The organism is Streptomyces sp. NPDC031340, assembly GCF_055569945.1.
The window spans coordinates 1-109,626 of record NZ_JBVIIE010000030.1 but is presented as its reverse complement, the minus strand read 5'-3'; the positions used below and the strand labels follow the sequence as shown (position 1 = coordinate 109,626).

General features: G+C 73.8%; 95 protein-coding genes and 1 pseudogene. 42 read left to right on the top strand and 54 right to left on the bottom strand.

From position 1 onward, the window contains the following. Positions 1 to 171: 171 nt before the first annotated feature. Positions 172 to 1,002 (top strand): PP2C family protein-serine/threonine phosphatase, encoded by an 831-nt coding sequence (locus tag ACZ5GT_RS23750; protein WP_469029252.1) that lies wholly within the window; start codon positions 172 to 174, stop codon positions 1,000 to 1,002. Between the two features lie 50 nt (positions 1,003 to 1,052). Beyond that, positions 1,053 to 2,039: an MASE1 domain-containing protein gene (locus ACZ5GT_RS23745; RefSeq protein WP_469029247.1), complete on the top strand. Its 987-nt coding sequence runs from the start codon at positions 1,053 to 1,055 to the stop codon at positions 2,037 to 2,039. A gap of 9 nt (positions 2,040 to 2,048) precedes the next feature. On the opposite strand, the gene ACZ5GT_RS23740 is transcribed toward ACZ5GT_RS23745, so the two are convergent. Genes ACZ5GT_RS23740 through ACZ5GT_RS23730 form a run of 3 tightly spaced genes read right to left on the bottom strand, consistent with a single transcriptional unit; the run spans position 2,049 to position 3,218 of the window. Further along, positions 2,049 to 2,522: a hypothetical protein gene (locus ACZ5GT_RS23740; protein WP_469029242.1), complete on the bottom strand. Its 474-nt coding sequence runs from the start codon at positions 2,520 to 2,522 to the stop codon at positions 2,049 to 2,051. Between the two features lie 40 nt (positions 2,523 to 2,562). After that, positions 2,563 to 2,778: a hypothetical protein gene (locus ACZ5GT_RS23735; protein ID WP_469029238.1), complete on the bottom strand. Its 216-nt coding sequence runs from the start codon at positions 2,776 to 2,778 to the stop codon at positions 2,563 to 2,565. Positions 2,779 to 2,819: 41 nt separating this feature from the next. Then, positions 2,820 to 3,218: a hypothetical protein gene (locus ACZ5GT_RS23730; RefSeq protein ID WP_469029234.1), complete on the bottom strand. Its 399-nt coding sequence runs from the start codon at positions 3,216 to 3,218 to the stop codon at positions 2,820 to 2,822. A gap of 182 nt (positions 3,219 to 3,400) precedes the next feature. On the opposite strand from ACZ5GT_RS23730, the gene ACZ5GT_RS23725 reads away from it, so the two are divergent. Then, positions 3,401 to 4,645 (top strand): cytochrome P450 family protein, encoded by a 1,245-nt coding sequence (locus tag ACZ5GT_RS23725; protein ID WP_469029229.1) that lies wholly within the window; start codon positions 3,401 to 3,403, stop codon positions 4,643 to 4,645. Here ACZ5GT_RS23725 and ACZ5GT_RS23720 read toward each other — a convergent pair whose 3' ends face one another. From ACZ5GT_RS23720 to ACZ5GT_RS23700, 5 genes are read right to left on the bottom strand one after another with little or no spacing between them, the layout of a single operon-like run. Beyond that, the gene (locus tag ACZ5GT_RS23720; protein ID WP_469029267.1) at positions 4,646 to 5,992 is read right to left on the bottom strand and encodes a cytochrome P450; all 1,347 of its coding nucleotides are present in this window, start codon (positions 5,990 to 5,992) and stop codon (positions 4,646 to 4,648) included. It lies immediately after the preceding gene. 57 nt (positions 5,993 to 6,049) lie between these two features. Beyond that, on the bottom strand, positions 6,050 to 6,685 hold the full coding sequence (locus tag ACZ5GT_RS23715) for a GTP-binding protein (RefSeq protein ID WP_469029224.1): 636 nt from the start codon (positions 6,683 to 6,685) through the stop codon (positions 6,050 to 6,052). Continuing rightward, positions 6,663 to 7,019 carry a DUF742 domain-containing protein gene (locus ACZ5GT_RS23710; RefSeq protein WP_469029218.1) on the bottom strand — a complete coding sequence of 119 codons (357 nt, stop codon included), beginning with the start codon at positions 7,017 to 7,019 and terminating at the stop codon, positions 6,663 to 6,665. Before ACZ5GT_RS23710 ends, ACZ5GT_RS23715 begins: the two co-directional genes overlap by 23 nt. Further along, a complete protein-coding gene (locus ACZ5GT_RS23705; RefSeq protein ID WP_469029212.1) occupies positions 7,016 to 7,429 on the bottom strand; it encodes a roadblock/LC7 domain-containing protein in 414 nt (137 codons plus the stop codon). The genes ACZ5GT_RS23710 and ACZ5GT_RS23705 overlap by 4 nt, the downstream gene beginning before the upstream one ends. Continuing rightward, the gene (locus tag ACZ5GT_RS23700; RefSeq protein WP_469029209.1) at positions 7,426 to 8,868 is read right to left on the bottom strand and encodes an ATP-binding protein; all 1,443 of its coding nucleotides are present in this window, start codon (positions 8,866 to 8,868) and stop codon (positions 7,426 to 7,428) included. The genes ACZ5GT_RS23705 and ACZ5GT_RS23700 overlap by 4 nt, the downstream gene beginning before the upstream one ends. Before the next feature lie 380 nt (positions 8,869 to 9,248). Between ACZ5GT_RS23700 and ACZ5GT_RS23695 the strand changes: the two genes are divergently transcribed. After that, positions 9,249 to 10,160, top strand: coding sequence for a helix-turn-helix domain-containing protein (locus tag ACZ5GT_RS23695; protein WP_469029204.1), 912 nt, complete (start codon positions 9,249 to 9,251; stop codon positions 10,158 to 10,160). Here the strand turns inward: ACZ5GT_RS23695 and ACZ5GT_RS23690 are convergent. From ACZ5GT_RS23690 to ACZ5GT_RS23680, 3 genes are all read right to left on the bottom strand, one after another. Further along, positions 10,096 to 11,184, bottom strand: a complete 1,089-nt coding sequence (locus tag ACZ5GT_RS23690; RefSeq protein WP_469029199.1) for a lysylphosphatidylglycerol synthase transmembrane domain-containing protein — start codon at positions 11,182 to 11,184, stop codon at positions 10,096 to 10,098. The two genes, ACZ5GT_RS23695 and ACZ5GT_RS23690, sit on opposite strands and share 65 nt — an antisense overlap. A gap of 259 nt (positions 11,185 to 11,443) precedes the next feature. Beyond that, a complete protein-coding gene (ftsH, locus tag ACZ5GT_RS23685) occupies positions 11,444 to 13,576 on the bottom strand; it encodes an ATP-dependent zinc metalloprotease FtsH (RefSeq protein ID WP_469029193.1) in 2,133 nt (710 codons plus the stop codon). 125 nt (positions 13,577 to 13,701) lie between these two features. Further along, complete coding sequence (locus ACZ5GT_RS23680) at positions 13,702 to 14,193, bottom strand: HIT family protein (protein WP_469029187.1); 492 nt, start codon at positions 14,191 to 14,193, stop codon at positions 13,702 to 13,704. Between the two features lie 269 nt (positions 14,194 to 14,462). Here ACZ5GT_RS23680 and ACZ5GT_RS23675 point away from each other — a divergent pair, with 269 nt between their 5' ends. Further along, positions 14,463 to 15,356, top strand: coding sequence for an LAETG motif-containing sortase-dependent surface protein (locus tag ACZ5GT_RS23675; RefSeq protein ID WP_469029182.1), 894 nt, complete (start codon positions 14,463 to 14,465; stop codon positions 15,354 to 15,356). A gap of 246 nt (positions 15,357 to 15,602) precedes the next feature. Here the strand turns inward: ACZ5GT_RS23675 and ACZ5GT_RS23670 are convergent, their stop codons facing one another. After that, complete coding sequence (locus ACZ5GT_RS23670; protein ID WP_469029179.1) at positions 15,603 to 16,088, bottom strand: SPW repeat protein; 486 nt, start codon at positions 16,086 to 16,088, stop codon at positions 15,603 to 15,605. A 122-nt stretch (positions 16,089 to 16,210) separates the two neighbouring features. On the opposite strand from ACZ5GT_RS23670, the gene ACZ5GT_RS23665 reads away from it, so the two are divergent. From ACZ5GT_RS23665 to ACZ5GT_RS23650, 4 genes are all read left to right on the top strand, one after another. Then, on the top strand, positions 16,211 to 17,167 hold the full coding sequence (locus ACZ5GT_RS23665) for a GlxA family transcriptional regulator (RefSeq protein WP_469029176.1): 957 nt from the start codon (positions 16,211 to 16,213) through the stop codon (positions 17,165 to 17,167). Between the two features lie 153 nt (positions 17,168 to 17,320). Further along, a complete protein-coding gene (gene gap / locus ACZ5GT_RS23660; protein ID WP_469029173.1) occupies positions 17,321 to 18,319 on the top strand; it encodes a type I glyceraldehyde-3-phosphate dehydrogenase in 999 nt (332 codons plus the stop codon). A gap of 305 nt (positions 18,320 to 18,624) precedes the next feature. After that, a complete protein-coding gene (locus tag ACZ5GT_RS23655; RefSeq protein WP_469029167.1) occupies positions 18,625 to 20,004 on the top strand; it encodes a diacylglycerol/lipid kinase family protein in 1,380 nt (459 codons plus the stop codon). Next, positions 19,997 to 20,596 carry a phosphatase PAP2 family protein gene (locus tag ACZ5GT_RS23650; protein ID WP_469029161.1) on the top strand — a complete coding sequence of 200 codons (600 nt, stop codon included), beginning with the start codon at positions 19,997 to 19,999 and terminating at the stop codon, positions 20,594 to 20,596. Before ACZ5GT_RS23655 ends, ACZ5GT_RS23650 begins: the two co-directional genes overlap by 8 nt. 95 nt (positions 20,597 to 20,691) lie before the next feature. On the opposite strand, the gene ACZ5GT_RS23645 is transcribed toward ACZ5GT_RS23650, so the two are convergent. Then, complete coding sequence (locus tag ACZ5GT_RS23645) at positions 20,692 to 21,606, bottom strand: SGNH/GDSL hydrolase family protein (protein WP_469029154.1); 915 nt, start codon at positions 21,604 to 21,606, stop codon at positions 20,692 to 20,694. Between the two features lie 221 nt (positions 21,607 to 21,827). Between ACZ5GT_RS23645 and ACZ5GT_RS23640 the strand changes: the two genes are divergently transcribed. Then, entirely contained in the window at positions 21,828 to 22,589 is a 762-nt protein-coding gene (locus tag ACZ5GT_RS23640) for a DUF4097 family beta strand repeat-containing protein (RefSeq protein WP_469029151.1), read from the top strand. A gap of 23 nt (positions 22,590 to 22,612) precedes the next feature. Here ACZ5GT_RS23640 and ACZ5GT_RS23635 read toward each other — a convergent pair whose 3' ends face one another. From ACZ5GT_RS23635 to ACZ5GT_RS23560, 16 genes are all read right to left on the bottom strand, one after another. Then, positions 22,613 to 24,847: a serine/threonine-protein kinase gene (locus ACZ5GT_RS23635; protein ID WP_469029149.1), complete on the bottom strand. Its 2,235-nt coding sequence runs from the start codon at positions 24,845 to 24,847 to the stop codon at positions 22,613 to 22,615. Positions 24,848 to 25,030: 183 nt separating this feature from the next. Next, on the bottom strand, positions 25,031 to 25,915 hold the full coding sequence (locus ACZ5GT_RS23630) for a short-chain dehydrogenase/reductase (protein ID WP_469029146.1): 885 nt from the start codon (positions 25,913 to 25,915) through the stop codon (positions 25,031 to 25,033). A gap of 22 nt (positions 25,916 to 25,937) precedes the next feature. Then, positions 25,938 to 26,393: a hypothetical protein gene (locus ACZ5GT_RS23625; RefSeq protein ID WP_469029139.1), complete on the bottom strand. Its 456-nt coding sequence runs from the start codon at positions 26,391 to 26,393 to the stop codon at positions 25,938 to 25,940. Between the two features lie 95 nt (positions 26,394 to 26,488). Further along, on the bottom strand, positions 26,489 to 28,120 hold the full coding sequence (locus tag ACZ5GT_RS23620; protein ID WP_469029133.1) for a phytoene desaturase family protein: 1,632 nt from the start codon (positions 28,118 to 28,120) through the stop codon (positions 26,489 to 26,491). After that, a complete protein-coding gene (locus tag ACZ5GT_RS23615) occupies positions 28,113 to 28,622 on the bottom strand; it encodes an SRPBCC family protein (RefSeq protein ID WP_469029128.1) in 510 nt (169 codons plus the stop codon). Before ACZ5GT_RS23615 ends, ACZ5GT_RS23620 begins: the two co-directional genes overlap by 8 nt. Before the next feature lie 176 nt (positions 28,623 to 28,798). After that, complete coding sequence (locus tag ACZ5GT_RS23610; protein ID WP_469029125.1) at positions 28,799 to 29,689, bottom strand: oxygenase MpaB family protein; 891 nt, start codon at positions 29,687 to 29,689, stop codon at positions 28,799 to 28,801. 289 nt (positions 29,690 to 29,978) lie between these two features. Beyond that, positions 29,979 to 30,149, bottom strand: a complete 171-nt coding sequence (locus ACZ5GT_RS23605) for a hydrophobic protein (RefSeq protein ID WP_324789575.1) — start codon at positions 30,147 to 30,149, stop codon at positions 29,979 to 29,981. Positions 30,150 to 30,291: 142 nt separating this feature from the next. Continuing rightward, on the bottom strand, positions 30,292 to 30,849 hold the full coding sequence (locus tag ACZ5GT_RS23600; RefSeq protein WP_469029118.1) for a Dps family protein: 558 nt from the start codon (positions 30,847 to 30,849) through the stop codon (positions 30,292 to 30,294). A gap of 172 nt (positions 30,850 to 31,021) precedes the next feature. Continuing rightward, positions 31,022 to 33,397, bottom strand: a complete 2,376-nt coding sequence (locus ACZ5GT_RS23595; protein ID WP_469029264.1) for a SpoIIE family protein phosphatase — start codon at positions 33,395 to 33,397, stop codon at positions 31,022 to 31,024. A gap of 232 nt (positions 33,398 to 33,629) precedes the next feature. Continuing rightward, the gene (locus ACZ5GT_RS23590; RefSeq protein ID WP_469029114.1) at positions 33,630 to 37,907 is read right to left on the bottom strand and encodes a HAMP domain-containing protein; all 4,278 of its coding nucleotides are present in this window, start codon (positions 37,905 to 37,907) and stop codon (positions 33,630 to 33,632) included. Between the two features lie 289 nt (positions 37,908 to 38,196). Continuing rightward, a complete protein-coding gene (locus tag ACZ5GT_RS23585) occupies positions 38,197 to 39,276 on the bottom strand; it encodes a MerR family transcriptional regulator (protein ID WP_469029111.1) in 1,080 nt (359 codons plus the stop codon). A gap of 533 nt (positions 39,277 to 39,809) precedes the next feature. After that, positions 39,810 to 40,400, bottom strand: a complete 591-nt coding sequence (locus ACZ5GT_RS23580; RefSeq protein WP_469029109.1) for a DUF488 domain-containing protein — start codon at positions 40,398 to 40,400, stop codon at positions 39,810 to 39,812. A 99-nt stretch (positions 40,401 to 40,499) separates the two neighbouring features. Further along, positions 40,500 to 41,528 (bottom strand): DUF5914 domain-containing protein, encoded by a 1,029-nt coding sequence (locus ACZ5GT_RS23575; protein WP_469029104.1) that lies wholly within the window; start codon positions 41,526 to 41,528, stop codon positions 40,500 to 40,502. Next, positions 41,528 to 42,676 carry a phytoene/squalene synthase family protein gene (locus ACZ5GT_RS23570; RefSeq protein ID WP_469029100.1) on the bottom strand — a complete coding sequence of 383 codons (1,149 nt, stop codon included), beginning with the start codon at positions 42,674 to 42,676 and terminating at the stop codon, positions 41,528 to 41,530. The genes ACZ5GT_RS23575 and ACZ5GT_RS23570 overlap by 1 nt, the downstream gene beginning before the upstream one ends. After that, the gene (gene crtI / locus ACZ5GT_RS23565; protein WP_469029093.1) at positions 42,673 to 44,223 is read right to left on the bottom strand and encodes a phytoene desaturase family protein; all 1,551 of its coding nucleotides are present in this window, start codon (positions 44,221 to 44,223) and stop codon (positions 42,673 to 42,675) included. Before crtI ends, ACZ5GT_RS23570 begins: the two co-directional genes overlap by 4 nt. After that, positions 44,220 to 45,692: a polyprenyl synthetase family protein gene (locus ACZ5GT_RS23560; RefSeq protein WP_469029088.1), complete on the bottom strand. Its 1,473-nt coding sequence runs from the start codon at positions 45,690 to 45,692 to the stop codon at positions 44,220 to 44,222. The genes crtI and ACZ5GT_RS23560 overlap by 4 nt, the downstream gene beginning before the upstream one ends. 241 nt (positions 45,693 to 45,933) lie before the next feature. Between ACZ5GT_RS23560 and ACZ5GT_RS23555 the strand changes: the two genes are divergently transcribed. From ACZ5GT_RS23555 to ACZ5GT_RS23510, 10 genes are all read left to right on the top strand, one after another. Next, positions 45,934 to 46,518 (top strand): RNA polymerase sigma factor, encoded by a 585-nt coding sequence (locus ACZ5GT_RS23555; RefSeq protein ID WP_469029084.1) that lies wholly within the window; start codon positions 45,934 to 45,936, stop codon positions 46,516 to 46,518. Positions 46,519 to 46,674: 156 nt separating this feature from the next. Further along, positions 46,675 to 47,868, top strand: a complete 1,194-nt coding sequence (locus ACZ5GT_RS23550) for a lycopene cyclase family protein (RefSeq protein WP_469029079.1) — start codon at positions 46,675 to 46,677, stop codon at positions 47,866 to 47,868. Positions 47,869 to 48,073: 205 nt separating this feature from the next. Then, positions 48,074 to 48,805, top strand: coding sequence for a methyltransferase domain-containing protein (locus tag ACZ5GT_RS23545; RefSeq protein ID WP_469029075.1), 732 nt, complete (start codon positions 48,074 to 48,076; stop codon positions 48,803 to 48,805). After that, positions 48,802 to 50,385: an FAD-dependent oxidoreductase gene (locus tag ACZ5GT_RS23540; RefSeq protein ID WP_469029070.1), complete on the top strand. Its 1,584-nt coding sequence runs from the start codon at positions 48,802 to 48,804 to the stop codon at positions 50,383 to 50,385. The genes ACZ5GT_RS23545 and ACZ5GT_RS23540 overlap by 4 nt, the downstream gene beginning before the upstream one ends. 89 nt (positions 50,386 to 50,474) lie before the next feature. After that, entirely contained in the window at positions 50,475 to 51,314 is an 840-nt protein-coding gene (locus ACZ5GT_RS23535) for a SigB/SigF/SigG family RNA polymerase sigma factor (RefSeq protein ID WP_360754222.1), read from the top strand. 353 nt (positions 51,315 to 51,667) lie between these two features. Continuing rightward, on the top strand, positions 51,668 to 52,894 hold the full coding sequence (locus ACZ5GT_RS23530; protein ID WP_469029060.1) for a PP2C family protein-serine/threonine phosphatase: 1,227 nt from the start codon (positions 51,668 to 51,670) through the stop codon (positions 52,892 to 52,894). Between the two features lie 140 nt (positions 52,895 to 53,034). Next, positions 53,035 to 54,576: a sensor histidine kinase gene (locus ACZ5GT_RS23525; protein WP_469029260.1), complete on the top strand. Its 1,542-nt coding sequence runs from the start codon at positions 53,035 to 53,037 to the stop codon at positions 54,574 to 54,576. After that, positions 54,573 to 55,022 carry a response regulator gene (locus tag ACZ5GT_RS23520; RefSeq protein WP_469029051.1) on the top strand — a complete coding sequence of 150 codons (450 nt, stop codon included), beginning with the start codon at positions 54,573 to 54,575 and terminating at the stop codon, positions 55,020 to 55,022. The genes ACZ5GT_RS23525 and ACZ5GT_RS23520 overlap by 4 nt, the downstream gene beginning before the upstream one ends. 89 nt (positions 55,023 to 55,111) lie before the next feature. Continuing rightward, a complete protein-coding gene (locus ACZ5GT_RS23515; RefSeq protein WP_469029044.1) occupies positions 55,112 to 55,615 on the top strand; it encodes an ATP-binding protein in 504 nt (167 codons plus the stop codon). A 342-nt stretch (positions 55,616 to 55,957) separates the two neighbouring features. After that, complete coding sequence (locus ACZ5GT_RS23510) at positions 55,958 to 56,470, top strand: hypothetical protein (protein ID WP_469029041.1); 513 nt, start codon at positions 55,958 to 55,960, stop codon at positions 56,468 to 56,470. Here ACZ5GT_RS23510 and ACZ5GT_RS23505 read toward each other — a convergent pair. The 4 genes and pseudogenes from ACZ5GT_RS23505 to ACZ5GT_RS23490 all read right to left on the bottom strand — a co-directional run bounded on the left by ACZ5GT_RS23505 (position 56,467) and on the right by ACZ5GT_RS23490 (position 60,140). Next, positions 56,467 to 57,698 (bottom strand): annotated as a pseudogene (locus ACZ5GT_RS23505) (cation:proton antiporter). The gene ACZ5GT_RS23510 and the pseudogene ACZ5GT_RS23505 sit on opposite strands and share 4 nt — an antisense overlap. Before the next feature lie 6 nt (positions 57,699 to 57,704). Then, positions 57,705 to 58,175 (bottom strand): cation:proton antiporter regulatory subunit, encoded by a 471-nt coding sequence (locus ACZ5GT_RS23500; protein WP_469029257.1) that lies wholly within the window; start codon positions 58,173 to 58,175, stop codon positions 57,705 to 57,707. A 104-nt stretch (positions 58,176 to 58,279) separates the two neighbouring features. Then, positions 58,280 to 59,632, bottom strand: a complete 1,353-nt coding sequence (locus tag ACZ5GT_RS23495; RefSeq protein ID WP_469029038.1) for a phospholipase D-like domain-containing protein — start codon at positions 59,630 to 59,632, stop codon at positions 58,280 to 58,282. A 100-nt stretch (positions 59,633 to 59,732) separates the two neighbouring features. Further along, positions 59,733 to 60,140: a UBP-type zinc finger domain-containing protein gene (locus tag ACZ5GT_RS23490; protein ID WP_469029033.1), complete on the bottom strand. Its 408-nt coding sequence runs from the start codon at positions 60,138 to 60,140 to the stop codon at positions 59,733 to 59,735. Positions 60,141 to 60,305: 165 nt separating this feature from the next. Between ACZ5GT_RS23490 and ACZ5GT_RS23485 the strand changes: the two genes are divergently transcribed. Further along, positions 60,306 to 60,482: a hypothetical protein gene (locus ACZ5GT_RS23485; protein WP_398279138.1), complete on the top strand. Its 177-nt coding sequence runs from the start codon at positions 60,306 to 60,308 to the stop codon at positions 60,480 to 60,482. A gap of 44 nt (positions 60,483 to 60,526) precedes the next feature. Next, on the top strand, positions 60,527 to 60,967 hold the full coding sequence (locus ACZ5GT_RS23480; RefSeq protein WP_469029030.1) for an OsmC family protein: 441 nt from the start codon (positions 60,527 to 60,529) through the stop codon (positions 60,965 to 60,967). A 28-nt stretch (positions 60,968 to 60,995) separates the two neighbouring features. Here ACZ5GT_RS23480 and ACZ5GT_RS23475 read toward each other — a convergent pair whose 3' ends face one another. From ACZ5GT_RS23475 to ACZ5GT_RS23460, 4 genes are all read right to left on the bottom strand, one after another. After that, on the bottom strand, positions 60,996 to 61,529 hold the full coding sequence (locus tag ACZ5GT_RS23475) for an MSMEG_6728 family protein (RefSeq protein WP_469029027.1): 534 nt from the start codon (positions 61,527 to 61,529) through the stop codon (positions 60,996 to 60,998). A gap of 61 nt (positions 61,530 to 61,590) precedes the next feature. Continuing rightward, positions 61,591 to 61,890 carry a hypervirulence associated TUDOR domain-containing protein gene (locus ACZ5GT_RS23470; protein WP_469029024.1) on the bottom strand — a complete coding sequence of 100 codons (300 nt, stop codon included), beginning with the start codon at positions 61,888 to 61,890 and terminating at the stop codon, positions 61,591 to 61,593. A gap of 88 nt (positions 61,891 to 61,978) precedes the next feature. After that, complete coding sequence (locus ACZ5GT_RS23465) at positions 61,979 to 62,875, bottom strand: PfkB family carbohydrate kinase (RefSeq protein ID WP_469029021.1); 897 nt, start codon at positions 62,873 to 62,875, stop codon at positions 61,979 to 61,981. A gap of 101 nt (positions 62,876 to 62,976) precedes the next feature. Then, complete coding sequence (locus ACZ5GT_RS23460; protein WP_469029015.1) at positions 62,977 to 63,996, bottom strand: aldo/keto reductase; 1,020 nt, start codon at positions 63,994 to 63,996, stop codon at positions 62,977 to 62,979. 193 nt (positions 63,997 to 64,189) lie between these two features. Here ACZ5GT_RS23460 and ACZ5GT_RS23455 point away from each other — a divergent pair, with 193 nt between their 5' ends. After that, on the top strand, positions 64,190 to 64,777 hold the full coding sequence (locus ACZ5GT_RS23455) for a TetR/AcrR family transcriptional regulator (protein WP_469029009.1): 588 nt from the start codon (positions 64,190 to 64,192) through the stop codon (positions 64,775 to 64,777). Between the two features lie 176 nt (positions 64,778 to 64,953). Further along, the gene (locus tag ACZ5GT_RS23450) at positions 64,954 to 65,775 is read left to right on the top strand and encodes an SAM-dependent methyltransferase (RefSeq protein ID WP_469029255.1); all 822 of its coding nucleotides are present in this window, start codon (positions 64,954 to 64,956) and stop codon (positions 65,773 to 65,775) included. A 21-nt stretch (positions 65,776 to 65,796) separates the two neighbouring features. Here the strand turns inward: ACZ5GT_RS23450 and ACZ5GT_RS23445 are convergent, their stop codons facing one another. Beyond that, complete coding sequence (locus ACZ5GT_RS23445) at positions 65,797 to 66,717, bottom strand: helix-turn-helix domain-containing protein (protein WP_469029003.1); 921 nt, start codon at positions 66,715 to 66,717, stop codon at positions 65,797 to 65,799. A gap of 111 nt (positions 66,718 to 66,828) precedes the next feature. Beyond that, positions 66,829 to 67,059, bottom strand: coding sequence for a DUF397 domain-containing protein (locus ACZ5GT_RS23440; RefSeq protein ID WP_469028997.1), 231 nt, complete (start codon positions 67,057 to 67,059; stop codon positions 66,829 to 66,831). 188 nt (positions 67,060 to 67,247) lie between these two features. Between ACZ5GT_RS23440 and ACZ5GT_RS23435 the strand changes: the two genes are divergently transcribed. Together ACZ5GT_RS23435 and ACZ5GT_RS23430 are read left to right on the top strand one after the other, a co-directional pair. Further along, positions 67,248 to 67,769, top strand: a complete 522-nt coding sequence (locus ACZ5GT_RS23435) for an ATP-binding protein (protein WP_469028991.1) — start codon at positions 67,248 to 67,250, stop codon at positions 67,767 to 67,769. 22 nt (positions 67,770 to 67,791) lie between these two features. After that, positions 67,792 to 68,292 (top strand): hypothetical protein, encoded by a 501-nt coding sequence (locus ACZ5GT_RS23430; RefSeq protein ID WP_469028988.1) that lies wholly within the window; start codon positions 67,792 to 67,794, stop codon positions 68,290 to 68,292. Positions 68,293 to 68,342: 50 nt separating this feature from the next. On the opposite strand, the gene ACZ5GT_RS23425 is transcribed toward ACZ5GT_RS23430, so the two are convergent. From ACZ5GT_RS23425 to ACZ5GT_RS23405, 5 genes are all read right to left on the bottom strand, one after another. Next, positions 68,343 to 68,480, bottom strand: a complete 138-nt coding sequence (locus ACZ5GT_RS23425; protein ID WP_469028985.1) for a hypothetical protein — start codon at positions 68,478 to 68,480, stop codon at positions 68,343 to 68,345. A 54-nt stretch (positions 68,481 to 68,534) separates the two neighbouring features. Beyond that, on the bottom strand, positions 68,535 to 69,425 hold the full coding sequence (locus ACZ5GT_RS23420) for an SDR family oxidoreductase (RefSeq protein ID WP_469028982.1): 891 nt from the start codon (positions 69,423 to 69,425) through the stop codon (positions 68,535 to 68,537). A gap of 157 nt (positions 69,426 to 69,582) precedes the next feature. After that, the gene (locus ACZ5GT_RS23415) at positions 69,583 to 70,647 is read right to left on the bottom strand and encodes a sodium:calcium antiporter (protein WP_469028979.1); all 1,065 of its coding nucleotides are present in this window, start codon (positions 70,645 to 70,647) and stop codon (positions 69,583 to 69,585) included. Between the two features lie 85 nt (positions 70,648 to 70,732). After that, positions 70,733 to 71,074 carry an MmyB family transcriptional regulator gene (locus ACZ5GT_RS23410; protein ID WP_469028977.1) on the bottom strand — a complete coding sequence of 114 codons (342 nt, stop codon included), beginning with the start codon at positions 71,072 to 71,074 and terminating at the stop codon, positions 70,733 to 70,735. Further along, positions 71,071 to 71,745: a hypothetical protein gene (locus ACZ5GT_RS23405; protein WP_469028972.1), complete on the bottom strand. Its 675-nt coding sequence runs from the start codon at positions 71,743 to 71,745 to the stop codon at positions 71,071 to 71,073. Before ACZ5GT_RS23405 ends, ACZ5GT_RS23410 begins: the two co-directional genes overlap by 4 nt. A 435-nt stretch (positions 71,746 to 72,180) precedes the next feature. Between ACZ5GT_RS23405 and fxsT the strand changes: the two genes are divergently transcribed. After that, the gene (gene fxsT / locus ACZ5GT_RS23400) at positions 72,181 to 74,853 is read left to right on the top strand and encodes an FxSxx-COOH system tetratricopeptide repeat protein (protein WP_469028966.1); all 2,673 of its coding nucleotides are present in this window, start codon (positions 72,181 to 72,183) and stop codon (positions 74,851 to 74,853) included. Between the two features lie 201 nt (positions 74,854 to 75,054). Here the strand turns inward: fxsT and ACZ5GT_RS23395 are convergent, their stop codons facing one another. After that, the gene (locus ACZ5GT_RS23395) at positions 75,055 to 75,924 is read right to left on the bottom strand and encodes a fumarylacetoacetate hydrolase family protein (RefSeq protein WP_469028958.1); all 870 of its coding nucleotides are present in this window, start codon (positions 75,922 to 75,924) and stop codon (positions 75,055 to 75,057) included. Between the two features lie 79 nt (positions 75,925 to 76,003). On the opposite strand from ACZ5GT_RS23395, the gene ACZ5GT_RS23390 reads away from it, so the two are divergent. The 6 genes from ACZ5GT_RS23390 (at position 76,004) to ACZ5GT_RS23365 (ending at position 82,153) form a co-directional block, all read left to right on the top strand. After that, positions 76,004 to 76,753 carry a FadR/GntR family transcriptional regulator gene (locus tag ACZ5GT_RS23390; RefSeq protein ID WP_469028955.1) on the top strand — a complete coding sequence of 250 codons (750 nt, stop codon included), beginning with the start codon at positions 76,004 to 76,006 and terminating at the stop codon, positions 76,751 to 76,753. A gap of 365 nt (positions 76,754 to 77,118) precedes the next feature. Further along, entirely contained in the window at positions 77,119 to 78,378 is a 1,260-nt protein-coding gene (locus tag ACZ5GT_RS23385; RefSeq protein ID WP_469028949.1) for a DUF3500 domain-containing protein, read from the top strand. Next, entirely contained in the window at positions 78,375 to 78,788 is a 414-nt protein-coding gene (locus ACZ5GT_RS23380) for a nuclear transport factor 2 family protein (protein ID WP_469028943.1), read from the top strand. Before ACZ5GT_RS23385 ends, ACZ5GT_RS23380 begins: the two co-directional genes overlap by 4 nt. Beyond that, positions 78,785 to 79,537 carry an IclR family transcriptional regulator gene (locus tag ACZ5GT_RS23375; RefSeq protein WP_469028938.1) on the top strand — a complete coding sequence of 251 codons (753 nt, stop codon included), beginning with the start codon at positions 78,785 to 78,787 and terminating at the stop codon, positions 79,535 to 79,537. Before ACZ5GT_RS23380 ends, ACZ5GT_RS23375 begins: the two co-directional genes overlap by 4 nt. 228 nt (positions 79,538 to 79,765) lie before the next feature. Further along, positions 79,766 to 81,118 (top strand): MFS transporter, encoded by a 1,353-nt coding sequence (locus ACZ5GT_RS23370; protein WP_469028933.1) that lies wholly within the window; start codon positions 79,766 to 79,768, stop codon positions 81,116 to 81,118. 75 nt (positions 81,119 to 81,193) lie between these two features. Continuing rightward, entirely contained in the window at positions 81,194 to 82,153 is a 960-nt protein-coding gene (locus ACZ5GT_RS23365) for an amidohydrolase family protein (RefSeq protein WP_469028926.1), read from the top strand. Positions 82,154 to 82,244: 91 nt separating this feature from the next. Here ACZ5GT_RS23365 and ACZ5GT_RS23360 read toward each other — a convergent pair whose 3' ends face one another. Beyond that, complete coding sequence (locus tag ACZ5GT_RS23360; RefSeq protein WP_469028920.1) at positions 82,245 to 83,483, bottom strand: MFS transporter; 1,239 nt, start codon at positions 83,481 to 83,483, stop codon at positions 82,245 to 82,247. Positions 83,484 to 83,907: 424 nt separating this feature from the next. Here ACZ5GT_RS23360 and mhpA point away from each other — a divergent pair, with 424 nt between their 5' ends. The 3 genes from mhpA (at position 83,908) to ACZ5GT_RS23345 (ending at position 87,822) form a co-directional block, all read left to right on the top strand. Continuing rightward, positions 83,908 to 85,503: a bifunctional 3-(3-hydroxy-phenyl)propionate/3-hydroxycinnamic acid hydroxylase MhpA gene (mhpA, locus tag ACZ5GT_RS23355; RefSeq protein ID WP_469028914.1), complete on the top strand. Its 1,596-nt coding sequence runs from the start codon at positions 83,908 to 83,910 to the stop codon at positions 85,501 to 85,503. A gap of 283 nt (positions 85,504 to 85,786) precedes the next feature. Continuing rightward, positions 85,787 to 87,019: a CaiB/BaiF CoA transferase family protein gene (locus ACZ5GT_RS23350; protein ID WP_469028908.1), complete on the top strand. Its 1,233-nt coding sequence runs from the start codon at positions 85,787 to 85,789 to the stop codon at positions 87,017 to 87,019. Continuing rightward, the gene (locus ACZ5GT_RS23345; protein WP_469028903.1) at positions 87,016 to 87,822 is read left to right on the top strand and encodes an enoyl-CoA hydratase/isomerase family protein; all 807 of its coding nucleotides are present in this window, start codon (positions 87,016 to 87,018) and stop codon (positions 87,820 to 87,822) included. Before ACZ5GT_RS23350 ends, ACZ5GT_RS23345 begins: the two co-directional genes overlap by 4 nt. A 21-nt stretch (positions 87,823 to 87,843) precedes the next feature. Here the strand turns inward: ACZ5GT_RS23345 and helR are convergent, their stop codons facing one another. Together helR and ACZ5GT_RS23335 are read right to left on the bottom strand one after the other, a co-directional pair. Next, positions 87,844 to 90,012: an RNA polymerase recycling motor ATPase HelR gene (gene helR, locus ACZ5GT_RS23340; protein WP_469028899.1), complete on the bottom strand. Its 2,169-nt coding sequence runs from the start codon at positions 90,010 to 90,012 to the stop codon at positions 87,844 to 87,846. Between the two features lie 256 nt (positions 90,013 to 90,268). Continuing rightward, positions 90,269 to 90,682: a DUF6281 family protein gene (locus ACZ5GT_RS23335; protein WP_469028892.1), complete on the bottom strand. Its 414-nt coding sequence runs from the start codon at positions 90,680 to 90,682 to the stop codon at positions 90,269 to 90,271. A 286-nt stretch (positions 90,683 to 90,968) separates the two neighbouring features. Between ACZ5GT_RS23335 and ACZ5GT_RS23330 the strand changes: the two genes are divergently transcribed. Both ACZ5GT_RS23330 and ACZ5GT_RS23325 read left to right on the top strand, forming a co-directional pair. Next, entirely contained in the window at positions 90,969 to 91,577 is a 609-nt protein-coding gene (locus ACZ5GT_RS23330; RefSeq protein ID WP_469028885.1) for a hypothetical protein, read from the top strand. 259 nt (positions 91,578 to 91,836) lie between these two features. Continuing rightward, on the top strand, positions 91,837 to 94,803 hold the full coding sequence (locus ACZ5GT_RS23325) for an AfsR/SARP family transcriptional regulator (RefSeq protein ID WP_469028882.1): 2,967 nt from the start codon (positions 91,837 to 91,839) through the stop codon (positions 94,801 to 94,803). A gap of 379 nt (positions 94,804 to 95,182) precedes the next feature. On the opposite strand, the gene ACZ5GT_RS23320 is transcribed toward ACZ5GT_RS23325, so the two are convergent. Then, positions 95,183 to 98,056: an AfsR/SARP family transcriptional regulator gene (locus tag ACZ5GT_RS23320; protein WP_469028878.1), complete on the bottom strand. Its 2,874-nt coding sequence runs from the start codon at positions 98,054 to 98,056 to the stop codon at positions 95,183 to 95,185. Between the two features lie 254 nt (positions 98,057 to 98,310). Here ACZ5GT_RS23320 and ACZ5GT_RS23315 point away from each other — a divergent pair, with 254 nt between their 5' ends. The 4 genes from ACZ5GT_RS23315 to ACZ5GT_RS23300 all read left to right on the top strand — a co-directional run bounded on the left by ACZ5GT_RS23315 (position 98,311) and on the right by ACZ5GT_RS23300 (position 103,451). Then, positions 98,311 to 99,381, top strand: coding sequence for an MvdC/MvdD family ATP grasp protein (locus ACZ5GT_RS23315; protein ID WP_469028874.1), 1,071 nt, complete (start codon positions 98,311 to 98,313; stop codon positions 99,379 to 99,381). Further along, complete coding sequence (locus ACZ5GT_RS23310) at positions 99,378 to 100,460, top strand: TIGR04500 family putative peptide maturation system protein (protein ID WP_469028869.1); 1,083 nt, start codon at positions 99,378 to 99,380, stop codon at positions 100,458 to 100,460. The genes ACZ5GT_RS23315 and ACZ5GT_RS23310 overlap by 4 nt, the downstream gene beginning before the upstream one ends. 232 nt (positions 100,461 to 100,692) lie before the next feature. Further along, positions 100,693 to 102,798 carry a LamG domain-containing protein gene (locus ACZ5GT_RS23305; protein ID WP_469028866.1) on the top strand — a complete coding sequence of 702 codons (2,106 nt, stop codon included), beginning with the start codon at positions 100,693 to 100,695 and terminating at the stop codon, positions 102,796 to 102,798. 110 nt (positions 102,799 to 102,908) lie between these two features. Next, entirely contained in the window at positions 102,909 to 103,451 is a 543-nt protein-coding gene (locus ACZ5GT_RS23300; protein ID WP_469028859.1) for a DUF1707 SHOCT-like domain-containing protein, read from the top strand. A gap of 57 nt (positions 103,452 to 103,508) precedes the next feature. Here ACZ5GT_RS23300 and ACZ5GT_RS23295 read toward each other — a convergent pair whose 3' ends face one another. The 5 genes from ACZ5GT_RS23295 to ACZ5GT_RS23275 all read right to left on the bottom strand — a co-directional run bounded on the left by ACZ5GT_RS23295 (position 103,509) and on the right by ACZ5GT_RS23275 (position 109,437). After that, a complete protein-coding gene (locus ACZ5GT_RS23295; RefSeq protein ID WP_469028853.1) occupies positions 103,509 to 104,210 on the bottom strand; it encodes a hypothetical protein in 702 nt (233 codons plus the stop codon). 148 nt (positions 104,211 to 104,358) lie between these two features. Then, complete coding sequence (locus tag ACZ5GT_RS23290) at positions 104,359 to 105,468, bottom strand: hypothetical protein (RefSeq protein WP_469028848.1); 1,110 nt, start codon at positions 105,466 to 105,468, stop codon at positions 104,359 to 104,361. 125 nt (positions 105,469 to 105,593) lie between these two features. Next, positions 105,594 to 106,649, bottom strand: coding sequence for a porin PorA family protein (locus tag ACZ5GT_RS23285; RefSeq protein WP_469028845.1), 1,056 nt, complete (start codon positions 106,647 to 106,649; stop codon positions 105,594 to 105,596). A gap of 23 nt (positions 106,650 to 106,672) precedes the next feature. Next, positions 106,673 to 107,149: a (2Fe-2S)-binding protein gene (locus tag ACZ5GT_RS23280; protein ID WP_469028838.1), complete on the bottom strand. Its 477-nt coding sequence runs from the start codon at positions 107,147 to 107,149 to the stop codon at positions 106,673 to 106,675. A 14-nt stretch (positions 107,150 to 107,163) separates the two neighbouring features. Continuing rightward, a complete protein-coding gene (locus ACZ5GT_RS23275; RefSeq protein WP_469028834.1) occupies positions 107,164 to 109,437 on the bottom strand; it encodes a molybdopterin cofactor-binding domain-containing protein in 2,274 nt (757 codons plus the stop codon). Between the last annotated feature and the right edge of the window lie 189 nt (positions 109,438 to 109,626).

Genomic DNA, 109,626 nt, shown 5'->3' with positions numbered 1-109,626 from the left:
GGTAGGAAAGGCCGCAGTTTGTCGTTTCCTTCTCCCTCTCCCCCCCCCCCCCCCCCCCCCCCCCCCCCCCCCCCCCCCCCCCCCCCCCCCCCCCCCGCGCCCTGTCGCCCGAAATGGTTAATATGAGGGAGTTTTACCCTGAAGGGGCTGATGCCCTCACCGGAGTGATCCATGTTCCGCACGCGCCCGACGGACGACGGGGACGAACTGCTGGCCAGGCTGTCCTCGCTGACTGCCCAGGCGCGCGAACTCGCGCAGCAGCAGCGCTCCCGCGTAGAGCTGGCCATCGCCCTGCAGCGTGGCATGCTGCCCCGGGACCTGCCCGAGGTCCCCGGCTACCGACTGGCCGTCCGCTACGCGCCGGCCTGCCACGGCCTCAACGTGGGCGGCGACTGGTACGACGCCTTCACCATGCCCGACGGCCGCATCGGGCTGTCCATCGGCGACGTGCAGGGCCACAACATCGAGGCGACCGCCTTCATGGGCCAGGTCCGGGTCGGCCTGCGGGCGCTCGCCTCCGTCACCGGCGAGCCGGGCGAACTGCTGGCCTGCACCAACGACCTGCTGCTGTCCCTCGGCACGGACCTGTTCGCCACCTGCACCTTCATGCGGCTCGACCCGGCGACGGGAGTCCTGGAGAGCGCGCGGGCCGGCCACATCCCCTACATCTGGGCCACGGCGGACGGCACGTCCGGGGTCGCCGAGACCCGGGGCGGCCCCCCGCTCGGCGTCCTGCCGGGGGTGCGGTACCCGGTGACCCGGCACCGGCTCACCACGGGCGGCGTCTTCATCATGCTCACCGACGGAGTGGTCGAGGGGCCCACCCTGAACCTCGACGAGGGCCTGGACCGGGTGGCGCGGCTCGCGGGCGTCGCCGCGGTCGCGGGGATGGACGCGGGCGCGCTCGCCGACGCCGTGCTGAAGGTGGCCGAGCGGGTGGGCCACGAGGACGACGCGGCCGTCCTGGTGGTCGGCCACGACCGGCCCTGCATTCAGCTGTAGGGCCCGGTGCGGGGCCTCTCGCCTCGCCCCGGCGCCGAGGACGGTGTCTGATGGCAACTGTGGTGACTACCCAGGATCTGCGGCGGACCGGTGCCTTCGTCCTCCAGACGCTGGCCGTGGCCGCCGCGTACTTCCTGGGCGGCCGGCTGGGGCTGCTGGGCCACCTCGCCGCCGCGCACGCGGTCGTCTCACCCGTCTGGCCCCCCACCGGCATCGCGGTGGCCTGCCTGCTGGTGCTCGGCCTGCGCTGCTGGCTCGGCATCGCCCTCGGCGCCTTCCTCGTCGTCGCGTCGGTCGCCCCCTCCGTGCAGCCCAGCATCCTCGGCACGGTGCTCGGCAGCACCGCCGCGCCGGTCTGCGCCTTCCTGCTGCTCCGTGGCGTCGGCTTCAACACCGACCTCGCCCACCTGCGGGACGGCCTGGAACTGGTGTTCCTGGGGGCGTTCGCCGCGATGACGATCAGCGCCACCAGCGGCGCCGTGCTCCTGCTGCTCACGGACAAGATCCCCGCGGGCGGTTTCTGGACCGTGTGGCTGGGATGGTGGGTGGGCGACGCCATGGGCGTCCTGATCGTCACCCCGGTCCTCCTCGCGCTGCGCAACACGCGATGGCCCATGGACATGTCCCGGTGGAGGGAGGCCGCCGGCACGGCCATCCTGGTCGGCGTTTTCGTGCCACTGTTCAGCTACCACCGCGTCAGCGTGCTGTTCCTCGTCTACCCGCTGCTGATCTGGACGGCCCTGCGGTTCCAGCTCATGGGCAGCATGCTGTGCGCCCTTTACACCTCCGTCATGACCACCGTCGCGGCGATGGACCAAAACGGCCCGTTCGCGCATCTGAGCCGGGTCGAGGTCCTGATCAAGCTCCAGCTGTTCAACGGCTCCATGGCCCTGACCGCCCTGCTCCTGTCCGCCGTGATCACCGAGCAGCGCAACACCAGGAAGTCGGTGGAACAGGCCTGCCGGGAACTGGTGACGGTGCTGGAGCACCTCACCGCGGGGGAGCCGCCGGAGGCCCGGCGGCCCGAGGAGGGCTGAGCCCGCCGGTCAGTCCCACAGGGGCAGGGTGACCGTCTGCCGGTAGATGTCCGGCCTGCCGCCGTGGTACTCGAGGGTCAGCCGGGTGAAGTGCCGGACGTGCGGACGCTTCTCCCAGGGCTCCGGGCGGCTGAGCCGGACGGTGACGCGATAGGAGTGGAAGGTGCCCGCCGCGCAGTAGGGCTTGCAGTCGTTGACCGCGTTCACGCCCTCGGCCGTCGCCGAGCCCGCCCCCCACCGGGACCAGCGCAGCCCGGTCAGGCGGCTGTTGCCGTCACCGCAGGCGAGCAGGAAGCCGGCGGGACGTACCCGGGGGTGCCGGAGGCAGTCGACCAACACGGGAAGCCGCGGCCGCTGCCGCGCGGCCTGCCCGGCCGACGCGCCCGCCGAGGCCGGCCCGGCGGCGGAGGGACCCGCTCCGGCCGCCGCCAGCGACGCCGCGCAGCACACCGCGACCGCCATGCACCGTCCGCGTACACGCATGACCCCTCCCGGTGACGCAGGCCGCTCCGTCCTCCCGACGCTACGGCCGGCCCCGTCGATCCACCACTCGAACGGCCCGCACCCACCGTGCGGCGCCGGCTTCGTCCCGCACGGCGGCGCTCGGCCGGCGGCGCAGGGCGTCGTCGCGGAAGACGTCGACCAGGGCGGCCGCGTCGGCCGGACGCCACGGTCGCAGGAGCAGGCCGGGAGCCGAATCCGTGGCGGGTGCTTCCAGGCGCTCTGTCGCCTTGTCCACGGGCGCAGTGTACGCAGCCGCGGGCCCGCGCGGGTCAGGCGTCAGGACGGGCAGCAGGTGCTGGTGGTCAGGCAGGTGCTCAGGGCCGCGTGCAGGCGTGCCGCGCTGGTCCATTCGCAGCCGCGGGACGGCGCTACGTGCCAGTGCGGGCCGGGGCCCGTGGTGCGATGCAGGGGCGGGACGACGACGTGCGAGCCCGAGGTCAGGACGGACACCGGGGCGAGGCTCCAGCCGGCTGCGGAGCCCGGCCGGATCAGCCAGTACAGGATGCGGCCGTAGCCGTCCGTGATCACGGCTCCCGTCTCGTCGCCCAGGTGTCGCAGCGCGTGCAGGCCCAGGCCGAGCGGTACCCGGACGGCGTCCCACCAGTAGCCGGCGGCCAGCAGCTTCGCCTCGGGACTGTCCCGCGGCATCCACCGTGGAGCCCAGCTGCCTGTCATCACCCTCACCGGTCCTCCCGTCCGACGTTCCGACCCTAGGGCCGGCGCGGTGCCGCCGACTTGCGGTCACGCGCACGGAAGTTGTGACGGTACGCAGCACGCACGGCCGGATCTCGTCCGGCCGTGCGACGGCGACATAGCGTTACCGGTCGTATCGGCGCAGGAACATCCAGGAGGCTGCGATGGGTCACCCCGACCCCTTAGTGATCGACCCGACGGGCCGGGACATCCACGGCGAGGCCGCCCGGATCCGCGAGCGCGGACCGGTGACCCCGGTCGAACTCCCCGACGGCGTCGCGGCGTGGGCCGTCAGCGACCCCGCCCTGCTCAGGCGCCTGCTCACCGACCCCCGTGTCTCCAAGGACCCGCGGCGCCACTGGAACAGCTGGATCAACGGCGAGATCGCCCCCGAGTGGCCGCTGTTCACCTGGGTGGCGGTGCAGAACATGTTCACCGCGTACGGCGGTGAGCACAAACGCCTGCGCGCCCTGGTCTCCAAGGCGTTCACCGCCCGCCGCACCGCCGCGCTCCAGCCCCGGATCGAGGAGATCACCCGGAACCTGCTGGACCGGGTGGAGCGGGCCGGGCGGGACGGGCGGGCCGTCGACCTGCGGGAGGAGTTCTGCTACCCGCTGCCGATCCAGGTGATCAGCGAGCTGTTCGGCCTGCCCGAGGACCAGGGCGCGGAACTGCGGGCCGTCGTGGACGGCATCTTCCACACCTCCGCCACCCCGGAGGAGGTCACCGACATCTACACCCGGTTCTACGCCGCGCTCGCCAAACTCGTCGCGCTCAAGCGGGAGTCGCCCGGCGACGACCTGACCACCGCCCTCATCGCGGCCCGCGACGACGAGGCCGGCACCCGCCTCAGCGAGCAGGAACTCCTCGACACCCTGGTGCTGATGGTCAGCGCGGGCCACGAGACCACGGTCAACCTCCTCGACAACGCCGTGCACGCCCTGCTCACCCACCCCGGCCAGCTCGCCCTCGTCCGCGACGGCCGCGCCTCCTGGGACGACGTGATCGAGGAGACGCTGCGCGTCGAGGCGCCGGTCGCCAGCCTGCCGCTGCGGTACGCCGTGGAGGACCTGGTGATGGAGGAGTTCGGCGGCCCCGCCGGTGCCGTGATCGGCAAGGGCGAGGCGATCCTGGCCGCGTACGCCGCCGCCGGACGCCACCCGGGCAGGTACGGCGACGACGCGGACCGCTTCGACGTCACCCGCGTCGACAAGGAGCACCTGTCCTTCGGGTACGGCGTGCACTTCTGCCTGGGCGCTCCGCTGGGACGGCTGGAGGCGCGGATCGCGCTGCCGGCGCTCTTCGACCGCTTCCCGGACCTGCGGCTCGCGGTGGACCGGGAGGAGCTGGAGCCGGTGGATTCCTTCATCTCCAACGGTCACCGCTCCCTCCCGGTGCACCTGCGCTGATCACTCCCCGCGCCACCAGCCCCGCAGCCGGGACCCCAGGCCGCGCCGCGCCCCGGCGGCGGCCGGAACGGCGGGGAGCGGAGCGGCGGGGGGCGGAGCGGCGGTGGCCGGCCCCGCGGGCGGTGCCGCCGCCACGGGGGTCCGCCGTGCGGGCGGCGGCCCGTCGCCCGCGTCCGGCCCGGTCACGGGGGCCGGCGGGAACGCCACGGGCAACGCGGCCAGCGCCCGGTGGAACGGGCCGGGCCGCCAGAGGAGATCCTCGGCGGGCACCGCGAGTTCGAGGTCGGGAAGGCGGTCCAGGAGCTTCTCCACCGCCGCCGCCGCGATCAGCCGGGCGGGACTCTGCGCCGGGCACGTGTGCGGGCCCGCGCTCCACGCCAGGTGGGCGCGGTTGCCCGTACGACGGTCGGTGGCCAGGGACGGGTCGTTGTTCGCCGCGGCGAACGAGACCACGATCGGCCGGCCCGGGCGCAGCGCCACGCCCTCGAACACCACGTCGTGCACCGGGTAGTGCACGCCGTAGTTGGCCATGGGCGGGTCGTGCCACAGCACCTCGTCGAGGGCGTCCTCCACCGGCAGGCTGCCGCCCGACAGGTCGCCGGCGAACCGGTCGTCGGACAGCAGCAGCCGCAGGCTGTTCGCGATCAGGTTCTGCTGGGGCTCGGTGCCCGCGCCCATGAGCAGGACGAGGGTGTGCACCATCTCCTCGTCGGTGAGTCCGGCGGGGTGCGCCAGCAGCCAGGACGTCACGTCCTGCCCGGGCTGCCGGCGTTTCAGCGTCACCAGTTCGAACAGGGTCGTGACGAGCAGTTCGTTCGCCTGCTCCGCGTCGACCCCGTCGAAGATGCCGGACATGCCCCGCACGAGCCGCTCGCCGTACTCGGCCGGGCAGCCGAACAGGTGGTTGAACACCAGCAGCGGCAGGACCTGGGAGTACTCGCCGAGGAGATCGGCCTTGCCGGCGGGCGCGAACCGGTCGATGAGGGTGTCGGCGCTGGTCTCGACGTATCCGCGCAGCGTGTTCGGCTCCACGCGGGCCAGGCTGTCCGTGATCGCGCCGCGCAGTCTGCGGTGCTCCGCGCCGTCGGTCCACAGCGCGTTCGGCCGGTACATCATCATCGGCACGACCGGGCTGTCGGCGGGGACCGTGCCGTCGGCCAGGTCCTGCCAGCGGCGGGGGTCCTTGGAGAAGGTCTCGGGGCTGCGCAGCACGTGCAGGGCGGCCTGGTAGCCGAGGACGAGCGACGCCTCGACGCCGGGCGCCAGTTCGACCGGGGCGATCGGACCGTACCGGCGCAGCCGCCGGTAGACGGCGGCCGGGTCGGCGGCGAACTCGGGCCCGTGCAGGGCCGCATGGGCGGGGCAGCCCGGCGGCGGGCCCGGCGGGCCGGGGTGGTTCGGGGCTCACACGTGCTCCAGTCGGCCGTCGGGGGCCCCGCTCGGGCGGAGCCGGGAAGCGGGGAGGGTCATCAGGTACTCGACGAGGGAGATCAGCGCCCGGGTGGAGGAGATCCGGTCGCGGGCGTCGCAGCGCACGAGCGGCGTCTCGGGCAGCAGGTCGAGGGCCTCGCGGACCTCGTGCAGTTCGTGCCGGGGGGCGCCGTCGAACTCGTTGAGGGCGACGGCGTAGGGGAGGCCGAGTTCCTCCAGCACGCCCATGACCTCGAAGGACTGGCTCAGCCGCCGGGTGTCGGCGAGCACCAGGGCCCCCAGCGCGCCGCGCGTCATGTCCTGCCACAGTTCTGTGAACCGCTGCTGGCCGGGGGTGCCGAAGAGGTAGAGCACCAGGTGGTCGTTGAGGGTGAGCCGGCCGAAGTCCAGGGCGACCGTGGTGGTCGTCTTGTCGTTCAGGCCGGCCAGGTCGTCGACGAGGGCACCCGCCTCGGTCATGACCTCCTCGGTGCGCAGCGGACGGATCTCGGAGAGCGCCCCGACGCAGGTGGTCTTGCCGACCGCGAAGTGACCCACGATCAGCACTTTGACGGCGGTCTGCACACCGGGCCGCAGATAGCGGTCTTCAGAGGCGGGCGCGGAGCCCATCGAGCACCTCCTGGAGGATGGTGAGGTCGGACGGCCGGGCGGCCGGGACCGGCGCGCGGGTGACGATGTGGCCGCTGTCCATGAGGTCGGCGATCAGCACCTTGGTGACGCTGACCGGCAGCGCCAGGTGGCCGGCCACCTCGGCGACGGACAGCGCCCCCGGCCGGCACAGCTCCATGAGCCGGCGTTTCTCCGGGTTCAGCCCGGCCAGCGGCAGATCGTCGGCGGCGATCAGCAGGGTGACCAGGTCCAGGGTGTTGCGGGTGGGATGGGCGCGGCCGTCCGTGACGACGTACGACCGCACCAGCCTGTCGGGGCGTCGCCGCGGGGTCATGCCGGACTGCCGGCGTCCTGTCGCGCGGGGCTGGTCAGCTCCTTGCCGAGCCGGTCGACCAGCTTGTGCATGCGGTAGGTGACGGCCTCCATGTCCACGTCCTGGGTGGTGGAGACCGCGAGGTAGGCCCCCTCGCCGGCGGCGACCAGGAAGACGTAGCCGTGCCCGAACTCGATGAGGGTCTGCCGCCACGGGGTGTGCGGGGTGCCGGTGAACTCGGCGGTGCTGCGGGATATGGACTGCACGCCGGACAGGCCCGCGGCGAGCCGCTCGGCGTCGTCCCGGCCGATGTCCTTGGAACAGGCGCGGAGCATGCCGTCGGCGGAGAGCAGGATCGCGTGCAGCGCCTCCGGCACCTTCAGCACGTCGTCCAGCATCCAGCCCAACTCGTTGTTGGTGGGCCCGGTCATTCGTGGGTGTTCCCTTCGTCTTCCTGGGTGGTGTGCCGGGCGTCCCGGCCGAAGCGGGTGCCGCGGGCGAAGGCGCCCATGCGCCGGGCGTGCTCCTCGGCGGAACGGCCGCCGGCCTCCGCCGCCGGAGCGGCCGGCGCGGCCGGGCGTCCGGCGTCGTCGGCGCGGACGGACCGGCGGCGGCGCTTGGGCAGGCCCCCGGAGGTGGTCGGCCGGGCGGGGTCGATGTCGGAGACCGGTGCGGCGCCGGGCACCGCCTCCCGGGCGGCCGTCGCGGCGGGCTCGGCCGTCGGGGTCCTCGCGGCCGATGCGGCCGTCGCTGCGGGCTCGGGGCGGGGCGCCGGGCCTGGGGCGGCCGCGGTCCCGGTCCCCGTCCCCGTCCCGGGCCCGGTGGTGCGGGTGGCCTGGGCGGCGGCGGTCACGGCGGGCCGCGGGACGGTGTCCGGGTGCGTCAGCAGCGCGGACGGCAGGAACACCACGGCACGGACACCGCCGTAGGGGGAGAGGGTGTCGGCGGAGACGCTGAAGCCGTAGCGCTCGGCGAGCACGCCGATCACGGCGAAGCCGAACCGCGGCGGGTCGCCGAGCCGCGTGACGTCCACCGGCCGTCCGCCGGAGAGCAGTTCGGCGGCGAGTTCGGTGGCCCGGCCGTCCATGCCCACCCCCGCGTCGTCGATCACCACGCAGGCTCCGTTGTGCACGCTCTGGAGGGTGACCTCGACGTTCGTGTTGGGCTGCGAGTGGCGTGCCGCGTTGTCGAGCAGTTCGGCGATGGCGAGCACGGCCGGTTCGACGGCGCGGCTCTCCACGGCGATGTCCACCTCGCCGTGGATGCGGACGCGCCGGTAGTCGCGGATCCGCGAGGTGGCGCCGCGGACCACCTCGACGAGCGCGGACGCGGCGCGCTGGCGGCCCGGCCAGGAGCCGCAGAGGACGGCGATGGCCTGCGCGCGGCGGCCGAACTGGGCGTTGGTGTGGTCGATCTCGAGCAGGTCGCGCAGCACGTCGGGGTGGTCGTGGCGGTCCTGCATCTCGGAGATGGACACCTGCTGCTCGTTGGCCAGGGCCTGGATGGAGCGCATGGACGCCTTCAGGGCGGCCTTCGCCGACTGGTCGGCGCGGGACCGGGCGTGCTCGACGGCCTGGGAGAAGCGGTCCAGGACGGCGTCGAGGCACTTCGCGAAGTCCGTGCCGTCCAGACGGGCGTCCAGCGGGCCGGCCGCGGGGGCCGGCCCGGGGGAGACGTCCTCGACGGCCGGCAGGCGGACCGTCACCAGGTGGCGCAGTTCCTCGTCGCGCGCCCGCAGGCCGTCCGACAGTTCGGCGTTCCGTCGACGCTGCAGCGCGGTGATGCCGCGCTGCCGCACCAGCAGCACGGTGACGGCGCACAGGCACAGGCCCAGGCACCACGACACCGCCTCCGCTATCTGTTCGGTCATGGAGTCCTCTGTGGCGGGCATGGGTATGGGTTGACATGCATGCGTTGACAGTCGCATGACGCTAGCGGCGCACCGGGCGGCGTACTTGCCGGTACGCGCACAGAAGTTGGCACCGGACGCATCGGCCCCGCCGGTCCCACCGAACGCATCGGACGCATCGGTCCCACGCCCAACTGCCCCCGCCCGACTTCCCTTTGGCATATGCCAATGTCCTTCCGGGGGTGCTTTCCGGGTGGGTAGTTGCACTAGGCTGCCGCCAAGTAACTCTCGGTATTCGCATGGGCCAGAGCTTTGCCTGTGCGTGTCGTCGCCACACGCCGCAACGGAGGGGTGCGTTGCCCGCGGGAAGCTACGTCGTGGAAGAGCAGACCACGGTTGACGTGGGTGCACAGGAGAGGGCCGACTTCTGGAGCGAGCACATAGCGTCGTACCAGTCCCGGATGGGCTATCGGTACGCGCGGCTCGACGACTTCCACGGGGAGACGGTCCGCCAGCGCAGCAACAACTACCAGCTGGTCAGGTACCGCTCGGACCAGATCGAGTACCACCGCACCCTCCAGCAGATACGGCAGGACCCCGACGAGGACTACCGCTTCCTCATTCCGCTCAGCGGGCGGATCGTGATGCGCTACGACGGCGAGCAGGCGGTCGTCGGGCCGGGCGCCGGCACGCTGCTCAACTTCCAGACGCCCTTCCAGTGCCTGCAGGACGCCTCCGTCCGGGCGTTCATCTTCACCATCCCCGCACGCGAGATCGACGGACGGCTCAGCCGGACGTCGCCGACGGCCGCCGGTGTCGACCTGACCAAGGGTCTGGGCCGGGTGGTGAATTCCGTGCTGAACGACATGTACGAGGAGCGGTACTCGCTCACCGACCCGGAGTTCGACGCCGTGGCCGACCGCGTCGTCGACCTGCTGTGCATGCTCGTGGTGGGCGACGAGCGCCCCGAGGCGCCGGGGCATCTGGCCGAGGTGGAGGCGATGGTGCGCCGCTACGTCCGCGCCCACGCCGCCGAGCCCGGGCTCACCGGTACCTCCATGGCCCACGCGCTCGGCTGGTCACTGCGCCAGATTCAGCTGGCCCTGCAGCGGGCGGGCACCACTCCGCGTGACCTGATACGCGAGGAGCGCCTGCGGCTGGTCCGCGATCGTCTTCAGTGCGGCAGCTGCGCCCACATGACGATCACGGAACTGGCCTACGCCACGGGCTTCTCCTCCGCCAGCGCGCTCAGCACGGCGTTCCGCCGGCGCTTCGGGGTGAGCCCCCGGGAGATGCGCTTCGGACCGCGCTGACCCCGCCGCCCGCCGGACCGTGCGGGTTCTGCAGGGTCAGGCGGAGCCAGCTCGCCCAGCCGATCGGCTGCGGCATCCAGAAGCTGACGATGCGGTACAGCAGCGCCGCCGCGATCGCCTGGTCGGCGCGCAGTCCCTGGACGACGAGCAGCGTGCCGAGGCTGGCCTCGGCGATGCCGACGCTGCCCGGAGTCAGGCGCAGACTGATGGAGATCTGGGTCAGTCCGTAGGCGACGAGGATGCCCCGCCACGGTACGTCGATGTCCAGGGCCCACAGGCAGGCGGTGAGGGCGGCGGCGTCGCACACCCAGTTCAGCGACGCCAGGGCGAACGGGCGGGCCCAGTGCCGCAGGCCGGGCTGGATGCTCTCGGCCTGGTGCAGGACCTCGGACAGCAGTTTCCCGAGCCGACGCCAGGCCGGCCGGTTCCCGGCGACGCGGTTCCCGGCGTGCCGCAGCACGCTGCGCGTGGCGGACGAGCGGGTGAGCACGACGGCCGCCACGGTCACGGTGGCCAGCACCGCCGCCGACACGAGGATGACGGAGCGCAGTCCCGGGGCCGGACCGGCGGGGTCCGCCACCAGCGCGCCCACGGCCAGCAGCAACGCGAGGGTCAGCGCGGACAGGGCGCCGGACACGGCCAGCATGGCGACGCCGAGCGCCAGGCCGATCTGCCGACGGCGCAGCTGGCGGATCGCCCACGCCACGGACAGGGCGGAGCCGGCCGGGATGACACCGGCCATCGCGTTGGCCGCGAGCACGAAGGCCGTCATGGTGCCCAGGCCGGGCCGCACCACGGCCCGGCGCAGCAGCCACCTCTGCAGGGACGCGAGCGCGAGGAACGACGCCGCCTCCAGCGCCGCGGCCACCGTCAGCTTCACGGGGCTGACGTGGGTCAGGAGTTCGGAGGCGCCGGTCAGTTCGTGGCGGTGCGAGGCGGCCGCCACCGCGGCGAGGGCGACGAACGCGGCCAGCCCGCCCCACCAGGCCCACACCTGCCACCGCGGCCGCCCGGCCGACGGCACGGCCCCGGGTGGTCGGGCCGACGCCGGGCCAGGGGTGTCCGGCGGCTCCGGACACCGTCCCGTCTCGTCGCCCGGCACCTTCATCGTCCCTGTGGTGCGCAGCGAACAGGCGGTGGACGCAGCGGCCGGCTCCCGGCGGCCGGTACATGCGGTGGCGGCGCCTCGTGCCGGGCTGCGCCCACGACCTCCGTCGGCCGTCGGCGCCGTACGGCCCCCGGGCGCATCCCGCCACCGCCGGGGCCGGGGAGGCCGGGGCGGGTCATGGCGCGGCCTTCGGCGGGGGGCCGGGGTGGTCCCGGGCCGGGCCGGGGGTGGGTTCGGCGTGCGCCGCCCGCCCCCGGGCGGGCGGCGCGGGCGCCGCCGTGTCGGCCGGACGGCCGGGCCGGCTCGCGCCCGGCGTGGGCGTGGGCTCGGCCGGCGGGCGGCCGCTCCGATGCGCGGCCGCCTCCTTGGTCACGGACACGCGGCGGGGCGCGATGGTCTCGCCCGCGGGACGCGCACTCGGGGCCTCGGTGCCCAGCAGCCGGTAGACGGCTGAGCCGTCGACGGTCTCCTCGACCAGCAGCACGTCCGCCAACTGCCTCAGCTGCGCGCGGTGTTCCGTCAGCAGCTCGACGGCCCGCCGTTCGGCCTCGCGCAGCAGCCGGGCCACCTCGCCGTCGATGGCGGCCTGGGTGGCCTCCGCGAAGGGGCGGCTGCTCATGGGCGTGCCCGAGCCGCCGAGGAAGACCGAGCCGCCCTGCGGGTACCCCACGGGGCCGACCTCGGGCGACAGCCCGAACTCGCGCACCATCTTGGTGGCCAGCTCGGTGGCTCCCGCGAGGTCGTTGGCGGCCCCGGTGGATCCCTGGCCGAGCACGACCAGCTCGGCGGCGCGTCCGCCCAGCCGTACCGCGAGGGTCTGCGTGAGGTAGTCCTCGCCGTACAAGTGGCGCTCCACCAGCGGCAGTTGCTCGGTGACGCCGAGTGCCTGGCCGGCGGGCAGGATGGTGACCTTGGCGACCGGGTCCGCGCTCGGGGACAGCGCGGCGACCAGGGCGTGCCCGGCCTCGTGGACGGCGACGGCCTCCTTCTCCGCGGGCAGCAGGACGTTCGAGCCCTCGCGGCGGCCGAGCAGGATCCGGTCCCGGGCCGCGTCGAAGTCCCGGGCGGAGAGGATCTCCCGGCCGTCGCGCACGGCGAAGATGGCGGCTTCGTTGGCGAGGTTCGCGAGGTCGGCGCCGGAGAAGCCGGGCGTGCCGCGCGCCACCACCTCCAGGTCGGTGTCCGGCCCGAGCCGCTTGTCCTCGCAGTGGACGGCGAGGATCGCGGCGCGCTCGGCCAGGGTGGGCAGCGGGATCACGGTCTGGCGGTCGAAGCGCCCGGGCCGCAGCAGCGCGGGGTCGAGGATCTCCGGCCGGTTGGTGGCGGCCAGCACGACGATGCCCTCGGACGCCTCGAACCCGTCCATCTCGGACAGGAGTTGGTTGAGGGTCTGCTCGCGCTCGTCGTTGGAGACGACCGAGCCGGCCGCGGCGCGCCGGCCGCCGAGCGCGTCGATCTCGTCGACGAAGACGATCGCGGGGGCGCGCTTGCGGGCCTCGGCGAACAGGTCCCGCACACGGGCGGCGCCGACACCAACGTACATCTCGACGAAGCTCGATCCGGCCACCGACAGGAACGGCACGTCCGCCTCGCCCGCGACCGCGCGCGCCAGGAGTGTCTTGCCGGTGCCGGGCGGGCCGACCATCAGCACACCGCGCGGTGCCATGGCCCCGGCGCGGCGGTAGCGCTCGGGCCGCCGCAGGAAGTCGACGACCTCGGCGATCTCGGCCTTGGCGCCCTCGTAGCCCGCGACGTCCGCGAACGTGGTGCTGGGCCGCTCCGCGTCGAACACCTTCGCCTTGGACTTGCCGACCCCGCCGAGCGCCCCGGTCATCTGCGCGGCCCCGCCCTTCGACAGGCGGCGCCAGAACCAGATGATCAGCAGGAACGGGCCCAGCAGCAGGATCCAGGACAGCAGCTGGGAGCCGAACGACGGCGAGGAGGACGGCTGGGACGCGGTGACCTCGACCTTCTTCTTCTCCAGCCGGTTCAGCAGCTGGTCACCGGCGAGCTGCACCGGGACGACGGTGGTGAAGCTGTCGCCGTCGGTGAGGGTGCCGCTGGCCTTGCCGTCGCTGTCGATCGTGACGGACTTGACCTTGCCGTGGTCGACGTCGCCGACGAACTGCGTGTAGGTCAGGTTCGTCTTCTCCGACCGGATCGAGCCGAGCTGCGGCAGCGCCACCCACATCCCGATGACGAGGATGATCGCGAGCGGCCACAGCCAGTGCCGCCAGGCAGGCGGAGGCGGCGGCGCGGTCGGCGTCGGCCGGTCGCCGGGCGGCGGTGACTGGGCCTGCTTGCTCATCGAGGACTCCGTACGGTGTGGGACACGCCCGGCCTCCACTCTCCCGCCCACCTCGCACCCCGCAGTAGGGACCTTCCGTCCTCAGCCATGGGGCCACCATTCCTTTGGGGCCTCGGACGTTCTCCTCAGACGGCCGTGAGCCGGTCCAGCTCCTCGCGGATGGCGCCCCGCAGGGCGTCGTGCCGGGGGCCGAGCGCGTAGCGGGCCTCTCGCCACCGCTCCGGCGGGTACAGCCATACGGGCCTGCCCGCCAGCTCGGCCGGCTCCCAGGCGAAGCGCGGCCACACGTGGGCGTGCAGGAACGGATCGGTGTTCCCCAGGATCTCCAGGTTGACGCGGCGGAAGGCGGGGTCCAGGCGGGCGCAGACGCGTTCGACCGCCTCGCCGAGCCGGTCCATGTCGGAGAGGAAGGCCGACCGCCTGGGCCGGGGGAGGTCCGAGAGCCGCTGTACCGCCGGATCGTCCACCAGGAGCACCGAGTAGCCCGGCAGGAACTGGACGTCCCCGATCACCGCGAACCCGGCGTCCAGCCTCCGCAGCACCGTCGGATTCGTGCCGCGGAGCGCGCTGCCGATCCGGTCCCTGCGCCAGTCGTCCCTGTGCCGGTCGTCGCTCATGGAGGTGATCTTGCCACCCGTCCGGCCCGTGGTGGAACAGCTTCCGCAAGTGCTGGACTGGTGCAGGATTGACGGGAGTTGTGAAAGGTGACAAGAATTCAGCTCGCTTCGCCGTGACTCCACTGAGCGAAGCGACGTGAGTGATTCGGTCGCGCTGCCCCGCCATGGTCGGCCCGCGCCCGCCACCACGCATGCCACCTCCCACACCCCCATTTCTTCAGAGGCATACTTTGTCGCGTACGCAACAATCAAGGACCGCTGCCGCCGTCGTGGCGACCGCCTTCGCCGCCGCCGTCGTGCCCATCGCCGGAGCGGGCACGGCGAGCGCCACCACGGGCGCGGAGTGCCAGTCCGCCACGGTCCAGTACCGGATCGTCGGCGCCGACGGGAACGTCGTCGGAGCGGACTGGACCTCGCAGGGCGGATTCCACGCCTGGGACACCGTGCCCGGGACCGTCGAGGTCCGCCTGGCCCCGGGCCAGAACGTGGCCGAGGACTGCAAGTACCCCGTGTCCCTCGCCGAATACACCACCGAGGGTCCCGACTGGTTCACCTCCGGCCACCAGACCCTGGTCGACAAGGCCACCGTCTACCTCGGCGCCGCGGACGTCGCGAGCGGCGACGCCAAGCGCACCTGGCAGAAGCTGACCGTCAAGTCGCCCACCTGCTACGGCCAGATAGACCTGTACGGCGACGACGTCAGCTACGACGGCAAGACGGGCGAGGGCCACGGCCCGGCCCCCTACCAGCCCGGCAACGTCGTCACGCCGTACCACCTCATCGCGGCCTGGAACGGCGGCGAGAAGGCGTGCACCCCGGAAACCCCCGAAACCCCGGTAACGCCCGACTCGCCCACCCCGTCCGAGACGGCGCCGAGCACGCCCGCGACGCCCACCACCCCCGCGGACAGCACGCCCCCCGCCGAGACGACCACGCCGGCCACCCCCGCGCCGTCCACCACTCCGCCCACCGACTCCGACGTGCCGCCGATGGAGTCGAACCCGCCCGCCACGCCGAAGCCGTCGCCCAGCGACAGCGGGCCGCCGCTGGCCGAGACGGGCTCCAGCGCGCCCGTCGGCCCGATCGCCGGGGGCGCGGCCGTGGTGGTCGCCCTCGGAGCCGGCGCGCTCTTCATGTCCCGCCGCGCGCGCCGCTCCTCCTGACGCGGCGCCCGCGAGGGCTGCCCTCCGCGCCGTAGTACGGCCGGACACCTCCGCCTCCGTGGCCGGCACCCGTGTGCCCGGCCACGGAGGTCCGCGGCCCTCACCCGCTCCCGCGTCCCCGCGCACGACAGCCCGCCCGGCGCCCGTGACCGGGCTCATGGCATGTCCGTGCACGGGTGCGCCCGGCCGCCGCGGTCCGGCGGCCGGGCGCGAACGGTCCGGCGGGGCGATCAGCCGATCAGCCGATCAGTCGTTGTCCGAGGCGTAGGGCCTCGACCTGCTCCGCCGTGTCCCGCTCGACTCCGCGGCCCGGACCGCCGCGCTGGCGGCCAGCGCCAGCAGCAGGGCCACCGCACCCGTGATGACGTTGCTCATGATCGTCTTGGTGGTGCTGGCGTTGCCGGCCACCACCCAGGGCGCCACGATGGTCCACACACCCAGGGCGCAGGCCGCCCAGGCCATGCTGTGGGTGCGTTCGTAGGCACGGCCGAACCCGCTCATCGTCAGCGCGTAGCCGATGCCGACCAGAAGGTTGGTGACGGCCAGCGTCGTGATGCCGTTGAAGCCGACGATCCAGGGAGACGCTGCGAGGTACAGGCCGGTGAGAAGTGCCAGCGACTCGACGGCCTGCCCCCGGGGCGTGCTGGTGGTGCGCTCGGCCATCTCGTGACGGAGCCGCATGTCGACGATGTCGGGATGCGTCTCCATCGATGACCTGGGAGATGTTGCCATGATGCTCACCTCTGAAGGGTGACAATGTGTGTGCATGACCACGGGTATCCCGGCAGGCCCGTCCGAACCGCCGTTCCCGGCGGCGACAGGGCGGGCCGCCGGGTCCTCGTACCCTGGTCGGCGTGTCAGCCAGCCGTCTCCACCGTGTCGCCGTCCTCGTCCTCGAAGGGGCGAAACCGCTCGACGTCGGCATCCCCGCGCAGGTGTTCACGACGCGCAGGAGCATGCCGTACGAGGTGAAGGTGTGCGGCGCGGCGCCCGGCCCGGTGACCGGAGGGGACGGGCTGTCGTACTACGTCGCCGACGGTCTCGACGCGCTGGAGTGGGCCGACATCGTCTTCGTCCCCGGCTACCGGTTCCCCGACCGCGACGACCCGCCGCGGGACGTCGTCGACGCGCTGATCGCCGCACACGGGCGCGGGGCACGGCTCGCCGCCATCTCGACCGGCGCCTTCGCGCTCGCCGCCACCGGCCTGCTCGACGGCCGGCGCGCCACGACGCACTGGCACTACGCGCGGGCACTGGCGGCGCGCCACCCCCTGGTCAAGGTCGACGAGAACGTGCTGTTCGTCGACGAGGGCAGCGTCCTCACGTCCGCCGGCGCCGCCTCGGGCATCGACCTGTGCCTGCACATCCTGCGCCGCGACCTGGGCGTGGCCGCCTCCAACCATGCCGCCAGACGCCTGGTCGCCGCCCCCTACCGCAGCGGCGGCCAGGCGCAGTACGTGCCGCGCAGCGTGCCCGAGCCGCTGGGCGAGCGGTTCGCCGCCACCCGCGAGTGGGCGCTGCACCGGCTCGGCGAGCCCCTCACCCTGGAGTCGCTGGCCCGGCACGCGGCGGTGTCGCCACGCACGTTCTCCCGGCGGTTCGCCGAGGACACCGGGTACACGCCGATGCAGTGGGTCATGCGCGCCCGCATCGACCTGGCACGCGAGCTGCTGGAGCGCTCGGAGCGGAGCGTGGAGCAGATCGCCGCCGACGTCGGTCTCGGTACCGGCGCCAACCTGCGACTGCACTTCCAGCGCATCCTCGGCACCACCCCCAGCGAGTACCGGCGCACCTTCACCCAGGGCGAGTAGCCCGGCGGCCCGCCCCGCGCCGCCGGGGTGGCCCGCGCCCTCCGGCGCCCCGCGCAGCCGGGTGGCGAGATCCTTGCGAACCATGGCGATCACGCCGCTGTCCCGCGCGGGCGCCGCGCGCGAGCCTGGTGGCGAAACGAAGGGACACCATTCATGACTCGCATCGCCATCAACGGATTCGGCCGCATCGGACGCAACGTGCTGCGCGCCCTGCTCGAGCGCGACAGCGCCCTCGAGGTCGTCGCGGTCAACGACCTCACGGAGCCCGCCGCCCTCGCGCGCCTGCTCGCGTTCGACACCACGTCCGGCCGCCTCGGCCGCCCGGTGAGCGTCGACGGGGACGTCCTGGTGGTCGACGGCCGGCGCATCAAGGTGCTCGCCGAACGCGAGCCGGCCCAGCTGCCGTGGGCGGAACTCGGCGTCGACATCGTCCTGGAGGCGACCGGCCGCTTCACGTCGGCCAAGGCCGCCCGCGCCCACATCGACGCGGGCGCGAAGAAGGTGCTGGTCGGCGCCCCGTCCGACGGCGCCGACGTCACCCTCGCGTTCGGCGTCAACACCGACGCCTACGACCCCGAGCTGCACACCATCGTCTCCAACGCCTCCTGCACGACCAACGCGCTGGCGCCCCTGGCCTCGGTGCTCGACCGGCTCGCCGGCATCGAGCACGGCTTCATGACCACGGTGCACGCCTACACGCAGGAGCAGAACCTGCAGGACGGCCCGCACCGCGACCCCCGCCGCGCCCGCGCCGCCGGCGTCAACATCGTGCCGACCACGACCGGCGCCGCCAAGGCGATCGGCCTGGTGCTGCCCGGCCTCGACGGCAAGCTGTCCGGCGACTCGATCCGCGTGCCGGTGCCGGTCGGCTCGATCGTCGAACTCAACACGACCGTCGCCCGCGACGTCACGCGCGACGAGGTGCTCGCCGCGTACCGCGCCGCCGCCGAGGGGCCGCTCGCCGGCGTCCTCGAGTACTCCGACGACCCGCTGGTGTCGTCCGACATCACCGGCAACCCGGCCTCGTCGATCTTCGACTCGGCCCTCACCCGCGTCGACGGCCGCCACGTGAAGGTGGTCGCCTGGTACGACAACGAGTGGGGCTTCTCCAACCGCGTCATCGACACCCTGGAGCTCCTCTCCGCCCGCTGACGGACCCGCCGGCACCCGCCCGGCGCCCCCGCGGCCGGCGACGCCACACCGGCCGGCCGCGGCCCCTGGATTCCCGGTGCTCCCGGCCGTTTGGCCCGGGCGGTACCGGGAATCCGCGCGTTCGGCGGTGCGAGCGCGCCGGGGACCGTGGCGCGGGGTCGTGGTTCCGGCGCTCCGGGCCGCGTGAGATCGTGGTGCTCGGCGACGACCATGGGGAGGTGCAGGGCGGATCCCGGTCCACGCGGGCAGACCGGCGGCGCCGCGCACGCGGCACGACGGACGCGCGGGGCACCGTCCGACGCATCATGAACGCGACCCGGACTTCGAGTCAGATGGAGCCGGACGGCTCCGGCACGCACACGGCATCGGCGCGCGCGCTGGCCCGGCTCGCCCTGCTGTGCCTGGCCGGTGCCGTCGCGGCCGTGGTGGCCGGGGCGGGACAGTGGCTGATCCTCCTGCTCGGCCTGGCCGGACTGGCGCTGGCCGGTGCGGGCCTGTGGTGGGCGCTGGCACACCGCGGGCCGGTGCGCCTGCTCGGCGCGTTGCTGGCACTGGCCTCACCGGTGGGCGTGCTGGTGCTGTACGCGGTGTCCGGACTGTGGGTCGTCGCCTTCAGCGCGGTTCTGGCCTGGGTGGCGGCGCTGGCCTGCGCCCGCGGCGCGCTGCGCCGGCTGCGCACACCGCACGGGATGCACTCCCGCTCGGTCCGCCCGCCCCGCAGACCGGTGCTCATCATGAACCCCAGGTCGGGTGACGGCAAGGTCGGCCGGTTCCGGCTGGTGGAGCGGGCGGAGGCACTGGGCGCCCGGGTGATCCTGCTCGACCTCGACGACGACCCGGACCCGGTGGCACTGGCGCGGCAGGCGGTGGCCGAGGGCGCCGACCTGCTCGGCGTGGCCGGCGGCGACGGCACGCAGGCCCTGGTGGCGGCGGTGGCCGCCGAGCACGGTCTGCCGTTCCTCGTCGTGTCCGCCGGGACCCGCAACCACTTCGCCATGGACCTGGGCCTGGACCGGGAGAACCCGGCCCGGTGCCTGGACGCCCTCAGGGACGGGGTGGAGCTGCTGGTGGACCTGGGCGACGTGGCCGGACGGCCGTTCGTCAACACGGTGTCGTTCGGGACGTACGCGGAGATCGTGCAGAGCCCCGAGTACCGCGAGGCCAAGGCGGCGACCGCGCTCGGCCAGCTGCCCGACCTGCTCGGCGGTGAGGCCGGTACGGTGCTGCACGTGCGGGCGGACGAGGAGCGGCTGAAGGTGCCGCAGACGCTGCTGGTCAGCAACAACCCCTACGCGCGGGCCGACCCGCTGGGCGGCGGACGCAGGCCGCGGCTGGACGGGGGCCGGCTCGGTGTGATCGCGGTCTGCGTCGAGAGCGCGGCGCAGGCCGCCGAACTGGCCCTGCGCGGTGAGCGGGCCAGCAGCGTGACCTCGCTGACGGCGCGCCGCGTGGTCGTGGAGGCCGAGGCCGAGCTGATACCGGTGGCCGTCGACGGCGAAGCGCTCACCCTGCCCCCGCCCGTGGTGTGCACGATCCGGCCCGGCGTGCTGCGGATGCGGGTGCCCCGGCACCGCCCCGGCGCGCCCTACGTCGCACCGTCGGTGGACTGGCGCCGTGTCGTCCGTCTCGCGCTCGGCCGAACCCCCCTGCCCCTCCGGAAGAACCAGGAACAGACCGATGACTGACAGCCGCCCGCAGGTCCACCGGGCAGGGCACCGCCTGCTGCGCGACCTCGGCGCCCTGGACCAGGCGCTCTACGAGGCCGTGACGGTCACCGAGACACCCACCCTCGACTCCGCCCTGCGGCGTCTGTCCGCGGCGGCGGACCACTCCAAGATCTCGTTCGTGGTCGCCGCGACGATGGCGCTGTTCCCCGGCCGGCCGCGCCGCGCCGCCGCGCTCGGTCTCGCGGCCGTCGGCGTCGCCTCGGCGACGGCCAACCTGCTCGGCAAACGGCTCGTGCGCAGGCGCCGCCCGCACCGCGCCGAGGACTCGCCGTTCCCGGGGCGGCACGTGCCGATGCCGGCGTCCGCGTCCTTCCCGTCGGGCCACACCGCCTCGGCCGTCGCGTTCGCGGCGGCCGTGGGACCGGCCTTCCCGGTCGTCTCCGTGCCGTTCGGCCTGCTGGCCTGCGCGGTGGGCTACTCCCGCGTCCACACCGGCGTCCACTATCCGGGTGACGTCATCGCCGGCGCGGTCCTGGGCACCGGGGCGGCGGCCGTGGTCCTGGCCGCCGCCCGCCACGAGGTGCACGGGCGACTCACCGCCGGCCGGTGACCCGGGCCGCCTCCCGGCCGCCTCCCGGCCGCCTCCTGGCCCCCGCCCGTCGGCCTGCGCCGGTGCCTCAGTGCCCGTCCCTCAGTGCGCGTGCCTCAGTGCCCGTGCCTCTTGCCCAGCCGTTGCAGCACCGCCTGCGCCATGGCCTCCTCGCCCTTGGCGTTGGGGTGGGCCGGGGCCGCCGGTGAGGTGGGCTGCAGCGGCTCGATCCAGCGGTCAGCGGGGGCCTTGCACATGTCGTGGCCGACCGTGGGCCCGTACGTGTCGACGTAGCCGGCGTGGTTGAGCTTCGCCACCAGGCGCAGCATCAGGTTGAGCCGCTTCTCGGTGTTCTTCAGGTAGGGGAAGTCCTTCGCCGCGAACGGCACGGTGGGGAAGCAGCCGCTGCCGTCGTCGGGCAGCAGGTCGGGATACCCGACGACGAGCACGCGCGCGTGCGGGGCCCGCTCGTGCACGGCCCTGAGCACCCGGGCCACCTTCGGCGCCGTCTCCAGCACGGCCAGCGCCAGCTCGTCGGTGCCGGAGGAGGTGTAGTGGCGCTCGCACGGGTTGCCCGTGAGGTCGGTGGTGCTCAGCCCGGCGCAGGTGGCGATGATGGAGCCGAACCCGACGTCGTTGCCGCCGATCTGCACCGTCACCAGGTCGGTGTCCCGCCGCACGGCGTCCAGCTGGGGCCCGTTGGTGCCCTGCGGTTTCCACATCTCCTCGGTGGTCGCCCCCGCACAGCTCACGTCCTCGAGGACGGCCCCGGGCCGCCGCTCCGCCACGAGCGAGGGGTAGTTGTGGTCGGAGCGGGCGCAATTGGCGTCCACCTGCCGGGGTATGAGCGGCCCGGAGGTGTAGGAGTCGCCGAGGGACACGTAGTGCGTGCCGCGGCCCGCTCCGCCGCCGTGCGCAGCCGCCGGTGCGGTGAGCACCAGGACCAGGGCGCAGCCGCTCGCCGCCGCCGCGGCGGCCTTGGTACGGCGGCGGCCTGACGCCGGTGCGGCTCGGTGCGTGTCACGCTTCACGAAGGGCCTCCTGATGAGAGCCGGCGGGCAGGCCGCGGCTCGCACGGCTGTCGCCTGGTCAACTGGCTTTGTGTACCGGTGGCTTTGTATACCGGCGGGTAGCGGCCGCGGGCCAGAGGCGTGCGGCAACGAGTCGGCCACTCATGACCCCGCCGGGCCGGGGCACCCGATGGTGCATGAAGGCGAAACCCACAAGGCGTCCTACAACGCGCCTGCCGCGCATGAGCGTTGTGCCGGTCGTGCTGTGCCTCGCCGCGGCGTGCGGCGGCTGCGACCACGGGGGACCCGGGGGTGCGGGAACCGGCGGTGCGGGAGCCGGTGCGCCCGGCAGCGGCGGAATTCCGGCCCTCGCGGCGTCGGGGGAGCGGCTGGTGATCACCACCGGCGACGGGCTGCGGCTGCGCGCCACCGACGGCCGGCGAGTCATCGTCGACGACCGCGTCCGCCGGCACTGGACCCACCACGACAACACCTGGACGCTCGACCTGTCGTGCGGCGAGCGGACGCGGGACGGCGCGCCGTGCCCCCGCATGCCCGAGGTGGACGTCCCCGGCGGGGTGAGCGTCACGGTCACCGCCCGCAACGCCGGCATCGACGTCTCCGGCGTCGCCTCCGCCCTGGACCTGACGACCGTCAACGGCGATGTGACAGTGACCCGTTCCGGACGCGCCGACGCCGCCGTACGGCTGGCCACCCGCAACGGCTCGGTGCGCGCGACGGCCCTGGAGGCGGGCCGGCTGCACGCCGGGACCGTCAACGGCGATGTGGTCCTGGCCTGCGCCGCCGCGCCGTCCCACGTCACCGGGACGACCACCAACGGCTCCGTCGACGTCACCGTGGAGCACGACGCGCCCGCGTACCGGGTGACCGCGGACACCGGCAACGGGCGCGCCACCGTGGCCGTCCCCACGCACGGCGCGGGCCGCGCCCGCACCATGACGCTGACCACGGTCAACGGGGACGTCGACGCGCGCCGGGACTGAGGAAGGCGGGCGCGGCCGTTGGTTCAGCGGACGTCGGCGACCGAGAACACGCCCGGCTCGGTGACCGCGTACAGCACCCCGCCCGCCCTCAGCGGCGGCACCTCGCTCGGCGACAGCTCCTCGAACGAACGGCCCTCGGTGTCGAAGGCGGGAGCGGTGCGTCCGATCTCCTTGCCGGTGCGCGGATCGAGGGCGAGCACGCTGGTGTCCGGCAGCAGGACGTACAGCCGGCCGCCGTGGATGGCCGGTGCGCTGAACACCCGCAGGCTGCGCGAACTGGTCCACAGGGGCTTGCCGCGCTTCAGGTCGAGGGCGAGCAGCGTCTCGTTGGCGTAGTCGAAGACGTACATGACGCCGTCGTGCACCAGCGGCGGGTTCTCCGGCTCCACGCTCCACGGGAACTCGATCCGGCGGGTGGTGCCGTCGCCGAGGTCCTGCGCGTACAAGGTCGCGGACACTCCGGTGTCGCCCTCCCAACGGGCGTAGTACGCCGTGTCGTCGTGGACCGTGGCGAGCCACAGGTCGGCCTGCGGGGCCTTCAGCGTGCGCAGCGTCCGGCCGGTGCGCGCGTCGAGACGGACGATCCCGCCGGAGCCGCCGCGCCGGTCGGCGTAGAGGGTCCCGCGCGACCCCGCGTAGAACGGTTTCGCCGAGCTCGACTTCAGCTTCAGCCGCCACAACTCCTCACCGGTGCGCGGCTCGTAGGCGGCGTAGCGCGCGGTGTCGGAGGCCCCGATCTGGTCCAGGCGCACCAGCAGGACCCCGCTGAGGTACGTGTACGAGCCGACCGGGCCGTCCAGATGCCACCGCCGCTTGCCGGTCCTGGCGTCGAAGGCGTCGATGCCCTCGGAGCGGTCGGCGGAGGCCGTGTAGGCCACGCCGCCGTGGACGACGGGGCGGTTCAGCGAGAAGGAGTGGGGCTGGGCGCCGGCCATGGGTTTCGTCCAGTCCACCCGGCCCGTGGCGGGGTCGAGGCGCATCAGCGCGATCCGCGGGGAGGAGCAGAAGACACCGAGCGCGTCGGGTGTGCACACGGGGCCGATGCCGAAGTTCTTGTCGGCGTCGGCCTGCGGGTCGTACCGCCACGGCTTCCAGCCGGACGGAACGTCACCGGACGCCGCCCGCACTTCGGTTGTGCTGCCACTCGTCCCGGCCGCGCTCGTGGGTGCGTGGTCGCTGCGGACCACGACCGTCCCGGCCACGACCGTGCCGGTCACCGCCAGGACGGTCGCCGCCGCGAGCGCGGCCCACAGCTTCCCGCGGCGCCGTCGCCGTCCCGGCTGCCCGGACGCGGGGGAGGGCGGCGCCGGGGACGCCGGTGGCACCAGCGACACCGTCGGCGTGGTCACCGGTCCTGGGGAGGGCCGTTCACCGCGTTCGTGGGCGGGGTCCTGGACCGGCTCGGGCCCTTCGACGCCGCCTTCCTGGTCCGGCGGCCGCGCCGGCAGGCCGGTCAGCATCCTGAGGGCCTCGCCCGACGTGGGCCGCCGCTCCGGTTCCTTCGCCAGGCAGGCGGCCACCAACGGCCGCAACGGCTGGGGCAGTCCGTCCAGCCGGGGCTCGCTGTGCACCGTGTTGTACGCGGCGAGATAGGCGTTCTCCGCCTCGAACGGGCTGCGCCCGGTGGCCGCGTACACCAGCACCGCGCCCAGCGCGAAGACGTCCACGGCCGGGCCGACCTCGCGCGGGCGGCTGAACTGCTCCGGCGCCATGAACGGCGGCGAGCCCATCACGATCCCGGTCTGGGTGCGCACGTCGCTGCTGGCGGCACGCGAGATGCCGAAGTCGATGACCCGCACCGCCCCGTCGTCGCTGCCGCCCTCCAGCAGCAGCACGTTGCCCGGCTTGAGGTCCCGGTGCACGACCTCCGCGCGGTGGATCTCCCGCAGCGCCTCGGCGAGTTCGGTGCCCAGGCGGCGCAGCGACGGCCAGTCCAGGGGGCCGGAGTCGGTGACGCGCTCGGCGAGCGTGCGGCCGGGGACGAACGCCGTCGCCATCCACGGCCGTTCCGCGTCCGCGTCGGCGTCGACGACGGGCGCGGTGAACGCGCCGCTGACCCGGCGCGCCGCCGCGATCTCCTGCCGGAACCTGGCTCGGAACTCGGCGTTGTCCGCGTACCTGGCGTGGACGACCTTGACGGCCACGGCCCGCCCCGACACCGACCGGCCCAGGTAGACGACGCCCATGCCGCCGGTCCCGATCCGCGCCTCGATCCGGTAGCCGCCGACGGACCGCGGATCGTTCTCACGCAGGGTCACCGCATCTCCTCCACAGGCCCGGGCGGGTCCGGTCGGCCTCGTATGGCATGGACCGCTCACTCTACTGGCCGCCGTGCGACGCGACTTCGGCGGACAGGCGGTGAGCAGCGGCGCGGCGGAGAGGTCGATGGAGCGGGGAGGGACAGGCGGCATCGCCCCGGCCGGAACGGGGCGGACGAGCCGTCAGCCGGTGCCCGCCGAGCGGTCGGCCGCGCGGTCGGCCGCGCCTCCGGCGCCGAGCAGGCCGGTCGCGGGGAAGGCGTCCCGGGCGTGGCGCCGCGACGCGAGGCGCGACCGGCGCAGGACGAGCGGCGGCAGGGCGGTGCGCGCGCCCTGCGCGAGGCGCAGCCAGGCGGGGAAGTAGACGGCGGTGCTGCGGCGTTCGACCGCCCGGACCAGCCGGGCGGCGGCGGCCGGGGCCGGGCTGACGCGGCGGGCCGGCGGCGGCATCTGGGCGCGCAGTTCGCGCAGCACCGGATACCGCTTCGCGTCGCGGATCATGTCCGTGTCGATCCAGTTGAGGTAGGCCGTGCCCACGGCCGTCCCGTCGGGGGCGGTCTCGGCGCGCAGCGCGTGGGCGAAGGCCTCGACGCCCGCCTTGGAGGCGCAGTAGGCGCTCATCCGCGGGGCCGCGCCGATCGAGGCCAGCGAGGCGATCTGCAGGTAGTAGCCGCGAGTGTGGGTCAGGTCGGGCAGGAAGACGTGCGCGGTGAACGCGCTGCCCGTCAGGTTGACGTCGATCACGCGCCGCCACCGGGCGAGGTCGGCCGTGGCGAAGGGGCCGCCCTCGGCGATCCCCGCGTTGGCCACCACGACCGACGGGCGGCCGAGCCCGGCGCGGACCCGCGCGGCCGCCTCGCGGAGGGCCGCCGCGTCCGTCACGTCGACCTCCAGCGCCATGGCCGGCGTCGGCAGGGACGCGGCCAGCGCCTCCAGGCGCGCTCCCTCGTGACCGAGCAGGGCCAGGCGGGCGCCCCGGCGGGCCAGTTCCCCGGCCAGGGCCGTCCCCAGGCCCCGTGCGGCTCCCGTCACCACGACGGTGCGGTCCCTCAGCGGGCTGTCGTGCATGGCTCAGGACCTCTCCGTGCGGTCACGTCCCGGGCGTGACGCCGGGCCGGGCGGTGTGGTTCGGGTCGCCGACGGTGCGGCGGGCCTCCTTCATCTCCGCCTCGTACAGGTGGTCGCGGCCCGCGGCGAGGTCCTCGACGACGGCGCGGCTGAGGTCGCGGAACGCCTCGTAGTAGGTCCTGTCGTACGCCTCGACGATCTGGAAGGACCAGTGGCCGGGGATGACGTTGCGCCCGATGACCTCGGTGCGGACCTTCTCCGCCCATTCCGGGTGACCGGCCTCGCGCAGCAGGGCGACCGCGCGGTCCAGCTCCAGGTCCGCGGTGCCGGTCAGCTGGTGGAAGTCGTACAGGCGGCCTCTGGCCCGTTCCGTGGTCTCCAGCGCCTTCGACAGGGCTCCGAGCGCTTCCACCGTCGCGTCGTCGACGTTCGCGGGACGCCGGTGCGCCGCGTCGGGTCCGTCCTGGGGGATGTGCATGGTTCGTTCCGTTCTCTCGCGTCCGTGTGGGTCTGTCTGCGTATAGCTGGGTGTGTCGGCGTGTGTCGGAGCGCTGTGCGGCGTCCCGGCCGGCGTCAGCGCGGGGCCGGATGCTTGCGGCCGGTCCGGTCGCGGTGGGTGAGCAGGCGCTGCGCCGTGGCCAGGCCGAGCCGGCCGGAGGCGCGCAGCGCGACGCGCGCGGCGTTGGCGCCGCAGGCTCCGTGCACGCCACCGCCCGGGTGGGCGCCGGCGGAGGCCAGGTACAGACCCTTCACCGGGGTCTCGGGACGGCCGCTGCCGGGCACCGGACGGAAGACGAGCTGCTGGTGGACGGCGGTGGTGCCGCCGTTGATGGCGCCGCCGTCCAGGTTGGCGTCCAGGGACTGCAGGGTCGTGGGCGCCAGGACGCGCCGGGCTCGGACCAGGCCGCGGAAGCCCGGGGCGAACCGCTCCACCTGGCGTTCGACGCGGTCGGCCATGACCTCCTGCTCGCGGGCGTCCCAGGAGCCCGTGATCCCCTCCTGCCCGGCGTCGGCCCGGATGTCGCGTGGGACGTGGGTGTAGGCCCAGGCCGACTCCGTGCCCCGGGGCGAGCGTGCGGCGTCCGCGGTGGTCATCTGGCCGAACAGCAGGAAGGGGCGGTCCGGCACCCGGTGCCGGGCGATCTGGGCGGCGAACCGGGTCAGCTCGTCGATCCCGCCCGCCAGGTGGACGGTGCCGGCCCGCCGGGCCCGCTCCGCCTGCCAGGGCACAGGGCCGTCGAGCGCCCAGTCCACCTTGAACGTCGAGAAGTCCCACTGGAAGCGCCGCAGGTCGTCCAGGAGCTGGGCGGGCAGGTGCTCGGCGTCGACCAGCCCGCCGTACAGGGCGGGCGCCGGCACGTCGGCGAGGACGGCACGGCCGGCGGCGACGGTGTCCCCGCCGGCCGTGCGCACGCCGACGGCCCGCCCGCCGCGCACCACGACGCTCTGCACGCGCTGCCCGCACCGCACGCTCCCGCCGCGCGCCGCCAGCCGTCGCACCAGCGCCCCGGTCAGCGCCCCGGAGCCGCCGACCGGCACCGGGAAGCCGTACGTCTGGCCCAGCATCGACATCAGCCAGCCGAACCCTCCGCTGCCGGTGGACTCCGGCGCCAGGTCGGCGTGCAGCGCGTTGCCGGCCAGCAGCAGCCGGCCCCCTTCGCCGCGGAACTCCTCCTCGCCCATCCGCCGTACCGGCAGCGCCAGGGTGCGCGCCATCCGCAGCCCGCCCGCGGCGCGCAACCGCAGCGCCAGCCGGACCGCCGCCCGCACCGGCGGGAACGGCGTGAACAGGGCGTCCAGCAGATCCGGACGCACCCGCTCCCATGTTTCGTGCAGACCGCGCCAGGCGTCGCCGTCCCCGGGCGCGAACGCCTCCAGCGAGGCCGCCGTGGCGTCCACCCGGCGCTCCAGGACGGCACAGCTGCCGTCGTCGAAGGGGTGGGCCAGCACGCTGGGCGCGTGCGTCCAGCGCAGGCCGTGGTCCTGCAGCCGCAGCCCGGCCAGGATCGGAGAGGCGGCGGCCAGCGGATAGAAGGAGCTGAAGAGGTCGTTGACGAAGTCGGGGTCGACGCCCGTGTCGTGCCGCACCGCACCGCCGGGCTCCGGCTGCTCCTCCAGCACCTCGACGCTCCAGCCGGCGTCCGCCAGCAGGTTCGCCGCCACCAGCCCGTTGGGGCCGGCCCCGATGACGACGGCGTCAGGCATGACCCTCCGCCCTCCCGGCCGTCCGCAGGGCTCCGGTCACCGCCGGGCCGGGCCGGCCGGGTACGACGGTGCGCTCCGCCTCGCACACCTTGGCGAGGCGGGCCAGCATGGCGCGATGGCGCACCTGGATGAACGCCTCGACGGCCCAGTTGTGCAGGACGCCGCCGGCGCCCCGCAGCGGGTGCTCGTCCACGAAGACGAGGCATTCGTCGCCCCACGGCCGCAGCTCGATGGCGATCCGCGCGGTGCCGAGGAACCCCGCGTGGGCCTCCAGTTCGACGGCGGCCCCCTCCTGGCAGCCGCGGACGACGGTCTCGTTCCGCAGAACCACCGGACCCAGGTTCACCTCGTAGCCGAGCGCCGAGCCCACCTCGGGCCAGTCTCCCCGCAGCGGGCGGGACGCGCTCGTGCCCACCACCCATTCGGCGTACCGCTCGGGATCGGCGAGGACGGACCACACCGTGGCCGGACTCTCCTTGATCAGTCGATGCCGCACCGCCACAGGTGCCTCCCTGGTCACTCGCCCGGCGTGTCGTCGCGGCCGAGTGCCCCGGGCGGGACGGACGAATCACTTCCCCCGTCCGCCCGCCCGTCCGCCCGTCCGTCCGACCGACGGGCCGCCCGACCGGCCGGGCGCCCCGCGACGCCCGCCGCGCCCCGCCGTCGGTCAGCCGCCGGTCAGCCGGTGGCCGGGGCGGACGCGGGCCGCGAGGGCGCCATCGCCCACCGCACCGCCGAGGTGACGGCGGTGCCGAGCGGCCGCACGCACCACTCGTCGACCACCGGCAGCCTGGGCAGGCGCAGCTCCCGGGCGGCCCAGGACGGCAGCAGCGACACGGCGTTGGCCGCCAGGACGCCGTACGGCAGCCGCGCGGCGAGCGGCACCGGCGGGTTCAGGAGCAGGAAACGGGCGGCCTGACGGGCCTGCTCGGAGGCCCGCAGCTCCGGACGGTAGCCGTCGAGCACCCGCGCGAGTTCCGCCCGGGTCGTCGGCGGGCCGGTCACCCCCAGCGCGGCCGCGACCCGTGCGGTGTCGGCGACGTAGGCGTCACAGCCGGACGCGGACAGCGGCCGCGCGCCGTAGCGCTGGTGCGCGCGCAGGAAGCTGTCGACCTCGGCGGCGTGCACCCAGCCCAGCAGACGGGGATCGGCGGCGTGGTACGCCTCGCCCTCCGGGGTCACGCCGCGCACCCGCTCGTGCACCGCCCTGACCTGCTCGCAGGCCTCCTGCGCGTGTGCCGCGGTCCCGTAGGTGGTCACCGCCAGGAAGGTGCTCGTCCGCTGCAGCCGGCCCCAGGGGTCCCCGCGGTAGCCCGAGTGGGCGGCCACGGCCGCCATGGCGAGCGGGTGCAGGGACTGCAGCAGCAGCGCGGACAGCCCGCCGATGAACATCGAGGCGTCGCCGTGCACCCGGCGGACGGGACGCTCCGGCCCGAACCAGCGCGGGCCGGGAGTGCGGTGGATACGGTCGCGGTTGCGGGGGCCGTCCGGGCCGGCCACACGGGCGAACAGGCCGTTGCCCAGGTGCTCCCGCAGACCTGCCGCGCCGGATCCGATGCGTTTCCTCAAGGCCGGGCCCTCCTGACTGCTCGACGACGGCCACGGTGATGTCCGCGACGCCGACGCCGACGGCGGCGTGGCGCCGGACCGGCCGCCGGACTCCATTGTTCCGCGGTGCCCGGGCACCGCCGGGGCCGGATCGGCAAGGATCATGGTGAATTCCCCGGCGAAAGAGCACGGCCGAGCGTGGCGGCCGGCGCACGGCCATAGTACGGCCGGTGCGCGGCCTTTCCGGAAATAGTGAGCGGGTCCCGTCGGCATTGTGCCCACGGGACCCGCTCATGTGTCGCGCTCTGTTCTACCAGCGGTACCAGCGGCTCCGTCGGCCGCCTGTCTCCGCGCTCCGCAGCACGAAGCCCAGCAGCCACACCACGAGCACCACGACGGCGATCCACCACAGGGCCTTGAGCGCGAATCCCGCGCCGAAAAGAATCAGGGCCAGCAGAAGAACGAGAAGCAGGGGAACCATGATTATCAACCTCCGAGACTTCTGGTGCCCGGGGAAATCCGGTTCACGCCTCGAATTCCGGCTGTTTGTTTCGGTTACGGCCGGGAATTCGAGGATGCCGCGCATTCCCGGGCGACGGGCAGGGCGACGGTCAGAGCGACGGTCAGGACTTGGCGGCCCTGGCGGCGTCCTGCTCGGTGTCGGCGCGAGCCGTCGTCAGCGAGCCGCCGGCGTTCTCCAGGTGCGCCCGGACGAACCACTGGAACTGCTCCAGGTCCCGCAGCTGCTCGATGAGCAGGTCCTCCGTCGCCGGGTCGATCTCCCCGACGACCTTGATCGCGGAACGCACGTCCTCGATCAGGCCGGTGTACACGACGTCCAGCGCGCCGAGGTGCGCGATGGCCTCCTCGCGGCCGATGGAGTAGTCGTCCCAGGCGCGCTCCTTGACCAGCGCCCCGGGCGTGCCCTGCGCGACCCCGCCGAGGGCGGCGATGCGCTCGGCGACGTCGTCGGCCATGTCGCGCACCCGGTCGACCTGCGGGTCGATCATCTGGTGCACGGCGATGAAGTGCGGCCCCACCACGTTCCAGTGGACGTGCTTCAGGGTGAGGTGGAGGTCGTTCAGGGCGTGCAGCCGCAGGCGGAGGACGTCGATGAGCCGACCGGCCGCCTCGCGCTCGATGCCCGGCACCGTGTACTTGGGGGTGAGGTCCTTCGCCATGTTCACATCTCCTTCTCCGTGGGGTGAGACAGGAGTTCTGGTGCCCCGCCGCCGCGGAGGCAGACCTGTGACATGGCGCTCGTGCACTGATCGGACCAGCACCGCCGAGCCCGGTCAGGTGACGCCCGCCGCCCGCCGCCCGCCGCCCGCCCGCACGCCGAGCCGGCGCCGCCTACGCCACCCGCACCCCCACGATGCAGGTGTCGTCGTCGGTGTCGGACCTGCTGTAGGTCAGCAGCCGGTCCAGTTGCTGGTCCAGCGTGGGCGGCACCGTACGCGCGGCCGTCAGGAGCTGGGCCAGCGACTCCTCCACGGACCGGTCACGGCGTTCGATCAGGCCGTCCGTGTACATCAGCAGCGTGTCGTCGACGGCCAGCTGGATCTCGTGCTCCTCGTACGTCGCCTCCGGCAGCGCGCCGAGCAGCAGGCCCTTGAGCAGGGGCAGCGCCGCCGCGTCGGAGCCGCGCACCAGGACGGGCGGCAGGTGACCCGCCCTGGCCCAGCGCAGGGTGCGCCGCTCGGGGTCGTACAGGCCGCAGACCGCCGTCGCCGTGACGGCGCCGGTCAGGTGGTGGGCCACCATGTTGAGCCAGGACAGCAGCTGGCCCGGCCCGGCGCCCGTCACGGCCAGCCCGCGCAGCGCGTTACGCAGGACGACCATGCTGGTGGCCGCCTCGATGCCGTGCCCGGCGACGTCCCCCACGCACAGCAGCACCAGCCCGGACGGCAGCACCACCGCGTCGTACCAGTCGCCGCCGACCAGTTGCTGCGTCTCGGCGGGCCGGTAGCGCACGGCCACGCGCAGGCCGGGAGCCTCCAGCGGGGCCTGCGCGGGCGGCATGATGGCGTGCTGCAGCTGCAGGGCGAGCCGGTTGCGTTCGCTCGCCTGCTGCTCGGTGTGCGCGAGCTGGTCGCGGGTGGCGGCCAGCGCGACCTCCGTCCAGTGGTGGGCGGAGATGTCCTGGTAGGCGCCCCGTACGACGAACAGCCGGCCGTCGGAGTCCAGGACCGGCTCGGCCACCACCCGGATGTGCCGGGTCACCCCGTCGGGCCGCTGCAGCCGGAACGCCGTGGACGCCGGCCGGCGACCGTTCACCAGGGTGCGCAGGAACCTGCCGATGGCCACGGCGTCGTCCGGGTGGGCGTGGGCGGGCAGGTCCTCCAGCGGTACCGGGCCGAGGGTGACGGGCCTGCCGTAGAGGCTGTACAGCTGCCCGTTCCAGGTGATCTCACCGGTGAGCAGGTTCTCCTCGAAGCCGCCGATACGGCCGAGGCGCTGGGCGTGCTGGAGCAGGCTTGCCAGGCGCGCCGTCTCGTCCTCTATGCGCCAGATCAGCAGCACGCTGCCGCCGTGGCGGCTGATGTTGATGTCGGCGACCGCCGCCAGCGGGACGTCGTCCACCAGGGCGGTGAGCCGCATGCGGTGGGCACGGAACGGCTCGCCCGTGGCGTAGACCCGCTCGACCTGCTCGAACAGCTCGCTGTCGCCGGCGGCCATCGGGTACGCCTCCAGCAACAGGGCGCCGTTGACCACACCGCGCGGCCGGCCGGCCGGGTCGAGGAAGCGGCTGTTGACGTGGTGGATGCGGAAGTCGACCAGCTCCCCGGCCGGGTCCAGGTGCGGCACCAGCACCAGGGCCGGGTCGTGCAGCCCGTCGGCCAGCGCCGTCAGCTCGGCGACGTCGGGCAGCAGGCGCGGCGTCGGATCGTCGTCCGGCTGGGGCAGGGCGTGGTTCTCCAGGGTGTGCGCGCACAGCTCGGCCAGCGCCTCGACCTGCCGGACGATCTGCGGCGGCTGCGGCTCCAGCGGCGCGGGCCAGACGATCTCCAGCACGCCGTGGATCCGGCCGCCGTTGCTCGCCGGTACGGCGACCCGGCCGCCGTCGGGGTGATGGTGCTGGCCGATGGAGGGCAGGCCGGTCTCCGACAGGCAGCCGATCCACCGGCCCGACCGCTCGCCCAGCCCGCGCCGGGCCACCGTCGCCACGCCCGGCGGCACGTACCGCCAGCGTCCCGCCTCCGCGACGGAGAACCCGGCGCTGCCCGCCAGGGTGAGCGAGCCGTCGGCGCCCAGCGCCCAGATCGCCACCGCCACCGCGCCGAGCGGTGTCAGGGCGTGCTCAAGCAGCGAGTCGGCCACCGCCTGGGCGTCGTCGGCGGCCAGCGCACCGCTCTCGGCGGCCCGCAGCCGCACGGCGGAGGACTCACCGTCCCGCGCGTCGTCCCCGGTACGGTCCGACGTGGCCGCGAGGAACGCGGTCGTCACCTCGGACAGCCGGTCCCGCGAGGCCTGGTTGATGACCTCCACCGCGAACTCCAGCGGCGTGACGCCCGCCTGCTCGGTCAGCTCGGCCAGTTGCCGCGCCGCCTGCGCCGGCCCGCACCCCAGCCGCTCGACGAGGATGCCCTTGGCCAGTTCGATCAGGGCACGCCCCTCCGCCTCCGCCTGCGCCTCCCGCACCTCGCGGCGCAGCCGCTGCACGGTCGCCGCGAGCCGGCCCACCGGCGTGGCCCGGCCGTCCGCGTCCGCGTCCGCCTTCTCGCCGATGCCGGCACCGGCGCCGAGGACGGCGGCACCGGCATGGCCGCCGCGGGCGGCGGGCACCGCGGCGAGCAGGCCGGGGCCCGCCACGTCGTCACCGGACGCTCCACCCAGGGGAACGCCGGTACCCTCCGGCTCGGACGGCTGCTGGAGATCGCTCACGGTTGACCTGTTCCTCGGCTCCGACGTCCAGGGACGCCACGTGATCGGCTGGTGCGCACGGCGGCGTGACGCCCCCTCACGCCGACAGCCAGCGTCGCACGCGGCCGATGAGGTCGTCGGTGTCGACGGGCTTGGTGACATAGTCGTTCGCGCCCGACGCCAGGCTCTTCTCCTGGTCCCCCGGCATGGCCTTGGCGGTGACGGCGATGATCGGCAGCTCGGCGTACTGCGGCATCGCGCGGATCTCCGCGGTCGCGGCGTAGCCGTCCATCTCCGGCATCATCACGTCCATCAGGACCAGCGACACGTCCGGATGGGCGAGCAGCATCTCGATGCCCTTGCGGCCGTTGTCGGCGTGCAGGACCTGGAAACCGTGCAGCTCCAGCACCCCGCTGAGCGCGAACAGGTTGCGCGCGTCGTCGTCGACCACGAGCACCGTACGGCCGAGGAAGGCGTCGTCCACCACCTGCGCGGCCGGGCGCTGCGGCTCCTCGGCGCGCACCAGCGACAGCACGTCGCCCGGCTCCTCGGCGGACAGGTGCAGCGTGACGCGTTCACGCAGCTCGTCCAGGCTGGAGAGGAAGTCCAGCGGGCGGCCGTCGGCGCGGGAGCGCAGCTTCTGCTCGTGCGCCAGGTCCACCCGGTGACCGGTGTGCACCAGCACCGGCACGCTGGACAGCGCCGAGTCGCCCCGCATGGCCTCCAGCAGCCGGGCCCCCTCGTCGTCGGGCATGCCCAGCTCCAGGACCACGCAGTGGCACGGTTCGGCGGCCAGCGTCGCCGCCGCTTCCTGGGCCCCGACGGCGGTGATGATGTCGATCGCGCCCAGCGGGTCGTCGGGGTCCGGCGCGATGTCGGCGACCGCGCGCTCGGCGACGAGGGTGAGCAGTCCGCGCGGGCGCTCCTCCACGACCAGCAGCCGGCGCCTGCGCTGTTCCTGCGCCCCGCCGTGCCCGGCGGCCTGCGCCGGGGCCTCCGGCAGCGCGTCTGCGGAGGCCGAGGCGTGCGCGATCTCCGCGGGCCGGCCGCCGCCGTCGAGGAGGTCCTCGAAGTCGGCGCGCGCGACCGGCAGATAGAGCGTGAACGTGGAGCCCCGGCCGGGCGCGCTGTCGACCGTGACCGCGCCGCCGAGCAGGTGGGCGATCTCCCGGGTGATGGACAGGCCGAGGCCGGTGCCGCCGTACTTGCGGCTGGTGGTGCCGTCCGCCTGCTGGAACGCCCCGAAGATCGTCTCCAGGTGCTGCTGGGGGATGCCGATGCCGGTGTCCTTGACCCGGAAGGCCACGACGGGACCACCGCGGTGGACACCCCGCGGGACCTCCCGGTCGGCGGCGGGCTCGATGCGCAGCTCCACGCCGCCCTGCTCGGTGAACTTCACCGCGTTCGACAGCAGGTTGCGCAGGATCTGCCGCAGCCGGGAGTCGTCGGTGAGCAGGTCGACGGGCGTGCCCGGCGCGGTGGCCACCGTGAACTCCAGGCTCTTCTGCGTCGTCATCGGCCGGAACGTCGCCTCGACGTACTCCAGCAGCTTGCGCAGCGGTACGCGCTCGGGGGCGACGTCCATCTTGCCCGCCTCGACCTTCGACAGGTCGAGGATGTCGTTGATCAGCTGCAGCAGGTCCGAGCCCGCCGAGTGGATGATGCCCGCGTACTCGACCTGCTTCGGGGTCAGGTTGCGCGACGGGTTCTGCGCCAGCAACTGGGCCAGGATCAGCAGGCTGTTGAGCGGGGTGCGCAGTTCGTGGCTCATGTTCGCCAGGAACTCCGACTTGTACTTCGAGGCCAGCGCCAGTTCCTGGGCCCGGGTCTCCAGCTCCTGCCGGGCCTGCTCGATCTCCAGGTTCTTCGCCTCGATGTCGCGGTTCTGCGAGGCCAGCAGGGACGCCTTCTCCTCCAGTTCCGCGTTCGAGCGCTGCAGTTCGTCCTGCTGCACCTGCAACTCCTCCGACCGCGCCTGGAGTTCGGCGGTCAGCCGCTGCGACTCGTCCAGCAGCTCGTCGGTACGCGCGTTGGCCACGATGGTGTTGAGGTTGACCCCGATGGTCGGCATCAGCTGCGCCAGGAAGTCCTGGTGGATCCGCGTGAACCGGCCGACGGAGGCCAGCTCGATGACCCCGAGGACCTGCTCCTCGACCACGATGGGCAGCACGACCAGGGCGCTGGGCAGGGCCTGCCCGAGCCCGGAGGAGATGGTCACGTAGCCCGCCGGCAGCTCCTCCACGCTGATCGGGCGCCGGTTGCGGGCGGCCTGCCCGACCAGTGAACGGCCGACCGGGATGCGCTCGGGCCGGTCGGCGTCGTCGGGCCGGCCGTAGGAGCCCACCAGCCGCAGCTCGGGACCGCGCGCGGTGTCCTCCGCCAGGTAGAACGCGCCGTACTGCGCCGACACCAGCGGCGTCAGCTCGTCCATGATCAGCTCGGCGACGACGGGCAGGTCGCGGTGGCCCTGCATCAGGCTGGAGATGCGGGCGAGGTTGGTCTTGAGCCAGTCCTGCTGCTGGTTGGCCCGGGTGGTCTCGCGCAGGGACTCCACCATGGAGTTGATGTTGTCCTTCAGCTCGGCGACCTCGCCGGACGCCTCCACGGTGATCGAGCGGGTCAGGTCGCCCTCGGCGACGGCGCTGGCGACCTCGGCGATGGCGCGGACCTGCCGGGTGAGGTTCCCGGCGAGCTCGTTGACGTTCTCCGTAAGCCGCTTCCAGGTGCCCTCGACGCCCTCCACCTCGGCCTGCCCGCCGAGCCGGCCCTCGCTGCCGACCTCGCGGGCGACGCGGGTGACCTCGGCGGCGAACGACGACAACTGGTCGACCATCGTGTTGATGGTGGTCTTCAGCTCCAGGATCTCGCCGCGGGCGTCGACGTCGATCTTCTTCGACAGGTCGCCGTTGGCCACCGCGGTCGTCACCAGCGCGATGTTGCGCACCTGGCCGGTGAGGTTGTTGGCCATGGAGTTGACGTTGTCGGTCAGGTCCTTCCAGGTGCCCGCCACGTTCGGCACGTTCGCCTGGCCGCCCAGGCGTCCTTCGGTGCCGACCTCGCGGGCGACGCGGGTGACCTCGTCGGCGAACGCGGACAGCGTGTCGACCATCGTGTTGATGACGTCGGCCAGCGCCGCGACCTCGCCCTTGGCCTCGACCGTGATCTTCTGCGACAGGTCGCCGCGCGCGACGGCCGTGGCGACCTGCGCGATGGAGCGGACCTGACCGGTCAGGTTCGACGCCATCACGTTGACGTTGTCGGTCAGGTCCTTCCAGGTGCCCGACACGCCCCGCACGATGGCCTGTCCGCCGAGGTTGCCCTCGGTGCCGACCTCGCGGGCGACGCGGGTGACCTCGTCGGCGAAGGCGGAGAGCTGGTCGACCATCGTGTTGATGGTGTTCTTGAGTTCCAGGATCTCGCCGCGGGCGTCGACGGTGATCTTCTGCGAAAGGTCGCCCTGCGCCACCGCCGTGGCGACCTGGGCGACGTTGCGGACCTGCGCGGTGAGGTTGCCCGCCATGAAGTTCACGGAATCCGTGAGGTCCCGCCAGGTGCCCTTGACGCCCTTGACGTCCGCCTGCCCGCCCAGGCGTCCCTCGGTGCCGACCTCGCGGGCGACGCGGGTGACCTCGTCGGCGAAGGCGGAGAGCTGGTCGACCATCGTGTTGATGGTGTTCTTGAGTTCCAGGATCTCGCCGCGGGCGTCCACGGTGATCTTCTGCGAGAGGTCGCCCTGCGCCACCGCGGTGGTCACCTGGGCGACGTTGCGGACCTGGGAGGTGAGGTTGCCGGCCATGAAGTTGACCGAGTCGGTCAGGTCGCGCCACACGCCGCCGACGCCGGGCACCTGCGCCTGTCCGCCGAGCCGGCCCTCGCTGCCGACCTCGCGGGCGACGCGGGTGACCTCGGCGGCGAACGACGACAGCTGGTCGACCATCGTGTTGACGGTCTCCTTCAGCTGAAGGATCTCGCCGCGCGCGGGGACGTCGATCTTCTGCGACAGGTCCCCCTTGGCGACCGCGGTCGCCACCTGGGCGATGTCGCGGACCTGGGTGGTCAGGTTGCCCGCCATGGCGTTGACCGAGTCGGTCAGGTCGGCCCAGGTGCCGGAGACGCCCGGCACCTCCGCCTGGCCGCCCAGCGTGCCCTCGGTGCCCACCTCGCGCGCGACGCGCGTCACCTCCGAGGTGAACACCGACAACTGGTCCACCATGCCGTTGAACACGGTGGCGATGTCGCCGAGCAGGCCCTCGCCGTCGGACGGCAGCCGGGTGCCGAAGTCACCGTCACGTACCGCGGTCAGTCCGGCCAGAAGCTGCCGCAGCTCCTGCTCGCCCGGGGCCCGGTCCACGGCCTCGATCGTCTTGCTGGTCATGCGCGCCCTCGTTCCGCTTCCCCAAGAGCCCTCACCCCGAGAGCTCGGAACCGTGTCGGGTCCTTTTCTGGCCCGCTCACCGTCCGCATTTCCGCAGTCCGTGGATCGGCCGGATGAGAAAATCCGGTGAAGGTTAACCCAGTTGTCGTGCGACAACCAAAGCTTGATGGGGGCACTTCAGCCCGCCCGAAAAACCTTCGAACTCGGTGGAATGACCAGCGAATACATGGGTACTCGGACCTGTTTTCCGGTGCCTGGGCGGTGCTCGGGGCGGTGCTCGGGGAGCCTTTCAGGAGTCCCGTGTCTCGAGCATCCGCAGGGCCTCGTGCAGGCCCCGTGGACGGAGCAGGCCAGGCCCCTGGGCGCGGCCCCAGCCGGGACCGCTGAGCAGCACCGCGCTGTGCGTCCGGGCGCCCCGCACACCCCAGCGGGTGACGGCGAGCCGGCGCGCCAGCGGCAGGTCCGCCGTGGAGCGGGACTGCGACCAGAGCACCGCGGCGCCGGGACCGACCCGCCGCATCGCGTCGGTGAGCGCGCCGGCGGGCACGGCGCCGCCGAGCATCAGCGTGGGCACGCCCCGCTCCGCCAGCGTCGCGCCCAGCGCCTCCAGCGGCAGGGTGTGCTGCTCGTCGGGCAGACAGGCCAGCAGCACCGGAGGGACCCCGGGCCTGCGCGGGGCCGCCGCGGCGTGCACGTAGGCGTGCCGGAGCGTGGCGGAGACGTGCCAGGACAGCAGGTGCTCGACCTCCAGGTAGCGGTCTCCGGCGGACTGCCACTTGCGGCCCACGGCCCGCAGCACCGGCGCGAGGATCTCCTCCCACGCCACGACCAGCCCGTAGGTCCGCACCGCCGACGTGAGCTGCTCCTGCACGCCGGTCGCGTCCAGCCGTACGGCCGCCCGCGCCAGGCCCCTGCACTCCTGCCGCACGTCCCCCAGGGGCAGGCCGCTGGGGGAGCGCGAGGCGGGCGCCGCGGGGCTGCCGTCCAGCGGCACGGGTACGGCGCCGCGGACGAGCCCGGAGAACGGCACCGGCGCCCGGCCGACGCCGGCCGTCCCGGCGGTGCTTGCCCCGACGCCGGCCGCCCCGGCGGTGCCTGCCCCGGCGGCGCCTGTGCCGGCGCGCTCCTTCGCGGCCCGTGCCGCCTCGGCCGGGGGGATGCCCGCGGCCGTGAGCCGGCACATCTCGAAGACCATGGCGATGTCGTCGGGCGACCACCGCCGGTGGCGTCCGTCGGCGCGGGCCGCCGGGCCGAGGCCGTAGCGGCGGTCCCAGGACCGCAGGGTGGTGGGCGACACACCCAGGCGCCGGGCGAGGAAGCCCGTGGTCACACCGGCCGCGGGAAAGGCGTCGACGTCCTGCTCGCTCACGTCCACGGCGTCCCGCCCGGGTGACAGACCCCGACGTCGATCACAGGCGCCTCCGCTCACGTAACGCGACCGGCGGTCACGCCACCGGTCATGGCACCTCCTGCTTCGGCACCGGCAGCCCCGACGGATGCAACGCCCGGCCATGGCCCGCATCACCGGCACACCGGCGCCGACGGAGGTGATGGCGGGAGCCGCGTCGGCGGAAGCGGTGGGGGAGCCGGGTGGGCGGAACTGCCTGCGGCGTCTACGGCGGTGGGAGCCGTGGCGCCGATACCGGTGGTGGCGATCACGCGGCAGACCGCCGACGGCGGCCAGGTCGGCGGGAGCGGTGGCTGGGGCCACGAGGGCGAAACCGCCGGTGGCAGTCAGGGCGGCGATCGCGGCGGCAGGCCGTCCGCGGCAGCCACGTGCGGAGCCGCCGACGGCAGTCACGATGCCGGACCGCGGCCGGGGCCGTGTCGGCGGAGTCGGCCACCGCGCCCGCGTCCGCGGACCGGTGGCGGCCCTCAGCTTGGCGGGACCGGTGGTGGTCGTCAGCGCGGGGGAGGGGCGGTGGGCTCCTCGTCGTACACGAGGAGGCCGTCGGGGCGCAGGCGGGCGCCCGGGGTCGGCTGGTGGGGCGTGAGGCGTCCGTCGTGCATGAGGTGGTGGACGGGCGCGCTGCGGGCCAGGACGGCGAAGTCGGAGATCAGGCGCCGGTGGCACCGCCACCACACCGTCTCGCCGCACATCACCGCGGTGCGTTCCTCGCCTGCCTGCCGCAGCAGGTCGTCCATGGCGGCGACGAACTCCGGGCTGCGGGTGTGCGCGGCGTAGCCCCGGAAGGAGACGTTGCGCCAGACGGTGTCGGGCGAGTCCGGCGGCGGTCTGCGGAAGCCGCCCAGGCGCGGCTCCCAGCGGTATGCGATGCCCGCCCCGGGCAGCCACCGCTCCAGCCGCTGTCGTGCCATGTCCGGGTGGCGGCGGCTGCCGGGCGCGGTACGGACGTCGACGACGGCGGTGACGCCGGCGCCCCGGAGCAGCTCCGTGAGCGACACACGGTCCGCGGTGCCGTGCCCGAAGGTGACCAGTTCGGGGCGGCGCGGCGAGGTCTCCGGCGGGGCGCCGGTCCGGTCAGGGCCCATGGACCGAGTGCAGCAGGTCCGGGCCCGAGCGGCACGCCGGGGCGCGGGGCCCACGCGGGGCCCCGCACCGGACGGCGTCCCCGCCCGGGTCAGCCCGGGTCAGCCCGGGAACCGCCCGGTGGAGCGCAGCTGCCAGCGGCGTTCCGCGTAGGCCAGGTCGTCGCGCCACAGCCGTCCGGCCGTCGCCTCCATGAACCGGCGCAGCACCGGGGCCATCCTGCGGGCCACGGCGAATCCGGGCCGCTCGGAGGAGGCGACCACTGCCTCGACGACGGCGGTGCGGGGTCGGCCCCGCTCGTCCGGACCCAGCGGGGTGGCGTGCGTCTCGACGACCGAGCCCCGCCCCTCGCCCTCGGTGATGCGCATGACGACCGTGCGCGGTCCGGGCGTGGTGAAGACCGCCCGCACCGGCACCACGAGCCGTCCCGCGACCTTGAAGGAGACGTCCACGGTGAAGCCGTCGTCGGCGTCCGCCCCGCCCCCGTCCGCGCCGTCCCCGTCCGGCGTGGAGACGACCGTCAGGTCGACGAAGGAGTACGGGTGGAACCAGGCCCCGTGCCACGGGTCGAGCCGGTTGGCGACGACGTCCTCGGGCTCGCACACGCCCACCCCGGTGTAGACGGCCGCGAGGGCGCGGGCCGGCTCGGGGCGGGGCGGGACGACGGGGGCGTCCAGCGGCGCCTCGCCGCCCACCGCGTCCAGGCGCACCCAGACGAGGACCCCGTCGTCGTGCACGGGCAGCGGCTCCCACCCGGCGAACGGCGCCCCGTCCAGGGCCAGTCCGTGCCAGTGGCACACGAGCGTCCCGCAGCGCACCGGGCTGTCCGCGAGCGGCGCGCCCAGGTGCGGGCAGACGCCCGGCCCCGCCGCCAGCCGCCCGTCGGCGGTGCGCCACACCACGACCTCCTGCCCGGCCACCGTGCCGGACAGGGGCCGGTCGCCGCGCACGTCACGCGCCGCGCCCAGCACGAACCAGTTGCCGGAGGGGCGCGCCTGGGCCCGCTTCAGCGCCTCGGCGATCACCGCGGGGCGCGCCTGGCGCCAGGTCGGCCGCTGCTGTTCCCAGCGCACCGGGTGCCGGCGGAGCGACAGGGGATAACGGCGACGGTCCTGCGGTCGGCGGGGCATCAGGCGACCCTTTCCGGAATCGATTCGGACGCGGCCCCCGGCGTCGTCCCGGACGTGGAACCGGGCGTCGTCCCGGACGTGGAACCGGGCGTCGTCCCGGACGTGGAACCGGGCGTCGTCCCGGACGCGGCCCCGGGTGCCGTACTGGCGGTACCGGCCGGACCGGCCGGCGCGGCGGACTCGGCGGCCGACCGGTTCCCGGCCCGGCGGGCGCGCAGCCTGGCCGCGATCACCCGGGCCAGACCGTCGGCGGCCACCACGGCCCGGCGCCGCCGTGGGACCACGGCCCGGCGCTGCACCGAGCGGTAGCCGTCCGCGGCGACCGCGTCCAGGATCCCGCCGTACAGCACGAACGCGGTGCGGATGCACGGGCGGGAGACCGGTTCGAGCATGGCCAGTCCGGGCGCCGCCTCCCGGTAGACCTCGCGCGTCAGCCGCTCGAACTCCCGCAGCGCGGCGGTGATCCGGCGGTCGGGGCGTCCGGTGTCACGGCTCCAGCGCAGCAGCCGGCGGTCCACGCCGTGGGCCGCCAGCAGGTCGGCGGGCAGGTAGACGCGGCCGCGGTCGAGGTCCTCGCCGACGTCCCGCAGGAAGTTCGTCAGCTGGAACGCCACGCCCAGCGCCGCCGCGTGCGGCGCCGCCTCCTCGCGCGGGACGACCGTGCCGAGCACCGGCAGCATCTGCAGACCGATCACCTCCGCCGAGCCGTACGTGTAGCCGCGCAGGTCCCGGTAGGTGGCGTAACCGGTGACGTCCAGATCGGCGCGCATCGCGGTCATGAAGTCGGCGAAGTGCCGGTGGTCGATGGCGTACCGGTCGGCGGTGTCGGCCAGGGCGCGCACCACGGGCTCCTCGCTGTCCCCGGCGCGCAGGCCCGTCTCCAGCTCGTCCTGCAGCCGGGCCAGCCGCGCCGAGCGCTCGTCCGCGGAGGCCGCCGGGCCGACGGTGTCGAGGGCGTCGACGATGTCGTCGGCCCAGCGGGCGAAGCCGTACAGGGCGTGCACCGCGGGCCTGCGCTCCACGGGCAGCAGACGGGTGGCGAGGAAGTACGTCTTGCCGTGCCGGGCGTTGAGCCGCCGACAGTGCGCGTACGCCTGCCGCAGCGCGGGATCGGCGATGCCGGCTGCGTCGAGTTCGCGGTCGGTCACGACGGCCTCCCTTCCCGGGCCTTCCGCACGACGGGCCGCGGTCGCGCGCCGCCGCCCGGTGAGCGGCCGCCGCCCGTGATCCGCGCTGCCGCCAGCTTCCCCGACAGCAGCACGGTCGGCACGCCGACGCCGGGGGTGGTGCCGCAGCCGGCGAGGACCGCGTTGGCCGTGCCGCGCACCAGGTTGCGCGGCCGGAACGGGCCGGTCTGCGCGAAGGTGTGGGCGGCGGAGAAGGGGGAGCCGGCGGCGTGCCCCTGCGCCTGCCAGTCGGCCGGTGTGACCAGGCACTGTTCCTCGACGGCGGAGGCGATGCCGTCGAGGCCGCGCCGCTGCAGCTCGGTGAGCAGGCTGTTGCGGTAGCCCGGGGCCAGGTCGCCCCAGTCCGCCGCGCTGGGCCCGAGGGCGGTGTTGGGGGCGGGGGCCAGGATGTAGTGCAGGTGCCGCCCGGGCGGCGCGAGGCCGGGGTCGGTGGCGGTGGGGCGCGTGATGAGCAGGGACGGGTCGCTCATCAGACGGCCGGTCTCGGTGAGTTCGGTGAACGTCTGCCGCCAGGCCGCGCCGAAGGAGATGGTGTGGTGGGCCAGCCAGGGCCAGGTGCGGTCCGTCCCGGCGTGCAGGATCACGCAGGACGGGGAGAACCGCAGCGGCACCGGGCGCTTCGGGGTGTGGCCGAGCAGGCGGTAGGCGACGGGCAGGTCGGGCGTGAGGACCACCGCGTCACAGGGGATCCGGTCCCGCTCGGTGACGACGGCCGTGACACGGTCCCCGGAACGCTCCAGCCGGGTGACCGCCTCCCCGAAGCGCAGCTCCGCCCCCGCGTCGGCGGCGGCGTCCGCCATGGCCCGGGGGAGGGCGTGCATGCCGCCGCGCGGGAAGTACACGCCGGCCACGGTGTCCATGTAGGCGATCACGGCGTAGGCGGCCAGGGCGCGGGCCGGTGACACGCCCGCGTACAGGGACTGGAAGGAGAAGACCCGCCGCAGCCGCTCGTCGCGCACGAAACGGCCGATGCGTGCGTCCAGCCGGCCGAACCCGCCGAGCGCGGCCAGCCGGGCGAGGTCCGGGCTGAGCAGTTGCAGCGGGGAGTCGAAGTTGACGTCGATGAAGCGGCGCAGCTGCGCCCGGTAGAGCTTCTCCAGCCAGGTGCGCAGCTTGCGGTAGCCCGCCGCCTCGCGCGCTCCGGCGAAGCGTTCCACCTCCGCCTCCATCGCCTCCGCGCCGGTGTGCACGTCCAGGGTGCTGCCGTCGGCGAAGCGCGCCCGGTAGGCCGGGTGCAGCGGCAGGAGTTCGACGCGGTCGTGCAGGCTGTCGCCGACGGCGGCGAACGCCTCGTCGGCGAGGTCGGGCATTGTCAGCACGGTGGGCCCGGTGTCGATGTGGAAGCCACCCCGCACCAGGCGCCCGGCACGTCCGCCGGGCGACTCGTCGCGCTCGACCAGGGTGACCCGGCGTCCGGCGCCGAGCAGGTGCAGGGCGGCCGCCAGCCCGGACAGACCGGCGCCGACGACCACCACGTGGTCGGTGCGCCCGGGAACGGTGCGGGTCATCGGCGCGCCCCCTCGTCCGCGGCGGTCAGCAGCAGGGAGACGGGGACCGCGGCGTCCCCGGCGTCCGCGGCGTTTCCGGCGTGCCCGGCGTCCGCGGCGTGTCCGGCGTCCCCGGAGTCAGCGGCGCCCGTCGGTGGCGGCGCGGCGGCGGAGCGCAGCAACCCGGTCAGCCGTTGCCCGGCGTGCGGTTCGAGCGGGGCCGCGTCCAGGTGGCGCAGCCCCTGCGCGACCAGCCGCCCGATCTTGCCCTCCACCGTGCGCCGTGCCCCGGTGGCCGTGAACACTTCCCGTACGGCGTCCAGTTCGGCGTCGGACGCGTCGGCTCGGCCGAGCGTGTCCCGCAGCACGGTCAGGGCGCGCCGGTCGCCCGCCGCCTCGGCCCGCGCCCGGGCGACGGCGGCGAGGTAGGTCGGCTTGCCGGTGCGCAGGTCGCCCCCGGCCGGTTTGCCGGTGCGCTCGGGATCGCCGAAGACGTCGAGCAGGTCGTCGCGCAGCTGGAAGGCGAGGCCGACGCAGCGGCCGGCCGAGCACAGCGCCCGGGTGGTGAGCGGGTCCGCGCCGGCCAGCGCGGCGCCCAGCGCCAGCGGACGCTCCACGGAGTACAGCGCGCTCTTGAGGCAGGCGGCGCGGATCGCCCGCGCGAGGGACCGCGCCGAGGTGGCCTCCCCGTGGACGTCGAGGTACTGCCCCGCGACCATCTCCATCCGCATGGTGCTCCACAGCTCCCGCACCCGGTGGGCGGTGTCCGGCGGCAGCTCGGTGTCCGCGACCACGTCGTCCGCCCAGGCCAGGGCCAGGTCACCGGCCAGGATGGCGGCGGCCCGGCCGAGCCGGGCGCTGCCCGTTCCGGCGGCGCCGGCGTACTGGGCGGCGACGTCGGCGTGCAGCGCGGGACGGCCGCGGCGCAGCGGCGCGGCGTCCATCACGTCGTCGTGGATCAGGGCGCAGGTCTGGATGAGTTCCAGGGCGGCCCCGATCCGCAGGGCGGCGTGCGGCGCCGGGGGCGCGCTGCCGGCGCAGGCGCGCTGCGCCCACCACACGAGGCGGGAACGGGTGAACTTGCCGCCGTCCTGCGTGAACCGCGCGACCCGCGCGGCCAGGTCCCGTGCGAACAGCGGGTCGACCGCCTCGGCCGCGGCCACCCGCTCGGCGAGCAGACCGGCCAGGACCCCGCGCACCGCCCCGGTCACGTCGGCGTCCACGGCACGCGGGTCGTCCGCGCCGGTCACATCGGCGTCCGCGGCGTGCGGACGGGCCCCGGCCTCCACGGCGCACGGGTCGTCCGCCCCGGTCGTGCCGGCGTCCGCGGCGCGCCGGCCGTGGACGCCGGCCGCCTCCGCGTCCGCGGCGCACGGGTCGTCCGTGCCCGCCGGGTGGGCGGCGGCCGGGGCGCCGTGCGGCCGGTCGGCGCGGGGGCGGTCCGGCGGACGTCGGTCCGCACGGTGATCCTTCGCCGCGGTGGGGCTCATGCCGGTTCCCCTCATCGAGATCCTCGCGATCAGAGCTGCCGTCGTCGTCATCGTCGTCATCGCTTCCGCGCGGGCCGGGGCGACGGATGCGGCGATCACTGCCGGATGACGGCTCGCGCGCCGGCTGCTGCCGAATTTTCGATGCAAAGACGATGCGAGTTGTACAAGGGTGCATCGAATCTGCACGGTGGAGTGGTCGTAGTCGCTCTCAGTGGTGATCAGGCTCAGCAGAGGAGTAGCCATGACGACCGCACAGCAAACCCGCGCGGACCTCGACGAGACCACACTCGTCGACGGTTTCCTCGCCGGGGACGAGGCGTGTCTCGAGGTCGTCCACCGCCGCTGGGGCCCGCTGGTGTACACCCTCGCCAAGCGCTCGCTGGGTGACGCGAGGGAGGCGGAGGACGTCACCCAGTTGGTGTTCCTCGCGGCGTGGCGGGGCCGGGCCGGGTTCGTCCCGGGGCGCGGGACCCTGCCGGCCTGGCTGGTCGGCATCGCCCGCCGGAAGATCGCCGACGCGCTGTCGGCCCGTACCCGGCGGACCGAACTCGTCGCGGCGGCGGGCGCCACGCTGCTGCTGACGGTCCCCGACCAGAGGGCCCGGCCGGAGGCGGCGCTCGACCGGGTCGTGCTCGCCCGGGAACTGGAGCGGCTGCCCGCACCGCAGCGGCGCGTGCTCAACCTAGCCTTCTACGACGACCTGACCCAGACCCAGATCGCCGAACTCACCGGATGGCCCCTGGGCACCGTCAAGAGCCACGCCCGCCGCGGACTGCACCGCCTCGCCAGCCGTCTCGCCGACGACGCGGACGAGTACGCGGCGTGACACCAGTGCACGAACGATGCGCGCACCGCGCCGGAGCCGATTCGGCTCGGTAGGCTCACGCGGGACGCGACCGCGCAGGTGACGTACCGCATCCGAACGGGTACCCCGGCGGGAATGATCCGGACAGGCGGGACCGGTGCGGGAGGAGAGCGGGACGTGCTCGAGGCGGACGTCGCCATCATCGGAGCGGGAGCCGCCGGGCTGTCCCTGGCGCACCGCCTGTCCTGCCCCGCGCCCGGCGCCCGCCGGCTGTCCGCCGTCCTGGTGGACGCCCCGCCCGGCCCGCTGCGCCCGCCGCGGCGCACCTGGTGCTTCTGGGAAGCGGGCCCCGGCCGCTACGACGCCGCCGTCACCGCCTCCTGGCGGCGCCTGCGCGTCCACCGGCCCACCGGAGGGACCGTCGAGGACGACATCGCCCCACTGACGTACAAGATGCTCCGCTCGGACGACTTCGAGTGCCTGGTCGACCACGACCTCGCACAGAGTGGACGGGTGCAGCGGCTCCAGGCGACGGTCGAGAGCGTCGAGGGCGTCCCCGACGGCGCCCGCGTGCACGCCCGGACGGCCGACGGCCGGGACCTGTCCGTGCGGGCCCGCTGGGCGTTCGACTCCCGCCCGCCGGGCAGCCTGCCCGCCGCCCGGACCACGCTGCTGCAGCACTTCCACGGCTGGTTCGTGCGGACCGGCCGCCCCGCGTTCGACCCGTCCTGCGTGGAGCTCATGGACTTTCGCACGGCCCAGCCCGCCAAGGGCCTGTCCTTCGGTTACGTCCTGCCCACCGGCTCCGGGCAGGCCCTCGTGGAGTACACCGAGTTCTCCCCGGCGGTGCTGTCCGCCGACGCCTACGAGGCGGCGCTGCGCCACTACACCGGCACCGTGCTCGGCCTCGACGACTTCGAGGTGGTCGGCACCGAGACCGGCGTCATCCCGATGACCGACGCTCCCTTCCCCCGGCAGACGGCGCCGTCGGTCTTCCGCATCGGCGCGGCCGGGGGAGCGACCCGGCCGTCGACCGGCTACACCTTCGCCGGCGTGCAACGGCAGACCGCCGCCGTCGCGGCCGCCCTGCTCCAGGGGCGCCGTCCGGTGCCGCCGCAGCCCCACTCGGCGCGCTCCCGCGCCATGGACGCCGTCCTGCTGCACGCCCTGAACAGCGGCCTGGTGGACGGCGCGGCCTTCTTCTCCCGCCTGTTCTCCCGGGTGCCCATGGCCCGGCTGCTGCGCTTCCTGGACGGCGGCACCCGCCTGCACGAGGAACTCGGCATCGGCCTGCGCACCCCCGTCCTGCCCATGCTCCGCGCCGCCGCCGAGGTCCCCCGGCTGCCCCGCCGCCCCTTCCCCGGCCCCTGACCGGCGTGCGCCCCCGCCCCCGTCCCGCGCCCCCATCGGCGTGCCACCCGCCCCGCCCCCGTCCCGCGCCCTCACCGGCGTGCCACCCGCCCCGCCCCCGTCCCGCGCCCTCACCGGCGTGCCACCCGCCCCGCCCCCTGACCGGCGTGCGCCCCGCCCCGCCCGCCGCACGCCCCACCCCCGACGACCCGCACCAGGAGACGGCATGACCTTGCTGCACGACGCGGACCTGGCCGCCGCGTTCGACCGCGCGGCACCCGGCTACGACACACTGGTCGCCGCCAACCCCGGCTACCACGCCCACCTGCGCCGCTCGGCACGCCGGCTGGGACTGCCGGCTCCCGGCACCGGACTGCGCGTGCTCGACCTCGGCTGCGGCACCGGCGCGTCCACCGCCGCCCTGTGCGCCGCGCTGCCCGACGCCGAGATCACGGCCGTCGACGCCTCCGCCGGCATGCTGCGCCGCGCGATGGCCAAGCCCTGGCCGAAGGGCGTCCGCTTCGTGTGCTCCCCGGTGGAGAACCTCGCCGAGGCGGGGGTCGAAGGGCCCTTCGACGCGGTGTTCGCCGGCTACCTCTTCCGCAACGTGACGGACCCCGACGCCGTACTGGCCGCCGCCCACGGCCTGCTCGCCCCGCACGGCCGGCTCGCCGTGCACGAGTACACGCTCAGCGGCCGCCCCGCCCACCGCGCGGTGTGGACCGCCGTGTGCCGGGGGCTGGTGCTGCCCGTCGCCACCGCGCTCGGCGACGGCGACCTGTACCGCCACCTGTGGCGCAGCGTCGTCGGCTTCGACACCGCCGACCGGTTCGCGGGCCGGGTCCACGCCGCCGGGTTCGACGGGGTGCGGGTCCTGCCGCTGCCCGGCTGGCAGACCGGCATCACCCACACCGTCGTCGGCCGCCGTGCCCGCTCCACCGCCGGAGGACCGCGATGACCAGCGAAGCCGTGCCCGCCGCCCGTCCCGGCCGGGACCGCCGCGCCGTCCACCTGCCCGCGCCGCCCGGAGCGCCCCGGGTGACCGGGACGCCCCGCAGCACCGCCGTCGTCGGCGCCGGCATCGCCGGCCTCGCCGCCGCGACCGCCCTCGCCGAACGCGGCGCGGACGTCACCCTGTACGAGCGCGAGTCCTACCTGGGCGGCCGGGTGGGCGGCTGGCAGGTGGACCTCCACGACGGCTCGGCCGCGACCATGAGCCGGGGCTTCCACGCCTTCTTCCGCCAGTACTACAACCTGCGCGCCCTGCTGCGCCGCACCGACCCCGGCCTGGAACGCCTCACCGGCCTGCCCGACTACCCGCTGCTCCACGCGAACGGACTGCACGACAGCTTCCGCAGGGTTCCGCGCACCCCGCCGTTGAGCGCGCTCGGCTTCGTCGCGCTCAGCCCCTCCTTCCGCGCGCGTGACCTCGTACGGATGAAGCCGGCCACCGCGCTCGGGCTCCTCGACGTCCGTGTGCCCGACGTCTACGACCGGCTCGACGGCGTCAGCGCCCACGACTTCCTTGAGGCGCTGGGCTTCCCGCGTGCGGCGCGCCACCTGGCGTTCGAGGTCTTCTCCCGCAGCTTCTTCGCCGACCCCCGGCACCTGTCGGCCGCCGAGATGGTCCTGATGTTCCACATCTACTTCCTCGGCTCGGCGGAGGGACTGCTGTTCGACGTGCCCCGCGACCCGTTCCCGGCGGCCCTGTGGGACCCGCTCGGCGGCCACCTGCGGCGGCACGGCGTCACCCTGCGCACCTCCACGGCGGTCGAGCACGTGTCCCCGGGCGCGGACGGGGCCTTCACGGTCACCGCGGGCGGCGCGGAGACCCGGCACGACAGCGTCGTACTGGCCCTGGACACCCCCGGACTGCGCTCCCTGGTGGGCCGCTCCCCGGGGCTGGGCGACGCCGCCTGGCGCGAACGCGTCGCCCGGCTGCGCACCGCCCCGCCCTTCCTGGTCTCCCGCCTCTGGCTGGACCGCCCCGTCGCCCGGGACCGGCCCGGCTTCCTGGGCACCGCCGGCTACGGCTCCCTGGACAACGTCAGCGTCCTCGAACGCTGGGAGTCGCAGGCCGCCCGCTGGGCCGGGCGCACCGGCGGGTCCGTGGTCGAACTGCACGGATACGCGCTGCCCGAGGACGCCGACCGCGAGATGGAGACCAAGCGGCTGATCGAGCAGCTCGGCCGCGTCTTCCCGGAGACGAGGGAGGCCCGGATCCTCGACGAACGGCACGAGTGGCGCCGGGACTGCCCCCTGTTCCCGGTCGGCGGCCACGACGACCGGCCCGGTGTGCACACCCCGCAGCCCGGTCTGGTGCTCGCCGGCGACCTGGTGCGCACCGACCTGCCGGTGGCGCTGATGGAGCGGGCCGCCACCACCGGATTCCTGGCCGCCAACGCCCTCCTGCGGTCCTGGGGCGTGCGCGGACACCCGCTGTGGACCGTGCCCGGCCACGGCCGCAGCCGCCTGTTCAGGGGCCTGGCGGGCCGGGCCGCCGGCGGCGCCCGCCCGGCACACGGACGAACACACTGACGAAAGGGGAGGATGAAATGGGAATTCGGGGGTACCTGCCAGCCCGGGCGGCCGACCGGCCGTTCGAGACCGAGGGAGAGGGAACCAACATGACGGCGGCGTTGACGACCGAAGCCGGTGCGGGGCAACTGTCGGAGGTCGCCGACCCCTCCCGGATCGCTCCCAAGGACGCCCGCGAGCTGACCCGCCACTTCCTGGCGCGGCTCGCGGTGCTGGAGGAGGGCACCGAGGAGTACCAGTACGCGCGCAACACCCTGATCGAGATGAACATCTCCCTGGTGCGCTACGCCGCCGCACGGTTCCGCAGCCGCGGGCCGGAGGAGATGGAGGACATCGTGCAGGTCGGTGTCATCGGGCTGATCAAGGCCATCGACCGGTTCGAGGTCTCCCGCGAGGTGGAGTTCACCTCCTTCTCCATCCCCTACATCGTCGGTGAGATCAAGCGGTTCTTCCGCGACACCTCCTGGGCCGTGCACGTGCCGCGCCGGCTGCAGGAGGCCCGGGTGCAGCTGGCGCAGGCGACGGAGGAACTGAGCAGCCGGCTCGGCCGCACGCCGACGGTCGCCGAACTCGCCCAGCTGATGTCCCTGACCGAGGAGGAGGTCATCGAGGCCCGCCTGGCCTCCAACGGCTACAACTCCTCCTCCCTGGACGCCGCCATCTCCACCAGCGAGGACGGCGAGAGCGTCCTGGCGGACTTCATCGGCTGCGAGGACGCCGCACTGGAGCTCGTCGAGGACTTCCACGCCCTGGCGCCCCTGATCTCCCAGCTCGACGAACGCGACCGGCTGATCATCCACATGCGCTTCGTGGAGGAGCGCACCCAGGCGGAGATCGGTGAGCGTCTGGGCGTGTCGCAGATGCACGTCTCCCGCCTGCTCAGCCGCCTGCTGACCCGTCTGCGCGAGGGACTGCTCACCACCGGGTGAGCATCCGGTCCACCGGGCCCCGGCCGCCTGCCGCGGACCCCGTCCCCGTGCCTTTCCGCGCCCCGCCGGGAGCCGACGCACCCGGCGGGGCTCGGCCGTGCCCCGGCCTCCGCCCGGGTTCGGTATGTTCCCCCCTCCGGCCGCCTCCGGGGCCGCCGCGTTCGGCGCCCCGCCGTACCGGGAGCGGCCGGGGAGGGGGGCGGGGGCACGCGGAGTCACGGGGAGCGGAAGCACAGGCCGGGAGGTGCGGACGTGCCCGGACCGTGCGGCACGGAGATCGGGACGCGGGTATGCTCGCCGCTGTTGTCGGACGACAACAGTCGGGGCGGACGTGAGGCGGGGAAGGCAGGACAATGGTGACGTCGCAGCCGAGGGCTGCCGGGTCGGCCTCTCCCGTCCGCGTCGACGTCGGCGTGCCGTGGCAGTGGCGCGAGCCGACCGTGCTGCTGGTCGAGGACGACCCCGGCGACGCCCTGCTGGTGGAGGAACTGGTCGCCGACAGCGCCCTGCGGATACGGCTGCGGTGGGTCCGTTCGATGACCGACGCCCGCGACGCCCTGCTGCGGGAGAAGCCGGACTGCGTGCTGCTGGACCTCAACCTCCCCGACGCCCGGGGACTGGAGGCGGTCTCGCAGATCCGGACGCAGGCCGACCAGGTGGCCGTGGTGGTCCTCACCGGGCTGGCCGAGGAGGAGACGGGCCTGGCCGCGGTGGCGGCCGGCGCCCAGGACTACCTGGTCAAGGGGCGGGTCGAGCCGGACCTGTTCGGCCGGGCCGTGCGCTACGCCATCCAGCGCAAGCAGGCCGAACGGGCGGCCGTGGCCCTGCGCGCGAGCCAGCTCCAGGCCCGGGAGAACGCCCGCCTGGAACGCGGTCTGCTGCCGCGTCCGCTGCTGCGCGGCGACGGCGTCGAGGTCGTGGCGCGCTACCGCCCCGGCCGTTCCCAGGCCCTGCTGGGCGGCGACTTCTTCGACATAGTGCAGAGCACGGAAGGCACCGTGCACGCGCTGATCGGCGACGTGTCCGGACACGGACCGGACGAGGCCGCCCTGGGCGTGGCCCTGCGCATCGCGTGGCGCACCCTGGTGCTCAGCGGTGTCACGGGCGCCGAGCAGGTCGCCCGGCTCGAGGAGATCCTCGTCGCCGAGCGGGCCCGCACCGAGGTGTTCGCCACGCTGGCCACCCTGACCGCGGCGCCGGGCGAACGCCGGGCCCGCATCATCCGCGCCGGGCACCCGGGAATGCTGCTGCGCACGCCGGACGCGCGCGTGGAGTGGGTGGAGGTGCCGGCCGGGCCGGCGCTCGGCGTGGTGCCCGGCCGGGCCCGCTGGCCGGTCGAGCAGCTCCACGTGCCGCCCGCGGCGGCGGTGGTCCTGTTTACCGACGGCCTGTTCGAGGGCCACGTCGGCCGCGGACCGGAGCGCCTCGGCGAGCAGGGGCTGCTGCGGCTGGCCCGGGAGACGGCCGGGCTGGCGCCGGAGGCCTTCGTCGACGGGCTGATCCAGCGAGCGGAGGAGCTGGCCGAACAACAGGGCGGTCTCGACGACGACGTCGCCGTCCTGCATCTGAGCTGGAACTGAACGAGCCGGACGAACGAACCGGACGAACGGGTCGGAGTTGCGTGTGAGTGACGGGGTTGCGTGTGAGTGACGGGACGAGCGGGTCGCCGAGCGGTCCCCGGCTGACGGTGCTGGGCTGGTTCCAGCTGGTCGTGGCCCTGATGATGGTGCTGGTGGTGGTCGGCACCGTCATCGGCGCACGGCTGCTCGGGCAGACCGCGGACATCACCGACCGGCTGACCGGCCGTGTCCTGCCGGCCCAGACCGAGGCGTACCGGCTGCAGGCGGCCCTGGTGGACCAGGAGACCGGCGTGCGCGGCTACGCCATCGCCGCCGACCGGCAGTTCCTCGAACCGTACTTCCAGGGCAAGCGGGACGAGGCCCGCTCGGCCGCCCGTCTCCGGGCGCTCGTCGGTGACCGGCCCGCCCTCCTGAAGGACCTGCGGCAGGTGGAGCGGAACGCGGAAACCTGGCGCCGCACCTACGCCGAGCCGCTGATCGCCGATGTCACCGAAGGACAGCCGGGGACGATCGACAAGGCGACCGCCGAGCGGGGCCGGAAGGCCTTCGACAAGGTGCGCGCCCAGTGGGCGGCGCAGACCGGCGACCTGACCCGGGCCGTGCACGACGAGAAGGAACGGCTGGCGCACCAGCGGACTGTCCGCGCGGCGGTCCTCACCGCGCTGGTGGTCCTGTTCCTGCTCACCGGCGCGGCCCTGACGGTGCTGATCCGGCTGCTGGTGGCCCGCCCGCTGGCGGCGCTGCGGGACTCCTCCCGCCGGGTCGCGCGCGGCGAGTTCGGCCACGTCATCACGGGCGGGGGGCCGAAGGACGTCACCGCCGTCGCCGAGGCCGTGGAGGACATGCGGCAGCAGATCGTCGCCGAGCTCGACGCCTCGCGCGCCCAGCGGGACCTCCTCACCCGGCAGGCCGCCGACCTCGACGTCCAGGCCGTGGAGCTGCGCCGTTCCAACGCGGAGCTGGAGCAGTTCGCCTACGTCGCCTCGCACGACCTGCAGGAGCCGCTGCGCAAGGTGGCCTCCTTCTGCCAGCTGCTGGAGAAGCGGTACGGCGACCAGCTCGACGAGCGCGGCCTGCAGTACATCGCCTTCGCCGTCGACGGCGCCAAACGCATGCAGGTGCTCATCAACGACCTGCTCACCTTCTCCCGGGTCGGCCGGGTCAACGACGCCCACCTGCCCGTCGAGCTCGACCAGGCGCTGGACAAGGCGCTCGCCAACCTGGACACCGCCGTCACCGAGGCGCAGGCGCGCGTCGAACGCCCGGAGAAGCTCCCCCGGGTGGTCGGCGACCCGATGCTGCTGGCCATGCTGTGGCAGAACCTGATCGGCAACGCCGTCAAGTTCCGCCACCCCGACCGCACCCCGGACATCCGCGTCACCTGCGAGGAGAGCACCGAGAACCACGGCAGCTGGCTGCTGAGCGTCACCGACAACGGCATCGGCGTCCCGCAGGAGTTCGCCGAGAAGGTCTTCGTGATCTTCCAGCGGCTGCACAGCCGGGACACCTACGGGGGCACCGGCATAGGACTCGCCCTGTGCAAGAAGATCGTCGAGTACCACGGCGGCCGGATATGGATCGACCCCGACCACACCGGCGGCACCCGCTTCCGCTTCACCCTGCCGCTCACCGCCGAGGCCGCCGATGTGCCTCACGACACCGACGAAAAGGCCCTGACATGACCGAGCCCGGCGCCACCCCGATCGACGTCCTCCTGGTCGAGGACGACCCCGGCGACGAGTTGATGACACGTGAGGCGTTCGAGGACAACAAGATCGGCAACACGCTGCACGTGGTCCGCGACGGCGAGGAGGCGCTCGACTTCCTCTACCGGCGCGGCGAGCACGCGAACGCGCCGACACCGGACCTCATCCTCCTGGACCTGAACCTGCCCAAGTACGACGGCCGGCAGGTGCTGGAGAACATCAAGTCCGACCCGGACCTGTCCCACATCCCCGTGGTGGTGCTCACCACCTCCGCCGCGGAGGAGGACATCCTGCGCAGCTACAAACTGCACGCCAACGCCTACGTCACCAAGCCGGTCGACCTCGACCAGTTCATCGCGGCGGTCCGCCAGATCGACGACTTCTTCGTCCAGGTGGTACGGCTGCCCCGCAGCCACGGCTGAGCGCCCCCGCACGGGTGAGATACGTCTCGATCCGTGAGCCGATCGGGTCGGGACTGCATGCTTGCGCGAGCGGGGGTAGAAGTCACGGCGTGAGCGTGGTGAAGGCGAGCTGTATGGAGTCGACGTCCCCCGACGAGGACGACACCGCTCAGGGTGCTGAGCGGATCCAGGCGATGGCGGGTTTCGACGGGGACGACGGTTCCATCGCCGAGGCCCGCCGCGTGGCGGCCGCGTTCCTCGGCAGAGCGCGCTCCCGGCACGGGGTGCCGGTGGCCGGGCACGCGGTGGACGTGACCCAGCTGGTGGTGAGCGAGCTGGTCACCAACGCCCGCAAGTACGCGCCCGGCCCCGTGCTGATGGACCTGCGGATCGTCGGCGACACGGTCGAGATCGCGGTCTGGGACTCCGACCAGCGGCTGCCGGCGCCGCAGGCCCCGGACCCGGAGCGGCTCGGCCGGCACGGCCTGGAGATCGTGCTGGCCCTGGTGGAGTCCTACCAGGTCACACGGGAGCCGGTGGGCAAGCGGGTCACGGTACGGATCCCCCTGCGCGACAAGGCCCACGGCGCGGCCGGCCGCCCACTGGCCGTCTGAACCGCGTCGGGCGGGCGATCACGGGGCGGCGCCGAGGTCCCCGCGGCCATCGGCTCCATCACCGGCGCGCCGAAAGCGGCCGCGCCCCTGATCCCGGCGCGGTCTCGACCGCACCCGGCGCTGATCCCGCCGTGGCGCTGGTCCCGCCGCGGCCGGTGTTTCGTCCGTTCGGCCGAGCATGGCGGCGCGGTGCCCGGGCAGACGCCTGGACGCCGGGGCAGTAATGGCGAAGACCCGGCACCCCCAGCGGCGTTGCCTTCGGTCCCCGAGTCGGCGGCAACGCCGCTGCGTGATCGTCCACGGTGGCTCCCGCCGCCGCGCCGGGCTGGCAGACTGCGCGGCATGGACGTGGACGAAGTGCTGCGCTGCCTCGCGGAGGCGGACGGCGACCGGCGCAGACCGGAGTGGTGCGGCGGACGCTATCTCGCGGTGGCCTACGGCGAGGGCCTGGAACTGGACGTCTCGCACCTCCACTCGCTGGGCGCCGGGAAGTTCGCGGCCCGCGGCGCCGCCTCCTCCCTCTACGACGCCTTGGACCTGCTGGCCGACGACCTCGTGGCGGCCATCGGCGAGCCCGTGGAGGACGTGCTCGAGACGCTGGAGGACGACGTGTCGCCGGCCGACGACGTACCACCGCTCTCCGAGATCGTGTCGCCGCGCCGGCGCCTGCTCGCGCTGCTCCTGCTCGGCTTCGGCGGCCCCATGGACCTGGTCACCGAGCGGTTCGAGGAGGAGCACTACCTCGGCGACGCCCTGACCGAGGCACCGGACGCCCGCTTCGTCCTCCTCGCGAGCGCGGCCCCACCGCACCAGGAGTTCGCGCTGGGCGTGCTGGAACTGGGCCGCCGCGGTTAGTCCTTCTCGTTCGGTTCCGCGAGCGCGGGGACGGTCGCGGGCCGGGGTTCGGCCGCCGGGGCGGGGCTGCTCAGGCGGGAGGTCAGGCGGAGCGCCACGGGCTCGGTCCAGCGGGCGGTGAGCGGGCCCACGACGACCAGGATGAGCACGTAGGCCGTGGCGAGCGGGCCCAGGGAGGGCTCGACCCCGGCGGTGACGGCCAGGCCGGCGATGACGATGGAGAACTCGCCGCGCGCGACGAGGGCGCCGCCCGCCCGCCAGCGTCCCCTGGCCGAGACGCCGGCCCGCTTCGCGGCCAGATAGCCGGTGGCGATCTTCGTCAGCGCGGTGACGACGGCCAGCGCGAGCGCGGGCAGCAGCACCGGCGGAATGCTGGACGGGTCCGTGTGCAGGCCGAAGAAGACGAAGAACACGGCGGCGAACAAGTCCCGCAGCGGGGCCAGCAGATTGTGCGCGCCCTCGGCGACCTCGCCGGACAGCGCGATACCCACCAGGAAGGCGCCCACGGCGGCCGAGACCTGCAGTTCCTGCGCCAGCCCGGCGATCACCAGGGTCAGCCCCAGCACCACCAGCAGCAGCTTCTCGGGATCGTCGCTGGAGACGAAGCGCGAGATGTGCCGGCCGAACCGCACCGCCGCCACCAGCACCAGCCCGGCGGCGCCGAGGGCGACGGCCAGCGTGACACTGCCGGACGCCAGCCCCGCCCCGGCCAGCAGCGCGGTGATGATCGGCAGGTACACGGCCATCGAGAGGTCCTCCAGCACCAGGATGCTGAGGATCACCGGGGTCTCCCGGTTGCCCAGCCGCCCGAGATCGCCGAGCACCTTGGCGATCACCCGGACGAGGACACCCATGTCACCCCGGCCAGCACCACCGCGGCCACCGGCCCCCAGCCCAGCAGCAGCGCCGCCACGGCGCCGGGCACGGCGTTCAGCGCGGCGTCGACCAGCCCCGCCGGGTACTGCGTCTTGAGGTTGGACACCAGGTCACTGGCGGTGTACTCCAGGCCCAGCATGAGCAGCAGCAGGATCACGCCGATCTCGGCGCCGATCGCCACGAACTCCCCGCTGGTGTCCAGCGGCAGCAGTCCGCCCTGCCCGAAGGCGAGCCCGGCGAGCAGGTACAGCGGGATGGGGGAGAACCGGAAACGCCCGGCGAACCGGCCCAGCAGCCCCAGGGCGAGGATGATCGCCCCGAATTCGATGAGGAAGACGGCGGAGGAGTGCATGCCGGATCACTCCCGACCGAGGATCGCGGCGGCAGCCTCCACGCCCTCACGGGTGCCGATGACGATGAGGGTGTCGCCGCCGGCCAGCCGGAAGTCCGGTCCCGGTGAGGGGATCGCCTCGGCCAGGCGCAGCACGGCCACGATCGACACCCCGGTCTGCGTCCGCATGCGGGTGTCGCCGAGCAGCCGCCCGTTCCAGTGCGAGGTGGCGGCCAGTTCTATCCGCTCCGCCACCAGCCCCAGCTCGGTCGTCGACAGCAGCCCCGCCCTGTGGTGTGCGGGCATCAGCGCGCCGACCAGCGCCTCCGCCTCCCCGGCCGCCAGCCGCACGGACAGCGCGCAGGCGTCGGGATCGTCCTCGCGGTACGCGCTCAGGGTCCGTGCCCCGTCCCGGTGCGCGACCACGGACAGGCGCTGCCGCTCCCGCGTGGTCAGGTCGTAACGGACCCCGATGCCCGGCAACGGCGTACTGCTCATGCGCGCGGAGCCCACGGCTGCCCCCTCCTTCGACTTGGGTGTTTCTTGGGTGATTCTTTAACGACACCCTATCGAGTGGTGTCGGGGCCGCCGGGCACGCCGGTCTACAGGAACCGTCTGATCGGCGTGACGGCGGTCTCCCGGGCGCGCTGGAGGAGGGACCGGCGCCGCCACCGGGCGAGGTCGACCGGGGCGCTCCGGTCGCGGTCCACGTCGAAGTCGCGGTCCAGGGCCGCGGTGAACTCCTCGTCCAGGACCGCGAGCATGACCTCCTCGTCGTGCTCCAGCGAACGCCGGTTGAAGTTGGTGGATCCGATCAGCGAGGCGACGCCGTCGACCGTCATGATCTTCGTGTGCAGCATGGTCGGCTGGTACTCGCGGATCTCGACGCCCGCCGCCAGCAGCGTCTCGTAGTGGTGCTGTCCGGCCAGCCGGCAGGCCCGTTGGTCGGTGTGCGGGCCGGGCAGCAGGATCTCCACCCGCACCCCGCGCCGGGCGGTGTCCGCGAGGAGGCCGACGAAGTAGTCGTCGGGGGCGAAGTAGGCGGTGGACAGCCGGAAGCGCTCCTCCACGGACGCCAGCACCACCCGGATCAGCGTCTGCATGTCCTGCCAGCCGAAACTGGCCGAGCCCCGCACCACCTGGACGGTCGCGCCGCCCACCTGCTCGTGCTCGATGAAGCGGTCGCGTTCGTCGTGGAGCGTGTCATGGCACTCGGCCCAGTTCTGCGCGAAGGCGGCGGCTATGCCGTCGACGGCCGGGCCTCGCACCCGGACGTGGGTGTCCCGCCACTCTCCGGGGTGACGCGCGTCGCCGCACCACTCCTCGGCGATGCCGACCCCTCCGGTGAAGGCGGTGGTCTCGTCGACGACGAGGGCCTTGCGATGACAGCGGTGGTTCTGCTTCAGCGGGGACAGCCGCACCGGCTTGCGGAACCACGCGACCTGCACGCCCGCGGCGTCCATGGCGTCGAGGAGATCCTGCTCGATCTTCTGGGCGCCGAACCCGTCGAGGAGGAGGCGCACGCGCAGCCCGGCCCGGGCGCGTTCGGCGAGCGCGTCCGCGAACTCGTGGGCGATCTCGCCGCGCCAGTAGACGAAGGTCATCATGTCGATCGTGTGCCGCGCCGAGCGGATCGCCTCCAGCATGGCGGGGAAGATGGCGTCCCCGTTGCGCAGCGGCGCGAGGTCGTTGCCCTCCGTCGCGGCGATGCCGATGAGGCGTTCGAGCCGTCTTCGCAGCCGCTGCTTGCGGACCCGTGCGCGGTCCGTCGTGCCGTCGCTCGCGTCAGCCGGCGCGGCGGTCGCGGGCGCCGTCGTCCCGGCGGTCGCAGCGGTCGCGGCGGTCGCGGCGGTCGCGGCGGTCGCGGCGGTCGCGGCCGTCGTCGTCGCGGCCGAGGCGGGCGACTCCGTCTCCGGCGACGGGGTGCCCGGCGTCTCCACCGATCGCAAGGTCATCTCCCGTGCTCCCTCCGTCATGCGCACCGGGGCCGGCCGCGGAAGCGGTCCGCGGCCGGCGCGCGTACGTATACCCGGCATCGCCCGGCATACGGCCTGTTCAGCACGCGTCGTTCCGGCCGCCGGGCGCCGGCTCCGGACGGATCCCCGGCGCCGGCTCCAGATAGACCTCGTCCGCGTAGCACCAGGCCCACACCTCGCCGGGCTCGGCGGAACGCGCCACCGGGTGCCCGGTCTCCTCGTAGTGGGCGGTCGCATGGGCTCCGGCGGAACTGTCGCAGCAGCCCACGTACCCGCAGGTCAGGCACATCCGGAGGTGCAGCCAGGTCCGTCCGCGGGCCACGCACCGCGCGCAGCGCGGTGTGCGCTCCGGCACCCCGTCGCCGACGGCGGTCCCGCTCAGGTGGGCGCAGTCACGCCCCTCCGGCCGTCCGCCGTCCGGACGCACCCTCCACCTCTCCACCGCCACCATGTCCACCGCCACCATGTCCCCAGCCCGTACGTCCACGACTCCTCAGTCCTCCTCGTCCGCACCCGACGACAGGTACCGACAGGCGCCGACTGTGATTCCGCCGTGGACCGGTCTCCGGTTGCGGCGTGTGCCGCGGCGAGTCGGGGGCATCAGGACCGCACCCACTGTGACGGACTCGACCATCCGAAGGGACGGCTCCCCGTGCTGGCGATCTTCTCCGCGGTCCTGTTCTTCATCGCCTTCCTCATCAACGCGGCCGACATCTCGACCAACGACACCTTCACCTCGACCAACGTGATGCTGCTCGGCCTCACCGCGCTGGCCCTGCACCTGGCGGGCATCGGCAGCGCGTGGTCCGTGCCGCGCCGCCGGCGCTGACACCGGGCCGCCGCTCGTCGGCACGCGGCGTTAGGGTCACCGTCATGACCGACGACAGTCTGCGCTCCGTCACCGTCGAGCGAACCGGCCCCGGCCGCTTCACCGCCACCAACGCCCGCGGCGGCACGATCAGCTTCGGCACCGGTACCGGTCCCGATGGGCCCGGTGAGTTCACCCCGGTAGAACTGCTGCTCGCCGCGCTGGGCGGGTGCACGGCGGTCGACGTCGACGTCGCCACCACCCGGCACGCCGAGCCCACCAGGTTCTCCGTCGCCGTGACCGGCCACAAGACCGACGACGAGCTGGGCAACCGGCTGACCGACCTCACGGTCACCTTCTCCGTCGCCTTCGAGGACGGCGCGGGCGCCGACCGGGCCCGCGCGATCCTGCCCCGGGCGGTCAGGACCTCGCACGACCGGCTGTGCACGGTCAGCCGCACGGTCGAGACCGGTACGCCCGTGACGGCGACGGTCGACGACGCCTGAGCTCGCCCATGACCGCGAACGGACCCGCTCAGCGGCCGGGTCCGTCCACGCCTCCGTCCACGCCTCCGTCCACGCCTCCGTCCACGCCTCCGTCCGCGCGTCGCCGGTCGGAGTCCGGCCAGACGTACGGCAGGTCGTCCGGCACTCCGGGAAACCTGGCGGCGTAGACGTCCGGGTCCTTGCGGACGAGGGCGGACCGGTGGCTGAGGTGGAAGTCCTCGTCACCGAGCCACGGCGGCAGCTCGCCGGCCGCCGCCAGTTCCGCCTGGCCGCGCGGCGGAGTACCGGGGCGGAAGGCGGCGAAATCGGCCACCAGGGTGGCGGCGCAGCTGTCCTGGTGGCCCAGTTCGCGCCACACCCGGCAGACCTCCAGCCCGTAGCGCACGAGCGCCTCCTCGTACCCGGTCCACATGCGCACGGCGGGGTGGTGGCGCCATCCGTACCCCGGGACGGTCAGGCCGCGCAGCACCTGCAACGCCTCGACGCGCTGTTTGCCCAGCCGGCGCCGGTCCAGTTCCAGCGCCGAGAGCCGGAAGTCGGGGTGGGGCAGAAACGTCTGCATGGGGCGGTTTCCGTTCCAGGAGGGCCGGGGCGCCACCGCGTCCCGGGCCCGCTGCCGTCGCCTACGCCTGCTTCTTCCGCTTCAGGGCGGACGGCTTGTGCACCGCCGGCCGGCCGGACTTGTCGCTGCGGACCTGGTACTGGGGGGCGTCCGGGGAGGCGTTCACCGTGCGTCCGGCCGCCTCCGTCCGCTCGGTGATCTTCTTCTCGACGGTGCCGGTGGTCTCGGTGCCGTGAGTGCGCCAGGCGACCTTGTCGCCCTTGTGCGGTTCCCTCTCAGGTCGCTTCTCCGAGCCCTTCTCGGGGTCGTTCCTGGAATTCTCGGAGTTCTTCTTCGAAAAGCTGTCCTTGTGCTTCGCCATGGGCCGGTCTCCTCGGGGGCGGGGTCGGGCACGTCCGCGGACCACCTCGACGGCGGTCACCGGCGAGCGCGCCTCGACGGGTTCCCGGTCACCGCCCGAGCATCCAGGCGCGGGTGCCGAACGTCGCGCACGCCTGCGAGGCGACCGCGGCCGCCTCGCGCAGCGCCGTGACGAAGGCCCGCGTCGTCAGGGGACCGTGGGCGGCGAGGTGGTGGGCGAGGGCTCCGTGCAGCACGTCCCCCGCGCCGAGCGTGTCCGCCACGCGGACGGCGGGCACGTCCACGGTGCCGCCTCCCTCGGGCCCCGCCCACACGATGGACCGGCCGCCGCGGCTGACCGCCGACCAGGTGACGCCGTGGGCCCGCAGGAACTCCAGTACCTGCGCGGGCGAGCCCGTGCCGGGCGGGTGGAAGTCGGCCGAGCAGACGGCGACGTCGGTCAGGGGCAGCAGTCGTTCGGTGCCGTCCTTCCAGCTGCCGCCGTCGTAGAGGACGGGGCGGCCGGCGGCACGTGCGGCGCGGGCGGCCGCCAGGGCCAGCAGCGGATGGTGGCCGTCGGACTCGACGATGTCGCAGCCGGCCACCAGCTCGTCGAGGTCGTCGGGCGGGAGCAGCCGGTGCCGCGCCGCGTTGGTCGAGGCGACGGAGCGCTCCCCGGTGGAGGCGGTCACCACGATCGAGGACACGGCCGGTGGTTCGGGCGAGCCGGCCGCCAGGTCCGTCACGTGCACACCCAGCCGGGCGAGGTCCGCCGCGGCGGCCACCCCCAGGGGATGCCGGCCGATCGCGGTGACCAGCGCGGCCGTACCGCCCAGGTGACTGAAGACGGCCGCGGCGTTCGCCGCCGGGCCTCCCGCCGCCACGACCTGCTCACGCGCGGTCACCTTCTCGTCGCGACCGGGCGGACGGTCGACGAGCTGGATGACGTCCAGGGTGCACAGGCCGACGAAGAGCCCCGCGGGCCGTTTCTGTGGCGTCGATGTCACCCGCGGCACCTCCTCACCCGTTGGTTCCCCGCCCGGGTCCCCTGCCCGGGCCTGCGGTCAGTGTAGGAACGGCCGGCCGGCCGGGCAGGGTGACGGGGCGGTCAGCGTCGGCGCAGTGCCGGGTCGAGCAGGGAGGGCGGGGTGTCGTTCTTCTCGTGCGGGGCGAGGTCGACGCCGGGGGCGACGACGGCGTCGATCGCGTCGAGGACGTCGGCGGACAGCACGGTGTCGGCGGCGGCGAGCTGTGCCCGCAGGTGGTCCTGCGTGCGCGGGCCGATGAGCGCGCCGGTCACGGCCGGGTGGGCGGTCACGAATCCGAGCGCGAGCTGGATCATGGTCAGGCCGGCCTCGTCGGCGATCCGGGCCAGCCGCTCGACGGCGTCGAGCCGGGCCCGGTTGGCCGGGAGGGCGGTGTCGAAGCGCTGCGGCATGAACGTCGAGCGGTTGGTGGTGATCTCCCGGCCCTCGCGGATCGCGCCCGACAGCCAGCCGGAGGCCAGCGGGCTCCACACCAGGACGCCGAGGCCGTACTCCTCGGTCACCGGCAGCACATGGGTCTCGGCCCCGCGCTGCAGGACGGAGTAGCTGGGCTGTTCGGTGACGTACCGGCCCAGGCGGTGCTCGCGGGCCGCCCACTGGGCCTGCACGATGCGGTGGGCCGGGAAGGTCGAGGAGCCGAAGTAGCGGATCTTGCCCGCGCGTTGCAGGTCGGTCAGCGCCGACAGGGTCTCCTCGTCGCCGGTGCTCGGGTCCCACCGGTGGATCTGGTACAGGTCGATGTGGTCGACGCCGAGCCGGCGCAGGCTGTCCTCCACCGCGGTGACCAGCCAACGGCGCGAACCGCCCCGGCGGTTGAGGCCGTCGCCCATGGGCAGTCCGGCCTTCGTTGCCAGTACGACGTCGTCGCGGCGTCCGGCGATCGCCTTGCCGGTCATCTCCTCCGATTCGCCGTCGCCGTACTTGTCGGCGGTGTCGATGAGGTTGATCCCGGCCTCGAGGGCGGTGTCGACGAGGGCGGTGACCTCGTCCTGGGTGGTCCGTCCGATCCTGCCGAAGTTCATCGCGCCGAGCGCGAGCGAGCTGACCTGGACGCCGGTACGGCCCAGGGTGCGGTACTGCATGGCTGTGTTCCTCCGGGAACGGTGTGGGGGTGGGTGAGGGCATGGCTTGGTCGGGGGTGCCCGCTCTGGCATCATGAGAAAGCGGAACCTCGTTCCGGAAATGAAGATACGGAACGTTGTTCCGTTTAGCAAGGCTCGGCTGCCTGGCGACGCTCGGCTGCTCAGCGAGGCTCGGCTGCGGAAGGAGTGCGCCGTGAACGACGGCGAGGAGGGTGCGGGGCGCGCGGCCCCGTCCAGACGGGCGGACGCCCGGCGCAACAAGGAGACGCTGCTGGACGCGGCCGCCGCGGTCTTCGTCGCCTCGGGTGTGGAGGCGCCGGTGCGGGACATCGCGGCCGAGGCCGGCGTCGGACTGGGCACGATCTACCGGCACTTCCCGACCCGGGCGGACCTCATCATCGCCGTCTACCGGCACCAGGTCGAAGCCTGCGCCGAGGCCGGCCCCGCCCTGCTGGCGAGCTGCGCGAGCCCGTACGACGCGCTGCGGGAGTGGATCGACCGCTTCGTCGAGTTCCTGGTCACCAAGCACGGCCTCGCCGCCGTACTGCAGTCCGACGACGCCGGCTTCGAGGCGCTGCACGCCTACTTCCTCGACCGCCTCGTACCCGTGTGCGCCCAGCTGCTCGACGCCGCGGCCGGCGCCGGTGAGATCCGCCCCGGCATGGACGCCTTCGCGCTCATGCGTGGCGTCGGCAACCTCTGCATCGGCGCGGAGAGCGACCCCCGCTATGACGCGCGCCGACTGGTCGGACTCCTCGTCGCGGGACTGCGGCAGGGCTGATCCCCGCGCGGGGGGCCGTGGGTGCTGCCGCCCGCCGGGACCGCTCCTCGCCCGTCGGCGGCACACCGGCAACACCTGACGTACCGTCAACTGGTGGTCGTACAAGGTGAGGTGTCCCTAGGATGGACTGCCTCAAGGGCGAGGCCGCCGGGTGCGCGACGGGAGTTGGGAAGACGATGGAGTCCGGGAAGCAGCAGCTGTCCACCAAGATCGATGCGACGGTGCCGACGGCTGCGCGCATGTACGACCACTACCTCGGCGGCAAGGACAACTACGCCGCCGACCGGGCCGCCTGCGAGGAACTGGACAAGGTGGTGCCCAGCACGCGGGCGCTGGCGCTGAACAACCGGCGCTTCCTGCAGCGCGTGGTCAGGACGCTGACCGAGGAATACGGCATGCGGCAGTTCCTCGACCACGGATCCGGGCTGCCCACGCAGAACAACGTGCACCACGTGGCCCAGGCGATCGACCCGTCCGCGCGCGTGGTGTACGTCGACATCGACCCGATGGTCCTGGTGCACGGCCGGGCCCTGCTGGAGCAGAACGAGCGCACCGCCGTCATCCAGGCGGACTTCCGCGACACCGAGAGCATATTGACCCACCCGGACACCCAGCGGCTGATCGACTTCTCGCAGCCGGTGGCGGTGCTGTTCAACTCGGTGTTCCACTGCATCCCGGACAGCGACACCGACGGCCCGCTCGCGGTGATCCGGCGGGTGACCGAACGGCTGGCGCCGGGCAGCCACCTGGTGATGTGCCAGCTCGTCAGCGACGACCCCGAAGTGCGGGCGTTCGTCACCGACTTCATGGGCCAGGCCACCCAGGGCAACTGGGGGCGGGTGCGCGAGGAGAAGGACGTCGCGGAGTGGTTCGAGGGCATGGACATCCTCGAACCGGGCCTCGTGGAGGTGTCCACCTGGCGCCCCGACAACGAGGTGGCGCCCCGTCAGCTCACCCAGGAATGGATCGAGTTCGGGGGAGTGGGGCGCCTGCGCTAGCGGTCGGTCCGGGTCTCCCGGTCACGTCTCCGCGTACCGCTGGGCGGCGGTGTCGCGGAGGCGGGCCAGGGACTCGCGGGGGTTGAGGGCCTCGTCGGCCAGCCGGTCCAGGGCCACCCGGTACTCCTCCGTCTCGTCGCGGTCCTCCAGGAACGTGGCGCTCCTGATGTGCTCGAGATAGACGACGTCGGGCAGGTCGGCGCCGCCGAACCGCAGATAGGTGACGGGGATGGCCGGCGCGGAGGCGTTCGTGACGTCCAGCGGCACGATCTGGACGGTCACGTGCGGCAGTTGCGCCATCTTGATCAGGTGCTCGAGCTGCTCGCGCATCACCTCACGGCTGCCCAGCACCCGCAGCAGCACCGACTCGTCGATGATCGCCCACAGTTGCGGCGCGTCCGGCCGCTCCAGCAACTCCCGCCGTCGCATGCGAAGTTCGACACGGCGCTCGACCTCGCGGCCGGTCGCCGCGGGCAGCCCGCGCTCCACCACGGCACGCGTGTAGGCCGGGGTCTGCAATAGGCCGGGCACGTACTGGATCTCGAAGGTACGGATGGCGTCGGCCGCCTCCTGAAGCCCGACCAGCCGGTCGAACCACTCCGGCATCAGCCGCTTGTCGAACCGCTGCCACCATCCCGGCTCGCCGGCTCGCCGCAGCAACTGCAGCAGCACCGAGGTCTCGTGCTCCCCGGTCTTGTACAACTCCAGAAGCGCGCGGACGTCCGCCTCGGTGGGTGGCCGACGGCCCTTGCCCGCCTCGATCCGGGACAGCTTCGCCGCGCTGAAGCCCGCCGCCCGGGCGGCCTGCTCCTGGGCGAGGCCCGCGTCCTCCCGGAGGCCCGCCAACTGGACCCCGACCAGCATCTTCAGCAGGGTCGGAGCGGGTTCGGTACGGCTCAGATACGTTTCCAGGCGGGAGATACGCGGTGACTCCGAGGACATCCTGACTCCCGGTGGGCAGACGGCGACAGGACGCATTATCGCACTGCGGGACCCGCTGACGCATGCACCGACCGAAGCGGAGTGCCGCTGTCCGCCTGTCGTCTCTCCGGGTCACAGGAGGTGGTCGAACTCGCCCTCCTTCGCGCCCGCCAGGAAGGCGGCCACCTCGGCCGGCGTGTAGATCAGCGCGGGCCCGTGCGGATCGCGGGAGTTGCGCACGGCGATGCCTCCCCCGGCGAGAGCGGCGACCTCGACGCAGTTGCCCTCGGCGTTGCTGTGCCGGCTCTTGATCCAGTCGACGCCCAGCGAACTCGCCCGCACCCCGTTCGGAACTGATGCCACTGCGGTCTCCTCCACGTGTTCCGTCACGCCGGCCGCTCTGAAGCAGCGGGCTCAGCGTGGCGGCTCCTTCACCCGACCGTGCGCAATTTCCCGTGAAATTGCACGAAGTTGCTGACGGTGTGGATAATAGCCAAGGCGTCAAGCTCCGTGCGCGACGCTCTGTCCTGACGTCACCTCAGGGAGGCGCTGTGTCGCTGCCCGTGCACCCAGCACCCTGGTTAGGCCCTGGCGCGAAGGTCCCGCCCGCCCGTCCGGCGAAGCGGACCCCGTCGGCCGGTGCTGCCCGGCGCGACGCACCGCTGACCGCCGCCCTGCGGCTGACCGGCGACGGCCACGACTGCGCCGAGGCGCGGGACTTCACCGGCCGCACCCTCGCCGCCTGGGAGCTGGAGCACTGCCGTGACGACGCGCTCGTCGTCGTCGGCGAACTCGTCGGCAACGCCGTACTGCACGCCCGGCCGCGCGACCAGGCCGGGGAGACCGCCTTCGAGGCGCGGCTGAAGCTCACCCTGCGCCCCCGACACCTGGTGTGCGCCGTCACCGACCGGAGCGACGGCCTGCCCCTGTACCGGCCCCTGACCAGCCCGCTGCAAGAGCACGGACGCGGCCTGCACATCGTCGAGGCCCTGTCCGAGCACTGGGGCTGGACCAGGTGCGACCCCGCCGGCAAGACCGTCTGGGCCATGCTGCCCACCCGGTCGTGCCCCTGAGACGACGGCACGGAGAAGAGCCATGACAGGCGTCCCGACCCAGACGGAACCTGCACCGGTGTTCGGGGACCTGGTACGCGTGCCCTGGAGCGACATAGAGGACGCCACCGGGTCCGCCGCGGCCATCCCGTTCCTGCTCGCCGCCATCGCCTCCGGCGACCCGGCCGCCGCCGACACCGCGCTGGACAGACTGCGCCACCGCATCTGCCAGTACGGCTTCGTCGTCGGCCAGGCCACCGCCGTCACCGTCCCCTTCCTGTGGGACCTCGCCCAGCGCCCCCAGGTCACCTGCCGGGCGCGGATCCTGCGGCTGCTGAAGAACATCGCGGACGCGCGGCAGTGGGAGACCACGGCCGCCGCCTACCCCAAGCTGCGACGTCACCACAACGACTACGTCGAATGGGAGTCGGCGGCCCGCCGCGCCGTGCGCGATCAGAGCGGCGTCATCGCGCGCCTGCTCACCGAGCGGAACACCGAACTCGTCCAGGCCACCAGGGAACTCGCCTCCGCCCTGGCCCGCTGACGGCCGGCGGGCCGGGCACGTCGGTCACCGGCCCGCCCCCGGGCCCGGCCTCATCTCCGGTAGCGGTCTCCCCTGCGGTAGGTGCGCGCCACCAGCACCCCGGTCATGACCAGTACGAGGACGGCGACGGCGGCCCAGGGAGGGACGACGCCCGCCGGCGGCTGCAGGGCCAGGGTGTGCATGCTCACGTGAGCCTCCGGGGTTGAGCTGGGGGTGGTGGGGTGGGGTGACCGGGCCGGGACCTACGGCAGGGGTGTGCCGCCGGTGGCGTTGAGGATCTCCGCGGTGACGAAGCTCGCGTCCTGGGAGGCGAGGTACACGTACGGCGGGGCCAGTTCGGCCGGCTGTGCCGGACGGCCCAGCGGGCTCTGCTTGCCGAACTCCGCGGTGTCCGGCATCGTCGCCGGGATCAGCGGCGTCCACACCGGGCCGGGCGCGACCGCGTTGACGCGGATGCCGCGCTCCGCGACCATCTGGGCCAGGCCCTGGGTGAAGGTGACGATCGCGCCCTTGGTCATCGCGTAGTCCAGCAGATGCGGACTCGGCTTGTACGCCTGCACCGAAGCCGAGTTGATGACGCTGCCGCCCTCGGGGATGTGCGGCAGGGCGAACTTGGTCAGCCAGAACATCCCGTAGAGGTTCGTCCGCATCACCCGGTCGAACTGCTCGGTCGTGATGGCCTCGATGCCGTCCGGCTGCGACATCTGGTAGGCGGCGTTGTTCACCAGGACGTCGATACGGCCGAACTCCGCGACCGCGCGCTCGACCAGCCCCTGACAGTTGTCCTCCTCGCGGATGTCGCACGAGACGGCGACCGCCTTGCGGCCCGCGTCCTCCACCAGCCGGCACGTCTCCCGCGCATCGTCCGTCTCCTCCTCCAGGTGGGTGAACAGCACGTCGGCGCCCTCACGCGCGTAGGCCAGGGCGACGGCCCGCCCGATGCCGGAGTCCCCGCCGGTGACGACCGTCTTGCGGCCCTCCAGGCGCCCGGTACCGCGGTAGGAGTCCTCGCCGTGGTCGGGCGGCGGGTCCATCGGGCCGGTCCAGCCCGGATGCGGCTGGTCCTGCGAGGGGAAGTCGGGCCGGGGGTGCTGCGTGGTCGGGTCCTGCTGGGCGTCCCGCTCGTGACTCACGTCGGCCTCCTCATTCGTACGGGATCCGTTCGGGATCGCGTTCGGGATCGGTGCACGGGGGTTGTGCACGGGTTTTGTGCACGGGCGACCGGGTTCCCTGATCACGCCCGTCGAAAAGCCCTCTTCGGCCGCGCGGGCGGCCGGGCGGCCGGGCGGCTCAGCCGCCGATGGTGGCCAGGCCCGCGATGCCGAGCGCGTACAGGACCACGACGGCGACGCTGTCGACGCCCATCCGCAGGTACTGGCGGTGCGGCCGGAAGATCAGGCCGGCGACGTAGACGGCGGTCAGGACGATCCCGAGGGCGGTCAGGTAGACGTCGGTGTCGTGCGCGGCGGGCAGCACCGGCTTGCCGGAGACGACGGCGGCGAGCAGGAACAGCACCGGCAGGAAGGCGTTGCCGCCGAAGATGTCGCTGATGGCGAGCTGGTAGTCGCCGAGTTTCGTGGAGGTCAGCCCGGTGCTGATCTCCGGCAGTGAGGTGGCCACGGCGAGCACCGTTGCGCCGAACAGGATGCCGCTCAGACCCTGGCGGGCGAAGAACGTCTCACCGCTGCGCTCGATGACCACCCCGGCGACCAGCGTCGCCGCGGCGGCGGCGGTGAACAGCAGGGACGCGCGCAGGGTGCTGACCCCTTGGTCCGTCGCGGCCTTCTCCTTCTTGCCCTTGGAGTGCCCGCGCGGCTCCGGCTGCGCGCCGGGGGCGTCCCCGCCCTCGCGCCACGGCAGCCCCTTGCCGGCCCGGTCCAGCAGCACCAGGCCGATCACCCACAGCGCGGCGACGGCCGGCGGCGCGGGCGTGACGCGGGCGAACGACAGGTCCCCGGACAGCTGGGTGCCCATCACGACCACGGCCAGCACGACGATGACGAGGACGCCCTCCAGGACCAGTACGAGACTGGCGGCCATACGCGTCAACGGCGCCCGCGGCCCGGCCCCGACGGCGTCCAGCACCGCCAGCACCACCGTCTGCACGGCGATGCCGCCGAGGATGTTGCCGACCGCGACCTCCAACTGCCCGCCCATGGCCGCCGTCGCGGTGATGGCGATCTCCGGCAGGTTCGTGGCGATGGCCAGCAGGATCAGCCCGCCCAGGGCACTGCCGAGGTGCAGCCGTTCGGAGAGCACATCGGTGGCGTCGGACAGCTTGATCCCCGAGTACCAGATCACGGCGGCACTCGCGAGGAACAGCAACAGCAGCACGGGTGAACCCAGAGATCCCATGCGGCCTCGGGTACCCGCCCGCCGCACGGCTACCTGTCAACATCCACGCACTTCGCACGGTGCGGCGGGTCGACCGGACGTGACGTCAGAAGGCAGGCGCGGAAGCGCCGCCGTCCCTGTGCGCGGCCAGGGCGAGCCGCAGCCTCTCCTCGTCCGCGCTGCCGGGCACCGTGGTCAGGATCACGGTCTTGAGTTCGGAGTCGCCGTCGGTCAGGATGTCGCAGTCCATCTCCACCGGTCCGACCGCAGGATGCTCGACCGTCTCGCGGTCCTCGCGGTGCGCGGCCACCGTGCCGGTCGCCCACAGCTTCGCGAAGGCCGCGTTCCCCGCGGTTGGTTCCTCGCGACCGAGGGACCCGGCGCCGGCTCGGGGTGCTTCGCCGACCGCGACGGTGCGATGGGCTGGTCCTGAGTCCGGTCCGCTCACAGCAGGAAGGGCAGGTTCACGATCAGGGCGATGTAGGCGACGCACGCGATCGTGGCGAGCGCGGTGAACAGGCGGAAGTGGACGTAGTGCCACGGCCTGCGGACTCCGGGAAAGAGCTTCTTCAACGCCGGCCAGTCCAGGAAACCCCTGTTCCGCACGGGAACAGGCACCTGCCGCCACAGCTCCGTGAGCGCGTGCGCGTCCCAGACCCTGGGATCGATCACGAGGGGTCGGCCGGTCGTCCCCGTGACGACGATCCGCATGACGTACTGACCGGCGATCGGCACCTCCACTTGGTGCACCCCGGTCAGTGACGACACGGGGGCGTGGAGGACGGTGCGGTTCCACCGGTTCCGCACGGTCAGGAATCCGTTGTCCAGGAGGATGCCGGCGTTGGCCCATCGCAGCAGGCACAGCAGGCCGATCCAGAGGTACGGAAAGGCCACCGCGAGGAGCCCGACCGCCAGCCCGCGGACGCCCGATCCCTCCGAGGTGCCGCGGCCCTGGGCCATCATGAGGGCCAGGCGCAGCGCCCCGATGACGACGATGGGCGAGCTCTTGATCAGCGGGCCCCTGACGGCCGCGGTATCCGGTCCGACGCGGACCTCGGGCGCGTCCACGTCCTCCGGAAGACCGGTGAGCGAGGTGTCGTCCGGCGGTCGCACGGTCATGAGGGGGTCCTCCTTCGGCGTCGCGCTGCACTCTGCGGTTCCACCACGGCCCCGCGACTCAGGACCGCTGCCTGCGACGTGACAACAGCAGACCGATGACACCGATCCCCATGAGTGCGGCCCCCGCCAACGTGACGAAGGGCGCCTTGCCGATCAGTCCGACGGCGTTGCCGAGCGCCCCGAGGAGGACAAGTGCCCTCCAGCCGAGATTCTTTGTGTCTGTCCCTGTCCGAGCCATCCCCAGCCTCCCTGGCGAACCTGATGGAGCGTGACCGTAGTCGGCGCTGCACCGGCCCCGCTCCGCGCCGGCCGTGCGGCGAGACGTCGGCGCAGGTGGGGCACGGGCGGGCGCGGTGACAGAAGTCCCCGCACCGGCCCGGACCGGGAAAGGCGACAAGGTCCCGCGCTCGCGGCTTGCGGCATAGAGTGGTCGGAGTGGGAGAGCCGGAGACCGAGAAGCCGCCGAGAGCGGCGTTCGCCACCGCGTTGAAGCGACTGCGCTGCCAACTGCCCAACCTGTCGGACGAGATGCTCGCCAGGCGAGCGAGCCGTACGGCGCTGCCCTCCGGACGGACGGTCGCTGTCAACGCCCGCCGTCTGGGAGAGTGGCTCAACGGGCGGTCGGTTCCGCGTGACTTCCACGCCGTGCTGGCCGTCGTGCGCGCCGTCGAGTCGCTGGCCGGACCTCTCGACGGCCAGTTGACCGTCGCCGGCTGGGAGCGGTTGTGGCGCGCGGCGTACGAGGACCGGACCGTCCCGCCTCCGCCTGCCGGTCAATCTCCCGGCCCCGCCACCGAGGGCGCACCGCACGACGTGGTGGTCGGCCGCCCCCCGAGTGACGCTGCCTCGTTGCGGGAGCGGCCCGTCCTCTCCCGCGCGATCGACGCGGCTCTGGAGGACGGGACGGTCCGGGAAGTCGTCCTCGCGGGAGCCGGCGGGGTGGGCAAGTCGCAGCTCGCCGCGGCTGCTTTCCACCGGTTCCGCAGGTCCGGCGGGGTGCGGGTCTGGGTGCCCGCGTCCTCCCGCCAGTCGGTGCTCACCGCGTACGCGCGGGGGTGGCGCGTCATCTCCGGTGAGGACGGCGGCCGTGGATGGGACGACGAGGCCCAGGCCGACCTGTTCATCGCCTGGCTGCGTACGACGACGCGGCCGTGGCTCGTCGTACTGGACGACGCCGACGATCCGGCGGACCTCCGGGGCATCCGGCCCGTAGGGGACCACGGCAAGAGCCTGGTGACGACCCGTCGGCGGGACGCGGCGGTGATCCGGCCGTCCTCCCGGCTCATCCAGGTAGGGACGTTCACGCCGGAGGAGTCGGTCGACTACCTCAGCGCCCGGCTTCCCCGGGGCGACGGCGAGGACGGGGAACTCGGCGCCCTGGCACACGCGCTCGGCCACTTCCCACTCGCGCTCTCGCAGGCCGCGGCCTTCCTCATCGACACCGGCATGGGTCTCACGTCGTACCGCCGGCTGCTGGACGACCAACGGGAGACGCTGTCCGACCTGCTGCCGGCCACCTCACCGGCCGACGAGTACGGCGACACCGTGGCGACCGCCTTCCGGCTCGCCCTGGAACGGGCGGCGGATCTCGCTCCGGCCGGGAGCGCCAGGGCGGCCCTCGAGCTCCTGTCGATGTTCGCGCCCGACGGCGTCCCGGAGGCGGTACTGCGCACCACGGCGGCCCGCCGCTGGATCACCGCGCCCGCGTACGGCCACGACGACAGCGGCCCGGTTCCGGAACGGATCGCCGAACGAGCCGTTCTGCTGTCGTTGCGTGCCCTGCACCGGCTCAGTCTGGTGACGCACGACTCCTCCCGCATCCCGGCCTCGGTCGAGGTGCACGCGCTGGTGCAGCGCGCGGCGCGCGAGACCGTACCGGAGCGGGCCCGGCCACGTCTCGCCGTGGCTGCGGCAGACGCGCTGGAGGAGCTGTGGTCCGCCACGGTGGAGTCCCGGCACCGGCCGGAGGCCGAGACGGCCCTGTACCGCAGCGTGGAGGTCCTGCGCCGGACGGCGGGCGCCGATCTCCTGGGGGACAGGCGCATGCATCCCGTCCTGCGCCGCATCGGTCCGCACCTTTCCGAACTCGGCCGCGACGGCGCGGCGCGGGACGTGTGCCAGGACCTGCTGGAGCAGGCGCGGGCCCGGCTCGGAGACGAGCACCGCGATGTCCTGGTGCTGCGTTGCCAGATCGCCCGGGCCGTCGGTGAACTCGGGGAAGCGGCGGCGGCACACGCGTCGTTGGAAGAGATCCGCGGCACCGCCGAGCGGGCCCTGGGTGCCACTGACCCCGACACCCTTGCGATAAGGCTGCACGAAGCCCGCTTCCTGATGGAGGCGGGCGCCGTGGCCGCAGCCCTCGACCGCCTCACCGAACTCGCAGACGAGACGGCCGGAGCACTCGGCGCGGACCATCCGCTGGTCGTCGACGCACTGAGCTACGCGGTGCTGTGCCGCGGCCTGGCGGGGGATGCCGTCGGCGCGCGGGACGCCTGCGCCGACCTCGTCGCGGTGCTGGAGCAAAGACTCGGCACCGGCCACCCGCTCACCCTGAGGCTCCTCGCCGACCTGGGCCGGTGGGCCGGCGAGGCCGGCGACACGCGTGCCGCGGTCGACACACATGTCAGGGCGGTGGCCGGCCTGGAGGCCGTGCTCGGGCGGCTCCACCAGAACACCTTGATAGCCCGGCACAATCTCGCGTACTGGCGGGGACTCGCGGGCGATCGCGAACGCGCGGTCGAGGAGTTCGCCACCGCGGCGCAGGACGCGGAGCGCGCGCTCGGCGCCGACCATCCGACCACCCTGACGTACCGCGTCAATCTGGCCTTCTGGCGCGGACTCGCGGGCGCCCCGGCCGCGGCCCTGGCCGAACTCGCCGGTCTCCAGGCCGCCGTCGACGAGGTGCTCGGCGCCGACCATCCGCGTGCTCTGCGGACCCGGCAGCAGCGCGCGGAGCTCCTGGAGCTCTCCGGCGACCGCGCCGGAGCGGCGGCCCTGCTCACCGGACTGCTGGCCGACATGATCCGTGTCCAGGGCGGAGACCATCCCCGCACGCGCGAGGTCGTGGAGGCGCTGGCCCGTTGCGGCGAACAGGCACCCGCCTCCTGAGGAGCGCCGGGTCACGCCCCCGGTACACCGGTCGCACCGGCGGCGGACGTGGGGCGGACCGGGCATGCCGGACGCACCGGCTCGGTGGGGCCGGCGGACGCCGCGGTGATCCGTCGGTCAGGCTGAGGCCGCGGTGATCCGTCGGTCAGGCTGAGGCCGCGGTGATCCGTCGGTCAGGCTGAGGCCGCGGTGATCCGTCGGTCAGGCGGAGGCCGCGCCCACCGCCGCCAGCCGCGCCTCGTTGGAGACCACCGTGTTGCGCAGTCGGCCGATGCGCTCCACCTCCACCTCGACCACGTCCCCGGGCTGCAGCAGCCACGGGGGCGTGCGGGCGTATCCGACGCCGGAAGGCGTCCCGGTGGCGAGCAGGTCGCCGGGGCGCAGGGTGAAGGTGCGGGAGATGTGGGCGAGGGTGTCGCCGACGCCGTAGACCATCTCGTCGGTGCTCGCGTCCTGGACGACCTCGCCGTTGACCCGGGTGGTCACGCGCAGTCCGTCCCGCAGGTCCCCGACCTCCGCGGCGGGCACCATGGGGCCGAGCGGGCCGGAGCGGTCGCCGTTCTTGCCGAGGATCCACTGGGAGGTGAGCTTCTGCGCCCGCCGCGAGGTGAGGTCGTTGAAAGCGGAGTAGCCGACGACCGCCGCCAGGGCCTCCTGCGGTGTGGCGTCCACGAGCGGCGCGCCGATCCAGGCGACCACCTCGCCCTCCCAGTCGAGCCCGTCCTCGCCCGCCGGGACGGGCACCTCGGCCCCGTCGACCGTGAGGGACTGCGTCCAGCGGGCGAAGAGCGTCGGGTGCTCCGGCAGAACCTGGTCCTTGAACGAGCCCTCGGCCACGTGCTTGAGGTAGTTCAGACCGATGCAGATCACCCGTGCGTCCGGCCGGACCGGCGGGACGAGGTCCACCGACGACACCGCGAGCGTCGGTCCGCGGCCGGGGCCGGCCAGATGGGCGGCCGGGTCCGCCCAGAACTCCTCCAGCGGGGCCAGCACGGTGACCTCCCGCCCGTCGGGCGAGAGGTCGGCGACCTCGAGTCCGATGTCCTGCCGCCGGATACCCACCACGCGCATGTGCAGCTCCCAGTCCGGGGAAATTTCCTGAGGAACCAAACCCTTTAAAGGTTCGGAGGTTTGTGCTTCGATGGCGACTATGCCTCACGAACCAGCCGACGGACAAGCAGTCCGGCGCCGCAGCGCCGGCTCCGGCTCCCTCCTCGCCGGGCTCGGCGCTCCGGCCGGCCGCACCCGCGCTGAGCAGCTCGCCGCCACCCTCGACGACCGCATCCGGTCCCTCGGGCTCGCGGCCGGCGACCCGGTCGGGACCATCGAGTCGCTGCGGGAGGAGACCGGCTACGCCTACTCCACGGTCAGCGAGGCCGTGCGGGTGCTGCGGGACCGGGGCGTGCTGGAGATCCGGCCGGGACGGGGCGGCGGACTGTTCGTCGCCGACCGCGGCCCGGTGGTGCGGCTGCGGCACACCCTGCTCGACGTCCAGGACGAGCCGGCCACCGTCGCCGACGCCATCGAACTGCGCGACCACCTCGAGGTGCTCGTCGACGTGGGCGCGGCGCGCTGCCGCACCGACGCCGACGTCGCCGAGCTCCGCGTTCTCGTGGAACGTCTGCGGGCCACCGCGGACTGGGACGCCTTCATGCGCGCCAACTGGGCCCTGCACGAACGCATCGCCCGCATCTGCCCCAACAGAATGGCCGCGGCCGTGTACACCGGCACGCTGGGCCACCTGAACACGGCCTCGTCCCGGTTCGCCGACGACCCCGAGGCATCGGAGCGCTACCGGGCCGAACGCTGCCAGGTCCACGCGGACCTGGTGGAGGCCATCGCGACGGGCGACGAGACCGCCGTACGGGCCGCCGTGGCCCGGCACAACGCCACCACCTGAGCGACCACCTGAGCAAACACTTGAGCGACCACCTGAACGATCACCTGAAGGACCCGCTGAGCGACCGACTGAGCGACCGACTGAACCACCCCGCCTGAGCGACCGCCGGACGCCTCCGGGGCGTCCGGCGCCACACCACGGGCCACCCCGCCCCGAGGGTCACGCGCCGCGAGCCGCACCGCCGACCCCGCAACCGCGCCGGCAGCGGACGTCACCCCGCGGACGACCCCGCCCGCCCCGCACCCCGTACTTCGCTCCGCGAGCCTCGCCTCTCGCGCCGCGAACCCCGCGCCGAGCGCACGTCACCCGCGACCGCCGAGCGCACCTCATCCCGAACCGAGCACCACGCATGAGAGGGACGCCTCATGTCATCCGCCGCCTTCCGCAGGTACCTCTTCCCGCCGGACCACCCCCGCATCGCCGACCTCAAGGGCATGGACGCCTACACCTACCGTGAGGTCGCCCGCGCCGAGGGCACCTTCACCGGTGAGCTGATCCGCGGCTGGACCCCGCTCTACAAGAACGACTTCACCGGTGTCACCGAAGACGGCGCCTTGCGCGAGGACGTGCACCCCCTCATCCCGGCCCTGCCCGGAGAGGAGGCCCCCACCGCCGCCATGGCCGCCGCCGCCCGCGAGCTGCTGGACGCCCTCGACGAGGAGGGCCGGGAGAGGATCAGCCACCCGGTGGACGCCGTGGAGTGGCAGACCTGGGCCAACCCGGAGTTCATGCAGTTCGACACCGGGCTGCGCCTGGAGTTCCAGCCGCCCGAGGTGCGCCGCGCTGCGTTCGCGCTGGTCGAGGCGTCCCTCAGCGCCGAAGGGTACGACGAGGTCCGCACGATGATGCGGATCAACGGCTTCCTCGGCGAGGTCGTCGGCCTGGAGGGCATCCTCAACGAGTTCAGCTACAACATCGCCCTGTACGGCGAGCCGGACGAGAAGGCCCCCTGGGGCTGGCAGCTCTTCGGCCACCACTGCGCCGTCAACTGCCTCGTCGTGGAAGGCCGCATGGCGCTCGGCCCGGTCTTCCTCGGCGCCGAGCCCAACGAGATCGACGCGGGCCCGCACGCCGGCGCCAGTGCCTTCACCGAACGGATCGCGCTCGCCCGGCAGGTCATGGACGCCCTGACCCCGGAGCAGCGGCGCACCGCCACCGTCTACGAGCGGATGGTCGACCCGGCGATGCCCGAGGGCCGGGTGCACCCCGGTGACGAGCGGCACCTCGCGGGCGCGTTCCAGGACAACCGCGTCATCCCCCTCGAAGGACTGCGCGTGGCCGAGATGCCGGAGGACGCGCGGGAGACGGTCATGGCCGTCGTGGCCGAGTTCCTCAAGCCCCTGCCGGCCGGACCGCGCGCCGCGAAGCTGCGGGAGGTGCGCGACCGCCTCGACGAGACCTGGTTCTGCTGGATCGGCGGCCACGGCCCCGACGACGTCTTCTACCACCGCGTGCAGTCGCCTGTGATCATCGCCGAACTCGACCACCACTGCGGGGTGTTCCTCGACTACGACACCCCCGAGCCGTTCCACGTCCACACCGTGCTGCGCACCCCGCACGGCAACGACTACGGCCGTTCCTGGGTACGGCAGTGGCAGCGCGAACAGCAGGAGCACGGGCGGTGACCGGGGCGCGGGCGGCGGCCGCGACCGCACGGCACGAGATCGCCAACCTGCTGCACACCTACACCGCCGCGGCGGACCGCAAGGACGTCGACGCCGCCGTAGGTCTCCTGGGCGACGCCCGCGTCCGGTTCCCCGGGGGCGGCTTCGACGCCCCCGCCGACGCCGCGGCCTTCTTCGCCGGGCTGTGGGCCTTCCCGGGCCGCCACCGGCACGACGTGTCGAACCTGATCGTTGTGGAGCACCCCGCGAACGAGGGAACCTGGGAGGCACGGGCCCACTACACGAGGTGGCTGCTGGACCCCGCGCCGAAGGTCCACACCCTGGGCGAGTACACCCTGCTCGTCTCGGAGACGGACTGGACGGTGCGTTCCCTGACGGTCACCCGCACCTGGACGGAGACCGACGGGTGACCGACATCGGCCGGGCCACCACCGTTCTCGACGTCATCGCCGAGAGCCGGTGGCCCCTCACCCTCACCGACCTCGCCACCAGGACGGGGCTGCCCCGCTCCACGGTGCACCGGGTGATCCAGGCGCTGGAGCACGAGCTGTTCGTCGTGCCCGCGCCGGAGCGCCGCGGCTACATCCTGGGCCCCGGCCTGCTGAAGTTCGGCATGAACGCGCACCTGCGGCTGCTGGCCGGCAACCGCACCCAGTTGGCCTCGGTGGCGCGCGAGGTCGGGGAGAACGTCGAGCTGGCCGTCTTCAGCGGACGGGAGGTGGTCGTCGTCGACCAGATCGCCTCCCCGGAACGGCTCAAGGGCGTCACCCAGGTCGGCAAGAGCTTCTCCCTGCACGCCAGTTGCATCGGCATGGCGCTGCTGGCGCAGCTTCCGGACGAGCGGGTGGTCCGGCTGCTCCCCGAGCGGCTGCAGCGCTTCACCGACAACACGGTGACCGCCCGCGACACGGTGCTGAAGGTGCTGGAGACCGTCCGCGAGTCGGCCGTCGCGGTGGACCTGGAGGAGCACGACCTGGGCATCTGCGCCCTCGCCACAGCCATGACCGGGCCCACCGGGGCGCTGCAGGCCGTCGCCGTCATCGTGCCCACCCACCGCTTCCGCGCCAAGGCGCCGCTGGCCGTCGAGAGCCTGCGGCGGCTCAACCCCCTCGTGGACACCCGCCTCGCCCTGCGCCAGTGCCGGGCCACCGGAACCTGACCTGATCCCGGCGTCTCCGCGCCCTCCGCGCCCTCCGCGTCCTCCGCGTCCTTCTTCCGCCCAGCGCGTCCCCCCCCGCGCGTGTCTTCACCTCCCCCCCCCGCGCGTCTTCACCTCCCCGAATCTCCACCCCCCGCGACTCCGTCCCCTTTTTCCGTCGCGCGCGTCCTCGCTGTGCCGTGACGCAGCACCACGCCTGCGACGCCTACCCGTCGAAGGGAAACCGCCGTGACAGCAACCTCAGCGGCGCCATCCGGTCCTCGTGACCGTGTGCACGCCATGCTGCCGTTCCTCGTGCTCACCGCCCTGATCGCCATGTTCGAGGGCTACGACCTGTCGGTGTACGGCGCCACGGTGCCCTCGCTGCTGGCCACGCCGGAGTGGCACCTCACGCCGGCGAAGGCCGGTGACATCGGTTCCATGGCGGCGTTCGGCATGCTGATCGGCGCCGGTGTGGCCGGGGCGGTCGGCCGCCGGGTCGGACCGCGTCGGCTGCTGCTGGCCGGTCTGTCGTTCTTCTCGCTGTGCATGCTCGCCTCCGGCGCGGCGAGCGGGCCCGGCGTCTTCGGCGGCTCCCGCTTCCTCGCCGGCATCGGTCTGGGCGTGGTGCTTCCCACGCTGACGGCCGCGGTCGCCGAGATGTCCCCGGCGGGGCAGCGGGCCCGCAACATCGGCATCGTCATGGCGACCTCGTGCGTGGGCTCCATGGGCGCACCGCTGCTCGGTGCCTGGCTGTTGCCCGAGGTGTCGTTCCGCGCGCTGTACTTCGTGGGCGCCGCGGCGCTCGTGACGGTGGTGCCGTGGGCGTTCCTGCGACTGCCCGAGAGCCCGCTGTACCTGCTGCGTACCGGCCGCGGTGAGGAGGCGGCCCGGATCACCGCGCGGTTCGGGCTGCCTCAGGCGCAGTTGCCGGCGCACGGTCCCAAGGACCGGCTGCTGGGGCTGGGCCTGCTGCTGTCACGCGAGCTGGCGGTCACGACGGTGCTGTTCTGGGTGATGGCGTTCTGCGGGCTGCTGCTGACCTTCGGGTTCAGCACCTGGCTGCCCACCATCATGCAGACCGGCGGGTTCTCCAGCAGCAGTGCGCTCACCCTGACCTGCCTGTCCTGGATCGGCGCCGGCATCGGTCTGGTGCCCGGCGGTCTGCTGGCCGACCGTCTCGGCCCGCGGCGGGTCGTTGCGGTCGTCTTCCTGGCCGGCGGGGCCGGGCTGCTGGTCATCAGCCGGGAACCGGCCATGTGGCTGCTGTACCTGTGCCTGCTGGTGTGCGGTCTGGGACTGCTCGGCGTCCAGGCGTTCGTCAACGCCTACCTCATGGACCGCATGCCGGCCGACCTGCGCACACCGGCCATGGGCTGGGCCCTGTCCGTCGGCCGGGTCGGCGCCATCGTCGGCCCCGCCCTCGGCGGCCGGCTCCTGGACTCAGGGCTGGGACTGGAGTGGAACTTCTACGTCTTCGCCGCTGTCGGCGTGCTGGGCGCGCTGGCCGCCCTCTGCGTCCCGGGCCGACGGCAGGACGCCCGTCAGGCCCCGCCGGTCCCCGCTCCCCAGGTCGCTCTGAGTCCCGACTCGGCCGCCTGACCCCTTCCTCCTCGAAGGGTCCGCCGGCGCTGAGCGTCGGCGGACCCGCCCGTCCACCCCGTGAAAGGCCCTGTCATGCGCAAGATCGCCCTAGAGGAACACTTCACCACCGAGGCGATGAAGCACTACTCCCTGCCCGGCGCCGCCATGTTCGACCCCGGGCAGTGGGAGACGTCGCTGGAGCGGCTGCTGGACTTCACCGACGTCCGCCTGCCCCAGATGGACGAGTACGGCATCGACGTGGAAGTGCTCTCCCTGCTGTCCCCCGGCGTCCAGACCGAGACGGACACCGCCACCGCCGTGCGCATGGCCGCCGTCGGCAACGACCACCTCGCCGAGATCATCGCCCGGCACCCCACCCGCTTCTCCGGCTTCGCCGCCCTCGCCCTCCAGGACCCCGACGCCGCCGTGGCCGAACTGGACCGCGCCGTCACCCAGCTCGGACTGCGCGGCGCCCTCATCAACGGCCACACCCACGGCGAGTACCTGGACGCGGACAAGTACCTCCCGCTGTGGGAACGCGCCGAGGCCCTCGGCGTCCCCCTCTACCTGCACCCCGCCAACTCCTACGACACCTGGCACAACCTGCGCGGCCACGAGGAACTCGTCGGGCCGATGTGGAGCTGGGGCGTGGAGACCGCCACCCACGCCCTGCGCATCGTCTTCTCCGGCGTCTTCGACCGCTTCCCCGGCGCCACCCTCGTCCTCGGCCACATGGGCGAGAGCCTGCCCGGCATGCTCTGGCGCCTGGACAGCCGCTGGGCCTTCCTCGACCACCGCGGACGCAAGCTCGGCAAGGAACGCCCCTCCGACTACATCCGCGAGAACGTCATGATCACCACCAGCGGGGTCTGCGCGCAGGCGCCACTGCTGGGCAGCCTCCTCGCCCTGGGCGCCGACCGCATCATGTTCTCCACCGACTACCCCATGGAGAGCAACGCCGAGGCCGTCCGCTTCATCGACAACGCCCCCATCAGCGAGACCGACCGGGCGAAGATCTGCCACCTCAACGCCGAACGCCTGCTCGGACTGTGACAGCGGCCGCCGTCCCGCGCCGCCGCTGAACACACGGACATGACGAGAGGCCGGGGAGCGTCCCGCGCTCCCCGGCCTCTCCGACGTTCTGTCACACGGTCTCCGCCGACGCGGGCACCGCGTCCCGGGGGAGGGCGGACTCCGGCGCCCGGAAAACCTCGTGGCTCACCGACCGATCGGTCAGGGACAGCAGGAACACCGCCACCAGACACACCGTGGCGGCCGCCCCGAACGTCCCGAACAGCCCGCGCGCCCCGCCCGCCGAGATCGCCGCCCCGCCCAGCGTGGGGCCGAGGAAGGCGCCGATGCAGGAGGTGCCGTTGGACCAGCCGAGGGCGGCGGCCCGCACGGGCAGCGGGTAGATGTCGGAGGCGGTCGTGTGCACGAGGTTCATGGTGGTGTGGCCGCCGATGCCCATCAGCGCCACGCACAGGACGGTGGTGCCGGCCGACACCGGCAGCACCACCGCACCGCACAGACCCAGCGCCGTACAGGCCGCGGTGACCACCGACACCCGCGCGGAGCCGTAGCGGTCCGCCGCCCACGCCCCGGCGAAGGAGCCCGCCACCGCCGCGCCGGTGAGCGTGAACGTCAGCAGCAGTGCCGCCCGCAGCGAGTAGCCGAGGTCCGTCATCGCCTGCGCGGCCCACACGTTCAGGCCCTGCCACGCGACCATGTTGGCGACGGCGCAGCAGGCGACCACGACCGCCACGACCGTGCCGCGCCCGGTGAACAGCGCGGTCAGCTTCTGCCGGCCGGTCCACTGCCGTGCCGCACGCTCCTGCGGCGTGTCCGCGGGGATCCGGGTACGCACGACCGCCACCAGGATCAGCAGCGCCGCCCCGGCGCCCACCAGGAACATCGGCCGCCAGCCGAAGGCGGGCAGGATCGGCACCGCCAGCAGCGCCGCCGCCACCCCGCCCAGCGGGATGCCTGCCATGGTGATGGTGACGACCAGCGAGGCGCGCCCGGCGCCGGCGTTGTTGCGGGCCAGCGTCATCGCCGTGGTCAGGGCGCAGCCCACTCCCACGCCGGTGAGGAACCGGGCCGCCGCCAGCATGGCCACACCGGTCGAAGCCGCGGTCAGCGTCGCCCCGCCCGCGAACAGGGCGATCGCCAGGATCAGGACGTGCTTGCGGCTGGCGCGCTCGGCGACGACCGGCGCCAGCAGGGAACCGGCGATCGCGCCGATGTAGACCAGTCCGCCGATGAGGCCGGTCTGCTGGTCGGTGATCCCCAGGGAGTCGTCCTTGAGCAGGAGGGGGACGACGGATCCGTACACGATGAGGTTGAAGCCCTCGATCACCGTGATGACCATGCAGAGCGCCACGACCGCGGGATGGGATCGGGTCTCCGCCTCGGAGTGGGATCTGGCTGATGCAGGCTCGTGCATGCGGCTCTCCAGAAGTTCGGGCGCCGACGGCGCTCCAAGGTGCCGTCATGCTGGGGAGCACGGCGTATGTGCGTCCTGCTTCTGTCCCGGATTCCGGGACAGAAGCAGGACGCACCCCCCGCCCGCCTCCGTAGCGTCTGCGACGGGACGCAGCCGGTGCCCGCAGCCGCACCTGGACACCGGCCCCCGCTGTACGGCACACCAGCCGCGGCCGTACGGCGCTCCGCACCGCGCGTCCCTGGCCCGCACCCCTTCACACCCGCCGCACGCCGCCCTGCCCGGCGGGCCCTTCCCCGGCCCGCGGCCGGGCCCGCAGGCAGCCCGCCGTCCGTCCCGGACGCGCCACAGAACGGAGACCGCAGTGCACGTTGTCGAAGACGACGCGTTCCCTCCGGCCATCGACGTCAGCATCGTCGGATTCGGCCCGGTCGGGAAACTGCTCGCCATCCACCTCGGCCGACGCGGCCACAAGGTCCTCGTCGTCGACCGGAACACCGCCGGCTATCCGCTGCCCCGCGCGGTGACACACTGCTCGGACTTCGCCCGCATCCTGCAGTCCGTGGGGCTCGCGCCCGACACCATCCCCGCCATCACCCAGCCCTACGACGACATGTACGTCTGGCGCGACGGCGAGGGCCGCACCCTGGTCGAGGTGGACTGGAGCGGGCTCGGCGAGTCCGGCTGGTACAACACGTACTTCTTCCACCAGCCGTCCCTGGAGGACGCGTTCGACGCCCTGATCGCGCGGATGCCCAACGTCACCGTGCGCCGCGGCTGGGAAGCCGTCGAGATGACCCAGGACGACGACGCCGTCACCCTCACCGTGCGCCACGACACCACGGGCACGCGGCGCACCGTCACCTCGGCGTGGCTCATCGGCGCGGACGGCGCCAACAGCAGGGTGCGCGAGTGGGCCGGCCTCGCATGGCACGACGAGGGCTACTTCTACGACTGGCTCGTCGTCGACGTGAAGCCCGGCCCCGAGGTCCGCTTCCCGCACGTCGCCGCGCAGAGCTGCGACGCCCGCCGGCCCTCGACGATGGTGCCGGGCGGCCCCGGCCGCCGCCGCTGGGAGTTCATGCGCCTGCCCGACGAGAACCGGGAGACGCTCAACAGCGCCGACACGGCCTGGAAGCTGCTCGAACCGTACGGTCTGACGCCGGACAACGCCGAGCTGGAACGGCACTCCGTCTACACCTTCCAGGCCTGCTGGGCCACCCGCTGGCGCGCGGGCCGCGTCCTGCTCGCCGGGGACGCCGCCCACCTGATGCCGCCCTTCGCCGGGCAGGGACTGGGCGCCGGCGCCCGGGACGCGATGAACCTCGGCTGGAAGCTCGACGCCGTCCTGCGGGGCCTGGCCGGCGAGGGCCTCCTCGACACCTACGGCTCCGAACGCCTGCGGCACGCCACGGCGTTCGTACGGTTCTCCATGGACCTCGGCCGGATCATCTGCCTCACCGATCCGCGGGCGGCCGCCGAGCGGGACGCCCGGATGACCGCGGACTGGAGCGCCGGCATGAAGCCTCCCGCGCCGCCGAGGCCGGGCCTCGGCCCCGGACTCCACGAGGGCCCGGCCGGCGGCACGCTCGCCCGCCAGGGCCGCATCGGGCGGGACGCCGGCGCCCCCGTGATGTTCGACGACGCCTTCGACGGACCGGCGGCCCTCCTCGCCCGGGACGCCTCCGCGCTCACCTCGCTGCCGCCGGACCTGAGCCGCCGCCTCGGCCGGCTCGGCGTCAGCCTGGTCGCCCTGAACGGCGCCTCGGACGCCGAGGTCAGCGTGGTGACGGACGTCGACGGCACCTACACCGCCTGGCTCGACGAACTCGCGGCGGACGCGGTCCTCATCCGCCCCGACTTCCACGTCTACGGCACCTGCGCCGCCGACCGCGCCGCGGACCTCGCCCTCGGCTTCCTCGACCGCCTGACAGCACCACAGCCGCTGCCGACGCACTGACCCCGCCGTCGGCCGCCCACCATCGGCCGCCCACCATCGGCTGACCATCGTCGGCCGCACGCCTGTGGCTGCCCACCATCGGCCGGGCGCCTGTGGCTGCCCACTGTCGGCCGGCCATCGCCGGTCGCCCGCCTCCGGCCGCCGCCGAGGTATCGACGGCGCGCCCCGTCCGGCTCGGGCCGGGGCCTGCCCCTGCCGCACGACCCCCGGCCACCCCCGGCCCCCGGCGACCGCGCCGCCTGCCCCAGTCCCCCGAACCACCAGCACGAAGGGTTCCTCCGTCATGTCCTCAACCGCCGCCCCGCCGCCCGACCACGACAGCCCCGCCTCCGGCGCCCTGCACGGCATCCGGGTGCTCGACCTCTCGCGCATCCTGTCCGGGCCGCTGGCCACCATGGTCCTGGCCGACCTCGGAGCCGAGGTGATCAAGGTCGAGAACACCGGGACGGGCGACGACACCCGCCAGTGGGGCCCGCCCTTCCAGGGCGACCAGGCCGCCTACTTCCTGTCCGCCAACCGCAACAAGCGCGGCATCGCCCTGGACCTGAAGTCCGCGGAGGGCCGCGAGGTGGCCCTCCGCCTGGCCGACCGCGCGGACGTGCTGGTGGAGAACTTCCGCCCCGGCACCGCCGCCCGCCTGGGCCTCGGCCACGAGGAACTCGCGGCACGCAACCCGCGCCTGGTGTACGCGTCGATCTCCGGCTACGGCCAGACCGGCCCGTGGGCGTCGCAGCCCGGCTACGACGCCATCGCCCAGGCGCAGAGCGGCATGATGAGCATCACCGGCGAGCCCGGCCGAGCGCCGGTGCGGCCGGGCGTGGCCACCGCGGACATCGGCGCGGGCATGTGGGCCGTCATCGGCATCCTCGCCGCGCTGCAGGCGCGCCGGACGACCGGGCGCGGGCAGCTCGTGGACGTGTCCCTGCTGGACGGGCAGCTCGCCTGGCTCAGCTACGTCGCCCAGGGCTGGTTCGCCTCCGGGCAGCCGCCCCGCCCGCACGGCTCCGCCCACCCCACGATCGTTCCCTACCAGGCACTGCCCACCGCCGACGGGCACCTCATGGTCGCCGTCGGCAACGACAAGCTCTGGCGGCTGTTCGCCGAGACGGTGGACCTCGCCGACCTCGCCGACGACCCGCGGTTCGCCACCAACCCCGACCGGGTCCGCAACCGCGACCGGCTCATCCCGCTGCTGGAGACCGCCCTGGCGCGCCGCGGCCGCGACGAGTGGGCCAAATCGCTGGAGGCGGCGGGGGTGCCGTGCGCGCCGATCGCCACCGTCGCCGAGGCGCTGTCCGGCCCGCAGGCGGCCGCCCGCTCCATGGTCGCCGAACTGGACCACCCCACCCTCGGCCCGCTGCGCACGGTCGGCTCGCCGCTCAAGCTCAGCGACACCCCGGTCCGACTGCGCACCGCCGCACCCCTGCACGGCCAGCACACCGACGACGTCCTCGCCGACATCGGCTACACGGATGCCGAGATCGCCGCGCTGCGCGCCGCCGGAGCGGTTCGGTGACCGGCTCCGCGGCCGTCGTGCTGCGCCGGGAGGGCCCGGTGGCCCGGATCGAGATCGGCAGCGGCCGGCGGGCCAACGCGCTCGGCGTCGGCGGCTGGCGTGCCCTCGCCGAACTCGCCGAGAACCTCGCCGGGGACCCGTCCCTGGGCGCGGTGGTCCTCACCGGGCGCGGCGCGACGACGTTCAGCGCCGGATCCGACATGCGGGAGTGGCTCGGAGCGGACCCTGAATGCATCGACGACGCCTTCGCCGTCATGGAGGAGGCCCTGACCGCCGTCGAGCGCCTGCCGGTGCCGGTCGTCGCCCAGGTCCAGGGGGCGGCGGTCGGCGCGGGCTGCCAGCTGGCCTGCGCCTGCGACCTGCGGGTCGTCGCCGACGAGGCATACCTGGGCATGCCCGTCGCGCGCTGGGGCATCCTGGTGCCGCCCGGCTTCGCCGCCCGCCTGGCCCTCCTCACCGGCCCGGCCCGCGCCCGGGACCTGCTCTACACGGGACGCCTGGTCGACGGCGCCGAGGCCGTCCGCCTGGGGCTGGCCACGCTCAGTGTGCCAGCGGCCGAGCTGACCGCCGCCACCGACCGGCTGCTCGCGGCGATCACGGCCCACCCTCCCGCCGCGATCCGCGCCGCCAAGCACTCCATGGACCGACTGCTCGAGCCGGCCCGCGACCACGTGCGCAAGCTCCCGCCCGGCCCGAGCGCCGACTACGCCAGCATGCAGACCGGCCTCTCCCGGTTCCTGTCCCGCCTCACCACCGCCGGGAGCGGGCCGGCCCCGGAGGTCCACGGCGCGGCGGGGAAGTGAGACGTCCGGTGGTCCCCGGCCTCAGGCACTGGTGAGGACGACGAGGCGCTGGGTCGCCCGGGTCATCGCGACGTAGCGGTCGACCGCTCCCTCGATGCCGTCGCCGAACCTCTCCGGCTCGACGAGGACGACCAGGTCGAACTCGAGCCCCTTCGCCAGCTCCGGGGACAGGGACCGGACGCGGGCAGTCGGCCGGAACGCGGGATCGCCGATGACGCAGGCGATCCCGTCGGCGTTCGAGCTGAGCCAGGCGCCGAGGATCGCGTCCAGGTCCGCGACGGAGCCGTGCTCGACGGCGACGCCGGTGCCGCGCACGGAGACCGGCACGTTGGCGTCCGGTAGCGCGGCCCGGATGACCGGCTCGGCCTCCGCCATGACCTCCCGCGGCGTACGGTAGTTGATGCTCAGGGAGGCCAGCCGGATCCGGTCGAACCCGACCCGCTCGAGCCGTTCCTGCCACGACTCGGTGAACCCGTGCCGGGCCTGGGCACGGTCCCCGACGACGGTGAAACTCCGCGACGGACACCGCGTCAGCAGCATCTGCCACTCCGCGTCGGTCAGCTCCTGCGCCTCGTCCACGACGACGTGCGCGAACGGGCCGGCCAGCAGATCCGGGTCGACGGTGGGCAGTTCGGACTCGTCGACCAGGCTGACCTGGGCGTCCGCACCGCGCAACATCGTCACCAGGCCTTCGCCGTCGTCACCGTCGGCGCCGGAGTTGGCCACGGCCTCGATCAGGGTGTCCACGACCCGCGTCATACGCTCGCGCTGGGCGGCGAGGACGGCCTCCTGCCGGCGCTTGCGCCGGGCCGTCTCCGGATCGCCGAGCCGCTGCCGCGCCGCGTCCAGCAACGGCAGGTCGGACACCGTCCAGGCGCGGCCGTCCGCGCGCCGCAGCTTGCGCACCTCGTCGGGGCTCAGCCACGGGGCGCACAGGCGCAGGTAGGCGGGCACCGTCCACAGGTCCGACACCAGGTCGGCCGGTTCGAGCAGCGGCCAGGACCGGCCGAACGCCGTCAGCAGCTCCGTGTTCTGCCGCAGCGACCGCCGCAGCAGGCCGGGCGAGACCTCGCCGTCGTGCTTGTCCACCAGGATCGTGAGCAGTTCCTCCCAGACCTGGTGGCGCGCCTCGTTGTGCGGCGTTCCGGGTTCCGCGGCGTCGAAGGCCACGGCCCAGTCGTCGGCGCTCAGCCGGATGTCGGACCAGTGGGTGGTGACCGTCATCCCCTCGGTGGGCGGCTCCTCGTAGAACCTGACGGCCGTCTCGATCGCCCTGACCATGTCCGCGGAGGACTTCAGGCGGGCCACGTCCGGGTCGGCCTCGACGGCCGCCCCGGCGCCCTCGGCGACGAGGTCACGCAGGGTGCAGGTCTGCACGCCCTCCTCGCCGAGGCTGGGCAGAACGTCGGCGACGTAGGCGAGGTAGGGCCGGTGCGGGCCGACGAACAGCACGCCGCCCCGGCGGTGACCGAGCCGGGGGTCGGAGTGGAGCAGGTAGGCCGAGCGGTGCAGCGCGACGACGGTCTTGCCGGTGCCCGGACCGCCGTCGACGACGAGTGCGCCGCGGGATCCCGCGCGGATGACGGCGTCCTGGTCGGCCTGGATGGTGCCGAGGACGTCCCGCATCCGCGGCGACCGGGTGCCGCCCAGGCTGGCGATGAAGGCGGACTGGTCGTCGAGCGCGGCGTGCCGCTCCAGCCCGTCGGCGGTGAAGACCTCGTCCCAGTAGTCGCCGATCCGGCCGCGGGTCCAGCGGTACCTGCGCCGGCTCGCCAGCCCCATCGGGTTGGCGTGGGTGGCGCCGAAGAAGGGCTCGGCTGCGGGGGAGCGCCAGTCGACCAGCAGCCTGCGGCCCGTGCTGTCCCTGAGGCCGAGCCGGCCCACGTACACCGGCTCGGGGGCGTCCGTGCCGACCATGCGTCCGAGGCACAGGTCCAGACCGAAGCGGCGCAGTGCGCGCAGGCGCGCGCTCAGCCGGTGGATCTCCGCGTCCCGGTCCATCGCCTGCCGCCCCAGCCCGCCGGGTGCCCTGCGCTCGGCGTCGAGCCGGTCGGACAGCTCGGCGATCGTCTGCTCGAGGCACTCCGCGATGGCCGCGAAGTGCCGTTCGTCGTCGGCGATCAGCGCCGGGTCGGCCTTGGACGCGAGGCGGTCGGGAAGGTCGAACACGCTGGTGGTCAGCGGTTTCACGGGGTATCGGCTCCGATCTGGGCCGCACCGGACACGGTGCGCGGCGGCAAGGCGAGGGCAAGGCCGCGCAACGGCGGCGGCGGCGGCGATGGTGGTGGCTGTGACTGTGGCGTGGCCGTGGTGGTGGCCAGGCCGGTGATTGTGCGGCATCGACGGGGCCTTGCCGCAAGCCCCCCGGTGCGCTATACGTTGAGAGTGGCAGGGAGCGCGTGAACTCCTTGCCCTTCTCTTTTCCTCCTCTTCCCGACCGCCCCGGTCAGGAGCCGTTGATCAGCTTCTTGATCTCGGGCAGCCTCTTGCCCGAGTCGACATTGACGAAGATGACGTCGTCCCCGGCCGCCTGCTCCAACGCGATGGCGACGCTCGGGTCGACTCCGTCGACAGCGTAGGCGGTCGTCGGGGTCGGCGTCGTCCCGCGGTCGCTGTCGTCGCCCGGTGTGTCGTCGCACGGCGGAAGCGTGGCGGCACCGAGCTCGTCGCCGACGGTGAACCCCGCGACCTCCGTACCCGCGTACGTGCGCTTCTGATACACCACCACATACGCGCAGGACGACGCGGACCCACCGTCACCGCCGTCGCCCGACGCCGTGCAGCCGACGGCCGTCGCGGCCGTCACCGCCGCCAGCGCCCACGCTGATCCCGTTCTGCCGGTCGCGAGCAGAGCCCTCATCACCATGCCTCCTCATGCCGTAGCGGCTCAGATGTCCACGGACGCGGAGGCCGAACACGCTCCGAAAACGCGCCGGGCTCCATGACACCGACGCCGCGAAGACGGTGTTCGTTCGGAGACCTGACCGCCCGGATGTCTCGGCGGCGCTCGAATGTCGCACCGCCCGTCCAGTGCGTTCCCAGCCGGCTGCCAGTGCCGGCCCCCATCGTGGGCGGTGAGGCGGTCGCCTCGCAGCAGCCGCCCGGTGCGCCGGGCTTCACGGACGACGGGGAACGGGGAACGCCGCATGGACGAGACGGGGACGAAAGCGACGAAGGGGAACGTCCGGGTGGCCGGGAGCGGGGCAGCGCGGGGGATCCGGCGCGGTCTCGTGGCGGCGGCGGTTGTCGGCGGCGTGCTGCTCGCCTCGGGGTGCCGGACGGACGACGCCGCGATCGACGTGGAGGGCACCGGCCGCCCGTCGGCCGGGGCGTCCGCCGAGGGGGACGGGGCGGACACCGGGTCGGCCGGCGGCGGCCTGAGGGTCACGGGCGTGTCGCTGGCCGTCGTGCCCGCCAGTCTCACCGCGGTGAAGTGCAAGACGGCCGTGCCGGAGAGCTACCTGGCGGTCATCACCTTCGCCAAGGGCCACCGGGGAGGGAAGATCACCGTCCGCTACGGCGCGACCAGCAGCACGATGAAGGAGGAGACGCTGAGCGTCCCGGCCGGCAAGACGTCGCTGACCAAGAGCTTCTTCTACTCCGAGTACATCCTCGGCGACTCGCTCGCCGCCGCGCAGGTGAACGTGGTCGCGCCCAACCTCGTACAGTCGGCGACGGTTCGTCCCACGGGCATGTGCAGCTCCGGCGGCGCCTGGGACATGGGCACCGACAGCGGCGCCACGGGCGGCTACTGACCCGGCGGGCGGCCGGACCGTCCAAGGACTCGGGGCCTCGCACACCGCGAGGCCCCGAGCCCTTCGCCGTATGCCGTGGGCCGTCGGCCGTTCGCCGTATGCGGTGACGGCGGCTGTCGCGTCGATCCGGCGACCGGTATGTCACCTACACCCCTTACGTCCTCCACGCACCCTGCGTACCCGGTGATCCCACTGTCGCCGGGAACCGCCGCCGTCTGGCACGCTATGCGCCAGAACTGTGAGAAAAGGCGGGGCATCGGTGGACATACAGGTCGGTGTGCTGGGGCCGATGACGGCCACGGTCTCGGGCCGGCACACCGGCCTCGGCGGTCTGCGGCAGCGCGCCGTCCTCGCCGTGCTGGTCGCCGCGCGCGGCCGCCTGGTCCCGGAGGACCGGCTGCGCGCCGACGCCTGGGGCCAGACGCGCAGCGCGTCCGCGGCCACCCTCCACTCCTACGTCGGCGAACTGCGCAAGCTGCTGGAACCCGGCCGCCCCGCCCGGCAGCCCGCCCGGGTCCTGGTGCGCGAGGGCGTCGGCTACGCGCTGCGGCTGGACGCGGAGGCGGTGGACGCCGAGCGGTTCACCGTGCTGACCGAACGCGGGCAGCGCCTCCTCCAGCGCGGCGACGCCGCCGAGGCGGTGGCGGCGTTGCGCGAGGGACTCGCCCTGTGGCGGGGCCCGGCCTACGCGGAGTTCGCCGACGCCGGCTTCGCCCTGCCGGAGATCGCCCGCCTGGACGGTCTGCGCCTGGCCGCCCACGAGGATCTGTACGCCGCCGAACTGTCGGCGGGCCGGCACGCCGTGATCGTCGGCGACCTGGAGAAGCACACGGCCGAGCATCCCCTGAGCGAACGCGGCTGGGAGCTGCTGGCGCTGGCCCTGTACCGGTCAGGGCGCCAGGGCGACGCGCTGGGCGCCCTGCGCACCGCACGGCGCACCCTCGCCGAGGAACTGGGCGTCGACCCCGGCCCCGGGCTGCGGCGGCTGGAGACGGCCGTCCTCGCACAGGACGACGACCTCGCCGCGCCCCCCTCGGCCCGGCCGACGCCGATCGCGTCGCGGCCCGCGGCCCGGCCGTCACCGGCGGACCCGGACGGTCCGGCGGCGGCGCCCTCGGCCGCGCGGCCGTCCGAAACCCCGAACGCCGCCGCCGCGCGCCGGTCGCTGCACACGCCCGGCACGCCGCTGGTCGGCCGGGACCACGACATCGCCGAGGTCGCCGTGCTGCTGCGGCGGCCGGAACACCGGCTGGTGACGCTCACCGGGACGGGCGGGGTGGGCAAGACCCGGCTGTCCGTGGCGGTGAGCCGGCGGCTGACGGACGACTTCCCCGACGGGATCGTCTTCGTGGCGCTCGCCTCGGTGCGCGACCCCGCGCTGGTGCTGTCCGCCGTCGGCCACGCCGTCGCGCCCGGAGCACAGGAGGGGCTGGACGTCGAGGCTCTGGTCGTCGACCAGGTGCGCGGCCGGCGGATGCTGCTCGTGCTCGACAACTTCGAGCACGTCGTCGACGCCGCCCCGGCGGTGGCCCGCCTGGTCGCCGCGTGCCCGCTGCTGAGCGTGCTGGTGACGAGCCGGGCGGCGCTCCGCGTCCGGGACGAGACCGTCCACCCGGTCCACCCCCTGGACCTGCCGTCCGGCTCGCGGACGGACCCGGAGGCCGTCGCGTCGGCCTCCGCGGTGCGGCTGTTCGTCGAACGCGCCCGCGCGGTGGCGCCCGGGTTCGCGCTCACCCCGGACAACGCCCCGGTCGTGGCCGCCGTCTGCGAGCGGCTCGCCGGCATCCCGCTGGCCCTGGAGATCGCCGCGGTCAAGGTCCGTTTCCTGCCGCCGCCGCTGCTGCTCGCCCGGCTCGACGAGGCGATGGCCGCGGACGGGGCACGGGACCTGCCCGACCGGCAGCGGACCATGCGCGCCACCCTCGACTGGAGCTACGGCCTGCTCGGCGAGCCCGAACAACGGCTGTTCCGGCGGCTGGGGGCCTTCTCCGACAGCTTCACCCTGGAGGCCGCGGAGGCCGTCGGCTCCGGCCCGGACGGTGACGACCCCGTGCTCGGGCCGCTGGCGGAGCTGGTGGAGCAGTCGCTCGTCGTCACGGTCACCGACCGGGACGGCCTGTTCCGCTACCGCATGCTCGAACCGGTGGCCCAGTACGCCCGGACCCACCTCGCCCGCGGCCGTGCGGAGGCCTGGGCGGCCGGTCACGCCCACGCCGTCTGCTTCCTGGAGCTGGCCGAGCGGGCCGCCCTGGAGCACATGGGCGCCGACCAGGTGCGCTGGCTGGAGGTGACCGACGCCGAGCACGGCAACATGACCCGGGCGATCCACTGGGCGCTCAGCGAGGGCTCGCCCGAGACCGCGGGACGGCTGGGCTGGGCACTGTGGCTGTACTGGTGGCTGCGGGGGGACCTGCTGCTCGGCCGCCGCGCGCTGGAGGCGACCCTGGAACAGCCGCTGCCCGCCGGGCTGCGCTCCCGGGTGCGGTCCGCGGCCGCCGCGATGGCCTTCGCGCAGGGCGACTTCGCGGCCGCCGGCCTCTGGTGGGAGCAGGCGTACGCGGACGGGGAGGCCGCGCAGGACGCGACGGCGCGGGCGCACTCCCTGCCAGGCATCGGACTGGTCGCGCTCGCCGAAGGCGATCCGGGGAAGGCCGCGGCCCTGTTCCGCGAGTCGATCCCGCTGGCGGAGCGGGCCGGTGATACGGGTCCGTGGCTGTGGTCGCTGATCCATGTGTGGCTCGGCACGGCGATCATGATGGAGACCGGGCCCGCGGACGCCGTCCCGTACATCGAGCTCGGGCTCGCCTCCGCGCGCAGCCGCGGCGACCGCCTGGCGATCTACGTCGCGCTGTTCAACCTCTCCCAGGCCAGGATCCACGAGGGCGACCACGAGCGGGCCAGGGAGCACCTGGAGGAGGGCGTGCGCCTGTCGGAACAGACGCGCGACCTGGCCAACCTGGCCTACTTCCTCGACGCGCTGGCGGTCGTGGAGGACGCCGCCGGGGACGCCGTACGCGTGGCGACGCTGCTGGGCGCCGCACAGTCCCTGCGCGAGTCCGTGGGCTCCCCGGTCTACGGCTACTACCAGCCGGACGACTCGCTGCGCGACGCCGCGGCCGCCAACGCCCGCGAGGCGCTGGGGGACCAGGCCTTCGACGAGGCCGTCGCCGTGGGCCGCTCGTTCGCGCTCGGCGAGACCGTCGCCTACGCCGTCCGCCGCTCCTGACCGGCGGCCGGAAGGCCCCGCCGGGCGGGCGGGAGAGCAGTGCCGTCCCGCCGCCACTCCGTGGACGCCGGCTCGTGCGAGCAGCGGGGAGGCGTCTCCAGTCGGTTCCCAGGTGATCACCGGCGGTCGGCGGCACTGTCCGAATGAGTCCCGGCTTCCCGGCGCCGCCCCCCGTACGGCGCCGGAATGCCGGTCGCGGCACGGCGGCGAAGGGTGCCGATGAGAGGTTTCGCCGCCTGCCATGTCCCCAGGGTGTCCGCCGGGTCTGGGAAGCGGCTGGGAACCGGATCGGAAACGGAGGATCCGATTCCAGAGAGATTCCAGGCAGGCGCGTCCGACCCCCCGTACATCCGGCGCCCCGCACACCCGGCGGCCGTCCTCATCCCAGGAGATCCAGCAGGTCCCGGACGTACGCCGTCGCCTCGGCGCGCGCCATCCCGCGCCCCTCGGCGAACCGCGCGTCGAACTCCTCCGCGCTGAGCGCCGCCCGGACGGCCTCGGCGTTGCGCGGTCCGTCCAGCGGGTCCATCCGCTCCGGGAAGAAGCCGATCCGCCCGCCGATCGCCGCCACCGTGCCCAGCAGCCCGGCGCCGTCCTCGGGGCGGCCCAGCATCGTCAGGCAGCCCGCGAGCGAGTGCAGACCGACCAGCCATGAGGTGACGTCCCACTCCTCGTACAACTCCTGCACCAACTCCCGGGCGCGGCGCAGCAGATGGTCCCGGTCGCCCAGGTCCATCGCGATCTTCAGGCCGATCCAGGTGGACGACAGCGCGGCCCACTCGTGCCCGGACGCGTGGGCCGCCGACACCGCACGCACGATCAGCGCGTCGGCCGCCGCCAGGTCGCCGCTCGCCCGGGCGACCTGCCCGAGCACCATCAGCGCCTCGGCCTCCACCCACGGCTGGGCCGCCTCGCGGGCCAGCGCGAGCGCCCGCTCGCCGAACTCGGCCGCGCCCGCCACGTCGCCGGTCGCGGCGAGGAAGTAGGCGCGGTAGCACAGCACCAGCGCACGCTGCTCGGGATCGTCCGCCTCCAGGGCGAACGACTGCGCCGCGTCCAGGGCGGCGCCCGCGGACGGCAGGTCGCCCGAGAGGTAGTGCAGCACCGCCTTGCCGATGTAGCCCCGGGCGTACAGCGCGGGCTCGGCCGGCGGCGCCTCCGCGAGCCCGCGGGTGAGCCAGTCCAGGCCCTCGCCGACATGCCCGCGCCGGTAGAAGAACCAGTACAGCTCGGTCGCGATGCGCAGGGCGACGGCCGGCTCGCCGGCCGCGAACGCCGACGCGATCGCGGTGCGGAAGTTCGGCAGCTCCGCCTCCAGGCGGCCGAGCCAGCGGGAGGTGTCGGCGCTGCGCGCCCGGCGGCCGGCCTCCTCGGCGAACTGTTCGGCCCACGCCCGGTGGCGGGCGGCCACCTCGCGGCGTTCTCCGTCGGCCAGCTGCCGGTCGCCGTAGTGGCGCAGTGTCTCCAGCATGCGGTAGCGGCGCGGCTCGGTGCCCGGCTCGACCGTCACCAGCGACTTGGCGACCAGGCCGGTGATCCGCGACAGCGCGGCGGTGTCCCCGGTCACCCGGCGTGCGGCGTCCAGGTCGAAGCTGCCCGCGAACACGCTGAGCCGGTCGAAGAAGCGCCGCTCGGCGGGGTCGAGGGACTCGTGGCTCCAGGCGACGGCCGCCTCGAGCGAGCGGTGCCGCCGCGGCGCGGTGCGGGTGCCGCCGCTGAGCAGCGCGAAGCGATCGTCCAAGTGGTCGGCGATCTGCCGCACCGACAGGGTACGGCTGTGCGCGGCGGCGAGCTCGATCGCCAGCGGCATGCCGTCGAGCGCGCGGCACACCTCGGCGAGCGTCACGAGTTCCTCGGCGGAGGGCTGCCAGGTGGGCACGAGGGTGCGGGCACGGTCGCGGAAGAGGCGGACGGCCTCGGAGTCGGGGCCGTCCGCGGCCAGCGGTGGCAGGTCGAGCACGGCCTCGCCGGCGATCCGCAGGGGCTCCCGGCTGGTGGCGAGCACCCGCAGCTCCGGACACTGCTCCAGCAGCGACTCCACGAGTGCGGCGGCGGCGTCGATGACGTGCTCGCAGTTGTCCAGCACGAGCAGGGCGCTGCGGCCGGCCAGGGCCGGGGCCAGCGAGCGGGCGGAGTCCGCGCCCGCCAGGCCGAGCACGGAGCCGATCGCGTGCGGCAGGTCGGCCGGGTCCGTGACGGTCGTCAGCTCGACGAGCCAGGGACCGTCGAGGTCGTCGCGGGCCGCCGCGGCCTCGTTGGCGAGCCTGGTCTTGCCCATGCCGCCCGGTCCGACGACGGAGACCAGCCGGTGTTCGTCCAGCAGCGCCCGCAGGCCCGCCAACTGCTCCCGGCGGCCGACGAAGCTGGAGACGTGCCGGGGCAGGTTGCGGGTGCGGTCGGAGGCGGACGCCGTACGCACCGGCTCCGGGCCGGACCCGGTGCGCGCGGCCGGGGCGAACGTCGCCGCGACGGGCCCGGGCAGGTCCAGCGACGGGGACTGCGCGAGGACGTCCGCCTCCAGCCTGCGCAGCTCCGGGCCCGGGTCGGCGCCGAGCTCCTCCACCAGCCGCTCCCGCACGGTGCGCAGCGCGGCGAGCGCGTCGCCCTGCCGCCCGCACCGGTACAGCGCCAGAGCCAGCAGCGACCACGTCCGCTCCCGCAGCGGGTACTCGTCGGCGTGGGCCTGCAGGGCGGCGACGGCCGTCACGTGCTCGCCCTGCCGCAGGGCGCACGCGAAGCGGTCCTCCCGGGCGGCCAGTCGCAGCGCCTCCAGCCGCACCACCTCGGGGCGGGCGAACGCGGCGTCGCGGCAGTCGGCGTAGGCGGGGCCGCGCCACAGCCGTTCCGCGGCGTCCAGTTCCTCGGCGGCGCGGGCCGGGTCGCCGGCGGCCAGGGCGCGGCTGCCGAGCTGGGCGTGCTGGGTGAAACGTTCGGCGTCCACGGCCTCCGGCGGCACGCGCAGCACATAGCCGGGGCCCTGCCGCACCAGCAGCGTGGACGGCGCGCGGGCCGCGCGGTCCGGTTCCAGGGCCCGGCGCAGCGAGGCGACGTAGCCGTGCAGGGTGGTGACGGCGCTCGCGGGCGGCGCGCCCTCCCACAGCTCGTCGACGATCCGGTCCGCGCTGACCATCCGGCCTCGCTCGGACACCAGCAGGGCGAGGAGCGAGCGGGGCACCCGGCCGCCGAGCGCGGCGGACGCGCCGTCCACGTCCGCACTGATGCGTCCCAGTACCCCCAGGCTGATGTCGGTCATGCGTCCCCTCGCCGGTCGTCTTCCCGTGAGCTTCTTGCCTGCGGCTGGCAACCCACTGGGGAAGGGCGCCCCGGCTCGCTGCCAGTGGCTTCCCAGTCAGATCCGTGAGTGTTCCTCCCGTGGCCGACGCCAGGCCCGCAGCAGCGAGTACTGCTGGAACACCTGATCCGACGGTCCGGGCGGGCGCACTCCGGCCCGCCCGCCCGGTACCCGCCCGGATCCGGAACGCACAGCGCGGCCGAGGAGCCCACACCATGATCCTGATCATCAGCGACCCGCAGGACGTCACGGTCCGCTTCGTGCTCCCGCACCTGGAGCGGTTCGGCGCCGAGGTGCTGTGGTGGAACGAGGACCGCTTCCCGGCGGAGAGCCGCCTGACCTTCCAGGTGCGAGGCGGGCTCCCCCGCGCGCTGCTGCACACCGGCGGCGCCACCCACGACCTCGCCGACGTGACCGCGGTGTGGGTACACCGCCCCGGACCCGCCCACACGGCGGACAGCGTCCGGGAACCGACACACCGCGCCTGGGCGGAGCACGTCTCGACGTACTTCCTGCGCGGCCTGAAGGAGATCCTGCCGGCGCGCCGCTGGATGCCCGGACCGGTATCGCGCGCCGCCGTCGCCGGCAACAGGCTGGTCAGCCTGACCCGCGCGGCCGAGCTGGGCTTCACCGTCCCGGACACCCTGGTCACCAACGACCCGGACGAACTGGTGCCCGCCTGGGAGACCGCCGGCGGACGCCTGATCAGCAAGGCGCTGACCTGCCACGACGTCCGTGTCGACGGCGAGCGCCACCACATGCACACCGTGCCGGTGCACCGCCGCGACCTCGCCGGACGCGCCCGCATCCGCCACGCCCCGGTGATCCTCCAGCCCGACGTGCCCAAGCGGGTCGAGCTGCGGGTCACCGTCGTCGGGGGAGAGGTGTTCGCAGCCGAGACCGACTCGCAGGCCTCCCGCACCGACTCGCAGGCCTCCCTCACCGACTCGCGGGCCTCCCGCACCACCGCTCAGGACCGGCGCCACCACCGGGACGCCGCCGTCGCCTGCCGCGAGCACCGGCTGCCCGACGAGGTCCGGCGGCGCTGCGTGGCCCTCGTCGAGTCGCTCGGACTGTCCTACGGCGCCATCGACCTGATCCTCACGCCCGACGGCGACTACGTCTTCCTGGAGATCGACGTCAACGGCCGGTGGGGCTGGGTGGAGACGCTCACCGGCATGCCCATCGCCCACGCCGTCGCCGACTGGCTCAGCGCCGATGAACCCGCCCGCGGCTCCGCCGCCCCGACCGCACCCGACCAGCCCGCGAAGGTTGTGACGCCATGACCCCCGCCCCCGCCCCCGCCGTCCCGGCCGCCGCCGCGCCGCTCACGCCGGCCCCGGCCCTGTCCTTCGACGCCGCCCTCGCCGAGGCCGTCACCCTGCTGCGCGCCCTGCCGCGCCGCCGCGAGAGCCTGCCCGGCGCCCGCCGCACCGCCGAGCACTGGGCCGCGGACGTGCGCCGCCGCGGCGGGCCCGCCGCCGTGCTCGTCGTCGACGAGCCGCCGGGCACCCCGCTGGTCGACTACGACCTGCTCATCGACCACCCCGACGGCGGCTGCGTCGCCGTCAACTCCCAGCCGGAGGACGGCCTGCCGTGGGCCGTCGACCACTCCACCCACTGGGCGGCCGGCCGGGTGCTCACCGTCGACGGGCTGCACTCGGTGTCCATCCCCGCGGCGCTGTACGTCCTGCGGGCCGCGGGCCTGCCCGACCGCACCCTGCACGACCGGCTGGTGGACCACGTCCTGCTGCTCGCGGACGCCCACGCCGACCCCGAGCCGGCGACCCCGGCCGAGGTCCAGGCCGCCGTGGACGACTTCCGCCGCCGCCTCGGCCTGCACAGCCGCGACGCGCTGTTCGCCTGGCTCGACTCGCTCGGCCTCACCCACGCCGCGTTCGACCGGCAGATGACCGAGGAGGCGCTGGTGGCCCGGCTCCGCCGCCGCATCGCCGAGAGCCAGGCCCGCGACCATCTGCGCACCCACGAAAGGGACTTCGAGCACGTCCACGCCGTATGGGCCACCGCACGGCAGGCCGCGCTCCTGGCCCCGCTCGCCGAGGCCGGCAGTGCCGAGGAGTTCGCCGTGTTCGCCCGCGCGGCGGCCGACGCGGGCGCGCCGCTGCGCGTGACCACCGGCACGAGCCTGCCCGACGGCCTGCCGCTCCCGCTGCGCGACCTCGCGGCGGGCACGCTCGTCCCCCGGCCCGTCCGGCACGACGGCGAACTCCTCGTCGGCGCCGTCCTCTCCCGCCGTCCCGCGCCCCACGACGACGACACCCTCGCAGCGGCGGGCCGCGCGGCCGTCGCCGCATGGCTGGCCGAACGCCGCTCCCGCGCCCAGATCACCTGGCACTGGCTCTGACCCGCCCACCGGCCCGCCCCGGCCGCCGCGCGGTCCGCGCGGCGTTCGGCTCACCCTGCGGGGCGGCCCGCACCGCGCCGGACTCCGGCGGCGCCGATATTCCGGACGGCTTGTCAGTGGCCCCTGTTAGCTTGATCCGGCACGTGTGACTCATGTGATCCACGTGCCTGAACGGCTGACAGGGGAGGAACACTTGACCAGGTTACGAGGGGCGAGCAGACACAGAGGGATCGTGGTGGCGAGCTGCACGGCGGCGCTGCTGGCCATGGGCGGCGGCACGGCGTACGCGGTGGACAACCTGCCGCCCAAGCAGCCGCTCGTCGAGAACCTCAAGTCCGACAGCAAGGCGTGCGGGACGGGCGACGCCACGGCGTACGTCTCGGCGCCGCCCAGGCTGAGCGCCGTACTGTACGACCCGGAGGAGGACAACCAGCCGTCCGAATCCAGCCCTGTCACGGGCGAGTTCGAAGCCTGGTGGACCGACGCGGCGGGGGCGGAGCAGCGCCGCGCCTACACTTCGGCAACGTTGTCGTCGGGCTCGCGCTGGTACTGGCAGATGCCGGACGACATCCCGGCGGACACCGTCATCTCCTGGCACGTCCGCGCCGACGACGGCGAGGCGACCTCCGCGTGGAGCGACGAGGGCGACGGCTCGGTCTGCTCGTTCGTGTACGACGACGTGAGCCCCGAGAAGCCGACGGTCAGTTCCCCCGAATACCCGGAAGAGCAGTTCTGGACGGACGGAGTGGGCGTTTACGGTCACTTCACCGTGGACTCGCCCTCCGACGACGTGGTGTCGTACACGTACGAACTCCTGGGCGCCCCCTACGGAACCGTCGCCGCCCCGCGGCCGGGAGCGGCCGTGACCATCCCCTATCTGCCGCTCACCGAAGGGGTCAAGTGGCTGACGGTCCGCGCCGTCGACCGCTCGGGGCGCAGCAGCGGGGAGACGCGGTACGACTTCAGCGTGAAGGCCGGCCGCGCACCCGTCGCCCGCTGGAAGCTGGACGACCTCGCGGGCTCCGGCTCGGCCGCCGCCGAGACGGGCACCGCCGCCCGTGCCGGCACCGGCGTGACCTTCGGCGGTCCCGCGCCCAGCGGCACCGCGGCCACCGCCACGGCCGCCCTCGACGGCAGCGCGCACGGCTTCCTCACCCCGGACGCCCCGGCCACCGACATCCGCGACACCTTCGCCGTCAGCGCCTGGGTGCGGCCCGCCGAAACCGACCGGAACATGACCGTCGCCAGCCAGGACGCGGACGGCGAGCCCGGGTTCGTCCTCGGGCTGCGCAGCCGGGACTCCGGCTCCGCCTGGTCGTTCTCGATCGGAGACGCGCGGGTGTCCGGCGGCGCCCCCGAGACCGGCGAGTGGGCCCACCTGCTGGGGCTGTACGACGCGGAGACGGGCCTTGCTCACCTGTACGTCAACGGCCATGAGACCGGCACCGCCGTGCCGGCGTCTCCCGACGAGGCGTCCGGAGCGTTCCAGATCGGGCGTGCCAGGGACACGGCCGGCTACCGTGACCGGTGGCACGGCGACATCGGCGACGTACGGGTCCACGACCGGGTCGTGGTGCCGAAGGAGGTAGCCGAACTGGCGCTGCGCAAAGCGAAGTCGCTCGGTCGCTGGTCGTTCGAGACCGCGACGGACGGCACGAGCCCCGAGCAGTCGGACGGCCCGCCGCTGCGGCTCGGCACCGGGGCCTCGATCTACCGGGGCTCCGACGGCTCCTGCATCCCCGAACTCGACCCCGACTGCCCCTACGTGCCGCCGGCCCTGGTCGGCGACGGGCACCTGACCCTGGACGGCGAGACCGGTCACGCCGCCGCCGACGGGCCCGTGGTGGACACCGCGGACAGCTTCACCCTGGGTGTCGTCGTACGCCTCGCCGACGCCGAGCCCGCCCACCCGATGACCGTGCTGTCGCAGTCCGGCGAGCACACCGACGCCTTCAGGGTGCGTTACGAGCCGTCCACGCACGCCTGGCAGCTGGTGATGCCCGAGAAGGACGAGGCGGGAGCGCCCGAACAGGTGGTCTCACAGATCGAGGCCGCCGACGGAGGCGAAGGGCAGGGCCATCGCCTCGCCGTGGTCTACGACGACGCCACCGACACGATCAAGCTGTACCTCGACGGCATCACCAACGCCCAGGCGACCGCGACCCTGCCCGACGGCTGGCACAGCGCCGGCGCCCTCCAGGTCGGCCGGGCGAAGACCGGCGACGGCTGGGGCGAGTACCTGCACGGCGACGTGGACGAGGTGCAGGCCTACTCCGGAGCGTTCAGGGACCAGGACATCCCCTTCCTGGGGATGGGCACGGAGTACTGCCCGTGCTGACGGAGCCGCGCCGACCGCGGTGACGTGACGTCAGGACGGCCCGCGCGAAACCGGGTTCGCGCGGGCCGTTCCGCTCCGCCCGTTGCCGCGACGCCCACTAGAGTGGGACGGTGACCTCCCTGCCGGAAAACCCGTCGCCCCCGCTCGGTGAAGACGACCGCGACACGGCCGTCCGGCGTGTGCAGGAGGCGTACGCCGCCGGGCACCTCTCGCACGAGGAGATGGACGAACGTCTCCAGCGGGCGCTGACCGCCAGGACGCACGGCGAGCTTTCGCCGGTCCTGGCCTCGCTCCCCGCGCAGAACACGGGCACGACGTCCGTCATCGCCGCCGCCGGAGGACGGATCACGCGGCGCGGCCCCTGGCGGGTGCCGCGGACCCTCAAGGTCGAGTCCGCGTACGGACGTGTTCACCTGGACCTGTCCGAGGCGGTCATCGAGCACCCGGTGGTCGACATCGAACTGCAGCTCGGCACCGGCAAAGCCACGATCACGGTGCCTCGCGACGCGATCGTCGACTTCGACGGTCTGCGCACCGGGTGGAAGGACACGCGCTACAAGGCCCGGCAGCGCTCCCGCTCCGGTGGGTCGACGATCCGGATCTCCGGCGCCATGGAGTTCGGACGGCTGACGATCCGTCACGCGCGTCGCTGACGCCGGCCGGGACACCCGGCCGGCGTCAGGAGCACCCGCCGGGCGATCAGCCCTGTCTCACCTGGCGATCGGGCTGCGGCCGAAGGACAGGCCGAGGAACGCCACCGCGAGCCACAGGGGGCCCACGATGCCCTGGAAACCGGGCAGACCGGTGGCGGCCACGAAGCCCGTCACCACCAGCACGGGCAGCACGCTGACCGCGCCGATCCAGCGCGAGACCGTGCGCTCCCGCAGCCCCATCCAGGCGATCGCGCCGGCGGCGACCACGACGCCGAGCCAGCCGATGAAGCTGCCGAAGTCGTTGAGCATGAACAGCACGTACAGGCCCGAGCGGTCGAAGGCGCCCGCGTCCATGCCTCCGGGCAGGTAGACGGCCAGGGCGCCCTTCCAGCCGTAGCCGAGGGTCAGCGCGGCCGCGGACGCCGTCAGGGCGCCGCTGACCACATGGGCCGCCGTACTGCCGGGCACCTGCGGCTCGACCCGGCGCCGCCACGCCCCGGCCAGCACCAGCAGCAGCCCCACGACGAGGAATCCGGCGACGATGCTCGCGTGCGCCTTCGTCTGCGAGATGTCCGAGATCACCGCCGAGGTGTTGCCTCCGGGGCGCTCCTCGGGGTGGATGTCGGTGACGAGCGTGGCCACCGCGCCGAGCAGTCCGGCGGCGACGCCGAACAGCGGCCAGCGGGCGCGCCTTGACGATCCGTCGGGCGCGGGAGCGGGGGCGGTCCGGACGGCGGATGCGGCATCGGTGGCAGTCATGGTGATGTCTCCTCGGGAAGCGGCGCGGGACCGGTAGGGACCGGACTCGGTACGCACGTACTCTCGCCCGCCGCGCTGGGAAGGCACCGGGAGAACACTGGCGGTGCGGAAGACCTGAGGCCGCCTCACCCCCTGCCTCCGACCCCGCTCACGACGCGACGAACAGGCCTGCCCAGAACAGCACGAACGCCGTCCAGAAGAAGCCCTCCGCGAGCCCGCGGAGCCACCGCAGCGGACCGCGGTCCACGTCTCCGGCGAGGCCGGCGCCCAGACGGAAGGCGACCGCCAGCGCCAGCGTCGCCAGCATGCCGACATAGATCCGCACGACCGCCTCGGTGCCGTCCGGCCGCACGGCCACGAACACCAGCAACAGCCCGGTGAGCAGGGCCGTCACGCCGAAGATCGCCAGCGCGGTCCGTGCCGCGGCGCTGCGGCCCGGCGACGAACCCGTCACCGGCCGGGCCGGACCCGGCCGGGGCGCGGCCGGCCCGCCGCCCGGCCCGCCGTTCTCGTGCGCGCGGCGCAGCGGATGCGACTTGGGCAGCTCGTCGTAGTCCAGCAGCCCGGCGCGGACGGCGAGGGTGTCCTGTTCGGGCGAGGCGGCCTTGTGCTCGCCCTTGAGGCCCCGCCGTCCGCGTGCCTGAGTCAGGACCGGCCGGCCGCCGCCGACGGGAGACAGCACGCCGCCGAACCGCGGGTCCCCCGCGAACCACGCCTCCTGCTGACCGCCGTCGGCGCCGAACGCCTCGGCCAGGACGCCCGGGGCGCACGGTGACCGGACGGAGGAGTTCAGCGGGCCGGGCCCCGGGACGCCGTGCACCCACACACGCCCGGCGACATCGGGATCGGCCAGCCGGAAGAACGGGCCCCGCCACTTGCGGGCGGAGACCCGGTCCGCCTGGTCACCCGGACCCGCCCCCCACTCCAGCGAACACAGCCGCCACGGGTAGTGCTCCAGGATCAGCCGTGCCCTGCGGGCGTTGACCGAGGCGTGCCGGCAGTGCCACCGGTGGACGGGCACGACGACGACCAGGGCCGTCCCGGCCGCCACGGCGACGAGCCACCGGGGCACGCCCAGCGCGCCGCACAGCCCCGACACCACGGCGACGAGCGCGTAGGGGCCGAGGTGGCGCAGGTGGTGCAGCGCTCTGGACCGGAGCCAGGCCCGGCGCGTGGCAGAGCACGCGAACGCGGTCTCCTTCCCGGGCGGCACACCGAACGCCCCGCTGTGCCCAGCGCCTCCGCTCGTTGACGGCATAGGACTTCCTGTCTCTCGTCTCCGCTGTCACGGGCGGCCCTGGGAACCGCCCGTGACATGGTGCGGACCGCGACTGGGAAACCGCTGGGGACGGTGCTGTTCGGCGGGCGCCTACTGCCGGGCCCCTACTGCGGCTCGGAGGCCGTCACCGGGGATGCGGGGGCGGTGGGGGCGGAGGCGGCGTCCGGCCGTCGGTTCCGCCGCAGCACGGCGATCAGCAGGAGCACGGCGGCGAGCCCGAGCAGGGCGAGCGGTGCCACGTCCTTCAGGAGGGTCAGCGTCAGGCCCGCCGAGGCCGCCGTGTCGCCGAGGTCCTTTGCGCTCGCGGGAGTGATGCGGAAGGTGAAGGCGGACACCGGCAGCAGCGTGGCCGGCTCGCCGCCCACGGCGGCGGTCGCCACGACGCTTCTGGTCACCGACTGGTCGATGGCGACGCCGGTCTGCCGGTCGACGTAGGCGACCAGCGTCGACCGGCCCTGGTAGCCGAGCGGCACGGGGTCGGGCAGCGCGGACAGCGCCGCGGGCGTGAAGCGGGCCCGGGTCGTGGCGTCGAGACCGGGCAGCAGGCCCGCGACGAGCTTCTTGGGCAGGGCGGGCGGCAGCGGTTCGAGCACGGCGGGGTCCTTGACCGGTGCCGAGACCGTGATCCGGTAGACGTTCACCGTGCGGCCTTCGCGCTTCGTCGACCCGGTGTAGTGCACCGGCACGATCGACCGGGTCGTCGGATCGTAGTACTCGTAGGAGTCGTCCCGTGCGGGGTTCGGCGGGAAGGCCGAACTGAGCGCGCCCCGGGAGGGTTCCACGGCCGTCGAGGCGGGTGGTGAGGTTCCCTTCCTGCTCTGTCTGTCGAGGGCGTACGTCTGCGAGCCGGGCAGGGTCTGCCCGCCGACGTGGATCTTCGTCGCGTCCTCGAGCACGGCCGTGTCGCCGTGGGTGGATGTGACCCGCACCCGTCGGTCGACGGTGACGGGGAGGCCGGACCGGAATGCGTGGGCGGTGTCTCCGGACTGCAGGGCCTTGCTGTCGAGCAGTGTGGCCTTTCCGGCGTAGTGCACGGTCTGGTCGGCGTCACCGGGCAGCTTGGTCGCGTACGGGACGACGACGAAGCGGACGACCGCCGCGAGGGCGAGCAGGGTGACGGCCAGGGCGGTCAGCACGATCGATGGACGACGGGCGGACATGCAGTTTCCCCTCACTGGTCTCGTCACATGTCCGCGGAGCCGGCCTTGATGGCTTCGCGGATGCGGGGGTAGGTGCCGCAGCGGCAGATGTTGCGGATGCCGTCGAGGTCGGCGTCGGTGATGTCGCGGCCCTCCTCGGCCACCCGGCGCACGAGCGCGACGGCGGCCATGATCTGGCCGGGCTGGCAGTAGCCGCACTGGGCCACGTCCTGGTCGAGCCAGGCCCGCTGCATCGGGTGCAGGTCCGCGCCCACCGTGGCCGGCAGTCCCTCGATCGTGGTGACCTCGTCGGTCGGCCGGAGGTCCTTCACGGGCACCGCGCAGGGGTTGACGGCGTGGCCGTTGAGATGGCTGGTGCACGCCTTGCAGACGTTGATGCCGCATCCGTACTTCGGTCCGGTGACGCCGAGGACGTCGCGCAGGACCCACAGGAGCCGCACGTCGTCGGCGACGTCGACGGTGACCTGCTCGCCGTTGAGGCGGAACGTGTGCTGGGGCACGGGTTCTCCAGGTGTCAGCGGACGTGGTCCAGGCCGTCGGTGGGTGACGCCGGAACGGGAGGGATCGTGGGCTTGGGTTCGAAGGAGAGGGTGCCGTGGTTGATCGGGAAGCTGGTGGGCATCGCGCCCGTGGCCCGGCCGTACGCGCAGGCGACAGCGGCCATCGAGGCGGCGACGCCCAGCTCCCCGGCCCCGCCGGGCTCCCCGGTGCTGGTGGGCATGACGACGATCTCCAGCTCGGGAGGGGTGTTCCACTGCCGGGTGTAGAAGTAGTTGTCCCAGCTGGCTTCCAGGAAGTACCCGTCGCGCAGGTGCAGGCTGGAGGTGAGGGTCTGGGCGATCCCGTCCATGACGCAGCCCATCATCTGGGCTTCCAGGCCGCGCGGGTTGACGGCGAGACCCACGTCGACGGCCAGCACCGCCTTGGTGACGCGCGGTCCGGCCACGCCGTCGCGGATCGGGCGGCCGACGGTCCCGGGACGGCAGTCGATCTCCACCAGCACCGCGCTGACGGCGTGGTACTCGGAGTGGAACGCGATGCCCTGCGCCATGCCGGCCGGCATCGCCCGGCCCCAGCCCCCGACTTCCGCGACCTTGTCCAACACCGCCCGGGACCGGTCGTCCTTGAGGAAGTCGCGCCGGAACCGGTAGGGGTCCTTGCCCATCCGGGCGGCGAGCTGGTCGACGAGGAGTTCCCGGGCGCAGGTGACGTCGGGGGAGTACACGTTGCGCATGCTGCCGGTGTTGAAGCCGTTGTCGGTCTCGTTCAGCAGCCGGCTGTTCTCGCCGAACCTGTAGGGCATCGACTGGGAGAGCTGGAAGAACGTCTCCGCGAACCCGATGTCGCCCACCGGCAGTTTCGCGGCCATGGCGGTGAAGATCTCTCCGAGGCCGTGGCTGAGGTCGGTGGCGACGCTGGTGTGCCGTTGCCGGTAGCTGAGGACGGTGTCGCCGAGGTAGGCGATGCGGACGCGGGAGGTGGCCATGGGGTGGGCGCGCCCCTGACGGGAGTCGTCGGCGCGGTGCCACATGAGCTTGACCGGTTTGCGGATCTTCTGGGAGACCTCGGCGGCCTCCAGCGCCGCGTCGAAGAAGAGTTTGCGGCCGAAGGAGCCGCCGCCCTCGGTGACATGAACGGTCACCGCACCGACCGGCAGGCCGAGCCCGGCGGCGATCGCCTCCTGCGCGACGATCGGCGCCTTGAGGCTCGACCAGATCTCGGCGCGGTCGGAACGCACGTCGGCTATCGCGCAGTTCGGTTCCAGCGCGCTGTTGCCGCGGAAGTGGAAGGTGAACCTGCCCTCCACGCTCGGCGTCAGCGGAGCAGGCCCCAACGGCAGTTCGGCGGCCCGCAGTTCCTCCAGGACGGACGCGTCGGACTTGCCTTCCGCGCTCCCCGGCTTCCAGGACACCCGCAGGGCGCGTACCGCGTCGATGCACTGGCCGAAGGTCGCCGCGCGCACCGCCACCCCGGTCGAGATCACCACGACGTCGGTGACCCCGGGCATGGCCAGGATCTCGGGCAGATCGGAGACCGGGCCGACCTTGCCGTTGATCGTCGGCGGACGGCACACCATGGTCGGCAGGGCGTCCGGGACGTCCAGGTCCAGCGTGAACTTCTTGCGCCCGGTGACCGCGGCGAGGGCGTCGACGCGGTTGTGCGGCTTTCCGATGACGGTGAACTCGTCACGCGGCTTGAGGTCCACGGCCACCTGCTCGGTGCGTACGCTCGCGGCCTTCTCGGCGAGCGTTCCGATGCCGGCGCTCCGGCCCCCGGGGCCGGTGACGACTCCGGCCCGCAACTCCAGGCCGCCGACGGTGACGCCCCATTCCTCCGCCGCCGCCCGCAGCAGCCGTGCCCGGGCGACGGCGGCGGCGACCCGGATCGGCGTGTACGTGGAGAGCGTCGTGTTCGATCCGCCGGTGAGCTGGTTGAACAGCAGCTCCGGGCGCGCGTCGGCCAGGGTGACGCGCACCCGTTCCACGGGCACGTCCAGTTCCTCGGCTATCAGCATGGCCGTCGACGTGGTGATGCCCTGGCCCACCTCGGCCCGCGGCAGCGCGAAGCCGACGGTGCCGTCCTTGTTCACCTCCACCGTGATCAGGCCGGAAGTCGGCGCGGCCGCCGCCGTCATCACGTCGTTGAGATCGACCAGTTCGGTGATCTCCGGCGAGGGGATGTCCGCCCGCGCCGGGCGCGCGGGGAGGAGTTCGGCCGCCGCCGTCAACGTCGGGGCGGCCAGTACGTATCCGAGGAACCGGCGTCTGGGCAGGGGCTCACTGGGCAAGGGTGGTTCACCGTCCCGTCCGGGGGCATGGTCGTGTTCGGTTCGCTGCGGGGTGGGGGGGGGGCGGTGGGGGGGGCCCCCCCCCCCTCCCGCGGTCCTTCCCCCCCCCCCCGGGGGGAGGGTGGGGTTTGGGGGGGTGGGGGGGATGGGACTCTCCCCCGGAAGGAAAAAAAAGAACAAACCGCGGCC

Excerpts from the sequence above, each read along its gene's own strand:
- ACZ5GT_RS23750 (WP_469029252.1), top strand. The coding sequence starts at position 172 with ATGTTCCGCACGCGCCCGACGGACGACGGGGACGAACTGCTGGCCAGG.
- ACZ5GT_RS23745 (WP_469029247.1), top strand. The coding sequence starts at position 1,053 with ATGGCAACTGTGGTGACTACCCAGGATCTGCGGCGGACCGGTGCCTTC.
- ACZ5GT_RS23740 (WP_469029242.1), bottom strand. The coding sequence starts at position 2,522 with ATGCGTGTACGCGGACGGTGCATGGCGGTCGCGGTGTGCTGCGCGGCG.
- ACZ5GT_RS23730 (WP_469029234.1), bottom strand. The coding sequence starts at position 3,218 with ATGACAGGCAGCTGGGCTCCACGGTGGATGCCGCGGGACAGTCCCGAG.
- ACZ5GT_RS23725 (WP_469029229.1), top strand. The coding sequence starts at position 3,401 with ATGGGTCACCCCGACCCCTTAGTGATCGACCCGACGGGCCGGGACATC.
- ACZ5GT_RS23715 (WP_469029224.1), bottom strand. The coding sequence starts at position 6,685 with ATGGGCTCCGCGCCCGCCTCTGAAGACCGCTATCTGCGGCCCGGTGTG.
- ACZ5GT_RS23710 (WP_469029218.1), bottom strand. The coding sequence starts at position 7,019 with ATGACCCCGCGGCGACGCCCCGACAGGCTGGTGCGGTCGTACGTCGTC.
- ACZ5GT_RS23705 (WP_469029212.1), bottom strand. The coding sequence starts at position 7,429 with ATGACCGGGCCCACCAACAACGAGTTGGGCTGGATGCTGGACGACGTG.
- ACZ5GT_RS23700 (WP_469029209.1), bottom strand. The coding sequence starts at position 8,868 with ATGACCGAACAGATAGCGGAGGCGGTGTCGTGGTGCCTGGGCCTGTGC.
- ftsH (WP_469029193.1), bottom strand. The coding sequence starts at position 13,576 with ATGAGCAAGCAGGCCCAGTCACCGCCGCCCGGCGACCGGCCGACGCCG.
- ACZ5GT_RS23680 (WP_469029187.1), bottom strand. The coding sequence starts at position 14,193 with ATGAGCGACGACCGGCACAGGGACGACTGGCGCAGGGACCGGATCGGC.
- ACZ5GT_RS23670 (WP_469029179.1), bottom strand. The coding sequence starts at position 16,088 with ATGGCAACATCTCCCAGGTCATCGATGGAGACGCATCCCGACATCGTC.
- gap (WP_469029173.1), top strand. The coding sequence starts at position 17,321 with ATGACTCGCATCGCCATCAACGGATTCGGCCGCATCGGACGCAACGTG.
- ACZ5GT_RS23655 (WP_469029167.1), top strand. The coding sequence starts at position 18,625 with ATGAACGCGACCCGGACTTCGAGTCAGATGGAGCCGGACGGCTCCGGC.
- ACZ5GT_RS23650 (WP_469029161.1), top strand. The coding sequence starts at position 19,997 with ATGACTGACAGCCGCCCGCAGGTCCACCGGGCAGGGCACCGCCTGCTG.
- ACZ5GT_RS23640 (WP_469029151.1), top strand. The coding sequence starts at position 21,828 with ATGAGCGTTGTGCCGGTCGTGCTGTGCCTCGCCGCGGCGTGCGGCGGC.
- ACZ5GT_RS23630 (WP_469029146.1), bottom strand. The coding sequence starts at position 25,915 with ATGCACGACAGCCCGCTGAGGGACCGCACCGTCGTGGTGACGGGAGCC.
- ACZ5GT_RS23625 (WP_469029139.1), bottom strand. The coding sequence starts at position 26,393 with ATGCACATCCCCCAGGACGGACCCGACGCGGCGCACCGGCGTCCCGCG.
- ACZ5GT_RS23620 (WP_469029133.1), bottom strand. The coding sequence starts at position 28,120 with ATGCCTGACGCCGTCGTCATCGGGGCCGGCCCCAACGGGCTGGTGGCG.
- ACZ5GT_RS23605 (WP_324789575.1), bottom strand. The coding sequence starts at position 30,149 with ATGGTTCCCCTGCTTCTCGTTCTTCTGCTGGCCCTGATTCTTTTCGGC.
- ACZ5GT_RS23600 (WP_469029118.1), bottom strand. The coding sequence starts at position 30,849 with ATGGCGAAGGACCTCACCCCCAAGTACACGGTGCCGGGCATCGAGCGC.
- ACZ5GT_RS23590 (WP_469029114.1), bottom strand. The coding sequence starts at position 37,907 with ATGACCAGCAAGACGATCGAGGCCGTGGACCGGGCCCCGGGCGAGCAG.
- ACZ5GT_RS23580 (WP_469029109.1), bottom strand. The coding sequence starts at position 40,400 with ATGGGCCCTGACCGGACCGGCGCCCCGCCGGAGACCTCGCCGCGCCGC.
- ACZ5GT_RS23575 (WP_469029104.1), bottom strand. The coding sequence starts at position 41,528 with ATGCCCCGCCGACCGCAGGACCGTCGCCGTTATCCCCTGTCGCTCCGC.
- crtI (WP_469029093.1), bottom strand. The coding sequence starts at position 44,223 with ATGACCCGCACCGTTCCCGGGCGCACCGACCACGTGGTGGTCGTCGGC.
- ACZ5GT_RS23560 (WP_469029088.1), bottom strand. The coding sequence starts at position 45,692 with ATGAGCCCCACCGCGGCGAAGGATCACCGTGCGGACCGACGTCCGCCG.
- ACZ5GT_RS23555 (WP_469029084.1), top strand. The coding sequence starts at position 45,934 with ATGACGACCGCACAGCAAACCCGCGCGGACCTCGACGAGACCACACTC.
- ACZ5GT_RS23545 (WP_469029075.1), top strand. The coding sequence starts at position 48,074 with ATGACCTTGCTGCACGACGCGGACCTGGCCGCCGCGTTCGACCGCGCG.
- ACZ5GT_RS23540 (WP_469029070.1), top strand. The coding sequence starts at position 48,802 with ATGACCAGCGAAGCCGTGCCCGCCGCCCGTCCCGGCCGGGACCGCCGC.
- ACZ5GT_RS23535 (WP_360754222.1), top strand. The coding sequence starts at position 50,475 with ATGACGGCGGCGTTGACGACCGAAGCCGGTGCGGGGCAACTGTCGGAG.
- ACZ5GT_RS23530 (WP_469029060.1), top strand. The coding sequence starts at position 51,668 with ATGGTGACGTCGCAGCCGAGGGCTGCCGGGTCGGCCTCTCCCGTCCGC.
- ACZ5GT_RS23525 (WP_469029260.1), top strand. The coding sequence starts at position 53,035 with ATGATGGTGCTGGTGGTGGTCGGCACCGTCATCGGCGCACGGCTGCTC.
- ACZ5GT_RS23520 (WP_469029051.1), top strand. The coding sequence starts at position 54,573 with ATGACCGAGCCCGGCGCCACCCCGATCGACGTCCTCCTGGTCGAGGAC.
- ACZ5GT_RS23510 (WP_469029041.1), top strand. The coding sequence starts at position 55,958 with ATGGACGTGGACGAAGTGCTGCGCTGCCTCGCGGAGGCGGACGGCGAC.
- ACZ5GT_RS23500 (WP_469029257.1), bottom strand. The coding sequence starts at position 58,175 with ATGAGCAGTACGCCGTTGCCGGGCATCGGGGTCCGTTACGACCTGACC.
- ACZ5GT_RS23495 (WP_469029038.1), bottom strand. The coding sequence starts at position 59,632 with ATGACCTTGCGATCGGTGGAGACGCCGGGCACCCCGTCGCCGGAGACG.
- ACZ5GT_RS23480 (WP_469029030.1), top strand. The coding sequence starts at position 60,527 with ATGACCGACGACAGTCTGCGCTCCGTCACCGTCGAGCGAACCGGCCCC.
- ACZ5GT_RS23475 (WP_469029027.1), bottom strand. The coding sequence starts at position 61,529 with ATGCAGACGTTTCTGCCCCACCCCGACTTCCGGCTCTCGGCGCTGGAA.
- ACZ5GT_RS23470 (WP_469029024.1), bottom strand. The coding sequence starts at position 61,890 with ATGGCGAAGCACAAGGACAGCTTTTCGAAGAAGAACTCCGAGAATTCC.
- ACZ5GT_RS23460 (WP_469029015.1), bottom strand. The coding sequence starts at position 63,996 with ATGCAGTACCGCACCCTGGGCCGTACCGGCGTCCAGGTCAGCTCGCTC.
- ACZ5GT_RS23450 (WP_469029255.1), top strand. The coding sequence starts at position 64,954 with ATGGAGTCCGGGAAGCAGCAGCTGTCCACCAAGATCGATGCGACGGTG.
- ACZ5GT_RS23445 (WP_469029003.1), bottom strand. The coding sequence starts at position 66,717 with ATGTCCTCGGAGTCACCGCGTATCTCCCGCCTGGAAACGTATCTGAGC.
- ACZ5GT_RS23430 (WP_469028988.1), top strand. The coding sequence starts at position 67,792 with ATGACAGGCGTCCCGACCCAGACGGAACCTGCACCGGTGTTCGGGGAC.
- ACZ5GT_RS23415 (WP_469028979.1), bottom strand. The coding sequence starts at position 70,647 with ATGGGATCTCTGGGTTCACCCGTGCTGCTGTTGCTGTTCCTCGCGAGT.
- ACZ5GT_RS23405 (WP_469028972.1), bottom strand. The coding sequence starts at position 71,745 with ATGACCGTGCGACCGCCGGACGACACCTCGCTCACCGGTCTTCCGGAG.
- ACZ5GT_RS23395 (WP_469028958.1), bottom strand. The coding sequence starts at position 75,924 with ATGCGCGTGGTGGGTATCCGGCGGCAGGACATCGGACTCGAGGTCGCC.
- ACZ5GT_RS23390 (WP_469028955.1), top strand. The coding sequence starts at position 76,004 with ATGCCTCACGAACCAGCCGACGGACAAGCAGTCCGGCGCCGCAGCGCC.
- ACZ5GT_RS23385 (WP_469028949.1), top strand. The coding sequence starts at position 77,119 with ATGTCATCCGCCGCCTTCCGCAGGTACCTCTTCCCGCCGGACCACCCC.
- ACZ5GT_RS23365 (WP_469028926.1), top strand. The coding sequence starts at position 81,194 with ATGCGCAAGATCGCCCTAGAGGAACACTTCACCACCGAGGCGATGAAG.
- ACZ5GT_RS23350 (WP_469028908.1), top strand. The coding sequence starts at position 85,787 with ATGTCCTCAACCGCCGCCCCGCCGCCCGACCACGACAGCCCCGCCTCC.
- ACZ5GT_RS23335 (WP_469028892.1), bottom strand. The coding sequence starts at position 90,682 with ATGAGGGCTCTGCTCGCGACCGGCAGAACGGGATCAGCGTGGGCGCTG.
- ACZ5GT_RS23330 (WP_469028885.1), top strand. The coding sequence starts at position 90,969 with ATGGACGAGACGGGGACGAAAGCGACGAAGGGGAACGTCCGGGTGGCC.
- ACZ5GT_RS23320 (WP_469028878.1), bottom strand. The coding sequence starts at position 98,056 with ATGACCGACATCAGCCTGGGGGTACTGGGACGCATCAGTGCGGACGTG.
- ACZ5GT_RS23315 (WP_469028874.1), top strand. The coding sequence starts at position 98,311 with ATGATCCTGATCATCAGCGACCCGCAGGACGTCACGGTCCGCTTCGTG.
- ACZ5GT_RS23310 (WP_469028869.1), top strand. The coding sequence starts at position 99,378 with ATGACCCCCGCCCCCGCCCCCGCCGTCCCGGCCGCCGCCGCGCCGCTC.
- ACZ5GT_RS23295 (WP_469028853.1), bottom strand. The coding sequence starts at position 104,210 with ATGACTGCCACCGATGCCGCATCCGCCGTCCGGACCGCCCCCGCTCCC.
- ACZ5GT_RS23290 (WP_469028848.1), bottom strand. The coding sequence starts at position 105,468 with ATGCCGTCAACGAGCGGAGGCGCTGGGCACAGCGGGGCGTTCGGTGTG.
- ACZ5GT_RS23285 (WP_469028845.1), bottom strand. The coding sequence starts at position 106,649 with ATGTCCGCCCGTCGTCCATCGATCGTGCTGACCGCCCTGGCCGTCACC.